This window comes from Sphingobium lignivorans (genome assembly GCF_014203955.1).
GTDB lineage: Bacteria > Pseudomonadota > Alphaproteobacteria > Sphingomonadales > Sphingomonadaceae > Sphingobium > Sphingobium lignivorans.
On record NZ_JACHKA010000001.1, the window covers coordinates 955,273 to 1,068,836 of the forward strand.

At 64.1% G+C, this 113,564-nt stretch carries 106 protein-coding genes and 3 pseudogenes (2 of these 109 only partly in view); 53 read left to right on the plus strand and 56 right to left on the minus strand.

All coding sequences use genetic code 11. From position 1 onward, the window contains the following. Both HNP60_RS04425 and HNP60_RS04430 read left to right on the plus strand, forming a co-directional pair. Window positions 1-1,294, plus strand: the 3' portion of a protein-coding gene (locus HNP60_RS04425) for a CocE/NonD family hydrolase (RefSeq protein ID WP_184150681.1). It extends 380 nt beyond the left edge of the window; only the last 1,294 of its 1,674 coding nucleotides appear in the window; the start codon falls outside the window, past its left edge; the stop codon is at window positions 1,292-1,294. A 293-nt stretch (window positions 1,295-1,587) separates the two neighbouring features. Continuing rightward, window positions 1,588-2,268 carry a PEPxxWA-CTERM sorting domain-containing protein gene (locus tag HNP60_RS04430; protein WP_260394649.1) on the plus strand — a complete coding sequence of 227 codons (681 nt, stop codon included), beginning with the start codon at window positions 1,588-1,590 and terminating at the stop codon, window positions 2,266-2,268. 51 nt (window positions 2,269-2,319) lie between these two features. On the opposite strand, the gene HNP60_RS04435 is transcribed toward HNP60_RS04430, so the two are convergent. Genes HNP60_RS04435 through HNP60_RS04445 form a run of 3 tightly spaced genes read right to left on the minus strand, consistent with a single transcriptional unit; the run spans window position 2,320 to window position 3,795 of the window. Next, window positions 2,320-2,808 (minus strand): DUF3237 domain-containing protein, encoded by a 489-nt coding sequence (locus HNP60_RS04435; protein WP_014075262.1) that lies wholly within the window; start codon window positions 2,806-2,808, stop codon window positions 2,320-2,322. Between the two features lie 52 nt (window positions 2,809-2,860). After that, on the minus strand, window positions 2,861-3,352 hold the full coding sequence (locus HNP60_RS04440) for a DUF3237 domain-containing protein (RefSeq protein WP_014075263.1): 492 nt from the start codon (window positions 3,350-3,352) through the stop codon (window positions 2,861-2,863). Window positions 3,353-3,393: 41 nt separating this feature from the next. Continuing rightward, window positions 3,394-3,795, minus strand: a complete 402-nt coding sequence (locus tag HNP60_RS04445) for a nuclear transport factor 2 family protein (RefSeq protein WP_184150683.1) — start codon at window positions 3,793-3,795, stop codon at window positions 3,394-3,396. A gap of 192 nt (window positions 3,796-3,987) precedes the next feature. On the opposite strand from HNP60_RS04445, the gene HNP60_RS04450 reads away from it, so the two are divergent. The 6 genes from HNP60_RS04450 (at window position 3,988) to HNP60_RS04475 (ending at window position 10,496) form a co-directional block, all read left to right on the plus strand. Further along, window positions 3,988-4,977, plus strand: coding sequence for a MarR family transcriptional regulator (locus tag HNP60_RS04450; protein WP_184150685.1), 990 nt, complete (start codon window positions 3,988-3,990; stop codon window positions 4,975-4,977). Between the two features lie 97 nt (window positions 4,978-5,074). Then, window positions 5,075-6,529: an aldehyde dehydrogenase family protein gene (locus tag HNP60_RS04455; protein WP_184150687.1), complete on the plus strand. Its 1,455-nt coding sequence runs from the start codon at window positions 5,075-5,077 to the stop codon at window positions 6,527-6,529. A 25-nt stretch (window positions 6,530-6,554) separates the two neighbouring features. After that, entirely contained in the window at window positions 6,555-7,064 is a 510-nt protein-coding gene (locus HNP60_RS04460) for a nuclear transport factor 2 family protein (RefSeq protein ID WP_014075267.1), read from the plus strand. Window positions 7,065-7,069: 5 nt separating this feature from the next. Beyond that, complete coding sequence (locus tag HNP60_RS04465) at window positions 7,070-8,170, plus strand: NAD(P)-dependent alcohol dehydrogenase (RefSeq protein WP_184150690.1); 1,101 nt, start codon at window positions 7,070-7,072, stop codon at window positions 8,168-8,170. Further along, window positions 8,167-9,015, plus strand: a complete 849-nt coding sequence (locus HNP60_RS04470) for an alpha/beta hydrolase (protein ID WP_184150693.1) — start codon at window positions 8,167-8,169, stop codon at window positions 9,013-9,015. Before HNP60_RS04465 ends, HNP60_RS04470 begins: the two co-directional genes overlap by 4 nt. A gap of 29 nt (window positions 9,016-9,044) precedes the next feature. Beyond that, window positions 9,045-10,496, plus strand: coding sequence for a carotenoid oxygenase family protein (locus HNP60_RS04475; RefSeq protein WP_184150696.1), 1,452 nt, complete (start codon window positions 9,045-9,047; stop codon window positions 10,494-10,496). A gap of 451 nt (window positions 10,497-10,947) precedes the next feature. On the opposite strand, the gene HNP60_RS04480 is transcribed toward HNP60_RS04475, so the two are convergent. The 7 genes from HNP60_RS04480 to HNP60_RS04510 form a co-directional block, all read right to left on the minus strand. Next, window positions 10,948-11,331, minus strand: coding sequence for a nuclear transport factor 2 family protein (locus HNP60_RS04480; RefSeq protein WP_184150699.1), 384 nt, complete (start codon window positions 11,329-11,331; stop codon window positions 10,948-10,950). A gap of 3 nt (window positions 11,332-11,334) precedes the next feature. After that, the gene (locus tag HNP60_RS04485; RefSeq protein ID WP_184150702.1) at window positions 11,335-12,687 is read right to left on the minus strand and encodes an MFS transporter; all 1,353 of its coding nucleotides are present in this window, start codon (window positions 12,685-12,687) and stop codon (window positions 11,335-11,337) included. A 132-nt stretch (window positions 12,688-12,819) separates the two neighbouring features. After that, the gene (locus HNP60_RS04490) at window positions 12,820-13,545 is read right to left on the minus strand and encodes a PEPxxWA-CTERM sorting domain-containing protein (protein WP_184150705.1); all 726 of its coding nucleotides are present in this window, start codon (window positions 13,543-13,545) and stop codon (window positions 12,820-12,822) included. A gap of 291 nt (window positions 13,546-13,836) precedes the next feature. Next, a complete protein-coding gene (locus tag HNP60_RS04495) occupies window positions 13,837-14,148 on the minus strand; it encodes a GIY-YIG nuclease family protein (RefSeq protein WP_184150708.1) in 312 nt (103 codons plus the stop codon). A gap of 68 nt (window positions 14,149-14,216) precedes the next feature. Beyond that, a complete protein-coding gene (locus HNP60_RS04500; RefSeq protein WP_184150711.1) occupies window positions 14,217-15,842 on the minus strand; it encodes a GMC family oxidoreductase in 1,626 nt (541 codons plus the stop codon). Between the two features lie 3 nt (window positions 15,843-15,845). Continuing rightward, a complete protein-coding gene (locus HNP60_RS04505) occupies window positions 15,846-16,226 on the minus strand; it encodes a nuclear transport factor 2 family protein (RefSeq protein WP_184150714.1) in 381 nt (126 codons plus the stop codon). Continuing rightward, a complete protein-coding gene (locus tag HNP60_RS04510) occupies window positions 16,223-17,953 on the minus strand; it encodes a GMC family oxidoreductase (RefSeq protein WP_221414639.1) in 1,731 nt (576 codons plus the stop codon). Before HNP60_RS04510 ends, HNP60_RS04505 begins: the two co-directional genes overlap by 4 nt. A gap of 55 nt (window positions 17,954-18,008) precedes the next feature. On the opposite strand from HNP60_RS04510, the gene HNP60_RS04515 reads away from it, so the two are divergent. Genes HNP60_RS04515 through HNP60_RS04525 form a run of 3 tightly spaced genes read left to right on the plus strand, consistent with a single transcriptional unit; the run spans window position 18,009 to window position 20,847 of the window. Continuing rightward, the gene (locus tag HNP60_RS04515) at window positions 18,009-19,508 is read left to right on the plus strand and encodes an aldehyde dehydrogenase family protein (protein WP_184150717.1); all 1,500 of its coding nucleotides are present in this window, start codon (window positions 18,009-18,011) and stop codon (window positions 19,506-19,508) included. Further along, window positions 19,508-20,053: a MarR family winged helix-turn-helix transcriptional regulator gene (locus HNP60_RS04520; RefSeq protein ID WP_184150720.1), complete on the plus strand. Its 546-nt coding sequence runs from the start codon at window positions 19,508-19,510 to the stop codon at window positions 20,051-20,053. The genes HNP60_RS04515 and HNP60_RS04520 overlap by 1 nt, the downstream gene beginning before the upstream one ends. After that, window positions 20,050-20,847, plus strand: coding sequence for a nuclear transport factor 2 family protein (locus HNP60_RS04525; RefSeq protein WP_184150723.1), 798 nt, complete (start codon window positions 20,050-20,052; stop codon window positions 20,845-20,847). The genes HNP60_RS04520 and HNP60_RS04525 overlap by 4 nt, the downstream gene beginning before the upstream one ends. 225 nt (window positions 20,848-21,072) lie before the next feature. Here the strand turns inward: HNP60_RS04525 and HNP60_RS04530 are convergent, their stop codons facing one another. Beyond that, window positions 21,073-21,285, minus strand: coding sequence for a hypothetical protein (locus tag HNP60_RS04530; protein WP_184050401.1), 213 nt, complete (start codon window positions 21,283-21,285; stop codon window positions 21,073-21,075). Between the two features lie 120 nt (window positions 21,286-21,405). On the opposite strand from HNP60_RS04530, the gene HNP60_RS04535 reads away from it, so the two are divergent. Then, window positions 21,406-22,146: an extensin-like domain-containing protein gene (locus HNP60_RS04535; RefSeq protein WP_184150726.1), complete on the plus strand. Its 741-nt coding sequence runs from the start codon at window positions 21,406-21,408 to the stop codon at window positions 22,144-22,146. A 195-nt stretch (window positions 22,147-22,341) separates the two neighbouring features. Here the strand turns inward: HNP60_RS04535 and HNP60_RS04540 are convergent, their stop codons facing one another. Continuing rightward, window positions 22,342-23,076 (minus strand): SDR family NAD(P)-dependent oxidoreductase, encoded by a 735-nt coding sequence (locus tag HNP60_RS04540; RefSeq protein WP_184150729.1) that lies wholly within the window; start codon window positions 23,074-23,076, stop codon window positions 22,342-22,344. A gap of 85 nt (window positions 23,077-23,161) precedes the next feature. Between HNP60_RS04540 and HNP60_RS04545 the strand changes: the two genes are divergently transcribed. Then, the gene (locus tag HNP60_RS04545; protein WP_184150732.1) at window positions 23,162-23,548 is read left to right on the plus strand and encodes a winged helix-turn-helix transcriptional regulator; all 387 of its coding nucleotides are present in this window, start codon (window positions 23,162-23,164) and stop codon (window positions 23,546-23,548) included. 90 nt (window positions 23,549-23,638) lie between these two features. Here HNP60_RS04545 and HNP60_RS04550 read toward each other — a convergent pair whose 3' ends face one another. Together HNP60_RS04550 and HNP60_RS04555 are read right to left on the minus strand one after the other, a co-directional pair. After that, a complete protein-coding gene (locus HNP60_RS04550; RefSeq protein ID WP_184150735.1) occupies window positions 23,639-24,412 on the minus strand; it encodes a hypothetical protein in 774 nt (257 codons plus the stop codon). A gap of 267 nt (window positions 24,413-24,679) precedes the next feature. Next, the gene (locus HNP60_RS04555; RefSeq protein ID WP_184150738.1) at window positions 24,680-25,663 is read right to left on the minus strand and encodes a DNA topoisomerase IB; all 984 of its coding nucleotides are present in this window, start codon (window positions 25,661-25,663) and stop codon (window positions 24,680-24,682) included. 147 nt (window positions 25,664-25,810) lie between these two features. Between HNP60_RS04555 and fumC the strand changes: the two genes are divergently transcribed. The 3 genes from fumC to HNP60_RS04570 all read left to right on the plus strand — a co-directional run bounded on the left by fumC (window position 25,811) and on the right by HNP60_RS04570 (window position 28,767). Then, window positions 25,811-27,196: a class II fumarate hydratase gene (gene fumC / locus HNP60_RS04560; RefSeq protein ID WP_184150741.1), complete on the plus strand. Its 1,386-nt coding sequence runs from the start codon at window positions 25,811-25,813 to the stop codon at window positions 27,194-27,196. 257 nt (window positions 27,197-27,453) lie between these two features. After that, complete coding sequence (locus tag HNP60_RS04565; RefSeq protein WP_014075288.1) at window positions 27,454-27,825, plus strand: PRC-barrel domain-containing protein; 372 nt, start codon at window positions 27,454-27,456, stop codon at window positions 27,823-27,825. A 90-nt stretch (window positions 27,826-27,915) separates the two neighbouring features. Then, window positions 27,916-28,767 carry an SDR family oxidoreductase gene (locus HNP60_RS04570; RefSeq protein ID WP_184156870.1) on the plus strand — a complete coding sequence of 284 codons (852 nt, stop codon included), beginning with the start codon at window positions 27,916-27,918 and terminating at the stop codon, window positions 28,765-28,767. Between the two features lie 12 nt (window positions 28,768-28,779). Here HNP60_RS04570 and HNP60_RS04575 read toward each other — a convergent pair whose 3' ends face one another. Then, on the minus strand, window positions 28,780-29,262 hold the full coding sequence (locus HNP60_RS04575) for an Lrp/AsnC family transcriptional regulator (RefSeq protein ID WP_184050388.1): 483 nt from the start codon (window positions 29,260-29,262) through the stop codon (window positions 28,780-28,782). A 117-nt stretch (window positions 29,263-29,379) separates the two neighbouring features. Between HNP60_RS04575 and HNP60_RS04580 the strand changes: the two genes are divergently transcribed. The 5 genes from HNP60_RS04580 to HNP60_RS04600 are packed head-to-tail and all read left to right on the plus strand — an operon-like array spanning window position 29,380 to window position 34,754. Then, the gene (locus HNP60_RS04580; RefSeq protein WP_184150743.1) at window positions 29,380-30,609 is read left to right on the plus strand and encodes a thiamine pyrophosphate-dependent enzyme; all 1,230 of its coding nucleotides are present in this window, start codon (window positions 29,380-29,382) and stop codon (window positions 30,607-30,609) included. Window positions 30,610-30,625: 16 nt separating this feature from the next. Further along, window positions 30,626-31,636, plus strand: coding sequence for an alpha-ketoacid dehydrogenase subunit beta (locus tag HNP60_RS04585; RefSeq protein ID WP_274703324.1), 1,011 nt, complete (start codon window positions 30,626-30,628; stop codon window positions 31,634-31,636). Between the two features lie 4 nt (window positions 31,637-31,640). Then, window positions 31,641-32,966, plus strand: a complete 1,326-nt coding sequence (locus HNP60_RS04590; protein ID WP_184150747.1) for a dihydrolipoamide acetyltransferase family protein — start codon at window positions 31,641-31,643, stop codon at window positions 32,964-32,966. Beyond that, complete coding sequence (gene lpdA, locus HNP60_RS04595) at window positions 32,963-34,354, plus strand: dihydrolipoyl dehydrogenase (protein WP_184150749.1); 1,392 nt, start codon at window positions 32,963-32,965, stop codon at window positions 34,352-34,354. The genes HNP60_RS04590 and lpdA overlap by 4 nt, the downstream gene beginning before the upstream one ends. Then, window positions 34,347-34,754, plus strand: coding sequence for an acyl-CoA thioesterase (locus HNP60_RS04600; RefSeq protein ID WP_184150751.1), 408 nt, complete (start codon window positions 34,347-34,349; stop codon window positions 34,752-34,754). Before lpdA ends, HNP60_RS04600 begins: the two co-directional genes overlap by 8 nt. Before the next feature lie 97 nt (window positions 34,755-34,851). Here the strand turns inward: HNP60_RS04600 and HNP60_RS04605 are convergent, their stop codons facing one another. After that, window positions 34,852-35,613, minus strand: coding sequence for an SDR family NAD(P)-dependent oxidoreductase (locus HNP60_RS04605; RefSeq protein ID WP_184150754.1), 762 nt, complete (start codon window positions 35,611-35,613; stop codon window positions 34,852-34,854). A gap of 88 nt (window positions 35,614-35,701) precedes the next feature. Between HNP60_RS04605 and HNP60_RS04610 the strand changes: the two genes are divergently transcribed. After that, window positions 35,702-36,601 (plus strand): LysR substrate-binding domain-containing protein, encoded by a 900-nt coding sequence (locus HNP60_RS04610; protein WP_184150757.1) that lies wholly within the window; start codon window positions 35,702-35,704, stop codon window positions 36,599-36,601. A 105-nt stretch (window positions 36,602-36,706) separates the two neighbouring features. On the opposite strand, the gene HNP60_RS04615 is transcribed toward HNP60_RS04610, so the two are convergent. The 6 genes from HNP60_RS04615 to HNP60_RS04640 form a co-directional block, all read right to left on the minus strand. Continuing rightward, a complete protein-coding gene (locus HNP60_RS04615) occupies window positions 36,707-37,555 on the minus strand; it encodes an HpcH/HpaI aldolase/citrate lyase family protein (RefSeq protein ID WP_184150760.1) in 849 nt (282 codons plus the stop codon). After that, the gene (locus tag HNP60_RS04620; RefSeq protein ID WP_338056689.1) at window positions 37,552-38,166 is read right to left on the minus strand and encodes a MaoC family dehydratase; all 615 of its coding nucleotides are present in this window, start codon (window positions 38,164-38,166) and stop codon (window positions 37,552-37,554) included. Before HNP60_RS04620 ends, HNP60_RS04615 begins: the two co-directional genes overlap by 4 nt. Continuing rightward, entirely contained in the window at window positions 38,075-39,997 is a 1,923-nt protein-coding gene (locus HNP60_RS04625) for an acetyl/propionyl/methylcrotonyl-CoA carboxylase subunit alpha (RefSeq protein WP_184150766.1), read from the minus strand. Before HNP60_RS04625 ends, HNP60_RS04620 begins: the two co-directional genes overlap by 92 nt. Before the next feature lie 91 nt (window positions 39,998-40,088). After that, window positions 40,089-41,690, minus strand: coding sequence for a carboxyl transferase domain-containing protein (locus HNP60_RS04630; RefSeq protein ID WP_184150769.1), 1,602 nt, complete (start codon window positions 41,688-41,690; stop codon window positions 40,089-40,091). Continuing rightward, complete coding sequence (locus tag HNP60_RS04635; protein WP_014075300.1) at window positions 41,687-41,947, minus strand: hypothetical protein; 261 nt, start codon at window positions 41,945-41,947, stop codon at window positions 41,687-41,689. The genes HNP60_RS04630 and HNP60_RS04635 overlap by 4 nt, the downstream gene beginning before the upstream one ends. A 115-nt stretch (window positions 41,948-42,062) precedes the next feature. Beyond that, the gene (locus HNP60_RS04640) at window positions 42,063-43,220 is read right to left on the minus strand and encodes an acyl-CoA dehydrogenase family protein (protein WP_184150772.1); all 1,158 of its coding nucleotides are present in this window, start codon (window positions 43,218-43,220) and stop codon (window positions 42,063-42,065) included. Between the two features lie 113 nt (window positions 43,221-43,333). On the opposite strand from HNP60_RS04640, the gene HNP60_RS04645 reads away from it, so the two are divergent. The 7 genes and pseudogenes from HNP60_RS04645 (at window position 43,334) to fghA (ending at window position 48,871) form a co-directional block, all read left to right on the plus strand. After that, window positions 43,334-44,230, plus strand: a complete 897-nt coding sequence (locus tag HNP60_RS04645) for a LysR family transcriptional regulator (RefSeq protein ID WP_184150775.1) — start codon at window positions 43,334-43,336, stop codon at window positions 44,228-44,230. 145 nt (window positions 44,231-44,375) lie between these two features. Beyond that, a complete protein-coding gene (locus tag HNP60_RS04650; RefSeq protein ID WP_184150778.1) occupies window positions 44,376-44,987 on the plus strand; it encodes an NAD(P)-dependent oxidoreductase in 612 nt (203 codons plus the stop codon). A gap of 163 nt (window positions 44,988-45,150) precedes the next feature. Next, window positions 45,151-45,900, plus strand: a complete 750-nt coding sequence (locus HNP60_RS04655; RefSeq protein WP_184150780.1) for a GDSL-type esterase/lipase family protein — start codon at window positions 45,151-45,153, stop codon at window positions 45,898-45,900. Between the two features lie 127 nt (window positions 45,901-46,027). Beyond that, window positions 46,028-47,140, plus strand: coding sequence for an S-(hydroxymethyl)glutathione dehydrogenase/class III alcohol dehydrogenase (locus HNP60_RS04660; protein WP_184150782.1), 1,113 nt, complete (start codon window positions 46,028-46,030; stop codon window positions 47,138-47,140). A gap of 58 nt (window positions 47,141-47,198) precedes the next feature. Continuing rightward, window positions 47,199-47,576 (plus strand): VOC family protein, encoded by a 378-nt coding sequence (locus tag HNP60_RS04665; protein ID WP_420825241.1) that lies wholly within the window; start codon window positions 47,199-47,201, stop codon window positions 47,574-47,576. Window positions 47,577-47,640: 64 nt separating this feature from the next. After that, window positions 47,641-48,025: pseudogene (locus tag HNP60_RS04670) on the plus strand (VOC family protein). Window positions 48,026-48,028: 3 nt separating this feature from the next. After that, window positions 48,029-48,871 (plus strand): S-formylglutathione hydrolase, encoded by an 843-nt coding sequence (fghA, locus tag HNP60_RS04675; RefSeq protein WP_274703321.1) that lies wholly within the window; start codon window positions 48,029-48,031, stop codon window positions 48,869-48,871. Between the two features lie 32 nt (window positions 48,872-48,903). On the opposite strand, the gene HNP60_RS04680 is transcribed toward fghA, so the two are convergent. Further along, window positions 48,904-49,209, minus strand: a complete 306-nt coding sequence (locus tag HNP60_RS04680) for a DUF3817 domain-containing protein (RefSeq protein ID WP_338056690.1) — start codon at window positions 49,207-49,209, stop codon at window positions 48,904-48,906. A gap of 188 nt (window positions 49,210-49,397) precedes the next feature. On the opposite strand from HNP60_RS04680, the gene HNP60_RS04685 reads away from it, so the two are divergent. From HNP60_RS04685 to HNP60_RS04695, 3 genes are read left to right on the plus strand one after another with little or no spacing between them, the layout of a single operon-like run. Then, window positions 49,398-49,883 carry a DUF6644 family protein gene (locus tag HNP60_RS04685; protein ID WP_184150788.1) on the plus strand — a complete coding sequence of 162 codons (486 nt, stop codon included), beginning with the start codon at window positions 49,398-49,400 and terminating at the stop codon, window positions 49,881-49,883. A gap of 12 nt (window positions 49,884-49,895) precedes the next feature. After that, window positions 49,896-50,390 (plus strand): DUF6644 family protein, encoded by a 495-nt coding sequence (locus HNP60_RS04690; protein WP_184150791.1) that lies wholly within the window; start codon window positions 49,896-49,898, stop codon window positions 50,388-50,390. Beyond that, on the plus strand, window positions 50,333-51,433 hold the full coding sequence (locus tag HNP60_RS04695; RefSeq protein WP_184150794.1) for a MarR family winged helix-turn-helix transcriptional regulator: 1,101 nt from the start codon (window positions 50,333-50,335) through the stop codon (window positions 51,431-51,433). Before HNP60_RS04690 ends, HNP60_RS04695 begins: the two co-directional genes overlap by 58 nt. Window positions 51,434-51,447: 14 nt before the next feature. On the opposite strand, the gene HNP60_RS04700 is transcribed toward HNP60_RS04695, so the two are convergent. Next, window positions 51,448-51,978 carry a DUF6152 family protein gene (locus HNP60_RS04700; protein WP_184150797.1) on the minus strand — a complete coding sequence of 177 codons (531 nt, stop codon included), beginning with the start codon at window positions 51,976-51,978 and terminating at the stop codon, window positions 51,448-51,450. A 167-nt stretch (window positions 51,979-52,145) separates the two neighbouring features. On the opposite strand from HNP60_RS04700, the gene HNP60_RS04705 reads away from it, so the two are divergent. After that, window positions 52,146-52,910 (plus strand): hypothetical protein, encoded by a 765-nt coding sequence (locus HNP60_RS04705; RefSeq protein ID WP_184150800.1) that lies wholly within the window; start codon window positions 52,146-52,148, stop codon window positions 52,908-52,910. 22 nt (window positions 52,911-52,932) lie between these two features. Continuing rightward, window positions 52,933-53,325 (plus strand): nuclear transport factor 2 family protein, encoded by a 393-nt coding sequence (locus HNP60_RS04710; RefSeq protein WP_014075315.1) that lies wholly within the window; start codon window positions 52,933-52,935, stop codon window positions 53,323-53,325. A gap of 57 nt (window positions 53,326-53,382) precedes the next feature. On the opposite strand, the gene hglS is transcribed toward HNP60_RS04710, so the two are convergent. From hglS to HNP60_RS04740, 6 genes are all read right to left on the minus strand, one after another. Continuing rightward, window positions 53,383-54,765: a 2-oxoadipate dioxygenase/decarboxylase HglS gene (gene hglS, locus HNP60_RS04715; RefSeq protein WP_184150803.1), complete on the minus strand. Its 1,383-nt coding sequence runs from the start codon at window positions 54,763-54,765 to the stop codon at window positions 53,383-53,385. Beyond that, window positions 54,762-56,054: an N-succinylarginine dihydrolase gene (locus HNP60_RS04720; protein ID WP_184150806.1), complete on the minus strand. Its 1,293-nt coding sequence runs from the start codon at window positions 56,052-56,054 to the stop codon at window positions 54,762-54,764. The genes hglS and HNP60_RS04720 overlap by 4 nt, the downstream gene beginning before the upstream one ends. A 54-nt stretch (window positions 56,055-56,108) precedes the next feature. Continuing rightward, entirely contained in the window at window positions 56,109-57,527 is a 1,419-nt protein-coding gene (astD, locus tag HNP60_RS04725; RefSeq protein WP_184150809.1) for a succinylglutamate-semialdehyde dehydrogenase, read from the minus strand. A gap of 15 nt (window positions 57,528-57,542) precedes the next feature. After that, a complete protein-coding gene (locus HNP60_RS04730) occupies window positions 57,543-58,580 on the minus strand; it encodes an arginine N-succinyltransferase (RefSeq protein ID WP_184150813.1) in 1,038 nt (345 codons plus the stop codon). After that, complete coding sequence (locus tag HNP60_RS04735) at window positions 58,577-59,830, minus strand: hydrolase (RefSeq protein ID WP_184150816.1); 1,254 nt, start codon at window positions 59,828-59,830, stop codon at window positions 58,577-58,579. Before HNP60_RS04735 ends, HNP60_RS04730 begins: the two co-directional genes overlap by 4 nt. 80 nt (window positions 59,831-59,910) lie before the next feature. Continuing rightward, window positions 59,911-61,230 carry an MFS transporter gene (locus HNP60_RS04740; protein ID WP_184150819.1) on the minus strand — a complete coding sequence of 440 codons (1,320 nt, stop codon included), beginning with the start codon at window positions 61,228-61,230 and terminating at the stop codon, window positions 59,911-59,913. Window positions 61,231-61,432: 202 nt separating this feature from the next. Between HNP60_RS04740 and HNP60_RS04745 the strand changes: the two genes are divergently transcribed. After that, a complete protein-coding gene (locus HNP60_RS04745) occupies window positions 61,433-62,215 on the plus strand; it encodes a CmcJ/NvfI family oxidoreductase (RefSeq protein WP_184150822.1) in 783 nt (260 codons plus the stop codon). A gap of 303 nt (window positions 62,216-62,518) precedes the next feature. Here the strand turns inward: HNP60_RS04745 and HNP60_RS19860 are convergent, their stop codons facing one another. Beyond that, entirely contained in the window at window positions 62,519-62,650 is a 132-nt protein-coding gene (locus tag HNP60_RS19860; protein ID WP_014075323.1) for a hypothetical protein, read from the minus strand. A gap of 208 nt (window positions 62,651-62,858) precedes the next feature. On the opposite strand from HNP60_RS19860, the gene HNP60_RS04750 reads away from it, so the two are divergent. Together HNP60_RS04750 and HNP60_RS04755 are read left to right on the plus strand one after the other, a co-directional pair. Continuing rightward, window positions 62,859-63,314 carry a nuclear transport factor 2 family protein gene (locus HNP60_RS04750; RefSeq protein WP_184150825.1) on the plus strand — a complete coding sequence of 152 codons (456 nt, stop codon included), beginning with the start codon at window positions 62,859-62,861 and terminating at the stop codon, window positions 63,312-63,314. Between the two features lie 154 nt (window positions 63,315-63,468). Next, entirely contained in the window at window positions 63,469-64,158 is a 690-nt protein-coding gene (locus HNP60_RS04755; RefSeq protein WP_014075325.1) for a GntR family transcriptional regulator, read from the plus strand. A 45-nt stretch (window positions 64,159-64,203) separates the two neighbouring features. Here HNP60_RS04755 and HNP60_RS04760 read toward each other — a convergent pair whose 3' ends face one another. Both HNP60_RS04760 and HNP60_RS04765 read right to left on the minus strand, forming a co-directional pair. After that, window positions 64,204-64,737, minus strand: a complete 534-nt coding sequence (locus HNP60_RS04760; protein WP_184150828.1) for a hypothetical protein — start codon at window positions 64,735-64,737, stop codon at window positions 64,204-64,206. Between the two features lie 619 nt (window positions 64,738-65,356). Further along, the gene (locus HNP60_RS04765; RefSeq protein WP_184150831.1) at window positions 65,357-65,791 is read right to left on the minus strand and encodes a hypothetical protein; all 435 of its coding nucleotides are present in this window, start codon (window positions 65,789-65,791) and stop codon (window positions 65,357-65,359) included. A gap of 369 nt (window positions 65,792-66,160) precedes the next feature. On the opposite strand from HNP60_RS04765, the gene HNP60_RS04770 reads away from it, so the two are divergent. Next, window positions 66,161-66,952 (plus strand): response regulator, encoded by a 792-nt coding sequence (locus tag HNP60_RS04770; protein WP_014075328.1) that lies wholly within the window; start codon window positions 66,161-66,163, stop codon window positions 66,950-66,952. 24 nt (window positions 66,953-66,976) lie between these two features. Here the strand turns inward: HNP60_RS04770 and HNP60_RS04775 are convergent, their stop codons facing one another. Then, complete coding sequence (locus HNP60_RS04775) at window positions 66,977-68,524, minus strand: CHASE domain-containing protein (protein ID WP_184150851.1); 1,548 nt, start codon at window positions 68,522-68,524, stop codon at window positions 66,977-66,979. Window positions 68,525-68,721: 197 nt separating this feature from the next. On the opposite strand from HNP60_RS04775, the gene HNP60_RS04780 reads away from it, so the two are divergent. From HNP60_RS04780 to HNP60_RS04795, 4 genes are all read left to right on the plus strand, one after another. Continuing rightward, on the plus strand, window positions 68,722-69,225 hold the full coding sequence (locus HNP60_RS04780; protein WP_184150854.1) for a Dps family protein: 504 nt from the start codon (window positions 68,722-68,724) through the stop codon (window positions 69,223-69,225). Window positions 69,226-69,228: 3 nt separating this feature from the next. Next, complete coding sequence (locus HNP60_RS20155; protein ID WP_338056691.1) at window positions 69,229-69,510, plus strand: NepR family anti-sigma factor; 282 nt, start codon at window positions 69,229-69,231, stop codon at window positions 69,508-69,510. Next, the gene (locus tag HNP60_RS04790; RefSeq protein WP_014075332.1) at window positions 69,497-70,084 is read left to right on the plus strand and encodes a sigma-70 family RNA polymerase sigma factor; all 588 of its coding nucleotides are present in this window, start codon (window positions 69,497-69,499) and stop codon (window positions 70,082-70,084) included. The genes HNP60_RS20155 and HNP60_RS04790 overlap by 14 nt, the downstream gene beginning before the upstream one ends. An 87-nt stretch (window positions 70,085-70,171) precedes the next feature. Next, window positions 70,172-70,561, plus strand: coding sequence for a response regulator (locus tag HNP60_RS04795; protein ID WP_184050319.1), 390 nt, complete (start codon window positions 70,172-70,174; stop codon window positions 70,559-70,561). Window positions 70,562-70,646: 85 nt separating this feature from the next. Here the strand turns inward: HNP60_RS04795 and HNP60_RS04800 are convergent, their stop codons facing one another. From HNP60_RS04800 to HNP60_RS04820, 5 genes are all read right to left on the minus strand, one after another. Then, entirely contained in the window at window positions 70,647-72,950 is a 2,304-nt protein-coding gene (locus tag HNP60_RS04800; RefSeq protein ID WP_184150860.1) for an EAL domain-containing protein, read from the minus strand. 126 nt (window positions 72,951-73,076) lie between these two features. Then, window positions 73,077-75,170, minus strand: coding sequence for a peptidase domain-containing ABC transporter (locus HNP60_RS04805; RefSeq protein ID WP_184150863.1), 2,094 nt, complete (start codon window positions 75,168-75,170; stop codon window positions 73,077-73,079). Then, window positions 75,167-76,372, minus strand: coding sequence for an HlyD family secretion protein (locus tag HNP60_RS04810; protein WP_184150866.1), 1,206 nt, complete (start codon window positions 76,370-76,372; stop codon window positions 75,167-75,169). The genes HNP60_RS04805 and HNP60_RS04810 overlap by 4 nt, the downstream gene beginning before the upstream one ends. An 808-nt stretch (window positions 76,373-77,180) precedes the next feature. Continuing rightward, on the minus strand, window positions 77,181-77,417 hold the full coding sequence (locus HNP60_RS20160) for a hypothetical protein (RefSeq protein WP_184150869.1): 237 nt from the start codon (window positions 77,415-77,417) through the stop codon (window positions 77,181-77,183). A gap of 433 nt (window positions 77,418-77,850) precedes the next feature. Beyond that, window positions 77,851-78,990 (minus strand): polysaccharide biosynthesis/export family protein, encoded by a 1,140-nt coding sequence (locus HNP60_RS04820; RefSeq protein ID WP_184150872.1) that lies wholly within the window; start codon window positions 78,988-78,990, stop codon window positions 77,851-77,853. 283 nt (window positions 78,991-79,273) lie between these two features. Between HNP60_RS04820 and HNP60_RS04825 the strand changes: the two genes are divergently transcribed. From HNP60_RS04825 to HNP60_RS04840, 4 genes and pseudogenes are all read left to right on the plus strand, one after another. Further along, a complete protein-coding gene (locus HNP60_RS04825; protein ID WP_231848757.1) occupies window positions 79,274-80,335 on the plus strand; it encodes a KpsE/RkpR family capsule polysaccharide export protein in 1,062 nt (353 codons plus the stop codon). Between the two features lie 3 nt (window positions 80,336-80,338). Next, on the plus strand, window positions 80,339-81,136 hold the full coding sequence (locus HNP60_RS04830) for an ABC transporter permease (RefSeq protein WP_014075339.1): 798 nt from the start codon (window positions 80,339-80,341) through the stop codon (window positions 81,134-81,136). Further along, window positions 81,133-81,780 (plus strand): ABC transporter ATP-binding protein, encoded by a 648-nt coding sequence (locus HNP60_RS04835; protein ID WP_014075340.1) that lies wholly within the window; start codon window positions 81,133-81,135, stop codon window positions 81,778-81,780. The genes HNP60_RS04830 and HNP60_RS04835 overlap by 4 nt, the downstream gene beginning before the upstream one ends. Before the next feature lie 289 nt (window positions 81,781-82,069). Continuing rightward, window positions 82,070-83,184: pseudogene (locus HNP60_RS04840) on the plus strand (IS3 family transposase). A 109-nt stretch (window positions 83,185-83,293) separates the two neighbouring features. Here HNP60_RS04840 and fcl read toward each other — a convergent pair. The 4 genes from fcl to HNP60_RS04860 all read right to left on the minus strand — a co-directional run bounded on the left by fcl (window position 83,294) and on the right by HNP60_RS04860 (window position 88,083). Beyond that, window positions 83,294-84,259 carry a GDP-L-fucose synthase gene (fcl, locus tag HNP60_RS04845; RefSeq protein WP_041391732.1) on the minus strand — a complete coding sequence of 322 codons (966 nt, stop codon included), beginning with the start codon at window positions 84,257-84,259 and terminating at the stop codon, window positions 83,294-83,296. A gap of 1 nt (window position 84,260) precedes the next feature. Then, complete coding sequence (gmd, locus tag HNP60_RS04850) at window positions 84,261-85,397, minus strand: GDP-mannose 4,6-dehydratase (protein WP_014075344.1); 1,137 nt, start codon at window positions 85,395-85,397, stop codon at window positions 84,261-84,263. Window positions 85,398-85,484: 87 nt separating this feature from the next. Next, a complete protein-coding gene (locus HNP60_RS20165) occupies window positions 85,485-86,528 on the minus strand; it encodes a glycosyltransferase (RefSeq protein WP_184150874.1) in 1,044 nt (347 codons plus the stop codon). 13 nt (window positions 86,529-86,541) lie between these two features. Beyond that, window positions 86,542-88,083, minus strand: coding sequence for a glycosyltransferase family 2 protein (locus HNP60_RS04860; protein ID WP_014075346.1), 1,542 nt, complete (start codon window positions 88,081-88,083; stop codon window positions 86,542-86,544). Window positions 88,084-88,405: 322 nt separating this feature from the next. Between HNP60_RS04860 and HNP60_RS04865 the strand changes: the two genes are divergently transcribed. From HNP60_RS04865 to HNP60_RS04875, 3 genes are read left to right on the plus strand one after another with little or no spacing between them, the layout of a single operon-like run. Continuing rightward, a complete protein-coding gene (locus HNP60_RS04865; RefSeq protein ID WP_184150877.1) occupies window positions 88,406-90,067 on the plus strand; it encodes a tetratricopeptide repeat protein in 1,662 nt (553 codons plus the stop codon). Continuing rightward, the gene (locus HNP60_RS04870) at window positions 90,064-91,260 is read left to right on the plus strand and encodes a glycosyltransferase family 4 protein (protein ID WP_184150880.1); all 1,197 of its coding nucleotides are present in this window, start codon (window positions 90,064-90,066) and stop codon (window positions 91,258-91,260) included. Before HNP60_RS04865 ends, HNP60_RS04870 begins: the two co-directional genes overlap by 4 nt. Further along, window positions 91,257-91,910 (plus strand): hypothetical protein, encoded by a 654-nt coding sequence (locus tag HNP60_RS04875; RefSeq protein ID WP_041391735.1) that lies wholly within the window; start codon window positions 91,257-91,259, stop codon window positions 91,908-91,910. The genes HNP60_RS04870 and HNP60_RS04875 overlap by 4 nt, the downstream gene beginning before the upstream one ends. 22 nt (window positions 91,911-91,932) lie before the next feature. On the opposite strand, the gene HNP60_RS04880 is transcribed toward HNP60_RS04875, so the two are convergent. Then, window positions 91,933-92,313 (minus strand): hypothetical protein, encoded by a 381-nt coding sequence (locus HNP60_RS04880; RefSeq protein ID WP_014075350.1) that lies wholly within the window; start codon window positions 92,311-92,313, stop codon window positions 91,933-91,935. A gap of 60 nt (window positions 92,314-92,373) precedes the next feature. Here HNP60_RS04880 and HNP60_RS04885 point away from each other — a divergent pair. Then, window positions 92,374-93,140, plus strand: a protein-coding gene (locus HNP60_RS04885; RefSeq protein WP_184150883.1) for an IS5 family transposase whose coding sequence is annotated in 2 segments (ribosomal slippage) — window positions 92,374-92,698 and window positions 92,698-93,140 — 768 coding nt in all. Because the reading frame shifts where the segments join, the coding sequence is not laid out codon by codon here. 90 nt (window positions 93,141-93,230) lie between these two features. On the opposite strand, the gene HNP60_RS04890 is transcribed toward HNP60_RS04885, so the two are convergent. Continuing rightward, window positions 93,231-94,646 carry a coiled-coil domain-containing protein gene (locus tag HNP60_RS04890; RefSeq protein WP_184150885.1) on the minus strand — a complete coding sequence of 472 codons (1,416 nt, stop codon included), beginning with the start codon at window positions 94,644-94,646 and terminating at the stop codon, window positions 93,231-93,233. Between the two features lie 70 nt (window positions 94,647-94,716). Then, window positions 94,717-96,414 (minus strand): glycosyltransferase, encoded by a 1,698-nt coding sequence (locus HNP60_RS04895; RefSeq protein WP_184150887.1) that lies wholly within the window; start codon window positions 96,412-96,414, stop codon window positions 94,717-94,719. A 442-nt stretch (window positions 96,415-96,856) separates the two neighbouring features. On the opposite strand from HNP60_RS04895, the gene HNP60_RS04900 reads away from it, so the two are divergent. Continuing rightward, window positions 96,857-101,044 (plus strand): glycosyltransferase, encoded by a 4,188-nt coding sequence (locus tag HNP60_RS04900; protein ID WP_184150890.1) that lies wholly within the window; start codon window positions 96,857-96,859, stop codon window positions 101,042-101,044. A 93-nt stretch (window positions 101,045-101,137) separates the two neighbouring features. Here the strand turns inward: HNP60_RS04900 and HNP60_RS04905 are convergent. Continuing rightward, window positions 101,138-101,559 (minus strand): annotated as a pseudogene (locus HNP60_RS04905) (integrase core domain-containing protein); the annotation flags it as partial. A gap of 292 nt (window positions 101,560-101,851) precedes the next feature. Here HNP60_RS04905 and HNP60_RS20275 point away from each other — a divergent pair. After that, window positions 101,852-102,130, plus strand: a complete 279-nt coding sequence (locus HNP60_RS20275) for an IS5/IS1182 family transposase (RefSeq protein WP_014075359.1) — start codon at window positions 101,852-101,854, stop codon at window positions 102,128-102,130. Between the two features lie 82 nt (window positions 102,131-102,212). Here the strand turns inward: HNP60_RS20275 and malQ are convergent, their stop codons facing one another. Further along, window positions 102,213-104,186: a 4-alpha-glucanotransferase gene (gene malQ / locus HNP60_RS04915; RefSeq protein WP_184150896.1), complete on the minus strand. Its 1,974-nt coding sequence runs from the start codon at window positions 104,184-104,186 to the stop codon at window positions 102,213-102,215. Between the two features lie 17 nt (window positions 104,187-104,203). Continuing rightward, window positions 104,204-104,461: a DUF2934 domain-containing protein gene (locus HNP60_RS04920; RefSeq protein WP_184150899.1), complete on the minus strand. Its 258-nt coding sequence runs from the start codon at window positions 104,459-104,461 to the stop codon at window positions 104,204-104,206. A 174-nt stretch (window positions 104,462-104,635) separates the two neighbouring features. Here HNP60_RS04920 and HNP60_RS04925 point away from each other — a divergent pair, with 174 nt between their 5' ends. Further along, complete coding sequence (locus HNP60_RS04925) at window positions 104,636-104,815, plus strand: hypothetical protein (RefSeq protein ID WP_184150902.1); 180 nt, start codon at window positions 104,636-104,638, stop codon at window positions 104,813-104,815. A gap of 72 nt (window positions 104,816-104,887) precedes the next feature. Here the strand turns inward: HNP60_RS04925 and HNP60_RS19725 are convergent, their stop codons facing one another. The 7 genes from HNP60_RS19725 to HNP60_RS04960 form a co-directional block, all read right to left on the minus strand. Continuing rightward, window positions 104,888-105,160, minus strand: a complete 273-nt coding sequence (locus HNP60_RS19725) for a hypothetical protein (RefSeq protein ID WP_221414637.1) — start codon at window positions 105,158-105,160, stop codon at window positions 104,888-104,890. Then, a complete protein-coding gene (locus HNP60_RS04935; RefSeq protein WP_184050282.1) occupies window positions 105,160-105,738 on the minus strand; it encodes a hemerythrin domain-containing protein in 579 nt (192 codons plus the stop codon). The genes HNP60_RS19725 and HNP60_RS04935 overlap by 1 nt, the downstream gene beginning before the upstream one ends. Further along, window positions 105,735-108,020, minus strand: coding sequence for a malto-oligosyltrehalose synthase (gene treY, locus HNP60_RS04940; RefSeq protein ID WP_184150905.1), 2,286 nt, complete (start codon window positions 108,018-108,020; stop codon window positions 105,735-105,737). Before treY ends, HNP60_RS04935 begins: the two co-directional genes overlap by 4 nt. An 8-nt stretch (window positions 108,021-108,028) precedes the next feature. Beyond that, window positions 108,029-109,765 carry a malto-oligosyltrehalose trehalohydrolase gene (gene treZ / locus HNP60_RS04945; RefSeq protein ID WP_184150908.1) on the minus strand — a complete coding sequence of 579 codons (1,737 nt, stop codon included), beginning with the start codon at window positions 109,763-109,765 and terminating at the stop codon, window positions 108,029-108,031. After that, window positions 109,762-111,873: a glycogen debranching protein GlgX gene (gene glgX / locus HNP60_RS04950; protein ID WP_184150910.1), complete on the minus strand. Its 2,112-nt coding sequence runs from the start codon at window positions 111,871-111,873 to the stop codon at window positions 109,762-109,764. The genes treZ and glgX overlap by 4 nt, the downstream gene beginning before the upstream one ends. 38 nt (window positions 111,874-111,911) lie before the next feature. Beyond that, window positions 111,912-113,195 carry a glucose-1-phosphate adenylyltransferase family protein gene (locus tag HNP60_RS04955; protein WP_184150913.1) on the minus strand — a complete coding sequence of 428 codons (1,284 nt, stop codon included), beginning with the start codon at window positions 113,193-113,195 and terminating at the stop codon, window positions 111,912-111,914. A gap of 203 nt (window positions 113,196-113,398) precedes the next feature. Next, window positions 113,399-113,564, minus strand: the final stretch of a protein-coding gene (locus tag HNP60_RS04960; RefSeq protein WP_184150915.1) for a DUF4142 domain-containing protein. It continues 419 nt past the right edge of the window; the window shows 166 of its 585 coding nt (coding positions 420-585); its start codon lies off the right edge, out of view — the gene reads right to left on this strand; it ends in the stop codon at window positions 113,399-113,401.

Here is a 113,564-nt window from a genome sequence, read left to right on the forward strand (position 1 = left end):
CGCGTGGCTTTCCGAGGGCGAGCTGCGCCACAACGGCATCGGCGAGGGCGAGGACTGCTACGACCTCATCGAGTGGCTTGGCGTGCAGCCCTGGTCCAACGGCAAGGTCGGCATGACCGGCGTCTCCTATCTCGCGGCGATCCAGTATCTGGTGGCGCAGCTCAAGCCGCCGCATCTCGCGGCCATCAATCCGTGGGAAGGCTTCTCGGACTGGTATCGCGAATTCGCTTATCATGGCGGCATCCGCGAGACCGGCTTCCTGCCGCGCGGCTCGGCCAATCTGCGTTTCTCCACGACGCGCTATGAAGACACCAACGCCAATGTGCAGGCGCATCCGCTCCACGATGCCTATTGGGAAAGCAAGGCGCTGGACCTCGCCGCGATCGAGGTGCCGGCCTTCGTGGTGGCGAGCTGGTCCGATCATGGCCTGCACAGCCGCGGCACCTTCGAGGCTTTCCGGCAGATGTCCTCGCAGCAGAAATGGCTGCTGGCGCACGGGCAGAAGAAATGGGCGCATTTCTACAAGCCCGAGAGCCGCGAGCTGGCGCGCGCCTTCTTCGACCAGTTCCTGAAGGGGGAGGCGCGAGGCGTCGAGGCCTGGCCGCCGGTACGGATCGAAGTGCGCGAGGCCGCGCGCGTGGCGCAGGAGCGCGCCGAACAGGAATGGCCGCTGGCGCGCACCGACTATCAGCCGCTCTGGCTGGATGCCGCGAGCGGCACGCTGTCCGCCGCGCCGCTGCCGGCGCCGGCCAGCGTCTCCTACGATCCGCTCGACGAGGCCGGGGAAGCCCGGTTCGACATGCGCTTCGAGCGGGATACCGAGATCACCGGCTACATGAAGCTCAAGCTCTGGGTGGAAGCGCAGGGCGCGGACGACATGGACCTGTTCGTCGCGATCCAGAAGCTGGACGCGGCCGGCGAGCCGGTCGGCATGACTTTCTACGCCTTCTTCGAAAACGGGCCGGTGGCGCTCGGCTGGCTGCGCGCCAGCCACCGCGCGCTGGACGAGGCGCGCTCGACGCCCTGGCAGCCGGTGCACCCGCATGATCGCGAGGAGAAGCTCGAGCCGGGCGTGCCCGTGCCGGTCGAGATCGAGATCTGGCCTTCGTCCACCCTGTTCCACGCGGGCGAGACACTGCGCGTGGTGGTGAAGGGCATGGATATCTATCGCGATGGCCTGCCGATGCTGCCCTTCGCCCGGCATGAGGACCTGCGCAACGCCGGCACCCATGTCATCCACACGGGCGGTGCGTTCGACAGCCATCTGCTCGTGCCGGTAATCCCGCAGGACTGAGCAGCGGCGGGGCGCGCCCTGCCGCTGCCGGGAATGGGCTGGCGGGGCGGAGCACTGATCCGCCCCGCGCGTCGTTGCGCCGCGCATGGTTGATGGCCCGCACCGGAATCGGATCGGGTGCGTCCGGCCCGTCCCTCTGCCCGGCATGAAAACCGCTGCTCTTCCAACGGGGTAGGAGAGCCGCATTCCCATATTGGCACGTTGTTTCCGTCCCCCGCATGGTTAAGCCGATGTCGTTCGGCGCATGGGCAATCTAGCCGGGAGCGGGACTCATCCAGTGGGAGACTTGAACCATGTCCATGCGTAAATTGACGATTGCCGCTCTTGCCCTGTGCGGTTCGGCGCTTGCCGGGCCCGCAATGGCCCTCACCGTGCACACCGCGTCCTTCATTTCCTCGCCCACCGCGACGGTCGGGTTCGAGGGGCTTGGCTCCATCTCCACTCCCAATCAGGTGAAGAGCTACAGCGAGAACGGCGTTCTGGTGGACTATATCGGCACGGGCTACATCTGGTCGTGGTCGCAGACCGCGCCCGAGGGGCAGTATAGCTGGTATGCCGATGGCGGCGGCTATGGCTACACCCGGTTCACCTTCGCTCAGGCAAACGCGTTCGAGCTCCTCGTGAACTCCGGTTTTTACGACGGATCGGGTGTGCTGGCCTATGATGTGCTGCTCGGCGGCGTGAGCGTCGGCACCGGCATCGCCGGGCCCGCGCCGGCTTATGGCGCAGGATGGGCCACTTATGGTTTCTCCGGCGCGACGTTCGACGAAGTGCGCCTTCAGGTGTCGCAGGGCGGGCAGGCTTTCGCGCCCACGGTTTTTGAGGCCGGCGCGTTCGATGCGGTGAAGATCGGCACTGTGGAGGTTCCGGCCGTGCCCGAGCCCGCGACCTGGGCCCTGATGATCACCGGCTTCGGCGCGGTGGGCGCCATGGTGCGTCGGTCGGCGCGTCGCGCGCGCGTGCAGTTCGCCTGAACCGGCAAATGGGGGGCGGCGCGGCATCGGCCGCGCTGCCCCCTTTTCCTGTCAGTCCAGGGTCTGCTTCACCGCATAATAAGTGAAGATCGAGTGATCCGGACCGGACCGGCGGCTGCCGGTGCCGATGATGAGCGTGCGGCTCATCCAGTCATGCGGCCCCTCGGGCACGATGAAGGTCGGCGAGAAGCAGAAATAGGCAGGCTGCGGCGTGCCATGGTCGATGCGGCCTTCGCCGGGCTTGGCGGGCACCAGATAGCCGTTGTTGTTGATGTAGATCTTCGTCCCGTCATCGGCTTCGAGCAGATAGTGGGAATTGATGATGATCGTGCCGTCGCCGCGCACCTTGGCATAGTCCGCGCCGCTGTCCGGCACGACCTTGCCGGAAAGGCGGGGGCCGTAAATGGTGCCGCCGGAGCAGGGCGTGTAGCCTTGGCTGCCGCCGCCGGGCAGCGGGCCGAAGATGCAACGTTCCGGGCGGAACTCGACACGCATTTCGAACACGAATTCGAGATGCGCGGGAACCTGTGGTTCGGTCATGGGAAGTCCTTGTGTTTCGCGATGAATGAGGGGTCGAGGGCGCGATCGGCGCTCACAGCAGCATGAAATAATGGATGCGGTTCGCCTTCGGGATCTTCTCGGCCACGCCCACGAAGATGTGCTTGCCGAGCCAGTCGTGCGGGCCCTCGGGCACGTCGAACTTGGGGCTCACGCGCATATAATAGTCTTCCGCCGAGACGTCCTCGTTGCGCGCCATGCGCTCCATCGCGTCGCCCTCGGCCCAGCGATAGCCGCGGCTCTGCAGGTAGATGGGGGTGCCGTCATCCGCTTCGAGCATGTAGCGGGCGTCGAAATCGATGACGCCGTTGGGCCGCACCAGCGGGAAGTCGCCGCCGCTCATCGGAATGACGCGGCCCTTGATGCGCGGGCCCTCGAACGTTCCTTGCGCGGCCCACACCGCCGCGCGGGTCGCGCCCATGCTGGTCGGCTTGACCCAGATGGCGGGCGTGAGGTCGATGGACACGGTGAACGCGAACTCGAAGCGCGGCGCGAAGGGGTGGGGCGGCAGGTCTGGCGTCGCCATGGATGCATGTCTCCTTGTCTATATGGTCAGGGTCTGTCTGGTCAGGCGGAAGCGGGCGTGACGGGCAGGGTCCGGTAGCGCGCACCCAGGATGCGGGCGAACTTGCCGTCGCGAAGATAATAGAAGCCGAGGCTCTCGATGTTGATCGACTGGCCTTTCATCAGCGGTCCGGCGATGAAGTCCGGCCAGTCCACCAGTCCGTAGAACTCGGTGCGCACATGGCAGGCCAGCGTGTCCGGCCCGGCGGCGACGGCCAGGATGTCCAGCGTCTCGCGCACTTTGGATTTCACGTCGCGATAGAAATCGAGAATGTTGTCGCGGCCGATGATCTGGCGTTTTTCGCCGAGATTGAAGATCACGTCGTCGCAGTAATAGCGGGCGAAACCCTCGAAATCATTGGCGTTGAAGCGGGCGATATAGTCCGCATAATCCTCTTCGGTCATCCTGCCTGCCTCTCCCGCGGTCGGGTTTGTGAAGAGCGCCGCGATATTGTTGATTCTTCAACACCTATGCGAGCCATGGGCATCAATCAACTCCTATTAGAACAAGTCCGGCCGATATTCCGGATTGCATTCGGCGGCGATTTCGGTCGAAACTGGCAATCGTGGATAAGATCAACAGTTGCAAGCGCTCTCATGGCTAGGGCCGGGGGGCAAGTGGACATCATGGCATCCGGACCCTGTCGGCCGGAGGCGGTCAGGCGCGTCCCGATCGAGGAGGTCATGCGCATCTTCGTGCGCAAGGCCGGCTTCCTGCTCAACCGCATCGACCAGATTGCCAACGCGCTGTACGGATCGCTGGCGGAAGGCCGCGAGACTCTGGCCCAGGCGGAAATGCTGCTGGCGATCGAGGCGGGCACCGCGCGCGATCAGGTGGGCCTCGCGCGGACCTGCGGCATCGATACCTCGACCACCGCGATCATCCTCGACAATCTCGAAATGACCGGGCTTGTCGAGCGCGTGCAGGACCAGCGGGACCGGCGCCGCAGCCTGCCGGTCCTCACGGCGCAGGGGCGGCAGCGCATGCCGGCGGTGCGCGCGGCCTTCGCTGCCCTGCAGGAGGTCATGCTGGCGGGGCTGGACGGCCCGGGGCGCGCGCTGCTGGTCGAGCAGCTCGGGCGGATTGCGCGGGATGGCGATGCCGTCGCACCGCGCTGGGATGTTGCCACCTCGCCTTTCGCGGATGCTCCGAGCCTGCTGTGCAGGCGGGCGCTGCAGATCTGCAATGCCCATTTCCAGGCCTGCGTCTCGCCGCTCCATGTCACGCTGCGGCAATTCTCCGCGCTCATCATCCTGCATCTGCATCCCGGCCTCAGCCAGGTCGAATATGCCCGCGTCTACGGGCTCGATCCCTCGACATGCGCCATCGTGCTCAAGAAGCTCGCCAGCCGGGGGCTGCTCCGCGCGGCGCGCTCGGTCGAGGACCGGCGCAAGACGCTCTACGAGACCACGCAGGCGGGGCGGGACTATGCCGCCGCCATCCAGCCCGCCGCCGACGAAAGCGAGGAGCGGATGCTCGCCTCCTTCGCTCCGGCCGACCGCGCGGCCCTGCGCGCCAGCCTCCAGGCCATCGTGCGGGAGCATTCCGCAGGCCTGCGTTATCCCGGCTGCCTTCCCTGGGAATGAAGTGGTGGACGAAATCAACGGTTGATTGATGTCTCAACATCGATATACAACGATGTCTGACGAATTTGACGAGTCGTCCACTCGGGAGAGGTATTGAATGTCTGAAGGCGATCTGCGCACGCTGCCGGTGCGCAATCCACGTACCGGCGAAATCGATCTTACCCTGACGGTCGCGAGCGCGGCGGAGGTCGCGCAGAAAGCGGCTCGCCTGCGCGAGAACCAGAAGGCCTGGGGCGCCATGCCCCTCCCGGCGCGGATCGGCATCATGCAGCGCTTCCTGGGCGAAGTGGCGAAGCGCAAGGACGCGATCGCCGAGGCGGACGCCGCCGATACCGGGGGCTGCCACACATCCTATCTCCAGGGCTTCATCACCATGGGGACCATCGGCGGCTGGATCGAGGACGCGCAGGCCGCGCTCGACAAGGCGGGCTATGAAGGCCCCTCCAAGGCCATGCCGAGCGTGTCGGTGCGCACCCAGTTCGTGCCTTATCCGCTGGTGAGCGTGATCGGGCCGTGGAACGCGCCGATGATGCTGGTGCTGCTCGATGCCATTCCCGCGCTGTTCGCGGGCTGCGCGGTGCTCATCAAGGCGTCGGAAGTGACGCCGCGCTGGGTGGAAGCGCTGTTCGAGGCCGTGAAGCAGGTGCCAGAGCTCGCCGGCGTGTTCGATTATGTGCATGGCGATGGGTCCACGGGCCAGGCGATGATCGATGAATCAGACCTCGTCTGCTTCACCGGCAGCGTGCCCACGGGGCGCAAGATCGCCGTTCAGTGCGCCCAGCGGCTCATCCCCTGCTATCTGGAGCTGGGCGGCAAGGACCCGGTGATCGTCACGGCCGATGCCGATCTGGAGCGGGCGACCACGGCCGTGCTGCGCGGCGGCGTGCATGCCAATGGCATGGTCTGCTTCTCGGTCGAGCGCATCTATGTCGCGCGCGCCATCCATGACGACTTCGTGAAGCTGCTGGTGGAAAAGGCGCAGAAGGTGCGCCTCAACTGCGACAATCCGCGCGCCGGCCATCTCCATCCCTTCACTTTCGCGCCGCAGGCGGACATCGTGGCGAAGCAGCTGGCGGACGCCGTTGCCGCCGGCGCGACGATCCTGACCGGCGGCGAGGTCGAGACCATCCATGGCGGTCTCTACATGCGGCCGACCGTGGTGACCGGCGTCAATCACGAGATGGCGCTGATGAAGGACGAGACGTTCGGCCCGATCCTGCCGGTCATGCCGTTCGACACGGTCGAGGAAGCGATCGCGCTCGCCAATGATACCGAGTTCGGCCTCACCGCGAATGTGATCGCCGGCAGCGACGAGGATGCGCTGGCCATCGGCCTGCAGGTGAATGCCGGTTCGGTCTTCATGCAGGACACGTTCCTCACCTTCGCCAAGAACCGCACCGTGGGCTCGAACAGCTTCGGTGTCTCGGGCGTGGGCGGCGGTTCGCGCACCGGGCCGGAAGCGATCCTGCGCTATGTCCGCCGCAAGGCGCTGCTCACCCAGCATGGCGCGCCCGCGGACATCCAGGACGATCATCATCTCGGACGGCATTGAGAATTAAAGGACGGAGGGAACTGACATGGCATGGCAACTGAGCGCGCTCGACCGGCTCGAAATCCAGGAACTCTATGCGCGCTACGCATGGGGCATCGATCTGGCCGATGAGGAGATGGCGCTGTCCGCCTTCGCGAAGGACGGCTGGTTCGATCATCTCTGGCAGGGCCGGGTGCAGGGGCATGAGGCGATCCTCGAGAACCTGCGGTCCCTGTGGAACGACCGGCAGAGCTGGTGGTATGGCCGCCAGCACCTGATGAACACCATCATCATGGACCCGCGCGAGGAAGAGGGGGAAGTGGACTGCCGCTGCTTCTTCCAGATCATCCAGTTCCAGACCGATTATCACACCAACTTCGTGTTCGGCATCGGCACGCGGCAGGATCATGTGACGAAGAAGGAAGGCGTGTGGCGCTTCCAGTCGCTGCACGTGAATGCGTGGACGGCGGCCGATCAGGTGCCGTGGAAGGGCGAGATCCTGCTCAAGCAGAAGCCCAGCCACAAGGCGCCGCCCGTCGCGGGCAGGAAGGACTGAGCGCCATGAAGATCACCGCTGCCGTCAGCCGCTCCAATCAGGCGGCGCCCAGTCTCGAGACGCTCGAGCTTGAGGCGCCGCGCCCCGGCGAATTGCTGGTGCGCATCGTCGCGGTCGGCATCTGCCATACCGATCTGCACGAGCATCCCGGCCGTCACGCGCCGCATCCCATCGTGCTCGGCCATGAAGGCGCCGGCGTGGTGGAAGCGCTGGGCGAGGGCGTGCGCGGCTTCGCGGTGGGCGACCATGTGCTGCTCTCCGGCAGCAGCTGCGGCGCCTGCCCGAGCTGCATCGCCGGGCGGCCGACCTATTGCGACCTCGCGATGCCGATGAATTTCGGCGGCAAGCGGCTCGACGGGTCGACCGCGCTGTCCTGCGGGGAGGAGTCGATCCACTCGCACTTCTTCGGCCAGTCCTCCTTCGCCACGCACAGCATCGTGCCCGAGCGCACGGCCGTGAAGGTGGACAAGGACGTGCCGCTGGAACTGCTCGCGCCGCTCGGCTGCGGCGTCATCACGGGCGCGGGCTCGGTGATCGAGGCGCTCAAAGTGAAGGCGGGCGACACGATCGCCATCTTCGGCACGGGCGGCGTCGGCCTCTCGGCGGTGATGGCGGCGCGGCTGGTCGGCGCGCGGCGCATCGTCGCGGTGGACATCAACCAGGAGCGGCTCGACCTCGCGCTGGAACTGGGTGCGACCGACATCGTGCGGGCGGACGGCGAGAATGTCGCGCAGCAGATCCGCGCCCTCACCGGGCGCGGCGTGGACTATACGCTGAACACGACCACGGTGGCCGCGGTGCACACCATGGCGCTGGAATGCCTTTCCATGAACGGCACGGCCGGTTTCGTCGCCGCGCCGCGCGGGGAATGGGCGCCGGCCATGTTCCCCATGCTGGCGGGCGGGCGGCAATTGCGCGGCATCCTGGGCGGCGACGCCAATCCGCGCACGTTCCTGCCGATGCTGATCGATTACTGGAAGCAGGGTCGCTTCCCCTTCGAGAAGCTCATCAAGGCCTATCGGTTCGACGAGATCGAACAGGCTTTTCACGACAGCGAGAAAGGCACCGTCATCAAGGCCGTGCTCAAGGTGGGAGAAGCTGCATGACTCCTGAAATCCGCGCGAAACTTGCCGCTTACGGCACTGAACTCACGCCCGGTATGATGGGCGGGACGCAGGAAATCTACCGGGCGCTCCAGCCCGGCCTGCCCGCTGGTGCGAAACTGACCCGCGACCATCGCTACGGGCCGGACGAGCGCCATCGCCTCGACATCTTCACCAAGGACGGGCTCTCCGGCGCGCCGGTGCTGGTCTTCGTGCATGGCGGCGGGTTCGTCATGGGCGACAAGACCACCGAAGGCTCGCCTTTCTATGACAATATCGGCGGGTTCGCGGTGGACGAGGGCTATGTCGGTGTCACCATGACCTATCGCCTCGCGCCGGCCGTCCAATGGCCCGCGGGCGGCGAGGACGTGGCAGCCGCGGTGACCTGGCTGCGCGAGAATATCGCGCAGTTCGGCGGCGATCCCGAGCGCATCTTCGTGATGGGCCAGTCGGCCGGGGCCGTGCATGTCGCCGACTATGTCGCGCGCTTCTCCCCCACGATTGCGGGCGCGCTGCTCATTTCGGGCATTTACGATGTCGCGGCGGCGGAGCCCAACCAGTTCCAGAAGGCCTATTATGGCGAGGATCCCTTCGGCTGGGCGCCCGCCTCGACCGTCGCCGGCCTCGTCACCGCCAAGATCCCGGTCCTGATGACCGTATCCGAGTTCGATCCGGTCGATTTCCAGCTCCAGGCTGCCAGCTTCGCGGAGCGCTACGCGACGACGAACAAGGCCTTTCCCCGGCTGCACTGGCTGGCGGGCCACAATCATCTTTCACCCGTGCTCGAGATCGGCACGCCGGACAGCGATCTTGAACATCACATCATGAACTTCATCGCCACGGTCTGAGGCGAGGAGCGTCTTCCAGGAGAATTGCCATGGTCGAACCAATCCACTTTCCCGACATCGAACTCTATCGCGGCTGGGGCGAGCCGATGCGCGCCAATATCGAGATGCGCGGCCTCGAGCTCATTTCCGGCGCCATCCCCGACGGGCTGGAAGGCGCGCTCTATCGCTGCGGGGCGGACCGGCAATATCCCTCGGGCCGCACGGACGACATCTTCATCGACGGTGAAGGGCAGGTCCACATGCTGCGCTTCAAGGACAATCAGGTCGATTATGTCGTGAAGTGGGTGGAGACGGAGCGCTACAAGCGGCAGAAGGAAGCGCGCCGGGGCCTCTTCGGCGGCTATCGCAACCGCTACACGGTCGACGAGAGCGTCAAGGACGTGCATCTGGGCACTGCCAACACCACGGCGATGTTCCATGCCGGCCATCTCTACGCGCTGAAGGAGGACGATCTGCCTTATGAGATCGATCCCGAGACGCTGGAGACGATCGCGCGCGTCGATTTCGACGGGCAGGTGACGGCCGAAAGCCTCACCGCGCACCCGAAGGTCGATCCGATCACCAACGAGCTGCTCACTTTCTCCTATCAGGCGAAGGGCGACGCGACGACGGACTTCTGCTTCTACGTGTTCGGCCCGAACCGCGAGAAAGTGACCGAGATCTGGTTCAACATGCCCTATGCGGCCTGCGTCCATGATTTCGCGATCACCAAGGACTGGGTGGTGGTGCCTTTCTTCCCGCTCATCACGGATCTCGACGTGGTGAAGCAGGGCGGCCCCTTCTATCAGTGGCACCCGGACCAGCCGGTGCATGTCGCGCTGGTGCCGCGCTATGGCAAGGCGGAGGACATCCGCTGGTTCAAGGGCCCCACGGGCAGCGCCGGCCACATGATGAACGCCTATCAGGACGGCACGAAGATCCATCTCGACCTGTGCTATTATGAAGGCAATTGCTTCCCCTTCTTCACCACGCCGACCGGCGAGCGCACCAAGTTCGTGCCGCCCTTCCTGACGCGCATGACCTTCGATCTTGCGAGCAACGAGGATGGCTTCACTACGCAGCGGCTGCTGAACATCCCCTGCGAGATGCCGCGCACGGACGATCGCTATCAGGGTCGGCCCTATCGCTATGGCTTCGCCATCGCGCGCGGCAAGGATGCGAGCGGCATCGCCCGGGTCGATCATCAGACCGGCGCGGTGGACGTGTGGAATCCGGGCGAAGGTGACGGCGTGCAGGAGCCGCAGTTCGTGCCGCGCTCGCCCGACGCGCCGGAAGGCGATGGCTGGCTGCTCGTGCTCGTCTCGCGCGTGTCGAAGAACCGCAGCGATCTCGCCATCCTCGATGCGCAGAATCTCGCGGCAGGCCCGGTGGCGCTGCTCAAGCTGCCCGTGCGCGTGCGCTCCACCTTCCATGGCACCTGGGTGCCGGAAGAGACGCTGCAGAGCGGCCAGTATCGCATGAGCCTCAGCTCGGCGGCCTGATCCCGGCTTCCCCGCGCGCCTCGGGGCGCGGGGAGCAGCCTTCATCCGCAACAGGCGGGGCGTCGTTCCGGCGCCCCGCTTTGCGTTTGGGCGCGCTCTGGCTTTCCGGGGCAGCAGGCGACGCCCCCGACCTGCCCGCCGCTTTCAGCCCGGAGGCGTGGACACATTCGGCGGCTCTGCAACGAAGTCACTCATTTTCCTCGTCATTCCCGCGCACGCGGGAATCCAGTGGCCCGTCCGCCATGGAACGCTCCCTCGACCCTCATCCCCGCGTCCCAAGCGAACCGGGACTGGGAAGACCTTCCCGTTAGCCATGGTTTTGCGTCGCGAGGGTGACTGGATTCCCGCGTGCGCGGGAATGACGAGCAGCGGGAGGGCCGATGCGCTCCCCCGACAATTCAGCCATGGCTCTGGCTATCAGCGCACGCCCTTCCGCCGCGCGGATTGCGCGTCACTCGATCCGGCGAAAGCGGGCCGAGCGGATGCGGGTGAACCGGCCGTCCGCGATGTCGTAGAAAGCGAAATTGATGCTTTGCCGCCGCGCGCCCTTGGTGAGCGGGCCGGTGGGGAAATCCGGCCAGTCCTCCCGGGCGACCAGTGTCGTGCGGATCTCGGCGGCGGCCATCGTCTCGCTGCCCACGAAGCTCAGCAGGTCCACCGTTTCGTCCAGTCGCGCGCGCACCCCGCGATAGAAGTCCAGCACCGCGGCGCGTCCGGTCAGCGTCGCGGCCTGCCCGAAGAACTGGACGTCATCGGCATAATAAGCGCCAAACCCCTCGAAATCGCCGCGATTGAACGCGGCCAGATAGGCCTCGAACCAGGCGCGTGCGTCCATGGATCAGGCCTGCGCCGGCTGCCCGTCCGAGAAGCGCCGGCCGCGCATGACGAGGCCGAGCAGCAGCATGAGCAGCGCCACGCAGATCGGCAGCGTCGCGGCGAAGGTCATGGTGAGCTGCAGCGAATAATGCTGTGCCAGCGCGAAGGCGCCACCCAGCGGCGCGAGGATGCCGCCGATGCGCCCGGCGCCGCCCGCCCAGCCGAGCGCCGTGCTGCGCATCCGCGGCGGGTAGACCTGCGCGATCATGGTGTTGATGCCGCCCTGTCCGCCGGTCTGGAAGAAGCTCCAGGCGAGCGCCACGACAATGAACAGGCCGCTGTGGAAGGGCACCCAGGAGAGCGAGATCAGCGCGCCCGCGAGCATGAAATAGAAGAAGGCGAGCAGCATCGTGGCGGGCAGGCGGTCCATCAGCCAGCCGATGCAGAGCGTGCCGACCACCCCGCCCATATAGGCGATGAGGGCGACTTTCGCGAATTCCTGGATGGGGACGCCCGCCATCTCCTGAAAGAAAGTGGGCAGCCAGGCGGACATGAGGGCGGTGTTCGTCATGCTGATCGCGCAGGCGAGCCAGATGACCGTGGTCATCGCGAGGCGGCCTTCGGAGAAGACGTCGCTCAGCCGGGCCTTGCGGCCGGACGTCTCGCCGCCCTCGATCACGAACAGTTCGTCGCCGCGCAGCTCGACCGAGGGGTCGATGCGCCGCAGCGTCTTGGCGATGCTGCGGTCCGAGGGATTGCGCTCGGCGCGGAACTTGAGTGATTCCGGCACGAAGAGGATCAGCAGCGGCACGCAGATGAGCGGGACGAGCCCGCCGATCCAGAAGGCGCTTTGCCAGCCGAAATCGTCCAGCAGCCATGCCGCGACCACGCCGCTCGAGGCGCTGCCCATCGAATAGCCGGCAAGGGCGACTGCGATGAAGGTGGAGCGCCGGCGCTTGGGCGTGATTTCCGAGATCATGGCCATGGACATGCCGAGGCCCGCCGCCATGAAGATGCCGCCGATGCCGCGCAGGATGGCGAGCTGCGTCAGCGTCTGCGCGTAGACGCTCAGCAGGGTGATGATGCCGAAGGTCAGGCACGTGAAGATCAGCATCGCGCGGCGCCCGAAGCGGTCGGCCAGCGGCGAGATGGTGAAGGCGCCGACGGCAAGGCCGATCTGCTGATAGACGAACAGCGGCGCCATGGCTTCCGAAGGTTCGCCGAAACCGGCGGCAATGGCCGGCGCGATCTTGCCGATCATGAAGATGTCGTAGCCGTCGATGAAGCAGACGAGGATGCACACGAACAGCGCCATCGCCTGCGTCGCGCCGATGCGCGAGCGATCGATGAAGGCTTCGACGTCGAATCTGGTCATGAGGGCATCCCGCATTGGCGCCCGGTTCTGCCGGGGCTGTTGTCCGGCCCCCTTCAATCACGGAGTTGGTGGGGAATCAACAAGGAATGGCCGAACCGCCGTCTTCCGCCGGCCCTGCCGCCGCCGGCTCGCTCATCCGGCGACGGTCCAGCCAAGGCGAGGGCGATGGCGCAGCGCGCCGCCAATCATCCCGAAGCCGATCAGAAGCAGCAGCCAGGCCGCAGGCTCGGGGACGGGTGAAAGCGCGGGACTGGCCCGGCCGAGCGTCAGATTATCGATCGTAGGCCACATGTCGTAATTGCTTGGATCGGCATTACGGAAAGTGAGGAAGGGAAAGTTGCCGTCGGTATTGCCCCATATGAATCCAATAAACTGCGATCCGTTTTCGCTTTCCAGATAGAAGGTCTGGGTTTCTCCGGGGCTTTGACCTGGCTGAGGATTGTCGCGAAGGGTGTAGGCTGTGACGGCGATACTGACCCTGGGAAGGCCTGCACCGGCTGCGTCGGTGTTGAAAAAGTCGGCACCGACGGCGCTGACCCCGCCCGTGAAATCGGACAGAACAATGTCTCCGACATTTCCAAAATCGGAAAGTGCGCCGTTGCTGCCAACGCCCGCCCGGTAAAGAGTATCGAATTCTGCAGGCCAGGCTCGGTAAGAGAAATCTCCTGCGGTGCGGACAAGTTCGGTGGGGGAATCGTCAGTGTTCAGATCGTCAAAGTCGTCGACTGCGACATGGTCGATCGCGGCGAGAAACGCATCGCGCGAGGTGTAAACAGTCAGGCCCTGGCTGGCTGAGGCTGACGTGGCGACGATGAATGCAAGCAGAGCCGCTGCGGCGACGGGCAGATAAGGCTTCATGTTCTTCCTCAACGCTTTGTTTCGGTCGAGGCTAATGTATGGGCGCTGGCCGATGCGAGAGACTTAACCTTATCTGTTCATCATCTCTCATACCGTTTTGGCACGGTACGGCTATCGGCGGCGGCCCGCTGATCCGGCAGCGCTCTGCCTTCCGGCCCGCGCGGTGCGAATAAATTCGGCGTCAGGCGAATGTCCGCTTTGCGCAGGCCGTGACGGACGTTTGACGACAAGTTGTGGGGAGTGGAAACAGCGCTCCTATTTCCCGTCATTCCCGCGCATGCGGGAATCCAGTCACCCGAGCGACGCGAAGCCAAGGCCGACGGCAAGGTCGTCCCAGTTCGGGTTCGCTTGCTCGATCAAGTCGAGCTTCCAGGCCCGGCGCCACTTCTTCATCTGCTTTTCGCGCAAGATCGCGTGCTCCATCGTCGCATGTTGCTCGAACCATACCAGCAGCTTGACCCCATGGTCCGCCGTGAACCCGCCGAATGTTCCCGCGCGATGCTGGGCAATGCGCTGCATCAGATTGGATGTCACGCCCAGATAGAGCGTTCCGTTGCGGCGCGAGGCGAGCAGGCAGACATAAGGGTCGCGGCAGTGCTTCATCGCAGCGTCGCTACTGGATTCCCGCATTCGCGGGAATGACGGCAGGATGAAGAAATGGCTTCGCCCCCCTAGCTCCCCGCCAGCCCATGATCCTGCCGGATCATGTCGGCGGCCTTCTCGCCGATCATGATGCAGGCGGCATTGGTGTTGCCGCCCACGATGCGCGGCATGATCGCGGCGTCGGCCACGCGCAGGCCCGCGATGCCGTGGACGCGCAGGCGGGCGTCCACCACGGCCATGTCGTCCTGCCCCATGGCGCAGGTGCCCACGGGATGGAGCGCGGTGTTGATGGCGTTGCGCACCCAGGCGTCGATCTCGTCGGGCGTCTGCACGTCCGGCCCCGGCATCACTTCGCCGGTCAGCACCTCGCTGAGCGGCGCGGTCGCGAACAGCTCGCGCAGCTGCGGGATGAGGCGGCGGAAGAAGGCGCGGTCATTCTCGGTCGAGAGGACATTGGAGAGGATGCGCGGCTTGTCGGTCGGGTCGGCCGAGCGCAGCTTCACCCAGCCGCGCCCTTCCGGCCGCAGCAGCACGCTTGCCATGGCGCAGACGTCCGCCTTGGGCTTGCGCCAGCCGGGGAACCACAATTGCGCGCCGATCATCGTCGGCTGGAAGAGGCATTGCGCGTCGGGTCGTTCCAGTTCCGGCCTTGTCTTGAGGAAGCCGTTGGCCGTCACCGGCATGTCGGAAATGAGGCCGCCGCGCGTGAGCAGCCATTGCAGCCCGGCGATCCCGGCGCGATCGAGCCGCAGCTTGTTCGTCAGCGTCACGTCGCGGCGGGCGGAAACCACCATCGCCACCGAGGGATGGTCCTGCAGGTTGCGGCCGACGCCCGGAAGATGATGCACCATGTCGATGCCGTGGGCGGCGAGTTCGTCCGCCGCGCCGATGCCCGAGAGCATGAGGACCTGCGGCGAATTATAGGCGCCGCCGGAGAGGATGATTTCCTGCCGGGCGGCGACGCGCTGCGTCCGCCCCTCGCGGTCGACATAATGGACGGCGACGGCGCGGCCCTTTTCCAGCTCGATCCGCGTCACCAGCGCGCCGGTCTCCACCGTGAGATTGGGGCGGGACATGGCGGGGATGAGGAAGCGCGCCGCCGTGCTGCCGCGCTGCCCTTCATGGATGCACAGGCCCGGCGGGCCCCAGCCTTCCTGCTCGGCGCGGTGGAAAGTGTCGCGCTCGGCATAGCCGCGGGCCTTGGCGGCGGCGATGAAGCGGCGATACAGCTCGTTGTCCTTGGGCTGCACCTTGATGCTGAGCGGGCCGCCCTTGCCGTGCCAGTGGTCGGCCTCGCCCCAGTGGTTCTCCGACTTGCGGAAATAGGGCAGCACGTCGTCATAGCTCCAGCCCTCGTTGCCGAGCTGGCGCCACTCGTCATAGTCGCGCGCATGGCCGCGTGCGTAGAGCATGCCGTTGATCATCGATGAGCCGCCCAGCGCCTTGCCGCGCGGCTGGCGGATCTGCCGGTCGTTGGCGAAGGGCTCGGGCTCGCCCATGTAGCTCCAGTTGAACTTCGGGTCCGCCATCACGAAGGGGAAGAGGATGGGCATGGCGAGCCGCATCGATCGCTCGCGCTTGCCGGCCTCCAGCACCAGCACGCTGGCGTCCGGGTCCTCGGAGAGGCGCGCGGCGATCACCGCGCCGGAAGAGCCGGAGCCGATGACGATGAAATCGGGCGTTTTGCTGGCCAAGACTCAGAGTTCCTTGAAGCGGGCGGACTTGATGTGCGTGAACTTTCCGTCGCGGATGCGATAGAGGATGATGCTCTCGATCTCGCGCACGTCGCCTTTCTTCGTGGGCCACATGTCGAAGTCCGGCCAGTCCTCGATCGTCTCGAAGCGGGTGTGGACGTGCAGGCAGGCGCCGTCCGGCGCGAGCACGAGGTCGAGGATGGTCAGCGTCTCGGCGAAATGCGCCTTGATGCCGCGATAGAAGTCCGCGATCGCCTCGCGGCCCACGATATGCTTGCGCTCGCCGAGCTGGAAATCGACGTCATCGGCGTAGAAGCTGGAAAAGCCCTCGAAGTCGTTGGCATTGAAGGCGCCGATGTAGCGCTCGAAATCCTCTCTCGTCACAGGCTTCTCTCCTTGCGGGCTGGCAGGTCGTCGGCCGGCAGCACGCGGCCCTTGATGATGTCGGCCGCGCGCTCCGCGATCATGATCGTGGGCGCGTTGATGTTGCCGCCGGTCTCGTCGGGCATCACCGAGGCGTCGATCACGCGCAGCCCTTCCATGCCGATGACGCGCAGCTGCGGATCGACCACGGCCATCGGCCCGCTCCCCATCCGGCAGGTGCCGAGCGGATGCTGGGTCGTCGTGGTCGTCGCGCGGATGTGCTCGTCCAGCGCCTCATCGCTCTGCACGTCGATGCCGGGGGCGATCTCGGCGCCGGTGATGTCGGACTGCGGGGCGGTCGCATAGATCTTGCGGGCGATGCGGATGCCGGCGCGCGCGGTCGCGAAGTCCGCCGGCGCGCTGAACAGGTTGAGGAAGATGCCGACATGGTCGTCGGCGCGCGGGCTCTTGAGGAAGACGCGGCCCCGGCTCTCCGGGTGCAGCAGGATGACGTCGGCCGTCAGCCTGTGCGGCGGGCGCTTCTTGATGCCGGGGAACCAGAGATGCGCATCCAGCGTCACCGGGTTGCACCAGAGCTGGATGTCCGGCTGGGCGAGGCGCGGGTCGGTGCGCAGCACAGGGTTGGCGCTGTTCACTTGCCGGGCGAACGGGCCGGTGCCCATGAAATACCAGCGCAGCACGCTCAGCGTCGCCTTGTCGAAGCGCAGCTGGTTGACGAACGTCACCGGCGCGGCTTCGAAGGTCACCGGCGTGCGCGGATGCTCGGAGAGATTCTGCCCCACGCCCGGCAGATCGTGCACCACCTCGATGCCCATGTCGCGCAGATGCGCCGCCGGGCCGATGCCCGAGAGCATGAGCAGTTGCGGCGAATTGTAGCTGCCGCCCGAGAGGATGACTTCGCGCGTCGCCGTCGCGGTCTTCAGTATGCCGTCATGGCGATATTCGACGCCGGTAGCGCGCCGCCCTTCCGTCAGCACCCGCTGCGTCATGGCGTTGGTGCGCACGGTCAGGTTGGGGCGGGTCATGGCGGGCTTGAGATAGGCCGCATAGGTCGAGGCGCGGCGGCCATGGCGGTCGATAGTCAGCTCGACGCGGCCGACGCCTTCCTCGTCGCCGTCATGGATGTCATCGGTCAGCGGGAAGCCGGCATTGCGCGCGGCGGCCATCAGCTCGTCATGCAGCAGCCATTTGGTGGCATTGGGCGTGACGCTGAGCGGCCCGCTGCCGCCATGCAGCGCGGACTCGCCGCGCCAGCTGTTCTCCATCCTGCGGAAATAGGGGAGCACGTCGGCATAGCTCCAGCCGGTGCAGCCCATCTGCGCCCAGCGGTCGAAATCGGCGCTGTGGCCGCGCATGAACACCATGCCGTTGATCGAGCTGGAGCCGCCGAGCAGGCGCCCGCGCGGCAGGATGAGCTTGCGGCCGTTCATGTGCGGCTCGGGTTCCGTCCAGTAGGGCCAGGTGTAGCCCGGCTTGAACAGCGCCTTGAGGAAGCCGAGCGGCATGCGGATCAGCCAGTCGTCGCCCCCGCCGCCGGCTTCCAGCAGCAGCACCCGCACGGCCGGGTCTTCGGTGAGTCGCGCGGCGAGCACAGCCCCGGCGGACCCGGCGCCGACGATCACATAATCGAATTTCTCGGTGGACAGGGCCGCTCTCCAGTTGATTTTGTCGCGTCCACTTGGCGCGATCACGATCATGCTGTTATTGGGGAGTTCATGATGATTCAACAACTCTCGGTGGCCATGCGTCCCGGGAGCGGAACTGGAAAGGATGCCACCGCCCATGAACGCGCCTTATAATCCCGGCCTGCTCGAGCAATTGAAGCTTCGCTACGGCGCCGGCCCGGTGAAGATGCTCATCGGCGCGGACTGGGTGGAAGCCGCGTCCGGCGAGACGTTTGAGACGCGCAATCCCTCCACGGGCGAGGTCATCGCGCATGTCGCCGCGGCCGGCGATGCGGACATCGATCGGGCCGTCGCCGCCGCGCGCGCTGCCTTCGAGGGCCCCTGGTCGAAAGTGAAGCCCGCCGAGCGCGCCAACATGCTGCTTCGCCTCGCCGATCTCATCGAGGCCAATGCCGAGGAACTCGCCCTGCTGGAGACGCTGGACGTCGGCCGGCCGATCCAGTTCTCGCGCATGCTCGATGTCGGCGGCGCGGTCGGCCAGCTGCGCTACAATGCCGGCTGGGCGACCAAGATCTATGGCGAGACGGCCGAGATCAGCGCGCCGGGCGAATGGCTCTCTTATGTTCTGCGCGAGCCGGTGGGCGTGTGCGCGCAGATCGTGCCGTGGAATTTCCCGCTCGTCATGGCGGTCGGCAAGCTTGCGCCCGCGCTGGCGGCGGGTTGCACCGTCGTCCTCAAGCCCGCCGAGCAGACGCCGCTCAGCACGCTGCGGCTGGGCGAGCTGGCGCTGGAGGCGGGCATTCCCGAAGGCGTGCTCAACATCGTGAGTGGCCTTGGCCGCACGGCCGGCGCGGCGCTGGCGGCGCATCCGGGCATCAACAAGATTTCCTTCACCGGATCGACCCAGACCGGCAAGGCGATCATCGAGGCGTCCAAGAGCAATTTCGCGCGCGTGCAGCTGGAGCTGGGCGGCAAGTCGCCTACCTTCATCTTCGCCGATGCCGATCTGTCCCGCGCCATCCCGGCCGCCGCCATGGGCATCTTCTTCAATGCCGGGCAGGTCTGCGCCGCCGGCTCGCGCCTGTTCGTGCATGAGAAGGTGGCCGATGCGGTGCTGGAAGGCGTGGTCAACATGGCCAAGGGCATGAAGGTCGGCCAGACGCTGGAAGCCGATACGATGATCGGCCCGCTCGTCAGCGCCGCCCAGCTCGACCGCGTGACCGGCTACATCGCGTCCGGCCGCGAGGAAGGCGCGAACATCCTCGTGGGCGGCGAGCGGATCGGCGAGGAAGGCTATTTCGTCCAGCCGACCGTGCTGCTCGACACCAAGGTCGACATGCGGGTGCGCAAGGAGGAAATCTTCGGGCCAGTGCTCTGTGCCATGCGGTTCGGCGACGATGATGATGTCGATGCGCTGGCGGGGCGCGGCAACGAGACGGAGTTCGGCCTGTCCGCGTCCATCTTCACGCAGAACATCTCCACCGCGCACAAGCTCGCCCGGCGCCTGAAGGCCGGCACCGTGCGCATCAACGGCTCGGGCGGCGTCGATCCCGCGCTGCCGCTCGGCGGCTTCAAGGCGTCCGGCTGGGGACGCGAAAACGGCAAGGCCGGCATCGAGGCCTATACCGAACTCAAGGCCGTGAGCGTCTCGCTCTGATGCCGGGGCAGGAGGGGGCTCTCCCGGCGGCAAGTCCTGATCCGGTCCGGGAGGCCGGCCCGCTCGAGGAAGCCTGGAGCATCTTCGATGCGCGCCATCTGCCTTATCGCCTGCTGATGCTGGGCAAGATGCTGGACCGCATCTCCACCCAGCAGGTGCGGGACGTGGCGAGCGTGTCCCTCGCGGAATGGCGCGTTCTCGCGCATATCGCAGTGATGGGCTCGCGCAGCGCCAGCGAAGTGTCGGTCGCCGCGCTGGTGGACCGGGCCGAGGTCAGCCGCGGGGTGCGCTCGCTGGAGGAGAAGGGCTATCTCACCCGGGTGAACAATCCCCGCAACCGCAAGAGCAGCCTGCTGGTGCTGACGCCTGCCGGTGCGGACGTCTATGAACGCATGCAGCAGCAGCGCCGTGCCTTCTACAGCGTGCTGACCGCCGACCTGAACGCCGGGGAGCTGCAGATGCTCGACGAGCTGCTGCTCCGCATCGCGCGCCGCGCCGATGGGCTGGCCCGCGAACGGCCTTTCGAAGCTGGGGCAACCGAATGAATTATGATGCTTATGTCGCCGCCTTCAATCAGGGCAATGACGAGGAACTGGTCGAGACCTGGTTCGCGCCGGACTGCGTGATGTACAGCTCGTCCCGGGTGAGCCGCGGGCGCGAGGAGCTGCTGGCCTTCCTGCACTGGGCGCATGACGGCGTGCGCGAGATCGTGCGGCCGCGTCTGGTGATGCAGCAGGAGGACCGCCTGTTCGTCGATGTGGACATGGACTTCATCTGCACCGAGCCCCGGCCCGATTTCCCCTTCGCCCCGCTCATGCCGGGCGACATCCTCACGGTGCGCTTCTTCGTCACCTACAAGCTGGATGAACAGGGCCGCATCGCCGAGCTTTGCTCGATGACCTGGCCCGCGGAGCAGGGCGTCCTCAAGGCCCCCATGCTCTCGGGCCATGCCGGCGGGCGCGCCGCTTATCAGGCTTATGCCGCCGCCTTCAGCGACGGCGACATGGAGCGGGCAGGGCGCTATTATACGGACGACTGCACGCTGCGCCTGCCGACGGCCCCGCTCATGGTCGGCAAGCAGGCCATCTGCGATTTCTACGGCACCATGTTCCGGTCCGTGCGCGAGCATCTGACCATTCACAGCCTGGTCATCGACGACAAGGGCATTGCCGTCGATTGCACCAGCACCTTCACCGCGCAGGTCGATGCGCCGGATTTCGTCGTGGCGCCCCTGCGCAAGGGCGAATCCGTGTCGGTGCGCGTGTTCGTGGTCTACGGCCTGCGCAACGGACAGATCAGCACCATCGACGTCGCCCGCGCCTCAACCCCGGAGGGCTGAGCCTGCGGGAGGGCTAGGCGGCGCGGAAGAGTTCCCGGCCTTCGAGGGAGCCAGGAGCCAGCTTTTCAGCCATGTCCAACGTCATCCCGGGCTCGACCCGGGATCCCGCTTCTTCCTTTTCTCAAACCCTCTGGCCCCGGCGATCGTCAAGGCAGCGGGATCCCGGATCGGGTCCGGGATGACGTCGTGAATGACGAGATATGGTGGGCCGCCGTGGCCTCGGCCTCAGGGGCGCGGCTGGCTGAACGAGGGCGGGTCGCTGGCCGGAAAGGATTCGTCGGACGCCTCGTCGACATCGTCCCAGTGAGGCGGCTCGTCCTTCATCTCGTCCGGGCCGGCATCGCGGACCTTCGGGATCGGGGGCGTCTTGCCGTCCGTGTCCTCGCGGCCGGCGGCGGGCGCCTGATCGTCCGGCTTGCGGCTGTCGTCAGCTGACATTGTGCATCTCCTTGATGTCCCGCCTCGGGTCTCGTGCGGGTCTCATCTGTAGCAACCATTGACCGGGCCGCCGGTTGCATGCCGCGTGCAGCCAATGCCCCGGTGTCGCGTTGTCGGGGAATGGGACGGACTTTCTTCTCGCGCTTCTCCCGGTGGCTGCGGCGCCTCGTCTGGCTGGTCATCGTCATTCTCGCCGCGCTTCTCGCCTTCGCTCTCCTGCGGCCGGCGCCGCAGGACCTGCCCTGGACGGAGCTGGATCTGGGCCAGCCGATCGGCCTGTTCACCGGGCGCAAGCTCACCGGGCTGGCGGAGGATGGCGAACGATGCCGCGCGCTGCTGCGCCAGGCCGGGGTCGTGACCGAGGCCGCGCCGATCGCGGGGCAGGGGCAATGCGGCGCGGCCGATGCCGTGCGCATCGGGTCCGGACAGGAAATGCTGGCTCTTGCGCCCGCTAATGTCACGCCGGCCTGCCCGATCGTGGCTTCCATGGCGGTGTGGAAATGGCAGGTGGTGCAACCGGCGGCGCAGCGCCTGCTGGGCGCGTCGGTCGAGCGGATCGAGCATCTGGGCAGCTACAGTTGCCGGCGGCTCTACGGCCGGTCCGAGGGCAACTGGAGCGAACATGCCACGGCCAACGCCATCGACATCAGTGCCTTCGTGCTGACCGATGGCCGCCGCATCTCCGTGCAGCGCGACTGGCCGGTGCCGGGGCAGGAAGCGATCTTCCTGCGCGAGGTCCGCGATGGCGCCTGCCGCCTGTTCGCGACGGTCCTCTCGCCGGACTACAACCAGCAGCATCACGACCATCTTCATCTCGATCAGGCCCAACGAGGCCAGATGGGCTGGCGCGCCTGCCGCTAGCGGCGGGGAGAAGCTCACGGGCTTCGAGGGAGTCAGAAGCCATCTTTTCAGCCACTTCCGTCGTCATCCCGGGCTCGACCCGGGATCCAGCTTCTTCCTTTTCTCAGACCGTCCGAACCCGGCGATCCTCAAGGCAGCGGGATCCCGGACTCGGCCCGGGATGACATGGTCAATGACGAGACAGCGTGCGCCCTCTCAGATCTGCGCGAGACCGCCGTCGACGAACACTTCGCCGCCGGTCATGAAGCTGCTGTCGCTCGACGCGAGGAACGCGGCGACGGCGCCGATCTCGGAAGGATCGCCCAGCCGCCCGATCGGGGTGCTGGCGCCCAGCGCCTCGAACGGCTCCCTGCCGACGACGTCGAGCGCCAGATCGGTGAGCGTCGGCCCGGGCGACACGACATTGACGCGAATGCCGGTGCCCTTGAGATCGAGCGCCCAGCTGCGGGCGAAGTTGCGCACGGCGGCCTTCGAGGCGCTGTAGATGCTGAAGCTGGGCGTGCCCATCTCGCCGGTGGTCGATCCGGTGAGGATGATCGAGCCGCCCGCGCGCATCAGCGGCAAGCCCTTCTGCACCGTGAAGAGCGTGCCCTTCACATTGACGTCGAATGCCCGGTCATAATGGCCCGGCGTGATGTCGCCGAGCGGAGCCAGCTCGCCGGTCCCGGCATTGGCCACGAGGATGTCGAGCGTACCGCGCTGCGCCTCCACGGCGGCGAACAGCCGGTCGAGATCGGCGAGCTCCGTGACCGAGCCCTGGATGGCGGCGGCATTGGGGCCGAGCTTGGCCACGGCGGCATCGAGCGCGTCCTGTCGCCGGCCGAACAGGAAGACGAACGCGCCTTCGGCCACGAAGCGCTGCGCGATCCCGAAACCGATGCCGCTTCCGCCGCCTGTCACCACTGCCGTCTTGCCGTTCAACCTGTCCATCTTTGGTCTCCTTGTTTGGGGTGACGCAAAGCTGGCGAGGCACACACTTATCGACAAGTATGCACTTTTTGGTAAGTATCAAATTATGGTCCAGACTCCCTCCTGCATCCCCGGCTTTTCCTGCGGTCTCGACGCCACGCTCAAGGTGGTGGCGGGCAAGTGGAAGCCGCTCATCATCTACTTCCTGCTGGAGGGGCCCAATCGCTATGGCGAGCTCAAGCGGGCCGTGCGCGGCGTCAGCGACAAGGTGCTGATCCAACAGCTCAAGGAACTGGAAAGTGACGGAATTGTGATCCGCACCGACTATCGGGAAGTGCCGCCGCGCGTCGATTACAGCCTCACCGCGCTGGGCCACAGCCTGGCGCAGGCGCTGGTCCCGCTGTCCAACTGGGGCGCCGAGCATATGGAAGAAGTCGCCCGCGTCTTCGCCGAGCGGGACAAGTGGCGCCGCCCGTCGCCCGACGCCCGATAGAGCCGGACGAGGTCCCGCGCGACCGCCCTTTCGCGCGCGCCGGCGAGGTCGCCGCGGGTGCGGTGTTTATATGTCCTAAAGTGTCCGGTTTCAGTCTGGCGCGTGGGCATCGACCATCTCGCGTACCAGCATGCCGCGATGGCGCTGGGCCGGTCGGTCGAGCGGCAGTCGATAGAGCGCGCGCAGGAAGACCATGTCCGGTTCGGTAAGGCCTTTTGCTTCGGCCTCCGGGTCGAACATGCCGAGAATCGAGCCGGGCGGCGGGGTCGCGTTCGCCCGCACTTCGGCGAAGGCGACGAAGGCCGCATAGGCTGCGACCACATCCAGCTGGCGCCCCTCGACCCGATCGAGATCGATCACCACGCTGGCGTCGAGGATGACCCGGTTCATCTGCGTGCTGATGACGCTCGAACCATAGTGGCCATAGGCTTCGACCTGCAACGGTGGCCCTCCATCGAGGGGAATCGTTTGAGGCGCTCGGTCCATACCATTTTTGGTACGGTCACCGGTCAGATACCACCAGCGGATCGGCGCATCGCCGTTGATGAGTGCCTCGCGTGCCTCGGGCGGCACCTCTCGGAACCGGGTCGGTGAGCGTCGGTCGATGACGTTCATCAGCGCCTCGGCATTGCCGACGAAGCTGACCGAGATATTCGGATCGCAGCCCTTGTCGGCGATTCTTATCCCCGCTTCCTGCGCGATCGTGCGCATTCTGGTCTCGACGATCTCAGCATAAGGCTGGGCGATGCCGTGCACGCGCGGGCAGACCGGGGCGATCCAGCGCGCCGCCGGTCGATCGCCCCGTGCGACGCCGACCTGCCGGACATAGTCGACCGCCTGCTCGCGCAGCTGTTCGCGGGTCAAGCGACTCCCGGTAACCACGATGGACGTGTCGGGGTCACTGCCCGAACTGTCCGACTGCTGCGCTTCGGCCGGACCAGCGAGCCCGAGCGCAAGACTTGCGTATAGTAAAGGGGAAACAGGCCGCCTCATGGCAAAAGTAGAGCGCAAATCCTTTGCGAAGACAAGTTCCCCCCTTCGCCTGATACCGGCTCGTACATGATGGTCATGAAAGGGGCATGGTGATCCGACATTCTCTCGTGCGGCCACGATGTTGCTCCGTTGGCGTGTTCAGGCCCCGCTCTCCAGCAGGGCGATCAGTCCGCGCTCCGGGCGGCTGAGCCAGCGGGTTCGTCGCGGAAGGCGGATGGCCTCGCGCCGCGCTTCGCGGCCCGCCTTGGCGAGGTCGAGCAGGCGGGGGTGCACATAGGCTTTCCGGGCGACGGCGGGCGTGTTGCACAGATGCTCGGACACGAAGGCGAGCATGGCATTGATGCCGGGGCCGTTCGCGTCGTCCGCCAGCCACTCCAGCGCCAGCGAACTGGCCCGCCAGATGCGGAACTGCTTGGCGGTGAAGTCGGCGCCCATCGTTTCCTGGATATAGCCATTCACGTCCGATGAGGTGATCGGGGCCGCGTCGCCATCCTCGCGCAGATGCTGGAAGAGATGCTGCCCCGGCAGGTCCTGCATCCGCTTGACGAAGCGGATCAGCCGCCGGTCCGTCATGCCGATCTCGCAGAGCTTGCCGGACTTGGCGCGGAAGCGCAGCATGAGCTTGCCGCCCGCCACCTTCGCGTGGCGCATGCGCAGTGTGGTCGCGCCGAAGCTGCGGTTCGTCCGCGCATAGGCTTCGTTGCCGATGCGGATGCGGCCGCTGTCGAGCAGATACACGACCGAGGCGATGGCCCGCTCCCGGGAGAGCAGCCGGCTGCCCATGTCCTTCTCCACGCGGGCGCGGATGCGCGGCAGGGCATGCCCGAAGGCGACGCAGCGATCGAACTTCAGCGATGCGCGCTCGGCCGTGAAATCGGGATGGTAGCGATATTGCTTGCGGCCCCGCGCATCGATGCCGGTGGCGAGGATATGCGCGTCGGGACGGGGCGCGAACCAGGCATCGGCATAAGCGGGCGGCAGGCCCACTGCATTCAGGCGGTCGATTTCCTCCCGGTCCGTGATCCGCTCACCCTGGGCGTCGAAATAGGCCCAGTGACTGCGGACCTTGCGCCGCGTGATGCCGGGCAGGCTGTCGTCGACGAAGACGAGGGATTGAGACATGATGCTCCCGGCGATGCGGTTTCGACGAGCGGACAATGCATGAACTCGCCAAAAGGAGCCGGGCCGGCTGCGGAACGCGCCGGGAAGGCTTGCGGGAGGGCTGCGCACCGTTCAATTGAAGGCGGGGGCTGTCGCAAGGAGTAGCGCATGACCGAGACCCGGACGGAAACCGACAGCATCGGCGCGATCGATGTCCCCGCGCAGGCTTATTGGGGCGCGCAAACCCAGCGCAGCATCGAGAATTTCCCCTTCGCCCCGAGCGAGCGCATGCCCGTCGGCATCATCCATGCCCTGGCCATCGTGAAGCGCGCCGCCGCACGGGTGAACCGGGCGCACGGGCTGGACGGGGGCATCGCCGATGCGATCGACGAGGCAGCGGCCGAAGTGATCGCCGGCCGGCATGACGACCAGTTCCCGCTGGTGATCTGGCAGACCGGCAGCGGGACGCAGAGCAACATGAACGTCAACGAAGTGATTGCCGGCCGCGCCAACGAACGGCTGACGGGCACGCGCGGGGGTAAGAGTCCCGTCCACCCGAACGATCATGTGAACAAGAGCCAGTCCTCCAACGACAGCTTCCCCACGGCCCTGCACATCGCCGTCGCCCGCGCGGCGACCGACGAGCTGCTGCCGGCGCTCGATTATCTGCGCGACCTGCTGGAAGCGAAGGCGCAGGCCTGGAAGGACATCGTCAAGATCGGCCGCACCCATCTGCAGGACGCGACGCCGCTCACCCTGGGGCAGGAATTTTCCGGCTATGCCCGGCAGCTCTCCAATTGCCGCGAGCGCATTGCCCATGCCGTGATGCACGATGTGCTGGCGCTGGCGCAGGGCGGCACGGCGGTGGGCACCGGGCTCAACGCGCCGGAGGGCTTCGCCGAGGCCGTGGCCAGCGAAATCTCCGCGCTGACGGACCTGCCCTTCTACACCGCGCCCAACAAGTTCGAGGCGCTGGCGTCGAACGACCCGCTCGTGCATTTCTCGGCGGCGCTCTCCACGCTGGCGGTCGCCCTCACCAAGATCGCCAATGACATCCGCCTGCTCGGCTCGGGCCCGCGCTCGGGGCTGGGCGAGCTGGAGCTGCCGGCAAACGAACCGGGCAGCTCGATCATGCCCGGCAAGGTCAACCCCACCCAGTGCGAGATGCTGACGATGGTCGCGGCGCAAGTGATCGGCAATCATCAGGCAGTCACGGTCGGCGGCCTTCAGGGGCATCTGGAGCTCAATGTCTTCAAGCCGCTGATCGGCGCGGCCGTGCTGCGGTCGATTCACCTGCTGGCGGTGGGCATGGACAGTTTCGCGGAGCGCTGCGTCGAGGACATGGTCCCCAACGAGGCGCGCATTGCCGAGCTGGTCGCGCGTTCGCTGATGCTCGTGACCGCGCTTGCCCCGGCCATCGGCTATGACAATGCCGCGAAGATCGCCAAGCATGCTCATGAGAGCGGCCTTACCCTGCGCGAGGCGGGGCTGGCGCTCGGTCTCGTCGATGAGGCCCTGTTCGACAGTCTGGTGCGCCCGGAAACGATGGTCTGATCGTCCGGCCCTGACCGCGCGCTCCGGCGCCCCGGGAATATTCGGGTTCCGGGGCGGGGTGCCACGCGTCATCGACACGGCGTTGTCCGGTCGCGACGAAGCATGACGGCGCAGGGGAACTGGAGCCCCCGCCAGTCCGTTCAGTTCACGTGTGGCAAGCGGATGCGCTGCTGCCGCCATCTCCGCCGCATCGGGCAGGCCCGGCCTGCCTCCGGGCGCGGAGATCATGCGTCACTACAGACTGAGAGGAGCCCCCCATGGCTGAAACAATCGCAATCGATGAAACCAATCGCCTGATCTCGTCGGACAAGGTCGACGGCACCACCGTCTATGATCGTCAGGGCGAGAAGCTCGGCAGCGTCCGCAATTTCATGGTCGACAAGCGCTCGGGCAAGGCGGAGTACGCCGTGCTCCAGTTCGGCGGCATCTTCGGCATCGGCAGCGAATATTATCCGCTTCCCTGGGACATGCTGACCTACGACACCAATCTTGGCGGCTATGTCGTCGAGATCAGCAAGGAACGGCTGGAAGCCGCGCCGCGCTACGAAGAGCGCGCCGAGCCCGAATATGACCATATCTATGGCCGCCAGGTCTATGGCTATTGGGGCGTCCCTTACCCCTTCGTCTGAGATTGACCGTGCGCCGGGTGGGGGCATGCCCCCCGCCCGGCTGGCGGATCGCCCAACGGATTTCAGGGCCAGCTAACAGGGAAATTCATGATGACCGAGACAGTCGAGATGATCCATGAGGATGCCCTGCCGGGTGAGGAGCGCAAGCTTCATCCCCAGCCGGAGTGGCAGCCTCGTTATCCGGGTTCCGGGCGGCTCGATGGCAAGGTGGCGATCGTCACCGGCGCCGACAGCGGCATCGGCCGCGCCGTCGCTGCGCTGTTCGCGCGGGAAGGCGCGAATGTCGTCATCGCCTATCTGTGCGAGCATGAGGATGCCGCCGAGACGGAGAAGATCGTCCGGGCCGAGGGCCGGCAATCACTCGTCTTTGCCGGCGATCTGGGCGAGAAGGCGATATGCGACGAGCTGGTCCAGCGGACCATGGCCGCTTTCGGTCGCATTGATGTGCTGGTGAACAATGCGGGCGAGCAGCATCCCGACAAGAATATCGAGGACATCACCGAGGAGCAGCTTCGGCGGACCTTTCAGACCAACATCTTCTCGATGTTCTTCCTGACGCAGGCGGTCATGCCCCATCTGCGCGAAGGGGCCGCGATCATCAACTGCACCTCCGTCACCATGTACAAGGGGTCGGAAGAGCTGCTGGATTATTCGAGCACGAAAGGCGCGATCGCGGCCTTCACCCGCTCGCTCAGCGAAAATCTCGTCGGCAAGGGCATCCGCGTGAATGCGGTCGCGCCGGGGCCGATCTGGACGCCGCTCAATCCGTTCGGCGGCGCCACCAAGGAGAAGCTCGCGCATTTCGGGGAAAGCACGCCGATGGCCCGGCCGGGCCAGCCCAATGAGGTCGCGCCGAGCTTCCTGTTCCTCGCCTGCGAGGATTCGAGCTACATGAGCGGTCAGGTGCTGCATCCCAATGGCGGCATGATCGTCGGCAGCTAGACCGGCGTGGCGCTACTCGGGGTCGATGGGCAGTTCGGTGGTCTGCTTGACCGTCTTGAGCGAGAAGCTGGAATTGACCGCCGTGACGCCCGGCAGCCGCAGGAGCTTCTGCTTCAGGAAGGCGTCATAGGCCTCGATGCTGCGGCACAGGATCCGCACGAGATAGTCGCTTTCGCCGCTCATCGAGTAGCAGGCCACGACTTCCGGATGCCCGCTCACCGCCGCCTCGAACGTGTCGAGCGTGTCGCCGTCATGATGGCTGAGCCGGACATGCGCGAACACGTCGACGACCAGACCCAGGCGCCGGGCATCGAGCAGCACGGCGCGCCCCGCGATATAGCCCTGCTGCTCCAGCGCTTTCAGTCGCCGCCAGCACGGCGTCTGCGAGAGGCCGATCCGCTCCGCCAGCGCACTGATGCTGATCTCCGGAGCGGCCTGCAACTCGGCCAGAATCTTTCGATCGAACGGGTCGAGAGAAAATTCTTCCGTTTTCATGGCTGAGATAGGATCATTGTTCCGGATTCATGCGCTCTGCCTGCGCAGAAAGCAATGTCGTTCCGCAGGCGGCTGTGAGACACTTCCCCGAGAAGAACAGACCTGGAGAGGTTGCCGATGAGGAATGAACCATCATTCTCTCTCTACATTCCCGAGCCGGATGCGCGCCCCGGCGGCGTGCCCGACTTTTCGCATCTGCGCCTCGAGCCGGCAGGAGCGGCAGACCGCCCTCATCCCGAGACGCGGGGGCTCGACATGCGCGAAGTGCCCTATCGTTTCGTCCGGGTACTGGATGATGAGGGGCAGGCTGTCGGTCCATGGAAGCCTGATGTCCCCGTCGAGACGCTGATCCGCGGCCTGCGCGCCATGATGCTGACCCGCATCTTCGATGATCGCATGTTCCGCGCGCACCGGCAGGGCAAGACCAGCTTCTACATGAAGTCGACGGGCGAGGAGGCGATCCCCGTTGCGCAGTCGCTGATGCTGGGCAAGGGCGACATGTGCTTTCCCACCTACCGGGTGCTGGGCTGGCTGATGGCGCGGGACTATCCGCTCATCGATCTGGTCAACCAGATCTTCTCCAATGAGCGCGATCCGCTCAAGGGACGGCAATTGCCCATTCTCTATTCCGCGCGGGATTATGGCTTCTATTCGCTCTCGGGCAATCTGGGCAGCCGCATGGGCCATGCGGTGGGCTGGGCCATGGCCTCGGCCTACAAGGGCGACGACAAGCTGGCGCTGGCCTATGTGGGCGACGGCACCACGGCGGAAGGCGATTTCCACGAAGCGCTGACCTTCGCGTCCGTCTATCACGCGCCCTGCCTGCTGTGCATCACCAACAACCAGTGGGCGATCTCCAGCTATTCGGGCTTTGCCGGCGCGCAGGAAGCGCCGCTTGCGGCGCGGGCGATCGGGTTCGGCCTGCCCGGCCTGCGCGTCGATGGGAATGATTTCCTCGCCGTCTGGGCCGTGACGCAATGGGCGGTGGAGCGGGCGCGCGCCAATCTCGGCGCGACGCTCATCGAGTTCGTCACTTATCGCGTGGCCGGCCATTCCACCTCCGACGATCCCACCCGTTACCGGCCGAGCGACGAAGCCAGCCATTTCCCCCTTGGCGACCCCGTCGAGCGGCTGAAGCGGCACCTGATCGCGCTCGGCGAATGGGATGATGCCCGCCACGCCGCACTGACCGAGGAACTCGATCAGGCCGTGCGGGCGGCCATGAAGGAAGGCGAGGCGGTCGGCACGCTGGGCAAATCCAAGCCGCCGGTGAGCGAGATGTTCGAGCATGTGTTCAGCGAACCCGACTGGCGCGTGATCGAGCAGCGCCGCGAAATGGGAGTGTGACCGGCCCATGGCGCTGATGAACATGATCCAGGCGCTCAACAGCGCTCTCGACGTCAAGCTGGCGCAGGATCCCGACGTGGTGCTGTTCGGCGAGGATATCGGCTATTTCGGCGGCGTGTTCCGGGTGACGGACGGGCTTCAGGCGAAGCACGGGCTCACGCGCTGCTTCGACACGCCGATCGCGGAAGGCGGCATCATCGCGACCGCCATCGGCATGGGCGTCTACGGGCTGCGGCCAGTCGCGGAGATCCAGTTCGCGGACTATATCCTGCCGGCCTTCGATCAGCTCGTGTCCGAGGCGGCGCGGCTGCGCTACCGGTCCGGCGGCGAGTTTTGGGCGCCGATCACGGTGCGGTCGCCTTATGGCGGCGGCATTTTCGGCGGGCAGACGCACAGCCAGTCGCCCGAGGCACTGTTCGCGCATGTGACCGGGCTCAAGACCGTGATCCCGTCCAATCCCTATGATGCCAAGGGGCTGCTGATCGCGTCGATCGAGGATGACGATCCCGTCATCTTCATGGAGCCCAAGCGCATCTACAACGGGCCATTCTACGCGCGGCCGGACGAACAGCTCAAGAGCTGGGCCGGCACGGGCGATCCGCTCGCCGAGGTGCCGGAGGGGCACTATACCGTGCCGCTCGGCAAGGCCGCGACGGTGCGCGAGGGCAAGGACGTGACGGTGCTCGCTTATGGCACCATGGTCCATGTCGCCAAGGCAGGCATCGAGGAAAGCGGCGTGGATGCCGAGCTGATCGACCTGCGCTCGATCGTCCCGCTGGATATCGAGGCGATCACCGCCTCGGTGGCGAAGACGGGGCGCTGCGTGATCTTTCACGAGGCGACGCGCTTCGGCGGCTTCGGCGGCGAGCTTTCGGCACTGGTGCAGGAGCGCTGCTTCTGGGCGCTGCGGAGCCCCATCCTGCGGGTCGCCGGCTGGGACACGCCTTATCCCCACGCATTCGAATGGGATTACATGCCCGGCCCCGGCCGGCTGGCGGCCGCGCTCCGCAAGGCCATGGAGGACTGACGCGATGGGACGCTATCTCTTCCGCCTGCCGGACATCGGGGAAGGCGTGACCGAGGCGGAGATCGTCGCCTGGCATGTGCAGCCGGGCGCCCGCATCCGCGAGGACGACAATCTGGCCGACGTGATGACCGACAAGGCGACAGTGGAAATGACCTCGCCGGTCGATGGCACGGTGACGGCCGTGCATGGCGAGGTCGGCGCGATGCTCGCCGTCGGCGCGGTGCTGGTCGAGCTCGAGGTGGAAGGCGAGGGTAATGCCCCGGCGCAAGCCGAACCCGGCGCCTCCGTCGAGCCGCCGGCGCCTCCGTCAGCGGCAACTGGGGAAAGCAGAGTGGAGGCGGCCCCCGCCGTCGCGCCGGAACGCACATCGCCCGCGCAGGCCGCGCCGCGAACCGCGCCGCCGCCGGAGAAAAGCCGCGCCGTGGCGGGGCGCGTGGATATCCCCATCGGCCCCCGGCAGGTGTTTGCGGCTCCGGCCACGCGCCGCCGGGCGTATGAGCTCGGCATCCCGCTCCAGTTCGTGCCCGGCACCGGTCCGGGCGGGCGCATCCTGCCATCCGATCTCGATGATTTCATCGCATCGGGCGGCATGGCCCGCGCGCCCGGCGGGCTCGCGCCGCGCACGGGCGGCGAGGATGTGAAGATCGTCGGCCTGCGCCGCCGCATCGCGGAGAGGATGCAGGAGGCCAAGCGGCGCATCCCGCACATTGCTTATGTCGAGGAAGTGGATGTCACGCAGATCGAGGCGTTGCGCGCCGAGATGAATGCCCGGCCGGACGAGGGCCAGCCCAAGCTCACCTTGCTGCCGTTCCTCATCCGTGCGCTCGTGCGTGCCCTGCCGGACTTTCCGCAGGTCAATGCGCGCTTCGATGATGACGAGGGCGTGCTGCATGTCTCTGCCGGCGTGCATGTCGGCATCGCGACGCAGACGCCGGGCGGGCTGATGGTGCCGGTGCTCCGCCATGCCGAGGCGCTGACGCTTGCGGAGATCGCGCGCGAGATCGCCCGGCTCTCGGCTGCCGCGCGGGAAGGAACGGCGAAGCGCGAGGAGCTTTCCGGCTCCACCATCACCATCACGTCCCTCGGGCCGCTCGGCGGCATCGCGACGACGCCGGTCATCAATCACCCGGAAGTCGCGATCATCGGGCCGAACCGGATCGTCGAGAAGCCGGTCGTGCAGGGGCAATTTGTGAGCGTGCGCAAGGTGATGAACATCTCTTCCTCCTTCGATCATCGCATCGTCGATGGCTATGACGCCGCCTCGTTCATTCAGGCGCTGAAGCGGTTGATCGAGCATCCCGCGCTCATCTTCATGGGAGACGGCGCATGAGCGGCCGGACGCTTCGCCCGCGCGTGCTCGTCGTCGGTGGCGGGCCGGGCGGCTATGTCGCCGCGATCCGCGCCGGGCAGCTCGGGCTGGAGACGGTGCTGGTCGAGGCCGGCCGGCCGGGCGGCACTTGCCTGACGCGCGGCTGCATTCCTTCCAAGGCGATCATCCACGCGGCGGACCTTTTCGCCGAGACGTCCCGCGCGGCGGCGCAGGGTGGCCATCTCGGCATCCGCCTCGCCGCCCCGCCGACGCTCGATCTCGCCGCGACCATGCGCTGGAAGGACGGGATCGTCGACCGGCTGAGCAATGGCGTAACGGCCCTGCTGCGGCGGGCGCAAGTGACGGTGCTGAAGGGCTGGGCCAGCTTCGCCGATGCCAAGAGCTGCACGGTCGAGACGGCGGAGGGCCCGGTCAAGATCGAGCCCGAGCATGTCATTCTCGCCACCGGCTCCCTGCCGGTCGAACTGCCCTCGCTGCCCTTCGGCGGGGACGTGCTTTCCTCCACCGAAGCGCTTGCGCTCACCGAATTGCCGCGCACGCTGGCGGTGGTCGGGGCGGGTTATATCGGCCTTGAGCTGGGGATCGCCTTCGCCAAGCTGGGCGTGCGCGTGGCGCTGGTCGAGGCGGCCGAGCGCATTCTCCCGCTCTATGACGAGCTGCTCACCCGCCCGGTGCTGGACTGGCTGCATGCGCATGACGTGGAGCTTCACCTGCAGGCGCGGGCAGGCGGCCGATCGGCGCGCGGGCTGGATATCGAGACGCCGCTGGGGGATCGCTTCGCCATCCCCGCCGAGAAGATTCTCGTCACCGTCGGCCGCAAGCCGAACACGCAGGGCTGGGGCCTGGAGACGATGGCCATCGAGATGGACGGGCGCTTCATCAAGGTGGACGAGCGCTGCGCCACCTCGAGCCGCAATGTCTGGGCGATCGGCGACGTGACCGGCGAGCCGATGCTGGCCCATCGCGCGTCCGCGCAGGGCGAGATGGTCGCGGAGATCATCGCGGGCAAGCGTCGCCGCTTCGATCCGGTCGCGATCCCCGCCATCTGCTTCACCGAGCCGGAGATCGTGACCGTGGGCGTCGAGCGGGCGGACGAGAACCATGTGGTCGGCCAGTTCCCCTTCATGGCCAATGGTCGCGCGCTCAGCATGGAGGCGGGGGATAGCGGCGGCTTCGTGCGCACGGTGGCGGAGAAGGGCAGCGGGCGGATCGTGGGCCTGCAGGCCGTGGGCCGCCATGTCTCCGAGCTTGCCAGCGGCTTCGTGGCGCTGATCGAGATGGGCGCGACGCTCGAGGATGTGGCGGGCATGATCCACGCGCATCCCACGCTCGGCGAGGCCGTTCATGAAAGCGCGCTCAAGGCGCTGGGCCATGCCATCCATGTCTGAATCCGGCGGCACGGAGCCGCATGGCGCCCTGCCGGACGAACAGCCGACCATCCGCGTCACCGCCATGCCCGCCGATGCCAATTTCTATGGCGACATGTTCGGCGGCTGGCTGGTCGGGCAGATGGATCTCGCCGCGAGCGCCTTCGCCTCGCGCTACTCGCGGGGGCGGGCGGTGCTCGCCGCGATCGAGGGCATCGCCTTCCTGCGGCCCGTCCGGGCCGGCGACGAGCTCTCCATCTACACGCGGCTGGACCGCCTCGGCCGCAGCTCCATGCGCATCGCGGTGCAAGCCTGGAGCCGCCCGCGCGACGGCGATGCCGCGGCGAAAGTGACGGACGGCATCATCACCTTCGTCGCCGTGGACGAGGCCGGGCGGCCAAGAGCCGTGGAGCCCGGCTGAAGGCCGGGGCGCGGCGTTGGTGATTGGGCTATCGCCATATTGTCATCCCGGCTTGCCAGTTGAGTCGTATTTGGGACGACTGAGCACAGCGAACCGATCAGAGATGAAATCCGCCGGTGACCTCGATCCGCTGGCCATTGACCCCACCGAAATCGTTGGAGAGAAGGCCCGCGATCACGGGGCCAACATCTTCAGGACCGCCGACGCGGCCGAGCGCAGTATGCGACGCCAGTGCTTTTGCCACCTCTGGATTGTCGCGCACGACTCCACCGCTGAAGTCCGTCGCTATGGCGCCAGGGGCGACAACGTTGACGGCGATACGGCGCTCCCCCAGCTCCAGAGCCATATATCGGGTCAGTGCCTCGACGGCTGCCTTCATCGGCCCATAAATCGCACGCCCCGGAAACGAGAATCTCGCAAGTCCGGATGAGATATTCACGATGCGACCACCGTTGTTCATCAGCGGCAGCAGCTTCTGCGTCAGCAGAAAAGGGCCTTTGAAGTGGATTGCAAACTGCGCATCCAGTTCCGCTTCGGTCCCATTCTGCAGGGTCGCGGTCGATGAGGCGCCCGCGTTGTTGACGAGATAATCGAAGCTACTGGCGCCGAGCGAGGCCAGTGCATTGCGAACCTGGGTGACGAACCCGTCAAAGATATCCGCCCGGCCAACGTCCAATTGCAATGCGACGGCCGCCGCGCCAGCCTCCCGAACGGCTGTGACGACCTTTTCAGCCTCGTCTTGCCGGCTGTTGTAGGTGATGATCGACGAGACACCCTGATGGGCCAGACGGATCGCTGCGTCGCGTCCCATCCCCCTGCTGCCTCCGGTGATTATGGCAATGCGTCGAATATCGCTCATGGTGATCTCCTTTCACCGGAGACATAAGCGTTTCATATCGAATGGATAATATAGTAATCAGCTGACATGCTGTACGGAAATTTGAACAATGCCTGCTGACTTCGCGGCTGCGCGGGCATTCGTCGCCGTCGCGGCAGCAGGGGGATTCCGGGACGCTTCGGTCGCGACAGGCATCAGTGCATCCAGTCTGAGCGGTGCGGTGAAGCGGCTTGAAAGCCAGCTTGGCGTCCGGCTGCTCCATCGCACCACCCGCAGCGTGGTCACGACCGAAGCGGGCGCGCATCTGCTGGAGCATCTGCAATCCGCCATGGCGGACGTGGAGGCCGCTCTGGAGCGTGCAAATAAGTACCGTCACGAGCCTGCGGGAAAGATCCGCCTCAACGTGCCGGTAAATGTCGCCCGTCTGGTGCTGCCGAGAATTCTGCCCGGCTTCGTGGCTGCCTATCCCAACATTCGGGTGGAAGTCGTGGCGCAACACGGCTTTGTGGATATACTTGCAGAGGGGTGCGATGCCGGCATCCGCTATGACGAGCGGCTGACCAAGAACATGATCGCTGTACCGATCGGGCCCGCCAGACAGCGGTTTGCCACTGCCGCGTCGCCTGCTTATCTGGCGCGGCATGGACGTCCCGAGCAACCCGAGGATCTGCTTGATCACGCGTGTCTGCATGGCCGGCTGAGCAGCGGTGCGTCTGCTGCGTGGGAATTCGAACGTGCTGGCACTGTGGTGAGGATCGAGCCGACTGGTCCGATATCGGTGGATATAAACGCGATCGACCTCGCCGTTTCGACTGCCATCGACGGGTGCGGTATCATACATCTGTTCGAGGATTGGCTGCGACCGGCTTTCGATAGCGGATTGCTGGAGCCGATCCTGGAACCGTTCTGGCAGAGCTTTTCAGGTCCGTTTCTGTACTACCATGGGCGGGAGTATGTTCCTGCGCCCCTCAAGGCATTCATCACCTACGTGCAAGAGAACCGCTGGTAGGCTGAAGATCACCCGACCTGCAAAGCCTGTTCTGAGCAGGGCGCCTTTGCATAAGACGGTCCTGATCGCTTTGCATATGGGGTCTCGCGTCGCCCCTCGCGCCCATCAGCCGTTCGTGGCCTGCGCCATGGCGAGGATGCGGCGTGCCTGCGCCAGATGGGGGCGATCGACCATGCGCCCGTCGAGCGACAGCGCGCCCGCGCCGGGATGCGCGGCGAAAGCCTCCACAATCGCGCGCGCCCGCGCCACTTCATCGGCATCTGGCGTGAAGCCGGCATTGATGACGGGCACTTGCGCGGGATGCAGCGCGAGCATCCCGGTGAAGCCGTCCCGCCGCGCGCGTGCGACATAAGCGGCGAGGCCGTCCATGTCCGAGAGGGCGGGGAACACGGTGTCGATGGCCGGCACGCCCGCCGCATGGGCCGCGAAGAGGGCGAGGCTGCGCACCATTTCATAGGGCGGGGTGTAGCGCCCGTCCGCCTCCCGCGCGGTGCTCGCGCCGATGGCGGCGGGCAGGTCCTCCGCGCCCCAGCTCAGCCCGGCGAGCCGGTCGGCGCAGTTGCGGTAGCTGCCGAGTTCGAACAGCGCGGCAGGCGTTTCCGTGGCGATGGGGATCACCGGCACCGTTTCCGTGCCGAGCAGCTCGTCGAGCAGATTGATCGATGCCGCGCCTTCCGCCTTGGGCAGCATCACGGCATCCGGCCGGGCGGCGCGCAGGCAATGAATGTCTTCCCGGATCGCATCGCTGTCGAGCGGGTTGATGCGCAGGATGGCGGGGACCATGCGCTCGCCGGCCATCCACTCCGTCACGGCCGCCCGCGCTGCCGCCTTGCGCTCGGGCAGGACCGAATCCTCAAGGTCCAGGATCACCGCGTCCGCGCCGCTTGCGGCCGCCTTCCCGAAGCGGTCCGGCCGGTCGCCGGGCACGAACAGCAGGGAGCGTAGGGCCCTCATGCCGCCGGCTCGCGCAGGAGCAGGGCCGTGCGCAGCCCCTTGCAGACGATCTCGTCGCGCTGGTTGGAGAGGCGATGCTCCCATGTCGCGATGCCCGCATTGGGGCGCGACTTGCTCTTGCGCAGGGCTGTCACCTCGCTCTCGCAGCGCAGCGTATCACCGATGAACACCGGGGCGGGCAGCACGATCCTGTCGAAACCGAGATTGGCGATGAGGCAGCCCATCGTCGTGCCTTCGACCGAGAGGCCCACCATGAGGCTGAGCGTGAAGGTCGAGTTGACGAGGATCCGGCCGAACTCGGTCGCCTTCGCTGCCTCGGCGTCGAGATGCAGCGGCTGCGGATTGTGCGTCATGGCCGACCAGAGGAGATTGTCCGTTTCCGTCACTGTGCGGCGGACGGGGTGGACGATGATGTCGCCGATCCTGAGCTCATCGAAGAAACGGGCGGTCATTCTCTTCTCCGTCTTGCTGCCGTTTGCGTGCCGGGAAGCATGCGTCAGGAGGGGGGCTGAAACAAGGTCAGGCCGACGCTGCGGGCTCGATGCGCGCGAGCAGCGCGTCCACCTGCACCTGCCCGCCGACGGTGGCAGTGAGCGCGGCCACGGTGCCATCGAACGGCGCGGTGAGGCTGTGCTCCATCTTCATGGCCTCGAGCGTGAGCAGCTTCTGGCCCCGCGTGACGCTCTGGCCCTCGGTCACGTCCACCGCGATGATGCGGCCCGGCATGGGGGCGAGGATGGCGCCGTCCGAAGCGCCGCCGGTGGCGTCGGCCGCATAGCGGGCTTCGGTCAGCATGAAACTGCTGCCGTCCTCATTGACGAGATAGCCCTCGCTCACGACGCCAATGGGCACGAATGCGCCGCTCTCGTCCTCCGGCACGGTCAGGGCATAGTCGCGCTTGCCGTCGGTCAGGCGGATGGTGACGGGCGCTGCCGGGCCATTGAGCCGGAAGCCGCGCAGGCCGGCCCATGGTCCCGATCCCGCCGCCCCATGGTCGCTCCGTCCGGGCCCATGGTTCGTCGCGATCCGCGCCACGGCCTCGAGCGCATGCGCGCTCGGCTCGCCGGCGGGGGTCAGCTCGGGCAGCTTTCGCTCGATAAGGCCGGTATCCACTTGCCCCGCGGCAAAATCGGGATCGCGCAGCAGCCGGCCAAGGAAGCCGGCATTGCACCGCACTGGCCAGCAGATCACATCTTCGCAGATGCCGCCAAGGCTCTGCATGGCGATTTCCCGCGATGCCGCATGCGTGACGAGCTTGGCGATCATGGGATCATAGAAGGGCGAGATGGCGTCGCCCTGCCGTACGCCGGTCTCGATGCGGGCATGGCCGGTCTGCGTCCAGCCATCGATGTGGAAATGAGTGAGCGGACCGGTGGACGGGAGGAAGCCTGCCGCGACATCCTCGGCATAGAGCCGCGCTTCGATCGCATGGCCCTGGATGGCGAGCGCGTCCTGGCGCTTGGGCAACGGTTCGCCACTGGCCACGCGCAATTGCCACTCCACCAGGTCGACGCCGGTGATCTCCTCGGTCACCGGATGCTCCACCTGCAGCCGCGTGTTCATTTCCATGAACCAGATGCGATCGGCGGAGAGCCCCTGGCTGGCATCGGCAATGAACTCGATCGTGCCGGCGCCGACATAGTCCACCGCCTGCGCGGCGCGCACGGCAGCGGCGCAAAGGGCTTCGCGCGTCGCCTCGTCCATGCCGGGGGCGGGCGCTTCCTCGATCACTTTCTGGTGCCGCCGCTGGAGCGAGCAGTCGCGCTCGAACAGATGGACGATGTTGCCATGGGTGTCGCCGAACACCTGCACCTCGATATGGCGCGGCGAGAGGATATATTTCTCGATCAGCACGCGATCGTCGCCAAAGGAGGACGCGGCCTCGCGCTTGCAGGAGGCGAGCGCATCGAGGAAATCGGCGGCCGCGTCCACCCGGCGCATGCCCTTGCCGCCGCCCCCTGCGACGGCCTTGATGAGCACGGGATAGCCGATGGTGTCGGCCTCGGCTTTCAGCCGCTCGGGTGACTGGTCCTCGCCGAGATAGCCGGGCGTGACGGGGACTCCGGCCGCCTGCATCAGGGCCTTGGCGGCATCCTTGAGTCCCATCGCGCGAATGGAATGCGGCGTGGCGCCGACCCACACCAGCCCGGCATCGATGACCGCCTGCGCGAAGTCGGCATTCTCGCTGAGGAAGCCATAGCCGGGGTGGATGGCCTGCGCGCCGGTCTGCTTGGCGGCGGCGATGATTTTCTCGCCCACCAGATAGCTCTCGCGGGCGGGGGAGGGGCCGACATGCACGGCCTCGTCCGCCTCCCGGACATGCAGCGCCTGCGCATCGGCATCCGAATAGACCGCGATGGTGCGGATGCCCATGGCCCGCGCAGTGCGGATGATCCGGCAAGCGATCTCGCCGCGATTGGCGATGAGGAGGGACGTGATCATGGATGGGCTCGCGACGGCAGGATGATCGGGCGGCCAAATGCTGAAACCAGCTCGGCGTGGCACGGATGAGGAAGGCCGGATGTCATATCCCTCACATCCGGAACAGCCCGAAGGCTGCCCTTTCCGGGATGGGCGCGTTGAGCGTCGCCGCGAAGGCCAGCCCCAGCACGTCCCTCGTCTGCGCGGGGTCGATGATGCCGTCGTCCCACAGCTGGGCCGTCGCGTGCCATGGGTTGCCCTCCGCTTCGAAGCGCTCGCGGATCGGCGCCTTGAAGGCTTCCGCTTCCTCGGGCGTCCAATTGTCCGCGTCGCGGTGGACGGTGGCGAGGACGCTGGCCGCCTGCTCGCCGCCCATCACGCTGATGCGGCTGTTGGGCCAGGAGAAGAGGAAGCGCGGGGAATAAGCGCGCCCGGCCATGCCGTAATTGCCCGCGCCGAAGCTGCCGCCGATCAGCACCGTGATCTTGGGCACCTGCGCGGTGGCCACGGCCGTGACGAGCTTTGCGCCATGTTTCGCAATGCCTTCCGCTTCATATTTTCCGCCGACCATGAAGCCCGAAATATTCTGAAGGAAGAGCAGCGGCGTGCGGCGCTGGCAGGCCAGTTCGATGAAGTGCGCGCCCTTCTGCGCGCTTTCGCTGAACAGCACGCCATTGTTGGCGAGGATCGCGACGGGCATGCCCCAGATATGGGCGAAGCCGCAGACCAGCGTCGAACCGTAAAGCGCCTTGAACTCGTGGAATTCGCTGCCGTCCACGATCCGGGCGATGACCTCGTGCACGTCATAAGGCGCGCGGACATCCTCGGGGATGATGCCGTAGAGTTCCTCGGGATCATATTTCGGCGGGCGGGGGAGGATGAGCGGGATGTCGGGCGTGCGGTCGGCGGGGAGGTGGCTCACAATGTCCCGCACGATCGTCAGCGCATGGTCGTCATTCTCGGCGAGATGATCCGCGACGCCGGACTTGCGGGCATGCAGCTCGCCGCCGCCCAGGTCCTCGGCGCTGATCTCCTCGCCCGTCGCGGCCTTCACCAGCGGCGGGCCTGCGAGGAAGATGGTGCCCTGATCCCGCACGATCACGCTCTCGTCGGACATGGCGGGCACATAGGCGCCGCCGGCCGTGCAGAAGCCCATCACGCAGGCGATCTGGGCAATGCCCTGCGCGGACATGTTCGCCTGATTGAAGAAGATGCGGCCGAAATGATCGCGATCCGGAAAGACCTCGCTCTGGTGCGGGAGGTTGGCGCCGCCGCTGTCGACCAGATAGATGCAGGGCAGGCGGTTTTCCGCCGCGATCTCCTGCGCCCGCAGATGCTTCTTCACCGAGAGGGGATAATAGGTGCCGCCCTTCACCGTGGCGTCGTTGCAGGCGATCATCACCTGACGACCCGCTACGCGGCCGATGCCCGCGATGATGCCGGCGCCCGGCACGTCCCCATCATACTCGCCATGAGCGGCGAGTTGGCCGATCTCGAGGAAGGGGCTGCCCGGATCGAGCAGCCGCTCGACGCGCGCGCGGGGCAGCAGCTTGCCGCGCGCCACATGCCGATCGCGGGCACGCTCGCCCCCACCCAGAGCGGCCTTCGCGACATCGGCATGGAGCCGGTCCCGCAGCGCTCGGTTGTGCGCGGCGCGGCTCGCGAACTCCGGGCTCGCGGTGTCGATCGCCGTGGGAAGGACGGGGCCGGTCATGCGGGCGCCTTCTTGCGAATGAGATAGCGATAGACGCCGGTCGCGTTGATGACGAGCAGCGCGATGTTCTGGAACCCGATCCCTTCGCTGTCCGGCTGGAGGAAGCCCCAGGTGATCAGCGCGAGCGAACTCGTGACGAAGAGCACGAAGGCCCAGCCCGTCACGCGCCTGCCGAGATCGAGCGCCACGATCAACGCGGCGAGGGTGGCAGCGGCCGCACCATAATATTGGAAGGCAGTGAGGAGGGAATCGCTCATGAGGTGCTCCGACCGGCGCGTCCAAGTTGCTCCATGGCGCGGCTGGAGACTGTGCGGCCCGGCGAGGGCTGCGCTGTTTCCCGGCGATCGCGGGGCAGGCGGATGGTGCGTACGGTCATCCCTCGCCGCCCACCAGTTCCCGGCCGATCAGCATGCGGCGGATCTCATTGGTGCCCGCGCCGATATCCAGCAGCTTGGCATCGCGCAGATAGCGCTCCACCGGCCAGTCTGTCGTATAGCCTGCGCCCCCGAGCGCCTGCACTGCCTCCAGCGCCACCTTCACGGCGTTCTCGCTGGCGAGCAGGATGGCACCGGCGGCGTCGAAGCGGGTGGTCTTGCCCGCGTCACAGGCCTTCGCCACCGCATAGACATAGGCGCGGGCCGAATTGAGTGCGACATACATGTCCGCCACCTTGGCCTGCATGAGCTGGAAGGCGCCGATGGGCTTGCCGAACTGGCGGCGCTCGCGGACATAAGGCAGCACCGTGTCGAGGCAGGCCTGCATGATGCCGAGCTGGACGCCGGACAGCACGACGCGCTCATAATCGAGGCCGGACATCAGCACCTTCACGCCGCCGCCCAGCTCCCCGAGGATATTCTCCTGCGGTACATGGCAATCATCGAACACCAGTTCCGCCGTGGGCGAACCGCGCATGCCCATCTTCTCGATCTTCTGGCCGATCGCGAAGCCGTCCATGTCCTTCTCGATCAGGAAGGCCGTGATGCCCTTCGATCCGCCGGCCGCGTCCGTCCTCGCATAGACGACGAGAGTCTGGGCATAAGCGGCGTTGGTGATCCAGAATTTGGTGCCATTGAGCACATAGTCGCCCTGCACGGCGTCGGCGCGCAGCTTCATGGAGACGACGTCCGATCCCGCGCCGGTCTCCGACATGGCCAGGCTGCCGACATGATCGCCGGCGATGAGGCCGGGCAGATATTTCGCCTTCTGCTCCGGGGTCGCCCAGCGCGCGATCTGGTTGATGCACAGGTTTGAGTGCGCGCCATAGGAAAGGCCGACGGAAGCCGAGGCCCGGCTGATCTCCTCGCAGGCGATCACATGTTCGAGATAGCCAAGCCCGAGCCCGCCATCCTCCTCCTTCACGGTGATGCCGTGCAGGCCGAGCGCGCCCATCTCCGGCCACAGCTCGATGGGGAAACGGTCTTCCCGGTCCACCTGCGCGGCGATGGGCGCGATCCGGTCGGCAGCGAAGCGGCGGCAGGTCTCGCGGATCATGTCCGCGGTTTCGCCGAGCGAGAAATCCAGTTGCTCCATGCGCCTCTCCTGTCCGGCCGCGCCTTACCCGGCGGCCTGTTCCTGTCCTCATTATCCTAACGGGGTGCATTGGAAAAATTGAAATCAAGGGAAGCAAGACATAGACAGCATCTATGCTGGACCGATATCTCCTGCGCTACTTCCTCGCCGTGGTGGACCAAGGCAATTTCTCCCGTGCAGCGGCGTTATGCCATGTCTCGCAGCCCACGCTTTCCGTGGGCATCGCAAAGCTGGAGAACGAACTCGGCGCGCCGCTGTTCCTGCGCTCCAGCCAGCGGGTGGAACTCACCGCCGCCGGCGCGCGGTTTCTCGTCCACGCGCGGCGGATCGAAAGCGAGTATAATCTGGCCGAACGCGCGCTGGCGGATGTCCAGCCCGCGCGTCGCTTGCGCATCGGCTGGCTGTCGAGCGTGCCATCGGATCGCCTTGCAGCGGCGCTTGGCGTCGGTCGGGGGGAGAGGCCCGGAAGCCAGATCGAGATCGTCGAAGGCAATGAGCGGGACATCCACGCCCATCTGGCACGCGGGCGGATCGACCTGGCGGTGTCCATCATCCGCCCCGGCGAGACTCGGTTCCGGGAAGAGGCGATCCTGGAGGAGGGCTACCGGCTGGCAATGCCCGCGGGCCACAAGCTGGCGCAGCAATCCGTCCTGACCGCCGAGGCGCTGGCGAGCGAGACGATGATCGTCCGGCGCCATTGCGAAGCGCTGGCGGCCACCAGCCGGCATTTCACCGAACGCGGGGTTCGCCCTTTCTTCGCGATGCGATCGACCAATGACGAGCGGGTGCTGGCGATGGTGGCGGCGGGGCTGGGCATCACGGTCATGCCGGAAAGCCATGCCCATGAAGGCGTCGTCCGACCGTTGCTCGCGGGGTTCGACCTGCGCCGGACGATCGGCTTCCTGTTCGGACCGCATGGCGATCCCCCGGCGCTCGCCGATCCGCCGTTCCTGGACGCGCTCCGCACTGCGCTGCGGACGGCGAGGGTTGGCGCTCGGGAGCCCCTCTGAGATCGCGGCGCAAGATAGAGGGGAACATGGCTCTCTTTGCCATTGGCTTGTGTTTCGCCGCCATCGGCGACAAGAGGGCAAAGTCAACTTGGGCTTGCCTCGCTACGGAGTCGCAGGCGGAGCCTTGTGGAGAGGGAGAACAATCATGTCGAAAATCGCGATCCTGGGCGCCACGGGCAATGCCGGTCAGCGCCTCGTCGATGAAGCGACCCGCCGGGGGCACAGCGTCACCGGCATTTCCCGCCATGCGGACGAGCAGGCGCCCCGCGACGGCGTGACCTGGGCGAAAGCGGACATCAACGATGTCGATGCCACTGCCGCATTGCTGGCCGGCCATGACGCGGTCATCCTCTCGATGCCGTTCAAGGACCTGAACTTCGATGCGGTCTTCGCGATCGCCGGGAAAGCAGGCATCCGTCTGCTCGTGGTCGGCGGGGCCGCGAGCCTGAAGAATGATGACGGCGTCGTGCTGCTCGACACCCCGGGCTTTCCGGACTTCATCAAGGTGGAAGCCGCGCCGGCGCGCGATTTCCTCAATCGCCTCAAGGACAGCGCCAGTTTCGAATGGACCTTCCTGTCGCCCGCGATGTTCTTCGGCCCCGGTGAGCGCACGGGCACGTTCCGTCTCGGTACCGACACGCTGCTCACGGCCGGGGACGGCAAGAGCTCGATCAGCTACGAGGATTTTGCCATTGCGATGATCGACGAGATCGAGGAGCCCCGGCACAGGAACATGCGCTTCACCGTCGGCTACTGAGCGCTGGGAGCGGGCGCGGGGCGTGGCGCGCCATGCCCCGCTCAGTCGCTCATGCATTTCGTCGCAAAGACCTTCAATCCGGGGCGGGAATCCGTTAGGTTCGCGATGCTTCTGAACAGGGGAAGCTCAACAAAAACCGTACGGAGACGAGCGCATCGTGTTGATGGGCCGCAGACCGATTCAGGCCACGCTGCTGCTGGTTGCCGCCAGCCTGACGGCGCTTGCCATGGTGCCTGCCGGTGCGAAGCCGGCCCCCGGCCAGCAGTCAGGCAGCGAGGCGCCGCGCCGGTTCATGGCCGAGCTCGCCGCGTTCGCGGAGAAGGACGCAGGCCTGCCGGCGCAGTCGGGCGGTGCCTTGTTCCTGGGCTCGTCCAGCGTCAGACTGTGGGATCTGCGGACGAGCTTCCCGACAGCCCATACCGTCAATCGCGGCTTTGGCGGCTCAACCGTGACCGATGTGCTGGCGAGCTATGATGTGCTGGTCGCGAAGCAGCGACCGGACAGCATCGTCGTGTATGTCGGGGAGAACGACATCGCGCTGGGTCGCGGCGCCAGCACCGTGGCGCGGGACGTAGGCAGGCTGATGGCGCGCCTGCGGAGCGACTATCCCGATGCGCGGATCGCTTATCTGTCCATGAAATATGCGCCCGCTCGCAAGGATCGCCACTCGACGATCAAGCGGGCGAACCGGCTGATCGAGAGGCAGGCGCGCAAGACAGGGTCATTCGCCTTTGTCGATGTGGCCTCGGACCTGCTGGGCGAGGAAGGCCCGGATCAGGCCTGTTACGGGCCCGACCGGCTGCATCTGAGTACGATCGGCTATGAGCGGTGGAACAGGATCGTCGGCGATTATCTCGCGGCCATGCCCCCTCAGGCGCAGACCGTGCCGACGGACACCCTCAAGGCGAACTGACAGGCCACCCTTTCCAGGGCTGTGGGCGCTTAAGGGTTGCCCGAATCGTCATCACCCCCCAACAAGCGCTGGACCAACGGCGCGGAGCGGAGCCCGCGCCCCTGCGCATTCCCGGGGAGGAGATCGGATGAAGACACGTGCTGCCGTCGCGTTCGAGGCGAAAAAGCCGCTTGAGATCGTGGAACTGGATCTCGAGGGGCCGAAGGCTGGCGAAGTGCTCGTCGAGATCATGGCGACCGGGATCTGCCATACCGATGCCTATACGCTCGATGGCCTGGACAGCGAGGGGATCTTCCCGAGCGTCCTGGGTCATGAAGGTGCGGGAATCGTGCGGGAAGTCGGTGCCGGTGTCACATCGGTGGTGCCGGGCGACCATGTGATCCCGCTTTACACGCCCGAGTGCCGCCAGTGTAAGTCCTGCTTGTCCGGCAAGACGAACCTGTGCACCGCCATCCGCGCGACGCAGGGCAAGGGACTGATGCCGGACGGCACGACGCGCTTTTCCTACAAGGGCCAGCCGATCTACCATTATATGGGCTGCTCGACCTTCTCGAACTTCACCGTCCTGCCCGAGATCGCGGTTGCCAGGATCCGCGAGGACGCGCCCTTCAAGACGAGCTGCTACATCGGCTGCGGCGTGACGACGGGCGTCGGCGCGGTCATCAACACCGCCAAGGTGCAGGTCGGCGACAATGTCGTGATCTTCGGTCTGGGCGGCATTGGCCTCAACGTGATCCAGGGCGCGCGGCTTGCTGGTGCGAACAAGATCATCGGCGTCGACATCAACCCGGATCGCGAGGAATGGGGCCGCAAGTTCGGCATGACCGACTTCCTTAATAGCAAGGGCATGAGCCGCGAGGATGTGGTGGCGAAGATCGTCGCGATGACCGACGGCGGCGCGGACTATACCTTCGACGCGACCGGCAATACCGAAGTGATGCGCACGGCGCTGGAAGCCTGCCATCGCGGCTGGGGCACCTCGATCATCATTGGCGTGGCCGAGGCGGGCAAGGAGATCAGCACGCGGCCGTTTCAGCTGGTCACCGGCCGCAACTGGCGCGGCACGGCCTTCGGGGGCGCCAAGGGCCGCACGGACGTGCCCAAGATCGTCGATATGTACATGACCGGCAAGATCGAGATCGATCCCATGATCACGCACGTCATGGGCCTGGAAGAAATCAACACCGCCTTCGACCTGATGCACGCCGGCAAGAGCATCCGCTCGGTCGTGGTGTTCTGATCGCATCGATCGGCTGACCGCGCTTTCCTTTCCGGGAGACACGCCCTTGTTGAGGCATATGGTTCTGGGTGCAGACGATCTTGCATCGGCACGCGCCTTTTATGATGCGACCTTTGAGGCGATCGGCGTCGCGCCGGCGCAGGCGGATGCCAAGGGCCGTCTCCTGTATCGGCATCAGGGCGTGATCTTCATTGTCGGCCATCCGATCAACGGCCAGCCCGCAACCCATGCGAACGGCGGCACCGTCGGCTTTCTTGCGCCTTCGCCGGAGGGAGTGAAAGCCTGGTATGGCGCTGGCCTGACGCATGGCGGCCAGGCCTGTGAAGGCGAACCGGAATATCGTACGTCGTCCGGCACAGGCCGGGGCGTCTGGGTTGCCTATCTGCGCGATCCGGCCGGAAACAAGCTTTGTGCCGCCTGGGATGAGCCGGATTAAGGCCCAGGGCGCGCAGGGAAACCCAATCAAGACCACTCCACCCAATATTGAGGAGAGAGATACAATGTTTACTCACGTCATGGTCGGCACCAACGATCTCGCGCAGAGCACGAAGTTCTACGATGCGGTTCTTGGCGCGCTGGGCGCCGGTGCCGGGCACAATATCGGCGACCGCGCCTTTTACTCGCACAATGGCGGCACCTTCGGCTTCGTGACGCCGATCGATGGCGCGCCGGCCACGCACGCCAATGGCGGGACCATCGGCTTCGCGGCGGCTGACAAGGACCAGGTCGATGCTTTCCACGCTGCCGGCCCTCGCCAATGGCGGCACCTGCGCGGGCGAACCGGGCAAGCGCCCGCAGGCGCCGGGCAACGCTTATGGTGCATATCTGCGCGATCCGTTCGGCAACAAGATTTGCGCTTTCTGCCAGCTGCCTGAAGGGGCCTGATCCATGACGCTGGAGACGCTCTCGACGAACAAGGCCTATGGCGGCGTCCAGGGCGTCTACCGGCATGACTCGGCGGAGACGAAGACGGCGATGACCTTCGCCGTCTTCGTTCCAGACCATGAGCCCGGCGAAACCCTGCCGGTGCTGTTCTATCTCTCGGGCCTCACCTGCACGCATGCCAATGTCATGGAGAAGGGCGAGTATCGCGCGGCCTGCGCTGCGGAGAAGATCATCTTCGTCGCCCCCGATACCAGCCCGCGCGGCGAGGGCGTCCCCGATGATCCCGAGGGCAAATATGATTTCGGGCTCGGCGCCGGCTTCTATGTCGACGCAACGCAGGCGCCCTTCGCGGCCAACTACCGGATGCGCAGCTACATCGAGCAGGAACTGCCGGCGCTGATCGCCGCGCATTTCCCGGCCGACATGGCACGACAGGGGATCACCGGGCACAGCATGGGCGGCCATGGCGCGCTGACCATCGCCCTGCGCAATCCGGATCGCTTCCGCTCGGTCTCGGCCTTCGCGCCGATCGTCGCGCCGAGCCAGGTGCCATGGGGCCAGAAGGCGCTGGGCGGCTATCTGGGCGACGATGCATCGGCCTGGGCGCAGCACGACGCCGTGGCGCTGATCGAAGGCGGCGCGAGATTGCCCGACCTGCTGGTCGATCAGGGGGACGCGGACAATTTCCTGGAGCAGGAGCTGAAGACGCATCTGCTGGAGGAAGCGTGCGCGAAGGCCGGACAGCCCGCGACGATCCGCATGCAGCCCGGCTACGATCACAGCTATTATTTCATCTCGACCTTCATGGCGGAGCATGTCCGCTGGCACGCGGCCCGGCTGAAATAACGCCAGGCGGGGGCGGCGCCCCCCCCGCCGGATCAGACCCGGCGAAGTGCCGACAGCGCGGCTTCCCGGCGCCTGAGATAGGGATCGTTGAGGAAGGTCCCGAACGGGAAGAAGGCGGCGAGCGTCGTCCTGATCCAGCCGAGGGCGCCAAAGCCCCTGCCGGGCAGCACGAACAGCATCACGGCGATATAAGCGAGAAACGCTATGCCGTGGATCATGCCGACCGGACGGATCAGCACCGGATTGTCGAAGACATATTTCAGCGGCATCGCGACGAGGAACAGGGCAAGCGTGGTGATGCCCTCGACCAGCGCGACATAACGGAACAATCTCAGCACATTGCCTCCCTGCCTTCTTGCTGACCTTCTGTAGGCGGGCATGGCGGCGGAGGCCAGTCCTGTTAGAACACCGGCTGGATGCGGTGCCGCCGGCCCGGCAGCGCGCAGGCGGTCGTCGATGACAAGTCAGTGGACAGAGTCCACGAAGGCGCTAGGCTGGGCGGGACCTGCTCGGGGGAGAGGATCGCTTGGACGCCTGGCTTCAACCACTGATCGACTGGCTCAACGGCCTGCCGCTGCAAGCAACCATTCGCGAGACAAGCTGGGCGCTGCCGCTTGTCCAGACCGTGCATATCCTCGCCGTTGCGATCGTGCTGACGGCTTCTCTCATCATCGCCCTGCGCGGCATAGGTCTGGTCGGCCGGGACTGGAGCCTCGCGCGCTGGCAGGCGCGGTTCGGGACCTCCACCGTCCTGGCGCTCTGGACGTTGCTCGGCACCGGATTGCTGATGATCCTGGCGGAGCCCGAGCGTGAACTTCTGAACTGGCTGTTCCGCGCCAAGATGCTGCTGGTGATCGTCACGCTCCTTCTGGCGCGCGGCCTCGCGCGCGCGCTGCGAGCCACGCGGACGGACAGGCCGGCCCGGCCGGGTGTCCGGCTGCTGGCAGTGGTGGTTTTCGCGGCCTGGATCGCGGTCGCGATGGCCGGCCGCTGGATCGCTTATGTGGGCTGAGGGAGGCGAGGCGTGATCGAGACCCTGCTCGAAGCGATCGGCAACAGCGCCATCGGCACCTATGTGGCCGAGGACCCGCTGGCTTTTCCCTGGATCGAAACGGCCCATGTCATCAGCCTTGCGATCCTGTTCGGGTCGATCCTTGTGGTCGATCTGCGGCTGATGGGGCTTGCCTCGCGCGATTATCCGATCCGGTCCCTCGGCCGATCCATCCTGCCCATCACTTGGATCGCCTTCATTGGCGCGGTGGTCACGGGCGGTCTCCTGTTCGCTTCAAATCCCTATGGATATTTCGGCAACACCGCCTTTCGCGCCAAGATGATCCTGCTGGTGCTGGCAGGCGTGAACATGGCGGTGTTCCATCTGGTGGTGCAGCGCGGGAGCCGGCTCGATCGGCGCGGGCCGCCCCCGGGCAGTGCGCGGCTTGCGGGGCTTCTTTCGATGGCGATATGGATCGCGGTGATTGCCTGCGGGCGCTGGATAGGCTTTACCATGTCGCCTTTCTGAGCAGGGATTGGAGGATCAAGATACTGTCGGAGCTGATCGAGGAGCGAGTGGACGCGCCGGAGCGGGAGCCCCTGTATCTTCGGATCGTGGGCGCGCGGCTTTCCAACCTGCTGCGCCTGATCCGGGAAAGCGGTCTGCCGGTTTACGAGCGCGAGGTTGGTTACAAGGAGATCCATCGCCAACTCATCATCATGATCGGCATATCGGGCGGGCTCAGCTCGCAGGAGATCGTGGCGATCACGGGCCACGAGAAAGCGCAGGTGAGCCGGGCGATCAAGCCGCTGGAGACCGCGGGGCTGATGGAGCGCGAGCGGCTGCGGGCCAAGCTGACGCTGCTGCCCCCCGGCCGCAGGATCTACGAGCGCATCATGGCGATCGGCCGGAGCCGCGATGGCGTGCTGACGAACGGCATCGCGCCGGCGGACCTCAAGCGCTTCGCCGCCCTGTGCGAGCAGCTCACGGTTCAGGCGGCCCAGCTCTACGCCGAAGAGCGGCAGCTGAGTGCGGAAGCGGGCATCATCAATGCCCTGTCTCAGCCCCCTTTGCCCTCGTCCTGGTCGACCGGGGCGGACGGGCGGCCGATCCGGCCACCACCGAGTAACCTGATCACGCCCCGGATCATCAGCCTTGTCGCCTATCTCAAGCGCAGCGCGATGTTGGCTTATCAGCGGGCGTTCGGGCTTTCCCATTTCCAGTGGCAAGTGCTTTCCATCATTGGCGAGAGCCCGCCCATGCCGCTTGCCCGGCTCATCCAGCTCATGGCGCGGGACAAGAGCCAGATTGGCCGCACTGTGGGGCATCTGGAGCAGGCGGGTCTCGTTGTCCGGTCGCGGCCGACGCGTCGCCGCGACATCATGCTCGAGACCACGGCCGAGGGCGCGGCCATGTTCGAGAAGATGTACCAGCTCGCCGCCTGTCGCGAACAAAGACTGTGGAGCGGGCAGGAGCCTGGAGAGCGCATGTTCTTCATCAGCATCATCGATGCGCTCACCGAAAACGCGCGGCAGATGATCGAGGATGGCAAGGCGCGGGATCAGTCCTAGGCGCCCGGGCGGGTTCAGGAACCCGGTCGGTCGGGCCGCGTCGTCGGGCTGTCGAGCTGGCGCTTGACGGTTCCATCGCTCAGCTTGACCGTCACGTTGAAGCCGCCCTTGCGGCCGTCCTTGAGCGGATAATAAGTGAGGTCGATCCGGTCGCCGGGCTTGAACATGCGCTTGTTCCAGCCGGTCCGTCCAAGATGATTGGGGCTCATGCCTTCGAACGCCCAGTGCTCGGTCTGGCCATTCTTGCCCGGCAGCGCGACGTAGAGGAAGGTGTGCGGATTGGTCCAGTCCCAGCGCTCCACGACGGCGCCTTTCATTTCCATTTCCTTGCCCCAGTGGAACATGGCGGTGGAATGATGCGCCGGCGCCGGGATTGCGGCCAGCATCAACCCGGTCCCGCCAAGCAGGACGATTCCAAGGCGACGATTGCGGACAGGCTTCCCGGGCATCATCCACTCCTCCATCGCCCCATGCGCGGGGCGGGCCGGCTTTTGTCGGCACATGACCTTCATCTGCCGCTCGCAATCGATGAGGTCAACAGTCATGCGCGCGCGGAAGGCGTGCGGCGACGGGCTGCATGTCTGCTGCCGGCACGGATCGGGCGCGAGATGACGCTTGACTCGCAGTTGAGGGAATCCACTATGCAGGCGCACCGGATCAGGAACGCGCGCAAACGCACGGCGTCGGTGAGGGAGGACGCATGAAGCCTGCCATGCAGAGAAGCATCCCGGCATTCGCTGCCGCGCTGGCGGTCTGGCTCGCGGTCGGGGCAGGGCCAGTGACGTCTGCCTTTGCGCAGGATGACGCGGCGAAGAGCCGGCCGGACTATTCTTCGCTCAATGATCTGCCCGACTGGACGATCGGGGTCTGGCAGCCGGACTGGTCGCGGTTGTTCGGCGCCGGCACCAAGCCTCAGTTCACGCCGGAGATGGCGAAGGCAGTGGAGGCTTTCAATGCGCGCAAGCAGCATGGCGAGAATCTCCAGAGCGCAGCCGCCAATTGCCGCCCTACCGGCATGCCCGGCATCATGCGCCAGCCCTATCCGATCGAATTCCTCTTCTCGCCCGGTCGGGTGACCATTCTGCACGAGACGTTCAGCCAGGTACGCCGCATCTACACGGACGGGCGCGCATTGCCGGACGATCCCGACCCCGCCTTCAATGGCTGGTCGGTTGGCCGGTGGGAGGGGGATGTGCTGGTCGTGGACACGAATGGCCTCAATCCCATCACCAGCCTGATGGAAGGCGTGCATCCCACCGAGAATACCCGCATCCGCGAGCGCTTTTTCCTGACCGCGCCGGACGAGATGACCGTGGAGACGATCATTACCGATCCGGCCATCTTCGCCGAGCCCTTTCGCGTCACCCAGGCCTATCAGCGCAAGCGCGACTGGCAGATCCGCGAATATGTCTGCGAGGAGAATAATCGCGACGCCGCCGACGAGCAGGGCCGTCCCACGATGAACATCGAAAAGTAGGGACATCGGGGAGCCGGTCGCCATGAAGCACAGCGAGACCGAAGCCCGCAATCTGGCCATCGCGACCGCCATGTATCGCGACATGCTGATGAAGTTCGATTCGCGTCACGTCGATCGCTTCATCGCGGAGGATTATATCCAGCACAGCACGGCGGCGAGTGGCGGACGCGAGGGGCTTCGCGCCTTTCTGGATGATCGCCGGGCGGGATTTCCCGACGTCGATATCCGCATCAAGGCACGTTATGCAGACGGCGACGTCACCATCTTTCATATCCATACCGTCCGCCATCCCGGCGACCCGGGCATGAATATCGTCGATATCTTCCGACATGGCGCTGACGGGAAAGTGTGCGAGCATTGGGAAGTCGTCCAGGAAATTCCCGAGCGATTGCCTCATGATAACGGGATTTTCTGAGAAGACTTGGGCGTCGGGCTCCGGCTGAATCGGTCGGATGACGTTGCGCGCTGGGCCTCACTTCCCCGGCGTGCCAGCGCCCTCAGGGATTGGCTTCTCCAGCGCGTCGAGCGAATCCTGCTCTTGATCGAGGTAGAGGCCGAACGGATCGAGGCAGCTGGCGCCGAGCGCCGCTTCGAAGCCCGCCTGTGACGACTGTGCGGCGAGCTCGCTTTCCGCTGCGCCGCTCAGGTTCGATCGGAAGATGCCGGCCGCGCTGATGGGCAGGAAGTCCTCATAAGTGATCGGCGTGGCGACCAGATGGCCGGCCTCCACCAGAGCTTCGGGCGATCCGGCCGGCAATGGGCCTTCGCCCAGGGCCGGGGAGCGGGCATAAGTGAAATAAGCCAGGCCGTGCCGGCGGATCGTTTCGAGATCGTCAGGGAAGCGCGCGAAAGCAGCGGCGAGGCGCGCCTGATAATCGCCCGCATCGGCGCGGGCCGCCTCCACATCCGCAAGAATCTCGTCATAAAGCGCGCGCCCGGCCGGCGTCAGCGCGATGCCGCGCTGCTCGATCTCGCCGAAACGGGCCGTGTGGGCGCCCTGCACCGCATCGTCTCCTTCGCGGAACAGGATCGGCTCCTCCAGTGCCTGAAAGCTGGTCTGCCGCAGCAGGATCGGCACGTCGCGGCGTGGCGGCCCCTCGATCAGCGGCTTGGCACGAATACCACGCGCGACCATCTCGGCCTGCACGGCATCGATGTCGAGTGCGCGCGGCGTCAGATGATTGATATGGGGGCCGCGGAAGCAGACGATATCGGCGATCAGGCGATGCGTGTCGTGAAAGGCGCGATAGGTCGCGTGGTCCACCAGCGCTTCGCCATGCCAGCGAAAGGTCTCGAGTGCTTCCAGGACGAACGCCTCGGCATCTTCCGCCGTCAGGCCGCCATCCGCCTCGAACCGCTCGATCATCATCAGCGCGCCATCGGTGACGATACGGCGCCGGGCGAGGATCTCGCCGGCGCGGTCGCGCAGCGCCGGGTCCGCGATGAGGTCGATGCGCAGCAGCGAACAGAATATCCGGAACGCGCAGCGCGAGAGCGCGGCATTGTCGATCGGACGAAAGGCGGTGGAGTGCACCGGCAGGCCAGCCGCGGCCAGATCGTAATAGCCGACCGGCACCATGCCCATGACCGCGAACAGGCGGCGCATGAGCGCGAGTTCCGCTGCCGTGCCCACCCGGATGGCGCCATGACGCTCGGCATTGAGCCGATCCAGTTCGCCATTGGCGCTCAGAGCAGCGCGCAGGGCGGGATCGGCCGCCAGCACCTGCTCGTTCGTGGTGGAAACGATGTCCAGCAAATCACCGTAAAGTGGTACTTCCTGGCGATACATGCGGGACATCGCATCCGAGAAGGCCAGCCGGATGTCGTCGGCCGGAACGAAATGGGAAGCAGTCATGTCAGAGGCTCCTCAAGCGCGTCGAGCAGAGTGGTCCGGGCATGTTCGATGGCGTTCCAGGTCTGCGGGAGCGCCAGATCGGGCAGGGAAAGCTGCGCGGGCCAGTGCGCCGTAATAATCCGCTCGAGACGGTCGGCGCTTCGCTCGTCGAGCAGATGAGCAGGGTGGACAGCGCGTTCGGCCTGCGCGGACAGCAGCACGCGCAGTCGCAGGCAAGCGGGACCGCCGCCATTATGCATGGACTCGCGCACGTCGACGAACCGCACGCCATGGATGGGGCCATTGGCGCCGACATTGGCGTCGATCCATGTCTTGACCGAGACTGTCTCCGCGCATTCCATCGGGACGACGAGCGTGCGGCTGCCATCCGGCAAGGTGACCAGCTGCGAGTTGAACAGATAGGATGCAATGGCATCCTCCAGCGACACCTCGTTCGCCGCGACTTCCAGGATCACCACATCCGGGCAGCGCGCCTCGATGGCGCCATAGAGGGCGGCCTTGTCGGCAAAGGCATGTTCATGGGCGAACAGGATGTTCTCATGCGCCACGGCCACGACATCGTTGTGAAAGGCCCCTGCCGCGATGGCACGCGGGGATTGCTGGACGATGAGGCCATCCTCCACGCCATGGGCGCGGAAGATTGCGCGGCAGGCTTCGGCTGACTGGCGGGCCGGGAAGGGACCGCCCGGCTCTCCATAGACCATGATCTCGATGCCCGGATCATGAGCGGGTGCCGCCAGCCGCATGAAGTTGGCCGCGCCTTCGTCGCCAAAGCGCCCGGGAATGGGACCGTGCACGGCGAAGAAGCGGGGATCGGCGAAGATGCGGCGCAGCTGCGCCAGCGTCTCGGGCCATTCATGGCTGCGATGCGCCATGGTGGAGAGATTGGCCGGCGTGAAATGAACGCGCCCGTCGGCGGTGTCCGGCGCGGGGGACACGGTTGCGGCGTTGGCGGCCCACATGGGTGAAGCGCTGGTCGCCTGCACGAACAGCAGTGGCTCCTCCGCCCAGGCCTTCGCGCAGACCTGATGATCGCTGCCGTCGAAGCCGAAGCGGCGCAGCCAGCCGACATCGGGGCGCTCATGCGGAAGGAAGAAGCCCTGTCCCAGCCCCAGCGAAAGCATGAGCCGCATCTTGGCGAGACCCTCCAGCGCCGCCTGCCGGGGGCGGGAAACCTGCCCGGCATGCATGGTCGCTGCGAGATTGCCAAGGCTGAGCCCGGCATAATTATGGCTGGGGCCGATCAGGCCATCGAAGTTGACTTCGCGAAAGGGAGGCGGCGCCGTCACGTTTTCAGGCACCTGATCGACCGGAGGGGAAGGGCGAGCCTTGCCGGAGCATGTTCACCCCTTCAGCCCCACACCGAGCGTACCCTCGATGGCGGCGGCTTCCATCCCCGCGACGGGCCATGCGCAATAATCGGCTGCATAATAAGCGCTCGGCCGCAGGTTGCCGCTGTCCCCAGCGCCGCCGAATGGCTGGGCCGAGCTGGCGCCGTTGGTCGGCCGGTTCCAGTTGACGACGCCGGCCCGGGTCTGCGTGCGGAACCTGTCGAACAGCGCACGCGTTCCGCCCAGCATCGCGGCGGACAGGCCGAAGCGCGTCGCATTGGCACGCGCGACGGCGGCATCGAAATCCGTCTCCCGGTAGAGCTGCACGACGGGGCCGAAAATCTCCTCGTCCGGCGCACCCTCGATGCCGGTCATGTCGATCAGGGCCGGTGTCAGGAACGGCAGATCGGGCGCGCGGCGGAGCAGCGGGCGGATCGGTTGCCCGCCCAGCGCCAGCAGGTCGGCGACACGGCGCTCGACCATGTCCGCTGCGCGATTGTCCACCACCGGCCCCATGAAGGGTTGCGGCTCGTCGAATGGCGCGCCCACGATCAACCGGTCGAGCGTTTCCGCGATCCGCGGGATCAAAGTGCCGGCAAGGCTCTCCTGCACGATCAGCCGGCGCGCGCAAGTGCAGCGCTGCCCGGCGGAGAGCCAGCCGGACTGGACGATGAGCGCGACGGCAGCTTCGATGCCATCCGCCGGCAGATCCCAGACCAGCAGCGGGTTGTTGCCGCCCATCTCGAGCGCGAGGATACGCCCCGGTGTCTCCGCGAACTGGCGGGCGAGAAGCTTGCCGGTGGTCGAGCTGCCGGTGAACAGCAGTCCGTTGGTGCCGGGGTGGCTCGCCAGCGCCTTGCCGGTCTCGCCATCGCCCTGCACGATCTCCAGCACGCCTTCGGGCAGGCCCGCCTCACGCCAGAGTTCGCCGGTGAGCTGCGCCGTTGCGGGGGCCAGTTCGCTCGGCTTGAAGACGACGCTATTTCCCGCGAGCAGGGCGGGCACGATATGGCCGTTGGGCAGGTGCGCCGGGAAATTATAGGGGCCAAGCACGGCAAGGACGCCATGCGCGCGATGCCGCACCGCCTGCGTCACCCCGTTGGCGTCGATGAGTGTCTCGCCCGCCCTGTCCGCCTGCGCGGTGATGGAAATCTCGACCTTGGCAGCGACGCTGGCCGCTTCCGTCCGGGTTTCCCACAAGGGCTTACCCGTCTCGCGGGAAATGATGCGCGCCACGTCCTCCGCCCGCGCCTTCACGCGCGCGGCATAGGCCCGCAGGATAGCGATACGCTCCTCGATCGGTCGCGTTTCCCACACCGGTTGCGCGGCGCGGGCGCGCGCAACGGCGGCATCGACGGCCGCCGCATCACTGACGGGGCCACGCCAGACGACGGTTCCGGTGCAGGGATCGGTGGAAACAAGCTCACGCATGTCGATGATCTCCCGTCACGGCGTCGGCACGTAAAGCGCGAAATCGCCTTCGCGCAGGCGCCCGAGCTTCATGCAGTCGGGCGGCAGGCACAAGGTCTCTCCCTCGTCACGCGTGCGGCCTTTCCCGCGCCATGCCCGGAAGTCGAGCAGCCGCCCCGTGGCAAGCAGCATGCGCGTGGCGCCCTCGCCATCCGCCTCATCGGTCTGGATCATCGCGCTCGCGCTGTCCTTCACGGTGCGCAGGTCGCCCACCTGAGCCCGCATGGTCGGGCCGGCGTCGAACAGGTCCACATAGCCATCATGGCGGAAACCCTCCGCTTCCAGCAGTCGCATGGCGGCGGCCCCGCTCTTGTGCGGCTTGCCGATGGCGTTCTGCGCCTCTTCGGAAAGCAGGATGGTGTAGATGGGATATTTGGGCATCAGGTCGGCGATGAACTGGTTGCCGTTCAGGGCATGGAAGCGGTCCGCCTCCGCGAATTCCAGATTGAAGAAGCGCTTCGTGAGCCCTTCCCAGAAGGGCGAATAGCCTTCCGGCTCCTGAAAGCCGCGAAGCTCGGTCAGCACCTGCTCGCCGAAGCGTTCGCGATGCAGCGCCATGAACATGTAGCGGCTGCGCGCCAGCAGCACCCCCAGCCCCGAGCGCCGCAGCGCGGGAACGAGGAACAGGCCACCCACTTCGCTCGCCCCGGCAAAGTCGTTCACGAGGTTGAGGACATTGGTGGTGACGATGCGCTCGAGCTGGCGGCTGTACTGGGAGAGGCGCGTGATCTTGTAGCTGTAGAAGGGCTTCTTGGTACCGACGCTGGAGAAGATGAGCGCGGTGCCGCCGATCTCGCCGGTGGCCGCGTTCTCGAGCACGAACATGTAGAGCTCATCATCCGGTCCGCTGCTCAGATCTGCCTCGAAAGCCCGCTGGCTGCGCTCCAGGCGCAGACGCAGGGCGTCGCGGTCATGGGGAAGGTTGGTGAAGCCCGGGCCGGTCTGGCCGGCCAGATCATATACCGCGTCGAGATCCTCCACGGTCGCCGGACGAACGAGCCAGCCTTCGGTCATGCAATCTCCCCCTTGAGGCCGAGCGCGGCATCGAGCCGCCCTTCGGCAATGCGCAATATCGTGATAGCGGCGAGCGCGGCGCGTTCGCTCAGCGAGTCGACGATGAGAAATTCGTCCGCCGTGTGGATGCTCCCGCCGCGCACGCCCATCGTGTCGACCACCACCACATTCTCGGCCGCGATGTTGTTGCCATCGCATACGCCGCCACTGGGCTGCCAGTCGATAGGGAGGCCAAGGTCCGCGCCCGCATCGCGCACGAGCATGAACAGCGCCTCGTGCCGTGCATCGAAGGGCTTGGGCGGACGAGCAAAACCGCCGGACAGGCTGATGGTGACCTCATGCTCCCGCGCGATTGAGGCGATGATCTCCCCCATGGCATGGTCGGCCTTCTGCTGGGCCTCCAGGTCCAGCGGACGCATGTTCCAGCTCAGCATCGCCTTGTCGGGCACCACATTGTTCGCGCCCCCGCCGCTCAGCCGCGCGACATTGACCGTGAGACCGGGAATGCTGCGCTTCAGGGCATCCAGCCGCAGGGCGAGATCGGCCGCGGCGACGAGCGCGTTGCGCCCATCCTGCGGATTGCGCCCGGCATGGGCGGATCGTCCGGCGAGTGCGGCGAGGAAATTGCCGCTTCCGCGCCGCGCGCTCGCAAGGCGGCCTTCCGGTGTTACCGAGGGCTCGAAGGTCATGCCGATCTGACAGCGCCGCGCCACCTCGCGCAGCAGGGCCGCGGAGCCGAGCGAGGCGACTTCCTCGTCCGCGTTCACCACGACATCCCAGCCGAGGCCGGGAATGGCGTTCGTTGCCTCCAGGGCCACCAGGGCCTCGATCATGACGATGAGCCCGCCCTTCATGTCCGCCGTGCCGGGGCCGTTCATCGTGCTCGCATCGAGCATCCGGCAGGACTGGAATGGATGGTCGGGCGGAAACACCGTATCCATGTGCCCGGTCAGGATCATCCGCCGGTTCGCCGCCGGGCGCTTGCGGGCGAGCAGATTCGCGCCATGGGGCACGGGCACCTGCGTGCCGTCCTCGGCCAGTGTCGTCACCGGGTCCGGTTCGCATGTCTCCACGCTGTCGGCAATCGGCGAGAGAGCATCGGCGATGCGGGCGCGCATCTGTGCCAGTCCATCGAGATTGCGACTGCCGGAGTTGATCTGCGCCCACGCCACGACCTGCGCGGCCATGGCGCTCTGTCGATCCCGGATCGCTGCGACAAGATGGGTTTCGGGCGTCGAGAGTCCGGCCATCGGCTCTTCTTAGACCAAGTTCTTCGGGCGGGCTAGGGTAGGCGGCGTCACCGCAGCGAGGTCGGTCCGCGCAGCACCGTTCACGCGCTCGCGGAGGGATAGCGTCGCGCCGTCGAGAAGATGATGGCCGCCAGCACCGCCGGAATGGCGAGCAACACGCAGATCAGCGGTTTGCCCAGTCCGGCAGCAAGCAGATAACCGGCCGTCAGCGGGCCGAAGATCGAGCCAACCCGGCCGACCGTGCTGGCGATGCCGAGGCCAGTCGCCCGCAGTTGAGGCGGGAACGCATAAGCGATGGTCAGCCAGCAACCGCAGGCGGAACCGAACAACATGGCGCCGAGCAGAAGGGCGTTGCCCACGAGGAGGGGTAGGACAGGTGGCAGAAGTCCGAACAGAATGATCATCGCCGCCATGCCACAGAGCGTGACGACGGTGAGCCGCTTCACGCCCACGCGCCCGGCGATCCACCCGGCCACAAGTCCGCCCGCGATGCCGCCGACCGAAACATAGATGGAGTAGGAAATGCCGGCGGCAGTCGAGAGGCCCAGCTCGGTCACCCATTTGGTCGCCCAGTTGATGATGAAATAGAAGGAAAACATGTTGAGCGGATGCGCGATGCACAGGAGGAGCAGCTGCCCGCGATGCTCGGGCGTGGAAATCTCCCGGATCGACGCCGCGCCGTCATGGGCGCTTGCCGCGACCGGCGGCAGAACCTCGAGCGGCGGCAGTCGGAGGCGCTTGAGGACGCGGTTGGTCTTCGCCAGCGCGCCGCGGGGCTGGCGGGTCAGCAGGAAATCGAGCGATTCGGGGAGCCACAGCCAGGCGACGGGCAGCAGGATCGCCGAAAGCATGCCGCCGACCCAGAAGATGCCGCGCCAGCCGAATTCGTCCAGCACCGCGATGGCGACGAAACCCCCGATGATGGTGCCGACCGGATAGGCGGAAGCGACCGCGCTGGGCGCGAATTCGCGGCGCTTGTCCGATGCATATTCCATGGCGATGGCGCCGGCCGTGCTCGTCATGCCGCCAATCCCGATGCCGGTCACGAAACGTGACACCGCCATGCCCCAGTAGCCGTGGCTGAGCGCCGCGCCGAACATGCCGGCGCTCATCAGCACGAGGCAGAACAGGATGGCCGGGCGCCGCCCCTTGGTATCCGCGACCGGCGAGACGCCGAGCGCGCCGATCGCCATGCCGGCCAGGCTGAAGCTCAGCAATTCCCCCAGTGCGTCCGGCCCGAGCGCCCATTCGTCGGCCAGCACGGGGGCAGCCATGGCAAGTGCGAGGATGTCATAGCCATCCACCATGTTGATGCAGACCGGAATGAGGATCATCAGCCACTGGACGGGAAGCATGGGCCGTGCGCCGAGCGCCCTGCGCGGATCATAGTTGGTCGCCATCCTCATCCCTCCGGACGCTTGCGCGCGCGTCCGCCGCGTCGTTTTCGCCACGCTATGGTGGGGCCGCAGCGAATTCAATCGGCCTCCGCCGCATCTTGTTGACGCTGAGCGAACTGGGCGCGTCCCTCTGTTGCGCGCGTCGTTTGATGAGCATTAGAAGCTTTGCCGAACGGAGAGGAGCAACGGGACCATGGACCCGGTAATGGCCAGGCTGAATTATGTGGTTCGCGGCGAGAGTGCGGTGTTCAATGCCGCCAATCGCGCGGAAAGCTACTGGCCGAAGGAAGAGCATGTCGTGCCGATCCACGATGTGCGGCCGCTTGCAGACCAGCTGTCCTTCGATCGCAACGGCTTCCTACTCGTGCGGGAGGAATCCGCCGTTGCCGCCGCGCCGACCGATGAGGAGAAGAAGGCCGTCTTCGCGCAGGAAGCTGTCGCGCTCATCACGCGGCTGACCGGCGCGGCCAGGGTCGTGACTTTCGGCACGATGCTGCGCACCGACGCGCGGGAAGCTGGCGACGGCAATCTGCCGGCCTTCGGCGCGCATGTGGATTATGGCGCGCGCACAGTGCGCGATTTTACACTGGACCTGATGCCGCAGGAGGAAGCGGAACGGCGCCTTGCCGGCCGGCACATGCTCATCAACATCTGGCGCCCGCTGCGCATGGTCGAACGATCGCCTCTGGCGCTGTGCGATGCCAGCACGGTGCGACCCGAGGATCTGTTCCCGAGCGAGGTCCGCGGCGGGCTGGGCGATGCGCGCCGCCGTTCGCTCTGGGGCTTCAACCTTGCCTATAATCCCGAACATCGCTGGTATTACGCACCGCGCATGCAGCCGGATGAAGCCTTCGTCTTCCGCCTGTTCGATTCCAATCCCGATGCGGTGCAGTGGACCGGCCACAGCGCGTTCGAAGATCCTGCCTCGCCGCCCGATGCGCCGCCGCGCCAGAGCATCGAAATCCGCACGATCGCTTATCTGGACTGACGCATGAGCGGACCGGCTCGGTCAGGGCACGGGAATAAATTCCAGCCCGAATGAACGTCGGTTCTCAGGCGCCCTTGATGCGGAGTGAGCGGCAGGAATGAGGTGGAGAGCGGCCGTAGCCCTCTCCCCTTCAGGGGAGAGGGTTGGGAGAGGGGAGGTCGCACGCTGACAAGCCTCCGTTTCTCTCCCCTCAAGGGGAGAAAGAGCAACAGCAGCAATGGCGTCGCATCCGGAAGATCTGATATTCGCTTGAAATGCCTAGATAGCGGCGTCTTTATCGATCCGGAAATCTGTCCACGCTGTCTAGAGAACATCCCCGAACATCAGCCAGAGCATCACGAACCAGGCGATGAGCCCCGCGATGCCGATGATGATGTGCAGGCGCGCGCGCAGCCAGTGGAGCGGGCCGGTCGGGTCTTCATCCTCATCGTTCATTCCAGGGCGATAGTGGAAAGCGGGGCGGGGGCGCAATGCGCCTCTCGCCGCGCCTGTTCCAACCGGGCGATCGGCAGGCTTCGCCGCTATGGACAGACCGCTGCGCGCAACTGTCGCTTCCGCTGAGGGCAAGACGGTAGGCCCGCCGACTGGCAGGCGCGGGACAGACGGGCCTTGCGGCCCCGGCCAGACAAAGGGGAGGCGATCCGTGACCCATGACAACCTGCTGAAACTCAATGCAGAGCTCGCGCTCCAGCTTGCCGATTACTGGCACGAGATCGATACCAATGGCGGCCGGAACGCATCGGCTTACTATACCGAGGATGCGGTGTTCCACGGCCAGTTCGCGTCCTACGAAGGCGTCGCCAAGATCCAGCAATTCTACGACTGGCGCGTTGCTCAGGGGCCGCGCCTCGCCGTACATGGCTTCAGCAATTTCCGTGCATGGTTCACGGGCGAGGATACGGCCGAGGCGACGAACTATCTGTATCTCTACGCCGCCAACGGGGTGAAGCCTCTGCCCACTCATGCACCCATCACCATTTCGCTCGCCACGGACAAGTATCGCAAGGTGGGCGAGCGCTGGCTGTGCACCTATCGGCGCTTCGAACACCTGTTCGAAGGCGATACGCCGATCACGAATCCCAATCTCGACGAGAAATAGGCACTGGCCTCTCCTGGCCGGCTGCCGCTGCCGGGCGCATGGCGGCCGCGCCAGGATTGCCGGGTCTGCAATGCGCGCCGGGCGCGGGGGCTTGCGTGCGCCTGCGCGACCCGACATCATTTGATCCATCCACGAGGCGAGCGGACGAGCGACGATGGCGAGCCAGGTGACGGGAGGGGGCGAAGACGCGGACGATCGGCGGTTGCCGCGTTCGCAAGGCTTCGTCGAGGAAGTGCTGAACATCATCCGCTCAGATATCATGTCCCTGCGTATCCGTCCGGACAGCCGCATATCGATCGACCAGCTCGCCCGCGACCTGGGTGTTTCCCAGACGCCGATCCGGGAAGCTCTTTCGATGCTGGAAGCGATGGGGCTGGTCACCAAGCGGCGCTATTCGGGCTATTGCAGCACGCCCCAGCTCAGCCGCCGGCAGCTTGACGAACTGTATGAAGTTCGCGCGCTGCTGGAGCCCTATGCGGCGCGCCGCGCGGCGCAGCGGATGACGCAGGACGCCGCCCTGCGCCTGCGCCAGCTTTCCGGCGCGATGGGCCCCGACAGGGCGTCACAATCCTATGACGATTTCGCGCGCCTCGATTCCGAGCTGCACGATGCGGTCGCCGCCGCCAGTGGTAACGACCTCATCCAGGAAGCGCTCGCCCGCCTGCACGCGCATTTTCATGTCTTTCGCCTCCGCCGCCACAGCGAAGTGACGAGGGAAGCCTTTCTGGAGCATGAGATGCTGGTGGAAGCCCTCGCCGCGGGCGATGCCGAAGGGGCCGAGCAGGCCATGCGCGAGCATATCCGGAAATCATATGATCGGCTGATCGCCTTCGCCCGGGAATGACCGGAGCGTCGCAGGGCCGCGATATTCGCGGTGGCAGTTTGCAGTTTATCGCTGTGTGCGCCCCGCACGGGTCATTCCGCCCAGCGCCTTGGCGGGAGCACGCAGCCAGTTCAGCAGATCGCCCTCGGAGAGCAGCAGCGGCGTGGTCCCGCTTTCGTCCTCCTCCGTCACGATGGAAAAGCGGGGTTTCTGCCGGCCATCGGCAACCCACAGGGCGGCCGCGCATGTGATGTGATCGTTCAGTGGCGTCACCCAGCGGTGAGTCCATATTTCGCCGTCCCGCACCGGCACCGAGTAGCGGGTAAGGGGAACGATGCAGCGCCGCTGCGCCAGCCGGCGCAGCGATCGGGATGACTTTCCGAGTTCGCTCAGGCGTACCGTGGAATCGATGAGGATCTCGTCGCTGCCCGCGGCATCGGGCTTTCCCCATTGCATCCAGTCGAACGCAAGAACACCCTCCGGACCGTCATAAAGCACCAGTCCCATGCCGCCCGGAAGCGTGAGCCGATCCTTGGGCAAGCTGTCCGGCGGCGTCGCATCGGGCACGATCTGGTCGAAACGCGCCTGCTCATAGCTCAATATGGGTTCGATACGCCGCGCGGCCCGAAACAGGAGGGGTTCGGCCGCAGCAAGGTCGGCGCCGGCCGGGTCACCAAAGGGGAGTGGTAATTGCGCGGGTCGGAGGAGCGGCGATGTAGCCTGGGCGCTTGCGCGCGGTGGGCGCAGTCGCTTCGTCAGCCGTCCCGCAAGCGAGGCGGGCGCGGCGCGCGATCCCGGGCTGTCCAGGTCCGTCGCGTTGAAGTCTTCGAAACCCAGTCGCAACATCACTATCGGACTGCGGCGTCTTGGAATTCCCTGCGCGAGCATGCCCTTCTGAATGAACGCCCACTTCCCATTGGCAGCTCTCCCCGCATGGCGCGGCGGATGCAGCCAACTGCTTCCTCATCCATCATGCGACCCCCCTGGCGCTCGTTATGGAGCGCTACCCAATATCCCGTTAATCTATGTGGGTATCCGATCGCAAGGACGGAAGGGGAAACAGCGTGATTTCGGTGTCCCGCTGTGGATCGCCTTCAGGAATGGGGATCTGGCACCTTCAGGCCAGCAGCATAAAATAGCCGGAAGATGCCAGATCGCGGGCCTTCAACGAGCGGCGAGCATTGTGGTTCCAGTGCGATCTTGGACTTTTTCAGAAGTCTTATGCTTCGTCAGACGAATGTTCGCTGTCCGCGTCCGCGTCTTCCCGCGCACCGGCCTGCCAGCGCATCGCCGCATATCCCAGAGTGAGCGCACCGGCCGCGATGGCCGCTGTCAGCACGGGATTGCGCCGCACGAAGCGAGCGGCCTGATGAACCACCGGCACGGCGCCCAGCGTCGCCAGACCCGATTTCGCTTTTGCCTTCGCTTCGCTCGCGGCATCGCTGGCAGCGCTCGGCGTGGCGTCGCGGATCGATTTCGCCATGGATCGGGAGGTCGAGAGGGCGAAGCTGGCGATGGCCTGGCCTGCCTTCTCGGCGGCCTCCGCCGCTGCGGGAATGCTCGCGACCCTCAGATCATGTGCTTTGCTGCGCACAAGATCATAAGCATCACGGCCATTTGCGTGGGGAACGATTTTCAGGGCTGGGCGGCTCATATCCATCTCCATGCGAGTTACGTCTCCCGATGGAAACGGCGCTCGGCATGCATGGTTCCGTCCAGACTTCGGGGCGGCCAGCGCTTGTAAGGGTTTGCAGGGAGAGGAAGAAGTGGCCGGTTCCCACACTTTGGGGGGGTGAGGAGGGTCGGGGAACCGGCCAGGTGGCAATTGGCATTTCGGGGGCAGGTGAATGCCAATTGACGTGGTCGAAACGCGCCTGCCAAGCCCCGGTTCCCGGACCATGAAAAAATAAAACTGTTGTCGCATGTGGCCGTACCCTCTTAATTTCGCGCGGTCGCGGGGGACGCCCCCCGCCGCGTCGGCGTGCCCTTTTGCGACGCCGGCCAATGAATGGAGGTCCAGAATATGGCTCTTTCGGATCTGATCGCGCGGCAGCTTCCCTATCTGCGGCGTTATGCCCGCGTGTTGACGGGTTCGCAGTCGCTGGGTGACGGGTTCGTGCGTGAATTGCTCGAGGCCGCGCTTGTCGATGCCGACCTGCGCGAAAGCATCTCCAGCTCGCGCGTCGGCCTTTTTTCCGCTTTTACCAAAATCTATGCGTCGGCCGGAGCCGAGCTCGCCGTCGAGGGCAGCGGCTCGGAAGAGGTGGCGACAGTGGCAAGCCGTCTCGAACTGGTGACGCCGCTGGCGCGACAGGCGCTTCTGCTCAGCTCCATCGAGGATTTTTCCTCCGAGGAAATCGCCGAGATCCTGGATTGCCCTGCGCAGGATGTTCCCGGGCTGATCGACGACGCGCTGTCAGAGATCGAGGCAGGCAGCCGGACGGACGTTCTCATTATCGAGGACGAACCTCTCATTGCCCTGCAGATCGAGGAAATCGTGACGTCGCTGGGCCACAATGTCGTGGGAACGGCCGCCACGCATGCTCAGGCGGTCAAGCTGTTCGATGCGCACCGGCCCAGTCTGGTGCTGGCGGACATCCAGCTCGCCGATGGAAGCTCGGGCATCGACGCCGTGAACGAAATCCTGGCGAAGTTCTCGGTGCCGGTGATCTTCATCACGGCTTTCCCGGAGCGCCTGCTCACCGGCGAGCGGCCGGAGCCGACTTACCTCATCACCAAGCCGTTCAGCGACGACTTCGTGCGGGCGACGATCGGTCAGGTGACCTTTTTCGGGTCGACCGCTCCGCTTCGCTGAAACTTCGTCCGTTCCGGCTCCGGTCTACTGCCGGAGTCGGAAGGACTTGGGCTTGCGTAGGGGAATGGCGAACTGGCAGCGCAAGCCACTCTCCGCAAATTCGATCGTGATCGGACTGCCCAGCTCCTGAGCCAGCGCGCGCTGGATGAGGTTGAGGCCGAAGCCACGCGATTTCGGCTCCGTCACTGCCGGGCCGCCGCTTTCCCGCCATGAGACCGCCACCAGATCCGAGCCGGCGATATGCCAGCTGATGTCGACGCGTCCGTCTTCCGTGGAGAGCGCGCCATAGCGGGTGGCATTGGTCAGCAGCTCGTGCAGCGCGAGCCCGATTGACAGCGCATCATTGGGCGAGATCAGGATGCTGGGGCCATCGATGTGGATGCGGCCGGCTTGCGCAGGCGAGCTGAGCTGCGCCTCGACCAGCCCCTTGAGATCCGTGGGGCCCCATTGCGCCCCATCGAGCAGGGAGTGGCTCGCGGCGAGGGCCCGCACTCGCTCGAGAAGATTGTCGGTGAAGCTGTTCAGGTCCGCCGCATTGCGCCGGGTCAGCGAAATGATCGAGGTGACGTTGGCCAGCGAGTTCTTCACCCGGTGATTGAGTTCGCGAACGAACGCGGCGCGTTCCGTCTCTCGTTCCGCCTGGGCCGACACAAGGGCCTCCAGATCCTCGTTGCGGCGCTGGACAAGGAGAATATAGGCCAGCAGCAGCAATGCGAACGAGATTCCGCCGACGAGCACGACGAGCGTCAGGGGGCCGAGTGATGTGCCCCCGGGCGGGTAATAGCGCAGCAGCCATTGCTGGTCGAAGACCGCAAGGCGCTGCTCTGCGGGCGATCCGAGAGAATGCCCGGTCTTGCCGGAGGTATAGATCAGCTCCTGCCCTTGCGAGGTGAGATCATAGATATCGACGCGGCCTTCCTCGGGCATGCGCGTCTCGACCGCGGCCGCAATGAACTCCCGGGTTCGGATGGGGCTGTAGACATAGCCCTTGAACCGATTCTCGGGTCCAAGCGTGCGGACGGGCATATAGACGAGGAAGCCCGGTGACTTGGCAGTGTTGCCGTCCTGAATGAGGTGCACCGGGTCGCTCGCGGCGACGGCATTGGTGCGGCGCGCGCGATCCATGGCGGCAGCGCGCCGCGCTTCGGAGTACATGTCGAAGCCGAGGGCTATTCGATTAGGCGGCGTTTCAGGCTGAAGCATCGTGATCACCTGAAGCAGGCGCGCGTCCCGCCGCGGCTTCGGATAGATGCGGAAGTCGATATGTCCCTGCTCGATCATCCGCCGTTCGACCTTCGCGACGTCACCGGGCATGATGGTCTCGGACCAGCCCATGCCAAGCACACCGGTCAAGTGTTTCGGTAACCGCAGGCGATCGACGAATTCCTGGAAAAAAGCCGGGGAGACGTCCATCGAACTCATGAAAAGCGCGCTGGTGGACTGCAGGTAGGCGCGCGTCGTCGCAGCCTGACGCTCGATCGCGCCCGCTATCTCTCCCGCCTGTACTTCAGCAGCGGCACGATTTGTGCGTTTCGTCGCCAGTTCGACGGACCATGCACTGGCCCCGACCAACAGGAGTACGATCAGAAAGACGGCAATCGGTGTGGCGCGTGGATATTCCCGCAGCCATCGGTCAAACCGACCCTTTGCCCATTCCCCAGGTTTCCAGCCCTTCATTTACCCCAACCATTTGATCCCTCCCGCCTGCTTTGGAACTCTTTCGGATGGAGATCGTTCCACTTTCCGTCCCGCCAACAGGAGAAGCCCCAATGGCAAATGCCGCACTGCAATCCAAGCCGAAGGAGCAATCTTTCGACACAGGAATCGATCGGGCGGGCATGGACGCCACGGCCGACGCGCTTGCGACAGCACTGGCAGACAGCTTCACCCTTTATCTGAAGACGCTCGGGGTTCACTGGAACATCGTCGGACCCAGCTTCTTCGGTCTCCATAAGCTGACGGAAGCTCAGTATGAGGATCTGGCCATCGCTATCGATGCGATCGCGGAGCGCATTCGCTCGCTGGGTCATCTGGCCCCGGCTGCCTTTGGCGATTTCGTCGAGCGCAGTGTCATCGAGAGCAAGACCACGCTCGCGAGCGCCGAGGATATGATCAGTGCGCTCATCAAGGATAATGAGGCGGTCGCGAAGCGCATGCGCAAGGCTGTTTCGGTCGCGGAGGATGCGGACGACGTGTTCACTGCGGACATGCTGACGGCCCGCATTGGCAAGCATGAAGAAAATGTGTGGATGCTCCGTGCGATCGCGTCCTGAGACGTGGGTCGTATCGCTGCGCAAGCATTTGAATTTGATAAGATAGAGGCTTTTTGTCAGACCGTGGAATCTCATCTCGACATTTTCCCTCATGAGGGTGCAAGAAGGGCTATGTCCAGCAAGCCGGATTCTCCTGATGGTGAGCCCCGGACCCCCAAATCCGGCAACAAGCCGGTTTGGGCGGACGGGCTTCGCCGGATGTATGATGAAGTCGTCGACGAAAAGCTTCCCGACGAATTCATCGATCTTTTGAAGCGGCTGGATCAGAGCAGTGAGCGGAGCTGATAAAGCGAAAGGCTTCGATTTTCGGGCCGAACTCACCGGGGTGATCCCCCACTTGCGCGCCTTTGCTCGCGGTCTGTGCGGCCGTCCGGATTTCGCGGACGATCTTGTGCAGGAAGCGTTGCTCAAGGCCTGGGCCGCGCGCGAGTCCTTCCAGCCGGGCACCAGCATCCGGAGCTGGACATTCGTGATCCTGCGCAATGTCTATCTCAGCGACGCGCGCCGCAATCGGTTCCGGGGCGACTATGACCCCGATCTTGCCGAGACGCTGCTCAGCCAGTCGGCGAGCCAGGAGGATGGGCTTCACATGGGCGACCTGCGATCGGCCATGATGCGCCTTTCTCCAGAACGGCGCGAGGCCTTGCTGCTCGTGGGCGCGGGCGGTTTCAGCTACGAGGAAGCCGCCGACATCGCGCAATGTGCGGTGGGCACGATGAAGAGCCGGGTAGCACGCGCACGCAGGAGCATCGAGGATATGCTCGGGGACAATCCCTCGGGCGGCGGCGGCAAGTCCCCTCCGCGCTCGGTGTCGCACCGGGAAATCCTGGACGACCTCGACAAGGTCGCCAATCTGTAGCTTTCGCCGGGGTGCATCGGCCCCGGCGAAGGAGCCTTCTTTGTCCTCGCCTGCATTTCCGTGGACGCGGCCGGCGTAAGCTGGCACATGCCGCGCATGAACCTGCGTACCAACGGGAGCGAAGAGCGCCCTGTCCCGAGCGTGGTCCTGATTGTCGAGGACAACGCCATCATCGCAATGAACACTGAGTCGTTGCTTCTCGACCTGGGCGTGGCGGATGTCCGCAGCGCTTCGAGCGTGACCGACGCCCTGGCGCTCATGGACGAAGTGGATTTCCAGTTCGCCATTCTCGATTTGCGACTCAGCGAGGATGAAACCAGCCTGCCGGTCGCCGAACGGCTCCTGAAGGCAGGCACGCCTTTCGTCTTCGCGACCGGTTTCGGGGAGGAGGCGGACATGCCGGCCGGTTTTTCACACGCCCCCATTCTCAAGAAGCCCTACGGGTTCGAGGATCTGTCGCGCGTCCTGCGCGGCTGAGTACAGAGGCAGGTCCAGCTTCTCTCGGGGGAGCGGCCTTCTGGCTCTGTTCGCCGGACAGGCCGAAGAGCGCAGCGTACGCCTTTTACGCGGCGTCCCTTGAATTACGCCGGGGGGCGGGAAGGCCGAGCTTGCGCAGGAAATCCTCCAGCGCCATCGGGCGGCCGATATGATAGCCCTGGATGATGTCGCACTCCATGCGGGCGAGCGCATCGAGGACATTCTGGTCCTCGACGCCTTCGGCCACAACCTGCATGTCGAGCTCGTGGGCGAGCTTGATGGTGGAGTTGATGAGCACGGCGTCGCTTCGACTGGTGAGCACCTGCCGGACGAAATTCTGGTCGATCTTCAGTTCCGAGGCCGGCAGGCGCTTGAGATAGGAGAGCGTTGACTGGCCGGTGCCATAATCGTCGATCGAGATGTGGACGCCGAGCGCGCGCAGCGCCTCCAGCTCGGCGATGCCCTGGTCGTCGGCCATGTTGGCGGATTCAGTGATTTCCAGCGTCAGCTTGTCGGCCGGCATGCCGTAAGTATCGAGGAGCACGCGCAGGGGCGCTTCCAGCCGGTTCTTGCCGAGCATGCGCATTGAGAGATTGACCGCGACCGACAAGCCCAGCGGTGCGAAATCGGCAATGGCCCGTTCGAGCACATAGAGCGTCAGCCGTTCGATCCGGCCCGCATCCTCGATGGCACGGACGAAACGGTCCGGCCGGATGAAGCCCCGTTCCGGGTGGCTCCAGCGGATGAGCGCCTCGGCGCCCGTGATCGCGCCGGCGTGGAGATCGAGCTTGGGCTGGTAGGCCACCCAGACGTCGCCGCGCTTCAGCGCCTGCTCGAACTCGTTCAGGATGGAGAGCTTCCAGAAGACCTCGTCATCATCGGTCTCATAGCGCTCCCACAACACGCCGCGATTGATCGCGTTGGTCGCGGCGAGCACGGCCTTGGGGAGAGCTTCCCCCACGGAAAGCGAGGGCTCGTCGCAGAAGCCTGCGTTGAGAGCGATGTCGACGGTCAGCTGGTCGACCTGCACGCCCGGGCCGAACAGCGCTTCCAGGCCTTCGAGGCTTCCCACGACCTCCGGCACCTGTTCCTCGCTGCGCCAGGCGAAGCTGTGATTGTCGATCTGGTAGATGCGTTCATGGCCGGCGGCGAGAATCAGGCGGTCGCGGATCTTGCCGAGCAGCTTGCCCTGCGCAGCGAAGCCGAGCAGCGCGGTCGTCTCCACATAATTGCGCAGGCAGACGACGACGGTCACGCCTTCTTCCCGCTCGTTGAGCTCCATCGCCGCCATGTTGGGCAGGCCCGCCTCCGCCGACTTGGTGATGCGATCGAGCATCGATTGCGCGGTGGCCAGCAAGATATGCGCGACCAGTCCCGCGCCGATCGCGATCGTGCCGGCGCCGATGTCCAGCCGGACGAGCGAGAGATGCTCGATGATGATCTGCCCGAGCGGGAAGGCGAGGATGCCCAGGGCCAGCACGAAGGAGCGGAAGAGCGCGGTCAGGGGGACGGCGGCGCAGACCAGCAGGAGTGCCGCAAAGAGAGCAGGCCAGTCGCCGAGATCGGTGGGCCTGCCGGCCAGCAGCGTTTCCGCCGCCACGGCCTGGATGTACATGCCCGCTACCTTGTTGTGATAAGGCACGCTGTACTGGTCGCCGATGCCGAAGGCGTCATAGCCCACCAGCACGGATTTGCCCTTGAAGAAGCCCTTGGGGAAATTGCCCGCGAGCACGTCGGCATAGGAGATATGCGGTATCCGCTCGGGCCAGTAGGACCAGTCGATGAGGAGCCGGCCCTCGTCGGGGAAGGTCGTCCCGGCGAGCGCTTGCGCGAGCACGGGCAAGGTTTCGCCCAGCACCGGCATGTTGAGCGGGATGCGGCGGTGGAACTGGTCCGGGTCGCTCTTCACCCAGATGCTCACCGGCGTGACGAAGGGCAGCAGCGCCGCCGTAGGCAGGGCCTGGTGAACGTCCCGGGTGTTCAGCCGGTTTTCCAGCAAGGTGGCGAGATAGATATCGCTATGGCTGCGCGAGAGCGCCCGGGCGAACAATTTGTCCTGCCGGAGGTCCGCCGCCGGCTGGTCGAAAATGATGTCGAAGGCGATGCGGCGCGCCCCGTCGCCATCGATGGCGTCGATCAGTTCCCCATGGCGGCTTCTGGGCCATGGCCATGTGCCCAAGGTCTTGATGCTCTGGGTGTCGATGGTGACGACGACCAAGTCCCCGCTCGGGGGCTTGGGAAGATGTTCGTAGCGCTTCTCGCGGACCTGATTGTCGAAATCGCGACCGGCGCCAGCCAGCGCCGCCGCAATGCCAACTAGGCATGCAGCGATCAGGACCAGGCTGCGGGCCGACCTCGTCAGGCCCGCAAGGAGGCGCAATCGAACCATCTTCCATACTCGGGGCGACACAGTCCGCCCACGATCCAGATTGCAGAAAACTATGAAGAACTTCTTCCCGGCCGCGGAAAATGAACGGATTTCGGAGCGCGGCGGGGAGGCGAGAGACCTGCGGTCTTAGCCTTCCGCGATCTTGCCGCCAACCAGCCGTACCACCCGATCCGCTGCGGCGATCGTCTCCGGACGGTGCGCGATCACGATGCGCGTGATTCCAAGGGCACTGACCGCGCGATTGACGGCGGCCTCATGATCCAGATCGAGATGCGCGGTGCCTTCATCCAGCAGCAGCACATCAGGCCGGCGATAAAGTGCGCGAGCCAGCAGGATGCGCTGTTTCTGGCCCCCCGACAGCGTCGAGCCCATGTCCCCGACGAGCGTGTGATGGCGCATCGGCATCGCGTCGATGTCATCGAGGATCGAGGCCGCGCTCAGGCAGGCGCGCAGATGCTCCATGTCGACCTCCTCGAAGGAAGCGACATTATCGGCGATCGACCCGGCGTAGAGCACGTCGTCCTGCAGCACCGCCGCGACATGCTGGCGGAAGGCGCGGCGGCCATATTGGGAGAGGGGGCGCCCATCGATGAGCACGTCGCCCTGCACGGGATCGACAAGGCCGAGGATGATCTTGGCGAGCGTGCTCTTGCCGCCGCCCGAGGGGCCGGTGATGGCGATATGATCCCCCGGCGCGATCGACAGGTCGATGCCCGCCAGCACCAGCGGGTCATGCGCTCCGTAGGAGAAATGCACGTTGCGCAGCTCGATCCTGCCCTCGAATGCGGGCTGGACCAACGGCTCGGCGAAACCACGGTCCTCCTGGGTCTGAGCAATGTCGGCGATCTGATCGAGATGAAGATCGAGCAGGCGCAGCTTGATCCCTTCGTCCAGGAGCGATTGGCCGGCCTGCACGAACTGCTGGCGATAGGCGAGATAAGCGAAGAGCGTGCCCAGGCTGAGCGCCCCCGCCATGCTTCCCCGAATGGCGAGGAACACGACCAGCACCAGCTCGATCGCGGGGATGAGCGTTTTCGCGGTTTCGTGCCAGGCCTTGACCCGCTCGTGAAGGTAGCGCGCGCCCAGCGCATCAGTGAGGCGGTTCTGCCAATAAGCATGCCGCATGGCCTCGCGGCCGGAGAGGCGCAGTGTGACGATGCCGCGCAGGGTCTCGATCACGGCACCCTGCTCGCGGGCCAGCGCCTTCACATATTCCGCCTCGCGCTGCTTCTCCGCGCGCAAAAGGCCGAGGCGGACGGCGCTGTAGGCAAGGAGGCCGAGCAACGAGACGAAGGCGAGCTGCGGGGCGATCAGCAGCATCATCACCAGCGTCAGCACCGAGAGCAGGCCGTCGATGAGCGCGATCGGCGCGCTCTCGATGAGGAACCGCTGGATCGGAAGGATGGATTGGAACCGGGTGAGGATGTCCCCCACCTTCCGCTTTTCGAACCAGGCGATCGGCAGGCGGAACAGGCGCCGCGCCAGATTGGAGGTGATGCCGTAGGACAGGGCGGCACCGGAGGAGAGGAGAACGAGCTTGCGCAGCAGCGAGGCGCCCGCGCCGATCAGCGCCAGCGCCGCAAAACCCACCGCCAGCGTGATGAGCAGGTTGCTGTCCAGGCTGGAGAGCGCCTCGTCCACGGCCGTGCGCAGGTAGAAGGGCGAGGCAAGCACCCATGCCTGCATGACGATGCTGAGGATGATCGTTTGCGCCAGCGCGCGGCGCAGGCCGGTGATGCCGCTCCACAGGTCCCGGAACCGCAGCGGCCGCTTCGACCGCACCGCGCGGAAATCCTGCGAAGGTCGCAGTTCCAGCGCGACGCCGCTGAAATGGCGCCCCACCTCGTCGAATTCATACCAGCGCGCGGTCCCGGCCGGATCGACGATATAGGCCCGCTCCCGCTCTACGCGCTCCAGCACGACGAAGTGATTGAGATCCCAGTGGAGGATCGCGGGCAGGTTCAGCAGGTGCAGGCCCGCCATTTCGAGCTTGAGCGGACGCGGCAGCAATTGCATCGCATCCGCCGTCTGCATGAGCTGGCGAAGCGACATGCCCCGGGCACTGACGCCAAAGCGCTGGCGCAGCATGTTGAGGTCTATCTCATGGCCATGCCAGTTCGCGATCATCGCGAGCGCGGCGAGCCCGCATTCCGCCGCTTCGGTCTGGCGAATGAGGCCGATCCGCCGGCGACCGGAAAAATTGGCGGGGAAGATGTTCATTGCCGCGCCACCGCTGCGAAGGGATCGACCAGCCATTGCAGGAAGGAGCGTCGGGCCAGCACGATCCGGGCATCGAGCGCGAGGTCCGGGCGCAGCACCACGTTGCGGGCCCGCTGCCGCTCGCTGAGCGGTTGGAGCCGCGCGGTGACCAGGAAATAAGGCTGCGCGTCAGCCACGGGCGCCGCGCCGACGGTCTCCACCACGGCGCGGAACGTGCCATAATCCTGTACCGGATAGGCTGGCAGCGTCACGCGCACGTCCTGCCCCGGTGCGATCTGGGCGATCGTGGAGGTCGGCACCCGGAGCTCGGCGAGCCACCCCGTGCCGGGCGGTACGATGCGGCCGTAGATCGTGCCGCGCGCCACGCTTTCCCCCTCGCGAAAGCGAAGGGCAGTGAGGATGCCGGCGCGGGGCGCGACGAGATCGATCGTCCCGGCATTGGCGAGCGTGGCGCCTTCGCGCCGCACCTGCGCGAGCTGCGCGTCATAGCTGCCCTGTCCGGCCCGCAAATGGCTGGCGAGCTGATCCCGCTCGATGCGCGCGGCTGTAAGGGCATTGGCGTGGAGGCTGCGGCTCTGCTCCAGCCGAGCCAGGTCCTGACGGCGCGTGATGAGCAGTTCGCGCCGTTCCTGGAGATCGCGGCCGGAAATGAAGCCATCCCGCGCCACCGCCTCGACGCGCGCCAGCTCCTGCCGGGAGGAAGCGATCAGTGCCTCCTGCGCTTCGATCTGCCGGTCGATCGCGCCGATCTGGCGTTCCTCGTCGCGAATGCGCTCGTCCAGCTTGCGCCGGTTTTCCTCGATCGCTTCGCCGGCGGCGCGGCGCTGCGTGGCGAGGGCGGCTTCCTCCTGGCCGAGTGCCTCGCGGCGCTCCTGCACCAGCGAGAGCCCGTCGGCGGCCTGGGGGCGCGCGATGCGGGCAATGAGCTGGCCTTCCCGCACCGGCTGACCTTCGCGCACGAGGACCGAGGCGATCACGCCATCGTCCGGCAAGGCGATGCTGGCGACGCTGGTGGCGGGGCGCAACGTGCCGCTGGCTTTGATCGTTCGGCTATAGGAGCCGAGCGTCAGGAAGAGGACGAGGGCGAGGACAAGCGCCAGCAGCAGCCAGCCGATCGCCTGCCAGCGCAACGGCGGCACGAGGAACACCTCGCCATGGAGGCGGTGCTGATGATCGAGGGCCTGTTGCCTGAAGAGCTGCATATGTTCACCACCCTTGCCGGCTTCTAGGATGGCGGGCGGGGTCAGGGCTACAGCGAAATCGCGCGCGGGCGGCCAGGCGCGCCGCTCGGCGATCCGAAACGGGGCATCCGGTGCCGCAAACGAAAATCCGGGCGGACAGGGGCCACGAAGCCCTTCATCCGCCCGGCTGTCATTTCAGTCCTTCAGCGGACTGCAACGGCTCAATTGTAGCCGCGAACACCCGTGTTCGATTCGTCGTTCGGCACGCCGCCGGCGACAAGGTCAATTTCCTGCTCGTTGAGCTCTTCAATAATCATCGACGACTCCTGTTTTCAGTCGGCATTTCGGCCGACTTTTCAGGGAATATAGGAAGGTTAATCGAGCGTAAACCCGGGTTAACCCTTAGTTGCGACAGATGGTTATTGAAGATAAAATTATGTAAAATCAATAACATGTTGCAGCATTGGGGCTGCATGCCTTGCGAGATGATGAGTCTGCACAGCCTCTGATGGTTGAACTGTCCCAAAACGGGCCACCGCATCATTGGCGCGTTTCGTCTGACTCGCCATTGACGAGGTAGCCGCAGTCAGCAGCGATGGCCCGGTTGAGATCGATCCGCCTCTGACTCGGGTGTCCCCTAGGATAGCCGGAAGCCAACCGGTTCCGGCCAGAAGCCGCTCGGCGGTCTGCACCAGGTCCCCGGTTTCTTCATGTCGGCGATACGGCGGTCAGCGCCCTCCTACACGCCGTGGGTACGGCCTTGAGATAGTTCACGCGACGAAGGTGGGGGCCAGTCCTTGGTACGTCCAGCGCCAGCGGGGTCGCCAGCCTATCCGCTGTTTGCAGCAAACTGGGCTTGCGGTCCCACTGCAACGGCATTCACGGTACGAGACGTGCAATGCGCCAGCAGCACCAAATGCCTCTCGAAGTCCAGCCCGACGATGAAGCCCCACAGGTCCGCTACGTCACGAGGCATCCGCTCGGCCCATGCCTCGTGCCGCTCGCTCGCCTTCGCGGCCTGCGGGGTATCCTCGCTCCAGTCAGCGTGACCCCCGAGCGGCGTCACGGTCGGACGAACATCAAGGTAGCCCGCCTCGCTTAGCTGCAGAAGAGTTGCGCCGTGAGTATGTGACTCAGGGCGATCAGCGCCAGATCGGGCCGCTCGCCAAGCGCTACACGCAAGGCCGGGTGTTCGACAGGCGGACAGGTCGCGGGTAAGGCTGCCGGAAATCGGCCGCCCGGTTCCTCATCCTCTTCCTCGATCTCCTGCGTCCTCGTCGCTGTCCTCCGCCTGCTCGTCCGCGACGGCCCGCGGGCCGATGGCTTCGCCTTTGCTCTGCAGCGAAGCCCGCCAACCGGTCGATCCGGCGCCGCGCCCCAGGCAATCAAGCAACAATCGAACGGTGTATGGGCGGCCGAACTGGCCAGAGTTGGGTAATCGGCGCCGGTTATTCCAGACAGAGAAGGCGGGCGACCGCCGGGATCGCCCTTCAGGCGCCTCAGTTGGTGTTCTGCACCGTCTGCACCGCAGCCGTAATCGTCAGGATGGGTGAAAACAGCTGGCTGATCAACTGGATGAGCTTGCTGGGCTGGTTGGCCGCGGCATTGCCGAAGTAAAGCACATCCTTGTCTCGCATGGCGAAACGCTGGGCGAGGAAATACGACCCGGTCTTCATCATGTTGACATGATAGACCATCGGTATCTCGTTGCCCTGCTCGTCGCGGACATAGCGGAACAGGAAGATCGCGGCGGGATTGCCGATGCTGGGATTGACGCCGCCGGCAGTCGCGATCGCCTCGGCGAGGGAAACCGACGACCGCCTGAACGGAACCTGTTCGACTCGCCCGGAAGCGCCCAGCACCGAGAAGGTGCGGGGATCGTCGATCAGCGTCAGGCGGTCGCCCGGATAGGCGCGCACATCCAGTTTCGGATTCTCGACGAGGTCGTTGATGCGCAAGTCAACACTTTGGCCGCCGCGAACGATCCGGAGAAGCAGGTCCTTGGCCTCTCCTCGATAGCCACCGGCAAGCGCGATCACGTCGGACAGCGTTTCCCGATTCGTCTGCAACACGAGACGGCCCGGCTTTGCCACTTCGCCCCCGACGATGATCGAATTGGTGATGGCCTGATTGAGCGTGACGATCACTTGCGGATTTTGCGACATCCCCGCCAGCGAATTGCGAATCATCGTCTCGACTTCGCCGGTCGTGACCCCCGCGACATGAAGCGTGCCGGCATAGGGAATGCTTATGTCGCCAAGGTCATCCACCCGCGTGGGCGGCAGCTTCTGTACCTGCACGCCGGGACTGGCGCCGACCTGGCTCAATCCCCCACTTCCGCCAGCGGCCGAAAACAGCGTGACCCCGGCTTCGTAGATATTGATGTCCAGCACGTCGCCCGGACCGATCATGTCGGTCGGCGGTGGTGCCAGCTCGGGCAATAGCCCCGCCGCCACCTGATCGGCTTCCGGAACATCCGCAATCGTCTGGATGGGGACAATCTGGATCGGCGAGGCTTCATGCCCGGGCGTTTGGGCCGTTTTCTCGATCTGCCCCCTGGTAGGACCATTGGAGGGAAGCGTGGCGCAACCCGCAAGTCCTGCAAGCAGGACCAGAAAAACGCTATTCTTAACTTGCATCACTGATGAACTCGGAGGCTTGCGGCATCGATGGCCGCACGCCTTAGCACCGGGACCGGAGAATGGACAATAGTTCCTCTTGCCATAGCCTCGGCAGGTCGCTGCTTGGCCTTGCGCCCCGCTTCATGTTGGCCTAGCGCAGGACGGCTCAGATACCCATGTCAGGCATTACAAAGACTTTATGAACGTAAACCCATCGTTCCCCGTCGAGGCCGAAGCGACGGTCCATCGATCCGCATTTTCTCAGTGGATGAGGAAACGACGCTGGTTTCTGGGGTTCGTCGTGGCACCGACGATCCTGGCTGCGACCTATTATGGCCTGATTGCCTCTGATGTCTACATTTCGGAGTCGCGGTTCGTCATCAAAAGCCCTGACCGGAAGGGATCGCAAGTCTCCACCCTGGCCAATCTGGTCCAGACGACCGGACTTTCCGCGGGGCAGGAACAAACGAATGAGGTGCTCGCTTACGTGCGCTCGCGTGATGCCCTCAGAGCCCTGGAAAAGAATTCGGGCATTCGCGAGCGGTTTTCGTCAAGCCTTGCCGATCGCTTCTCCCGATTCCCGCATCCGTTTTCCGACAGCAGTTTCGAGAGTTTATTCAAATATTACGACGGTATGATTGACGCTCGTCTTGATACCAGCACGGGCACTGCCATCATTAAGGTGAAAGCCTTCACTCCCCAGGACGCTTACATAATCAATCGTCAGTTACTCGACCTGAGCGAGGGGCTCGTCAATCGCCTGAACGCCCGCTCGCAAACCAAGAGCATCGCCGAAGCTCAAAGGCAGGTCGATCTTGCTACTGAAAGGGCTAGAGCAGCTCGGGTGGCCTTGGCGCGGTATCGCAATACCCAGGCATTGATCGATCCAGAGAGGCAGGCAGCGGGAGTTCTGGAACTCGCCAATAGCATGATTGGTGAACGGGCCGCCCTGCAGGCTCAGCTCGACCTTATGCAGCGTGTGGCCCCGAACAACCCGTCGATCCCCGCGCTTCGCAGCCGGATCAATGCAATCACGGTTCAGATCGCATCCCAGGACGGCCGAGTGGTCGGCACCGGGAGCGGCATTGCTTCCAAAATGGGCGACTACGAGAACCTTCTCGTCGAGCAGGAATTTTCGACCGAAAGCCTGAACGTAGCCAATGCGGCCCTCGTGCAGGCAAGGGCCGAAGCCCAGCGGCAGCAATTCTATCTCGAGCGCGTTGTTAACCCGAACTTGCCGGACACGCCGCTCCTTCCGAAGCGTATCCTGAGTGTGATAATTTTCGCTGCGGCTGCGACCTGCCTTTACTTCATCGCATGGATGTTTGTGACAGGCATTCTTGAACACGCGCCGGAAGACTGAACAATGGCTGATGCCGGCTTTCAAAGACTGCAATCGGGATGGGCGACGCAGGTTCGTGTAATTCATGCCCTCATGATCCGCGAGCTGCATACGAGGTTCGGCCGAGAAAATATCGGCTTCCTTTGGATCATGGTCGAGCCCCTATTGTTCGCAATTCTCGTGGCGATCGTCTGGAGATTTATAAAAGGGCCAGAAGAGCACGGAGTAAGCATCGTTGCTTTTGTGATTTCTGGATATATCCCCATCACCTTATTTCGACACGGAGTTTCACGAAGCACTTCGGTGTTTACGGCTAATTCTAGTTTATTATATCACAGGCAAATAAAGATTCTTGATTTCATATTGGTCAGATTTGCTATCGAGGTTCTGGGCGGTATGATGGCTTATTTATTTATCGCGCTAATATTGATACCGCTTCAACAGTTCCCAATTCCAGCGGATATAGGTTTATTTATCGCGGGCTGGTTTACTTATGCAATATTCTGCTTTTCCCTTTGCTTGGTGATCGGGCCACTTTCTGAAATGTCAGAAGTTGTCGAAAAATTTGTTCCAGTTACAACATATATCATGATTCCAATTTCCGGCCTGTTTACCATGGCATCATGGGTCCCTCCTCCGTTAAGGGACTATCTACTTTATTCTCCATTTGTGAACGCAATGGAGATGATGCGCAAAGGTCTATGGGGGGATCAGGTAACCGCCTATTACAGTATATGGAACCCAATTGGCTGTTCCATGGTGGCCGCAGCAATCGGCCTTGCTCTTTGTCGTCGCGTACGCAGGACCCTCACTGTCGAATGATAATTTGTCAGAATATCTGTAAATCGTACCCACAAGGTGCGGGACGGAAACGCGTGCTCGATGATGTCAATCTTATCGTTGAGCGGGGAGAACGCGTCGCATTGCTTGGTCGCAATGGGGCAGGCAAGAGCACCCTCATTAAGTTAATCGGCGGCGTCGAGATGCCGACTTCGGGCAAGATTACCCGGCAGATGTCCACTTCCTGGCCATTGGGTTTTGCAGGCGGCTTCCAAGGCAGTCTGACCGGTTACGACAATGCTCGATTCATCGCCCGTATCTACGCGCGGGATTATACTCAGATTCGAGCATTTATTGAGGATTTCACCGAACTGGGAAGCCAACTAAAGATGCCGGTGAAGACCTATTCATCGGGCATGCGCGCGCGCTTGGCATTCGCCCTGTCGTTGGCGATCGAGTTCGACTGCTATCTGATTGATGAGATCATCTTGGTCGGCGACCAAAACTTTCATCGGAAATGCCATTACGAACTTTTTGAAAAGCGCAGTGACCGCGCCATGATTCTCGCGTCGCATAGTTTAGATATTGTACAGAAATACTGTAATCGTGCAGTAATTATAGATAAATGCAAAGCAATTAATCATCCAAATGTGGATATTGCTATCGCAAATTACACAAAGCTATAAATTGAAAATATAAAGTAAAACATGAAATAATTCTGATTTTTAGTATCATATCTAGATTTTTATTATATAAACATGACAGGTGTCAGTGTGAATTTCTGCCCCACGTTTAAGGCGTAGGCTGACATCATGCGGAACCTGCGGAGCTGAAAAGCCAACTGCTTTAGCTATCATTGTCGCAATTGTTGGCGCGGCGCCTGCCCTTCTGCCTCGTACACGATGGCGCCGTGACGTTCTCGGCTGAAATGTGAGCGATTTTGAGTAGAGCCCGATGTGGAGGGGTCGGATGAAGATGAAGCGCAGCAGGTTCGGCGAAGAACAGATCATCGCGATCTTGAAGATGTAGGGGGCCGGGATGGCAACCGCGGACATGTGCCGCCATGGGATCAGCTCGGCGACGTTCTACAAGTGGAAGTCGAATTATGGCGGTCTGGAGGTGTCCGAAGCCCGGCGCCGGCGCACGCTCGAGGAAGAGAACGGCCGGCTGAAGAAGCTGCTGGCCGAACCCATGCTGGACAACGTGGTACTGCAGGATCTGGCATCAGGAAAATGGTGACGCCCGGCGCTAAGCGGGATGCCGTCGCCCGTGCCGTGAGCATCACGGCTTGAGCGAGCGTCGGGCGTAAACCTGATCGGTGTAAGCCGGCGGGTGATCCGGTGTCGATCGTCGCGGCCGGACGATGGCCCGCTGCGGCAGCGGCTGCGCGAGTTGGCGGGGGAACGTCGCCGGTTCGGCTATCGGCACATGGGCTATCTGCTGGCTCGCGAGAGCATCACGCCCAACCACAAGAAGCTGCTTTGGGTCTATCGTGAGGAGAACCTGCGGATCCGTCGACGCGGTAGCCGCAAGCGCGCCCTGGGCGCACGGTCACCGATGGTGCTGCCGGACGGCCCCAACCAGCGTTGGTCGCTGGACTTCGTCTCCGATACCGACACCCTGACTTGCGGCCGCGTTTCCGCATCCTGTGCGTGGTCGATGACTACACGCGCACTGGTGGCCGACACGTCACTGTCGGGCGTGCGGGGCGCGCGGGAACTGACGCGGCTGATCGGAATGCGCGGCAAGCCGCATACGGTGGTCAGCAGCAATGGCACGGAACTGACCTCGTCGGCCATCCTGCGCTGATTGCAGGAGCGGCGGATCGAGTGGCATTACATCTCCCCAGGCAAGCCGACTCAGAAGGGCTTCGTCGAGAGCTTCAACGGTCGCTTGCGCGGCAAATGCCTCAACGAGACGCTGTTCACATCGCTGCCGGATGCCCGCTTCGTGCTGGACGCTTGGCGGCACGACTGCAACCACGTGAGATACACTCGAAACTGGGCGGAAAGACCCCGCCGAGATCGCCGGCCAACGTGTCGGGAGGCATGCCCCCCGATACGTCGCCATCCATCAAACAACCATCATGAAGGAGCGAGACTCTACTACCTCTAGCCGATAACAATCACGGGAGCAGGTCGAGAACATTCGCTTTTATCAGTGACAGGTAAAAAAAGGGGACAGACGCATCAGCGCGTTTCAAGCTTCCCGGAAATTGTCGCGGTTTTTCAGAAACCAGCGGTATGTTGACTCGATCCCCTGCGATAAGCTGATTTTGGCGCGCCAGCCCATACTGGCGAGCCGGCGTACATCCATCAGCTTCTGGGGCGTGCCATCCGGTTTCGAGGGATCGAAACTGATTCGTCCCTTATAGCCCGTAACTTTCGCCACCAGCTGTGCAAGCTCCGCGATCGAAACATCATCGCCATAACCGACATTGATGTGACTGAGCATGGGTTCGGTGTTAGCTTCATAGACATCTTTGGACAGGTCCATGACGAACAAAGATGCCTCTGCCATATCATCGACATGCAAAAATTCCCGGCGCGGCGTTCCAGTGCCCCACACGACGATTTCCTGAATTCCTGTCTCGACGGCTTCATGGAAGCGTCGCAGCAGAGCGGGTAGCACGTGGGAGTTGGCGACGTGGAAATTGTCACCCTCGCCATACAGATTAGAAGGCATTACGCTGCGATAGTCGGTGCCATATTGCCGGTTGTAACTCTCGCACATCTTGATGCCGGCGATCTTCGCGATGGCATAAGGCTCGTTGGTCGGCTCCAGAACCCCAGTCAGCAGCGCATGCTCCTCCATGGGTTGCGTGACGGCGCGCGGATATATGCACGAAGACCCTAGGAAGAGTAGGTTCTGGACACCGGCTTCGAAAGCCTGATGGATAAGATTGCATTCGATCATCAGGTTTTCATAGATGAACTGCGCAGGATAGGTATTGTTGGCATGGATTCCGCCGACCTTGGCTGCCGCAATAATGACGGCATCCGGCCGTTCGGCCTGCATGAACGCACGCACGGCAGCCTGATCCTGCAGATCAAGAGCGTCACGACCTCGGGTGATAGTCCCGATGCCCCGTTCCTGCAGCTTTCGCAGGATGGCTCCGCCGACCATCCCGCGGTGACCGGCGACAAAGACCCGTCTCGGAAACATGTCAGTTTTCCACCGATACCGGAATGTCGTAACCGTGCGCCTTGAGCAACGCATGGCGTTTCGCAACCTTCAAGTCAGCCGCGACCATCTCGGCGCACATTTGCTGCGCCGAGATTTCGGGAACCCATCCGAGTTTTTCCTTGGCGTTCGTGGGATCACCCAGCAATGTTTCCACCTCTGCCGGACGGAAATAACGAGGATCGATCCGTACAATCACGTCGCCGGGCCTTACGCTGCACTCCCGGGGCTCGCGAACAGTCTCCACGATCCCGACCTCATCAACGCCCTCTCCAGCGAAACGAAGACAGATGCCCAGTTCGGCGGCGGACCAAGTGATGAACTCACGGACGGAATATTGGCGGCCGGTCGCAATAACGAAGTCTTCCGGCGTTTCCTGCTGCAACATCATCCACTGCATGCGTACGTAATCGCGGGCATGGCCCCAATCGCGTAGCGAGTCGATATTGCCCATGAACAGGCATTCCTCCAACCCCTGGCTGATATTAGCGAGGCCGCGCGTGATCTTGCGGGTTACGAATGTCTCGCCGCGCCGCGGACTTTCGTGATTAAAGAGTACCCCGTTACAGGCATACATCCCATAGGCTTCCCGATAATTGACCGTGATCCAGTATGCGTAGAGCTTTGCGACGGCGTAGGGCGAGCGCGGATAGAAGGGAGTGGTTTCCCGTTGCGGGATTTCCTGGACAAGGCCATATAATTCGGACGTCGAGGCCTGATAGAAACGCGTTTTTTCCAAGCCTAGAAAGCGGATCGCTTCCAGCAGGCGAAGGGTCCCGACCGCGTCAACGTCGGCGGTATATTCCGGTGCTTCGAAGCTGACCGCGACATGGCTCTGAGCGCCGAGGTTGTAAACCTCGTCGGGCTGGACGTCCTGGAGGATACGGGTCAGGTTGGAGGTGTCCGACAGATCGCCATAATGCAATTTCAGGTGCGCGGATTCCGCATGGGGGTCTGCGTAGATATGGTCAATCCGCTGCGTGTTGAACGAGGATGCACGGCGTTTGATACCGTGAACTTCATATCCCTTTTCGATAAGAAACTCAGCAAGATAAGATCCGTCCTGGCCAGTGACTCCGGTTATGAGTGCTACTTTTCCACCTGTCGTATTGGAGGTCATGCCTGTTCTATGGCCCTATCGTACAGTTGCTGATCTCAAAGACGGCTCGACGAGACTACCGAACCCTCAGAAATTCGTTCGCTATTTCTAGTCCACCGATCGACGCAAGGCTCGCTCATGTGCTTCGCGCCGAAGGAGATTGCCGAAGGAAGCTGCGGAATCGCTGTAGCTCCATCGCCTGCGATCGTCCAGAATGATAGAATTCAAGCGCTCTCTGTCTTTTAACCATCGTTCATGGCCAAGGCGAACTCGCTGAAACGCGCCGGTGCTGATACGATCAAGATCCGATTTCGACAGGATAGGCAAGCTTAGCGGCGCATCCGGATCATAGAGAATGCCGGAGGACAGATGGCCGATATACTCGTTCATCGTCGGGGCATCGGGGGCGAGGACGATCTGCCCCCTAGCCATGGCTTCGAGGAAGGTGGCTCCGATACCCTCTTGCGTGCGCGGCGCGAAGTAAAAGCGGAAGGTGCTTGCGCAGGCATCCAGTGCCGCCCGGTCGTCGAACCAGCCTGAAACGCTGACAGGGACGGCGCCATCTTTCATTTGCGCAAGGCGGGCCGACTGGGCAATCCTATGGTGAGGACGATCGGGAGCGGCGTGTACATGAAGCTTGGTCAGGCCCAGCGCCCTGCATTGAGCCCGGACCTGGCTCGCGTTCGTTCGCTCCATCGGGCGCCTTTCCCAAAAGAAGGCGCCTTCGGGTTCGGCGAATGTGATGGGTTCCGCAGCTGGTTCGGGGAAATACTGGAAATAGGAGCTGTCCAGTCCCGCGCACTGCAGGGTTTCGTGCATCGCGCGGGAGAAGGCGATGAAGCGATGCATCTGGAAGCGCTGCCACCATGTCTCATCATAGTGAGAGGCCGCGTCGAACATTGGGATCAGGATCATCCGACCGACCTCGGTCGCGCACAGCAATTCAGACGCAATGTACTCCGTCTGCCAGAAAATGTAGCGATCAAATCGTTTCGCCGCGATCGCCGCAACGATGTCGTCGGCAGGGTCCCTCGGATCATCCGGCGAATGATAATATTCCTCGACGGATCCGAGCGCTTTAAGGATGTCGAGGAAAAAGATGTGCGATCGGCTCAGCTTGTGAAAAGCATGCCCAACAAAACAGATTCTCACGGTGATTGCTCCATCAGGCCCAAGTCAGGCGGCTAAAGGCGATTCCCAATCTCCGGTCATCGCCTGGTGGCTGAGCCAGCTTGTCGACGGAAAGCCGGAGCGTGTTGGATCCCCTTCGCCATTTGCCGGCTGGAGCAAAGGTAAGTGGCTGTGGGCCGGTCGACGGCTCCAGCTCATAATGCCCAACCGGTCGCTCGTTGAGATAGATGGTCACTTTTTGACCACCTTCAACAAAGGGATTCGCGCTGCAATACAGTGACATCGTTTCAGGGCAGGCAGCGAAGCTCGCCATCAACAGTGCGTCGTGTGCAACGGACCACACGAAGCCGCCTGACACTTCCACACCCGACCACCCATTCGAAAGGAGGCCGGAGAACTCGTCAAGTTGGTCTTCTCGTGCCGCCACATCCGTCGATCTCGACGGCGGCATGATCTCGAAGTGAAAATCCGCAAGACGGATGCCCGCCACCCGACTGTCCTCGCGCGTCAGCGGAGCGAGAACTTCAGGAATGATCGTCAGCCGAGAACCCGGCGGAAGCGCCTGGCTAAAGCGAAGGTCCAGATGGAACTGCCCCAGCCCGATGTCCGCTTCGGCGATCACCCTTCCGCCTGACATCAATGTCAGCTTCTGGTCTGGATGGGTATTGTCGCCTACGATGGTGATCCCCAGCGACGCGAAGTCCGAGGGCGTCACCATTTCGGTGATCCCTGCCCAGCGGACACGGGTGTCGAAGCCCGATGCAGGGTCCGGCATGTCAGGCGCGTGGGATCCCGACGCGTAATAGCCGCAATAGGGGGTATGCATCTCGAACGGCGAGGCCGTCGCGCTACCGAACATGAACTTGTCGACCTGTGTCGGGCGCAGTGAGCGGGAGCGATAGGCGTGCGCCCATTCGCGCTGGATCCTGCTACCCTGCGCGCCTGAAAAACCGCCGGCCAGATAGTGAGCCACGATTTCGTCGATATATTGCATTCGGGCGCCTTCGTCATACGCGCGAAATAGAAAGTCGTGGTCGGCGCAAATAGAGTAGCGGGGGTTGTATCTTATGTCACGCAACAACGATGCGCGCGTAAAAGTGGCCTGGTGACCCGGAATTCGGCTATGCCAGCGACGGTCGATCGTCCCTCTCCGCAGATCGTCGCGCAATGCAGAAAAGTCGCTCGATCGCTGGATTTTTTCCAGGCGGCCATTCACGTATACATGATCGCCGTAAAAGATATCGGGATCGCCAGCGACCCGTGCGAACATGTCGGCAACGGTATCGGCGCTATACAACCGGTCTCCGGCGTTTAAGAATAGAATATAGTCATTGGATGCCATGAACGCAGCGGCATTCATCGCGTCATAGATGCTACCGTCCTCGATATGCTCGACGCGATCAAATGCGCCTGCGTAGCGATCAAGAATGGTGCTGGTCGCGTCCCAGCTCATTCCGTCAACAAATATATACTCGACGTTCGCATAACTCTGATGGAGTACACTTTCGATCGTAAGGGGTAGGTCGGCAGCAGCATTTAAGGCGACCGTGACGATTGATAAGGACTTTTCAGTCATCAAAATCTTCTGCTTTTATGTTGAATTTTTATGATGATAATTCATTAAATGTCGAACTATTCTTCACATGTAATGAAAAAAATTTCATGGCCCGACAGGATATAAAAGCTTACAATATCATTCCTTTGTGTCAACAATGGAGATCAGTTCTGCATTGTAGGATCTTATATTTGATCGGTCTCGCCCGAAAGGCGAAATGGCTTGATGTTCTTCCGGCTGCCTCTAAAAAGCGCATGGCCATGCCGATCTGTTTTTTTGCCCGTATCTTGCAGCCTCTGTATTGGGTGTCTTCGCCGGAATCAATCAGGAGCAATGCGTGGGAATGACCGGGGAGCTGAATATCAACACGGATGTGGCTGCGCTCATGGCGGCTGGGCAATGGGATGTCGCTGCCATACTTATCCGCCAGATGCTCGCGGACCAGCCAGACGATGCCGGCGCCCGCATCCTGTATGGTGATTGCCTCTTGCAACTGGGCCAGTTCGCCGCCGCAGAGCAATCCTATCGGGTCGCGTTGTCCGATCGTGGTAGTATGAGCGTGCTTTTGTCCAAGCTCGCGCTCTTAGCCCGGGCGCGCAATAGGTTCGACGAGGCGCTCGGTTATTATCAGGAGTTCCGTGGCAAACCATCGGCCCATGCAGGGGGCGATACGCAGATGGCGGACGAGGCAGCCGCCATCAGGGCCGCTTGGCCCCGGCGACCGGAGGTGTCGCCGGATCAACTTACCATCATTTTCTCCGGATTGTCGTTTCCAGGCGTCCCAGCGGTTCATTGGGGGCGAGACAAGGCTTTCTGGCGCTACGCCCCGATCGCTCAAGCCTATATGTCGGTGCTCGATGCGGCCGGATTTTCCTATCGCGTTATTGCTCATCCTGAATATATAGCCGATGCGGCTACGGAATTCGGCACCTCTGACTGCATTCACATCCGTATTGCTCCACCGGATAATCCCCGGCTTTTGAAGGGAGCGTATAATATACTGGTCTGCCCCGCGACGGTTGCCGATCTTCCGATCAGCAAAAAGGAAAAGCATCCCTTTGCCGACTGGATGACGTTGATCGAAGCGTTTGACGAGATCTGGGCGCCGACGCGATACAGCTTCGACATACTTGTCAATTACACTCGCGCGAAGGCGCGCCTCGCGCCGCCGCCTTTAATACCGGTCGGAAACACGGGCCTGGTTGGCGAACCAGAGCGTCGCCGGGCGATCGGTATCCAGACGCTCGACAATCGCAAATTCATTCCTTTAGCGGTTTTTCCGCGCATCCAGCCCCTCTTCAGCAACTGGTCTGCACGTCAGGCACGGACGCTCGGCAGCATCGTCCAAGGCATGATCGAGGAGCCGCGTGTCTTCCTCGCGATGGTCGTCCAAGGTGACAGCCGCCAACACGTCCGGGCCCTTGTGGAGGCGTTCAGCGAATACCTTCTCTGGCATCCCGACGCGCTGCTGCTGATCCTCTACATGGCGGTCGATCTGCCTCCGGAGGCGATCAATCCCGATATCGCCAGGCATCATCTGGAACTTCCCGATCGGCTGTTGGAAACGCTCTGTTCGGACCGTATCTGGCTTTGTTCCGATCAGTGGAGTCCTGATGCCCTTGCCGAACTCTATGCCATGACCCATTTCTTCATTGGCTGCCCGTCCATTGAAGGGCATTCTCAGATGCTGGTGGACGCGATGACGCACGGCTGCGTGCCGATCATGCCGCGCCATTCAGGGTTATGTGACATCATCGACGATGACAGCGCAGTAGTGATAGCCAGCACGCCCATGGATGATCTGCCGTCAGAGCATCTAATCACGGCCGAAGATGTATCCGATGCCTTGGCGCGGGCTGGAGCGCTCTCCGACGAAGCCTATGCCGCTCTCCAGGCCCAGGCTGTCACAAGCGCGCACAGAATACATGGAGGGAAGAATACGACCGGCCTGTTTCAGCAATTCGTGAGCACGTTACGCGCGGCTGGATCGGCGGACCGCTCATGATCTGGAAAACAGCGGCAGAGTTGCCAGGGGCGTTATCGGGAGACGCGGTATCAGACTCGGGCATTCCCACGGCTGCGCTGGAGATTTCGCCGATGTTCGAGGAGCATTGGAGCGGCATTCCGATGGTCACCGCGGAGTTGGCCGGCCATGCGCTCGGCGACAGCGGTGTCGACTGGATATTCCTGCACAACAATATCGTCATTCCGTATGCACTGGTCGAACTCCTGCTGGTGCGCCGGTCTGGTCGTGCACTTCTGCCCGATCTCGCCGACCTGGCGTATGCGGGAAACCTCATCAATCGCTTCGAAGCCAGCACTCGCGCGTGCGTATGGCCGAACGTCAAATGCATGGCCGGCTGGTTCGCGCGTGAAGCCGTTATCATCCATGATTTGTCGACGTTGATCGCGCCGGAATTCCATAACGACGACACAATCAATTATCATTGTGATCGTGTCCTGCACGACTGCAGGACCTCCGATCATATTTTCTGCGTCTCCGATGCGACACGCAGGGACGTCATCAACTATTTGCGCGTGCCCGAGCGCAAGACCTCGGTAATTCCGCTAGGGGCGCGCTTCGAAGAGTCGGACCTCTATCAGGCGTGCGAGCAGCGTCGCAGCATCGATGTCGAACCCTATATCGTGATCATCGGAACAATCGAGCCTCGCAAGAACGGAGGCATGATCATCGACCTGCTGATGAAATATCCCCATCTTCTGAACGGCTACCAGATCGTCTTCATCGGTCGGGAAGGCTGGCTCGACGAGAAGCGGCGGATCATGGATCAATTGGCGACGTTGGGCATCGCGAGCGACAGAGTTGTCTTCACGGGTTATGTTTCTGACGAGATCAAGACCCGCTTGCTCCTGAACTGCGCCTTCGCCGTCTATCCATCCTTCTTCGAAGGCTATGGCCTTCCGGTGCTGGAATGCGCGGTGCTGGGCAAGCTATGCGTCGCATCGCGGACGAGCAGCATCGTGGAAGTTGCTCCTGACATGTGCATATTCTTCGATCCGACCGATTTGGAGAGTCTGCGCTCTGCGATCGAACACGCTCTTGCCTGCGTCCGGCTGCCGGGCAGGCAGGACCCGTCCTTTATCGATCTGTGCCTCGCGATCGAGGCTCGCGGTTGGCATCATTGCTACAATCATGTCCGCAATTGGCTGATGTCTGGGGAGCCTCACGCGTCATGATCGGGCAGGTTGTGCATCTTGATGCATGGTTCGATGGGGCAACGGGCAGAGTCGAGGGATATGCCGCGCCAGCGGGTGAGATTGCCCCCTGCACGATCCATTTTCGGAATGGTGGTCGCCTCATCGCTGCCGCCCGAGCGGTTCATTTCATGCGCGACGCGACTTACATCCGCGCGGGATGGTGCGGTTTCTCGCTGGGGGTCGTGCCAAGTCTCTTTCTGTTCGATGACAGTCTCGATCTGTGCTGCGCAGCATCCGGGAATGTTCTGCTGAGCTTGTCTTTTGCAGATATTGCTGATGGCTGGGCGGCGTCTCCCACGAAGGCAAGAACTGCCAAGATCATCGACTTCCTCCCCTCGCAAAGCGCTATACCCTCAGTCGAGGCACTCGGCCCGCTGGTGTCACGCATCATCGAGCGTAAGGGGCCGATAGTCGCGGCAGAGGCGATGTATGAGATGCTGCTCCGGCGCCCTGCCGACCCGGGCGGTCTAGTGGAGGTCGCGGGGCGGTTGAGAACCGGCCACGTCAAATTAGCGATGGAGGGGATGCTAGCGAGCGAGGAGTATGCCTCGCTCGCTGCTAGTCGTCGCCTTCTATCGCCCTTCGATTATGGCACCCCCCCTGAAATGGTTCTGGCTTTGGTGGACTAGGCCGTGAACTCATAAAAATGGATCAGGCTGATGCGGCCCTCTTGGCGTTTCGGTGCTGATGAGCACGGCGCCGGATGAAGGCGTGGATCGGGTAGATGTCGAGGAATTTTCCTCGTTGGCCATCGATAGTCAGGGTAAGCTGTTCGCCATCAGAAAGGGAAAGCAAAAGCTTACGGGCCTCGGCGCTCTCCTTTACCTGCGGATCGAATTTTAGGGCCGCGATGTCGCGATAGGCCACGAACCTCTGGTTTGGTAGCAAGCGCAGGCCTTCACGCTCAATGACGAAGATCTTCTCGCCAGAACTATCGCTGTAGATTCCAAGCACCTCTCCTGCGTCGTCGGTGCTGGACCCGCGCAGACCGATGGTGCTCTCCACGGTGCGCTTGATGATCGGATCACACATTGTGATGGTATACTCGATTTTGCCCTTTCGTCTTCATCGGGAACATGATTCAGAATCGGCATGAGCCGATATGATCTGACCGACTTCGAGTGGCGCGTGATCGAGCCGCTGCTGCCCAATAAGCCCCGAGGCGTGCCCCGTGTCGATGACCGCCGCGTGCTGAACGGCATCTTCTGGGTGCTGCGTTCCGGTGCACCGTGGCGTGACCTGCCCGAGCGCTATGGCCCACGCACCACTTGCTACAATCGCTTCGTGCGATGGCGGAAGGCTGGCGCCTGGGACCGGATGATGGATGCCATCACCGCCGCCTATGACGGCGACATCCAGATGATCGATAGCGCCTCCGTTCGCGCCCACCAGCAGGCCGCGACGGCAAAAAGGGGGGTCGAGATCATTGTCTCGGTCGCTCCCGAGGCGGCCTCACGACCAAAATCCACGCGGTCGTCGATGCGCAGGGGCTTCCGATCCGGCTCGGCTTAACCGCTGGGCAAGCGCACGACGGCCAGGTCGCTGACACGCTGCTCGACCAACTTGACCCACATACCATCGTGCTAGCTGACAAAGCCTATGACGCTGACCGCATCCGTGAACTGATCGAAGTGCAAGGAGCTACGCCGAACATCCCGCCGAAAAGCAATCGGCGCTGGAAGCCCTGCTTCAGCAAGCGCCTCTATCGCGAGCGCAACCTGATCGAGCGATTCTTCTCCAAGCTGAAACACTTCCGCAGGGTCGCCACCCGATACGACAAGCTGGCCGAGAACTTCCTAACTATGGTCCAGCTCGCATCAATGCGGCTCTGGCTTCGCGTTTATGAGTCTACGGCCTAGCTGATTGATCCCATGGCATCGCGGGGCCCCTGATCCGGAGGCCAGCGATGCCGCGGGCCCGGCATGCGTGTCTATATGCTGCCCAAAAGGTCAGCGTTCGCGCGCTTCCAGCATGCCATGCATCAGATAATGACGCAGGGGGGCAATGCCCGCAGCGGCGACATCCGGATAGCGGGATAGATAACCGTCGCCGTCGAACAGGCCTGACTGCTGCAGCTTTTCGTTCTGGCGCTTGCGCTGCCACCTTAGCGGCATAAAGCGCCACCACCATTTCCCGGGTTTGTCGAGTGCGAAAACCGCCAATTGACGAAGCCATTCCATCTGCTCCCGAGTCTCCCGCAACAACCGCTCGGTTTCGAGGTTCCTCGTTTGCACTACCATCGGCATCGGCTGCCGCGCCGGGATGGCTTGGACTCCGAGGCGCTGCGGGGCCCCATTCGGCGATCCCGCTTCCACGCGCATCCGTGGTAGTGCTGGAGCGGTCAGCGCTTCTGCCGGCTCCGCATCAGTCTCAGGCAACAATGCTCCCGCACTGGCCAGACGTTTCATGAGCATGCTCTTGTCGCGATGCTTCACGGGATCCATCAATGCCGATTGGTAGGGCGGCGCGGCGGCTGGACTCGAAGAGGTAGGCGCAGGTTGCGCTGCCGCCTTCTCAACGGCTTCGCTCAGGGCTGCATTCTTCGATGTCAGCAGGTCGATCTGGTTGTTCAGCCTTTGCAGTTGCGCCTTGGCCGCACCGAGTTCTCGTGATTTTGCATCGCGGTCGCGCGCTAGAGAGGACAACTGGCTTTGATGATCTGCGCGTTGCTCAGCCAGCTTGAATATCCATCCATTCGCGTCCCCCAGCTTGGCCTCTAGGACCGCTTCACGTTCTTCCGCCTCCTTGAGTTCCCGCTCTAAAGAACTGACCCGATCGCGATGCGCAGTGAGCAGTGAAAGCGTTTGTTCGATTTCCTCCTGACGCTGCCGGAGGATATTCTCGGCCCGAGCGATGTCCTGCTCGAGCTTCTTTACCTGTGAACGCGAATCATCCAGCAGCGCCTCGGCCTTGGCCGTGTGCTGTTGCTGTTCATTCTTTTCATTCTGCAGTTGCGCGCTCCGCGCCTCTTCAGCGGCCAAGCGCGTCGTGAGGTGCTTAAGCATGTCGAGCTTTTCCGCAAGGTCAGTTTCCAGAGCTGCCAGCTTGGTGGTCACGCGCTCGCGTTCCTCTCGCGCCGCGTTTTCCATGGATTTCTGCCTGGCGCGATCCTCGTCGAGTTTCTCACGCAATTTCGCTAGTTCACCCTCACGATGCGCGCGATCGGTCTCCATCTCGGCAAGGCGGGATTCCAAGCTGATCCGAATATCTTCGTTCTGGCGTGAGCGAGCCTTCTCGGTCTCCAGCAGTCCGTGCCATACCATGCTGGTATGATCAATGAACTCCTTCTGCTGGTGGATAAGTCCTTCGAGTGTCTTGATGCGCTGAGAAAGCGATTCTGGACCCCCGCTCGCTACTGTATTCACGCTTAACCTCACTTTCGAAAGATGGATGCATTTCTGGGCGAATTCAGGTCGCGTCCCTGCCAGTCAGCCACTACTCATAGATTGCCCTTAGAACGCTTTGCCATTCGCCGCCAACCCGTTGTGCAGAATAGCGATCTGCCACAAGTGCCTGTCCCCGATGGGCGATGTCATCGCGCCAGACACTGTCCTCGACCATACGTCGCATATGGCGTGCAGCCATGTCGAGGTCCGGATCAGCCCATGTTTGTCCGGCACCGAAAGGATATTGCCCTTGGCCGACCTGACACAGGGAGGCAGCAACGAGAGCTGCCGTGCCGTGCGTCGTGAAATCCATATTCCCTGAGTGAGCAGTCGCAATCACCGGCTTGCCCAGGAGCATGGCCTCCGCGATGTTTCGGCCGAAACCCTCGCTACGATGTAACGAGACGAAGCAATCGAGAGATCTCCAGAGGTCGAGTAAATCGGCACGGGTGAGGGATTCCGTAATGATGCGGATGCGGTGATCATGGGCCTCTTCGCTTACTAATGCCTGCCACTCGGGATTATCAGAGCGTAGAGCTTTGATGACGAGGCCGACCGACTCATCGTCACGTCCGAACGCCTTATGGAAGGCCGTGATACAATTGCCGGGTGCTTTCCGCGCGTAGCTCGACAGGCCATCGAAGGCGAATCCGAACAGAAACGGGATTGCCGGCAGGTTGAAAGCACTGCGATCCAAGCCAGAGCTCTCCCGCACAGAGACAGCCATCGGCAGATGCCGAACGGGTTTGGGCGACGAGCGACAATAGGCGTCATAAGTGAATCGGCTCGAAGCCCAGACTTCGTCTACGAGATCATAACTGTCACGCCAGGCCAGAGGCATTTCTGATAGCTCCCAAGGCCAAAACCCGACATTGTAATAATCGGCAAACAGCGCCCGGCCGCGCTGCATAATTTCAGCGGCCGTGCTGAGGGGGCTCATACAGAACATGTTGAAGGCAAATGGAAGGAGATCTCCAGCCTCTGCAAATCCCTGTTCCTCATCGGGCATGGTGATGCCGGGAGAAACATTATGTAGCGAATAAGGGATGTCGACGGCGTCCAGCGCGTAAGCTGCCATGCGAACATCTTCGCTGACGCCGCTTCGTCCGTGGATATGGCCAAACAGATTGACGCCGAAAGGGCGGGCTACAGAAAAAATGCGCGATGGTGGGCGGGCGAGCATGATCTTGGGATGGCTGAGGATCGGAAAGATGCGGCTCCCTTCACAAGCGCACCAGGCGCGGAACTGGGGATCGCTCGGCGACATGAAGCGGGTGGCAAGGGTCTCGTCAACCGACCATATGTAAGTGAGAAGGCGCGGAACATCCCTGAAAGCGTCGTCGGGCGCAAGCAGATGACTTGCCTGCTCATCGTCCAACAGCGCACCCAGGTTGGTTTGGGACAAACCCCGCGCGAACAACCAGGCGAAAAAGGCATTCTGCTGAAGCGCGTTGGCGTGGGCCAGCGGCGTCGATAGTGGCGAGCGGTGGGCTAGGCGATGCATCAGCCATGTAACCGGGATAGGTCCGCGTTGTCTGTACTTGGGATGGGGCCGATTCGCAGCCAAGAGGCCACGGTCACCGACGGGATCGAATTGAAGTCCCATCTCGGCGAAGCCATGGAGGATATACCACCAGTACAAGTCTGCCACGCCAGCGCGCGTATGGAGGTCGAAGGCGGTCTGAAGGTCCTGCCGTTCTTGCCAGATGGCCCGTGCCCGGGCTGGAAGCGATGCGCCGGCCGGCATCTGGGCTGACCCTGATCCAAACCACTGCATGATCCGGCGCGGCAAGATGCCGGCCGTTCTGCTCAATGAACTTCGTCTCACTCGTCCTGCCCTGGTAGCCTACCGTTCATGCCGCGTACTCGGCCGAAATCGAGCGTAAGCCGCTCCTTGCTTTGGCGGCAATGTTTTTATTATCTGTTCCGTCTGCCGCGCTCGGGCGTTGGCGGCAAGCAACGCTGTTGCCACTGATCATGCCACGTGGCATCGACGGCAAGCTCATTCGGGCCTGCATGCGGACTGTTTACGTTTGTGGCATTCGACCAGATGTGCCTGACACGCCGATCGCAGTGGCGTAAAATATAATGATCAGGCGCAGATATGGTGAATAACGGTGACTGAGGTGTTGTTGCTTTCCTTAAATATAAGATGAATTTGTCGAAAGATTTTCTATTGAGGGATTTTCATGAAATTCGCCTTTGTCGTGCAAAATTTGGCGCAGGTGAGCGATTCCGTTGGATATGACTGTATATACCAGTATAAGACAATTAGAGAATTGTATCCTACGGATGGCGGCGTTCGGATTTTTTCAGAAGTATTCGACAGAAGAATTCATTGCGATATAGACATCGAGCCGATGAAGGATTTTTGGGAGGCCGTTGCGGCATATCCCGACGCCTGCATCATTTATCATTTCTGCGATGGCTGGACAGAGATTGACGAATTTCTACGCGAAACGGCGCGCAATGCCGTAATTCGCTGGCACAACAACACGCCGCCATGGTTCTATATCCGGGACAATGTAGATTTCGCTGCCGACTGCAATCGGGGTTACGACATTATCTCCCGGTTCGCGCACGCGGGAAGTGTGCGATTTATGGTCAACTCTGAGTTTACACGCCGACAGCTCCATGCATTGGGTGGGCTGGATTCGTTGATAAATACCGTGTTTCCTGCCAGCACTTTTCTCCTGAAGGATCGCCGCGACAATCGGGCCGCCCTGCCGCAGTCGGCTGACCGCCCGATCGAACTCCTGTTCGTAGGACGGGTGGTGCAGCACAAAGGACATCGACACATCCTTTCAGTTGCCGCGGTCGTGCAGCGCTTTTGCGAGCGTCCGGTCCGCGTGCTGTTTGCCGGAGCACTTGAAGCGCGTCTCCAGAACTATTGGTTAGAGCTGACCGACATTGGGGTGAGGCTGGGTGTCGAAACTGTTTTTCTAGGACTCGTTTCCGACGCTGATCTGGCGGAACTATATGCATCCTGTGACGCCTTCATCTGCATGTCGGAGCATGAGGGTTTTGGCATGCCGGTGTTCGAGGCCATGCGAAGCCATGTGCCAGTTATTGCCTGGTCGACGAGCGCCATGGCGGATCTGCTGAAAGGCCACCCTTTCGCATCAAGTGAATTTTCACTTCATCGGTTTGCCGCTTGTGTCATTGCAGCCATGGAGCCATCCATCAGGCAGCGTGTGATCGCCTTACAGCAGTATGTCCTGGAGGGGTATACTGATGCGACTGTGCGCTCCCAACTATGTGCCGCAATAGCACGGGCAGAAGATTTGGGACTAGATCCGATCTCCGATGCGCCGGCCGTTCCCGATATCGACGATATCGCCACCTTTGTCTCGAATCTCACCGAATGGATAGAGCAGGAAATCGGCACGTCTGTCGAAGTATTCATCCACGACGCCCCCGTGAATTATGTCAGCCTCTATGACATCGCGATCCATGACCGACTCATTCGGGCCGTCTATTTTGATAGACAAGCTCGGGGCGCACGCGCACGCTCCGATCATTTCGATGAGCTGCACCCGTTCCACTCCATCATCCGGCATGCGATGCTGGGCGAGGCGATTGCTGACGTCAATCCGCCTCGTGATCTGGAAACGCTGTTGAGCTTCGACGACGAGGTATTCGTGCGCTTGGCTTATTGGGCGTTGTTGGGAAGGGAGGTCGATTCAGGCGGACTTTCCATTTATCTGCGTCGCATTCGCAAGGGCGAGGATAAACTGAGGCTGCTTCGCGAACTGGCCAGTTCCGCTGAAGGGCGGAAGCATGGCGGGCGGTTGGGAAAGGCGGTTCTGGCGGCCGGCCAGCCCAGCGATATCGTTCGCTTGCAGCAGATGGAGACGACAATCGGGCGGCTGCAGCGCTTCCTCGCCCCTGAAGTGGGCGGGCCGCCGCCTCATGATCCCCTCGGCAGCATTCGCCATGTCGACGATTTGCTGCAACTTAACACCCCGTCATTCATCGACATGTCCTATCGCATTTTGCTTGGCCACGCCGTGGAGGCGGGGCGCATGGACCGCGATCTGGCGGCCCTCCGTCAAGGGCAGTCCCGGCACGCCTTCTTATCAGCGCTGCGAAGGTCATTAACCGAACAGGATCAGATCGGCAGTCTAGAGGGCTTGTCGGCCTATCTCGCAGCACCCGAAGATGGGGCGGATCCCGTGTCGATCCGTGTGGCGCGACTGTCTAATGAGTTGGGACGATTGACTAATCAGTTGGCGCTGTGGGACCAGGCTCCATCGGGCGTTCATGCGCAGGAGCCAGACCGTGCCTTGCTCCGTCTGACTGAACAGGCGGTCCGCACAAGCTCTAGCCCTTCGATGGAAAGCCTGCGCGCGCTATCGTTGGAAAGAGCGGCCGGACGCCGAGAAGCCGTGACCCAATCAGCCGGCTTGTGCCCGGCAGAGACGCAAGCTGGGCCCGGCGAGATCGAAATCCATCATATCCATCAAATTCTGATTAACGACGAGGACCGGATACCTGATGAACTGCCAGACATCGTGCAGCGCAATCGGGACTCGCTCCGTAGGTTCTATCCGGAAGCTGAGTATCGCCTGTGGGGGGCGGATGATCTGCGGCAATTTATCGCAGCGCATTTCGAGCCAGCCGTGGTCGAGGGTTTCGACATCCTGCAGGCCTACGCGCTCAAGGCCGACTTGGGACGATACTGTCTTTTGTATGTTTTTGGAGGACTCTACAGCGACCTCTCCAATCGTTTTCTTTCGCGGTGGCGGATTGCGGAAGGAAAGACGATCGCCTGCTTCCGCGAGCATAAGCCTCTCCATGGCGCCGTGTGGATGCTCCAGAACACCTTGATCTATGCCTCACCGGGGCAACCAGAATTACGACTCGCGATAGATCTCGTACTGGAGAACATCCGTAATCGGGAATATGGAGTCAGTTCCCTTGCGCCAACTGGCCCTATCCTCTTTGGCCGCGCTATGGCTGCAGTCGGCCAGGCGAGCAGCTACCAGATCGGCGATGCGATCAATCTGCCGGTCGAAGGCGGGTTGAACCGTGCCAATTATGTCGATCGGGACGGCACATTGGTCGCGGCGAGGTTGCAGGGCAATGGGGGATGCCTCTCGGAACTCGGCCTGCAGAAGACAAACGTCTATGGTGAGATGTGGAGCCGTCGGGAAATCTACGGCGAAGGTCTCCTACTGTTCGCGCATGATAACCCTGCCGTGGAGACGGCGGAACCGCGCGACATTGCGGGTATCGTTCTGGGCACGCAGGGCAAAGAGCGAGGGATAAGCATTCGTAAGATTGCCTTACCGCGCGGGCAGTACAGGATCACCGCCCGATTCCTCGTGAAGGATCGGCCGGGCGCTATCGGCTTGGCAGTCGATAGCGATGGCGGAACCCGTCAGATCGTGAGGGGCAAGGCCGTGTTGCCGGATGACTGCGGCGACGTCGGCGTCGCATTCACGCTCGACGAGGCAATGACCGTCGACGTCCATATCCGCGTCGGTCATGCCTTTCACGGTCTCTTCAAACGTCTGATGGTTCGCGGTGTTTCTCAGCACGATTCCGATGTGACACTGACGGAAACCGAAGCAAGTGGTGTTCACGCCCCCGAAGCGAGAAGCGTGACAGTGCAGCCCGTCAGTCACATTCATCATATAGCCTATCATCCCGCCGTCTTGGCTTTGGCGGATGAGAGCGAAATTGCGGAGAACATCCGTCTTGCGGCAGCCTTGCATGATGGGGCGCGGCAGATGGTCTGGACCGAAGCTAGCCTGCGCGAGTTTATCGCGTCTCGCTTCAATGCCGATGTCGTCTGGGCATATGACTGTCTGCCCCAATTTATGAACCGATCGGAACTGGGGCGCTATTGCCTCCTCTATGCATTGGGCGGGCTCTACGTTGATCCGTGGCTCCGGATGGTAAGTCCGATCGGCGTTGCTTATGGCAAGCAGTTGACGTGCTTTCGCAGCGCCGAGGTGGAGGATGGGGCCTCATGGTCGATTGACACCAGCTTGCTTCACGCTGAGCCCGGACGGGCCGAATTCGAGCAGCTCATCGATCAGATTGTCGAAGGCGTGCGTGGCGGGGATTATGGCGCGATACCAACGGCTGTGACCGGGGCAGAGCGGCTGGGGCGGGGCTTGGCGATATCTTATGATGCCAGACGATATTTTGGCGGCGAGATCGTCCCCATGACCCGCGGACGTCCAATCGTCAACGACTGTTTCGTTAGCCAAGATGGACGTCTCATCGCCGTCTGTAAGGGGAGCGACAATCCCATAACACGAATGCGACAGGAAGTCAGGGCGGCGTGGCTGGAAGGGCGCATCTACGCGCATGTCGAAGGGCCGCATTTGCCCCGGCGGGCGCCATTGGTGCAAACTTTAGGCTGATCTGATCCCGGAAAACTCTACCCCGGGGTGGTCCAGAGAATGGTGTCGGATCACGGACGAGCCGTGGTGACATGCTCCCCGAAGTTCCTCCACTCATAAGTAGGGGCCGGCGTTGTCATGGTGCCCATCCGAGCGGGGTTCCACAAGCCGCTTGGCAGCATCGGCGGGCGTCAGCCCGCCTATCCCGCTATGCGGACGCGCATGGTTGTAATCGTCGCGCCAGCTCCTCAGTACCGATCGGGCGGCATGGCTGAGCGATGCGAACAGCGTTTCATTGAGGCGTTCTTCGCGCAAGCGACCATTAGAGCTCTCCACATAGCCGTTCTGCTGCGGTTTGCCGGGCGCGATGTAATGCCACTCGATGCGGCGGTCCTGAGTCCATCGCAGGGTCGCCAGGCTCGTAAGATCAGTGCCGTTATCGCTGACGATCATGAGGCCCTTGCCGCGAGCCACGATGATCGCGTAAGCTCTCGGCTGACACGGGCGCGTGACAGCGACGCCGCGCACGACCTGCTAAAACCGCTTCGTGCGGTGGCGGAAGGCAGGCATATGAGATCGAATGATCGATGCCACCACCGCCGCCCATGACGGCGATATCCAGATGATCGACAGCACCTCCGCTCGCGCCTAACAGCAGGCGTGACGGCAAAAAGGGATCGAGCTATTGTCCCGGTCGCTCCCGAGGCGGAGTTAAGAACAAAATCCACCCGCTTGTCGATGCGCAGGGGCTCCCGATCCGGCTCGGCCTGACAGCAGGACAGGCGCACGCCGGGCAGGTCGCGGGATCATCTTGGTCCGCACACCATCGTGCTTGCCGACAAAGCCTACGATGCCGACCGCATCCGTGCGCTAATTGAAGGGCAAGGAGCCACGCCTAACGTCTCGGCCGAATTCAATCGGAATTGGAAACCCTGCTTCAGCAAGCGGCTCTACCGCGAGCGTAATCTGATCGAGCGCTTCTTCTCCAAACTGAAGCACTTCCGTCGCGTCGCCACGCGGTACGGCAAACTCGCCGAAAACTTCCTCGCCATTGTCCAACTTGCGTCAATGCTTCTGTGGCTCGGTGCTTATGAGGCTACGACCTAGATGAGATGCCTGAGGAAGTGGCCAAGAAACTGCAGGCGGGCCTGACGAGATCGACGTGATTCGGCCATCCCCTGCGCACAGCTTAAGTAACATTGGGGGGCGGATCCACCCCCTTGCCAGTCCCCTCGCGCCGCCCCGATCGCGCGTCGAGGGCGTGGAGGCGGCGTGTAACGTCCGGGCGGTGGAGGAGCTGTGCGAGCGGCGCGGGCAGGCGGCGTTGCCAGTTCGGGTGTTCGTCGGTGGTGCCCGGGATGTTCACCTGATCCTCGGCGCCGATCAGGTCTTCCAGCGAAACCATGGCGAGCACCGAGCGCGTGCGGGAGATATGGTCCACCGCGGCGTCGACGACGCGTGAGGAGTCCGTGCGCGGGGGGAGGGGCCCGGTGCCGATCGCCTGCCAGAGCAGGGTTCGGTCGCGTGCCCGGAGCGCCTGCGCAGAAGCCAGGTCGAACGCCTCGTGAAGGCGCGCGGTCCATTCGAGATCGTGGCCGCTCCACCAGCCGGCGAGCGTGGCCGTATCGTGCGTTCCGGTCATGGCGACGCTCTGCGCGTCGTAAGCGTCGGGGGGCAGGAAGCGGCCATCGCTCTCCCGCTCGAAGGGGAGGACGCGCATGCCGAGCATGCCCTTGTCATTCGCCCGCTCGCGGAAGCCGGCGGGGATGGTGCCCAGATCCTCGGCGACGATGATCGCCTCGTGCCGCTGGCTCTCCAGGGCGATGATGCGCAGCATGTCCTCGAAGGGGCAGGCCAGATAGGCGCCGGCGCTGCTGGGGCGGCCCTCGGGGATGACCCACAGCCGCTGCAACCCGAAGGCATGGTCTATGCGCACGCCGCCGCAATGGCGAAGGGCCGCGCGGATCATGGCGATCCAGGGCTCGAATGCCTGGTCCGCCAGGGCGCGCGGCGAGAAGGTGGTGAGGCCCCAATTCTGTCCCGTCGGTCCCAGCGGATCGGGCGGCGCGCCGATCGTCAGCTTCTGGAGATAGGCCGAGGGATTGGCCCAGACATCGCTGCCCCGGGGATCGACGCCGACGGCCAGATCGGCGATCAGGCCGATCCCCATGCCGGACGCGCGGGCCGAGGCTTGCGCGCGGGCAAGCGCCTGGGCGGCGAGGCGCTGGCCGAGAAGATGGACGCCGAGCGCGTCGGGATGCGCGGCGATGAACGCGCGGAGCGGGTCTTCCGCGGCGGTCCGCAGATCATCCGACCAGCGCGCGCGGAGCAGCGGGGAAAGATGCAGGGCATCGAAGGTGGCGTGCCGGTACAGCGCTTCGCCTTCCCCCGCCGCCCAGTCATGCAGGTCGCGGCGCTGCGGCGCGGTCAGGCCGGCATAGCTGCGCTCCAGCGCATCGAGCGCGGCGGGGAGGGCGGTGGACCAGTCGATCAGCGCCGAGGCGTTGACGGTTTCCTGCAGGCCGAGTGGCGCCAGCGCGCTGTTGAGAAAACGGCGGCTGGACGGCGCATAGGGGCTGTAATGCTCCGTGCGTCCCGGAATGAGGGCATGGACCGGGCTGATCGCGAGGAAGGCGGCGCCGCGCTCTCCGAAGAGGTGCGCCGCTTCCGCCAGATCATCCAGCGTTCCGAACGCGCCCGAACCCCGCAGGGCCGGTATCTGCACGGAAGAGCCCCAGCCTCGATGGGGCAGGCGGCACCGTGCCGGCGCGATGGCGAGAACCATTTCGTGGCCACCGACATGCAGCCGGTGATAGCCGGTCCGTGCGATGGGCGGCAGGCTGCCGCCGCGAATGGACAACGCGAGCGATTCCCCATCCTCCAGGATCAGCTCGGCCTGTTCCCGCCGGGCGAGCCCTGCCGGAAGGGGGATGGGGTGCCCGGCATCGCCGCTGAGGAAGCGCGGGGGCAGGCACTGCTCGTCATCGCATCTGGCGAGGCTGTGCGCCCGGTCCGCAGACGTCCCGGCGGGATAACCGAGCGCGCCGAGCACGGCGACGAGGTCGTCAGGGGCGACCTCGGCCGGCCGCCCTTCGGCGTCGGTCCATCGGCTTGATATGCCCAGAGCGGCCGCGAGCCTGTCCAGATCGGGTTCGACCCGCATGCCGCCTGCCGTGTTTGTCAGGCGACGGGCGCCTTCTTCTTCGGGCGTCCGGCGCGCCGTGGCGCTGCCGCCGGGACAGCCTCCGAGGTCTCCGGGGCCGTCTCCGGCTGCTCGGCTACGGCCTGCTGAGCCGCATCGATCGATGGGGCGGCATCACCGTCCAGTTCCTGTTCCGCGCGCAACCAGTGGTCCTGCGAACGGCCCTCCGGGCGGCCCTCCGCTTCCCATATGGCATAGGCACGATCCTTGATCGTCTGGTCCCGATCTTCGCTCATTCATGATCCTCCTTCACTTGCCGGTCGGCACAACGCCTAACGCGCCGCGCGCAGTTTGGATGCGACAAGCCGCAAGAGCCTTGATCGAGATTAAGTCCTGCATGTGCGGTCGACATGGCCGGGAACGTGGAGCCTCATCCATCGTTACGCTGGGGCAATTCAAGGAGACTGAGAATGATCAAGCGATTGCTCGTCGGTGCCGCGCTGGGTGTATGGGGTAAGAAGCTCTATGATGAAGGGCGGCTCGATCCCTATATCGCCAAGGCGAAGTCCAAGGTGGACAGCTATGCCGGCACAGACACGGCCACGGCCGGCCCCGGCAAGACCAGGACAGCGACCACGCCGGCCGCCTGAACCGCGTGGGGCGGGGCTTTGCTGCCTCGCCCCGTCGGCCTGCGGGCCGAAGGCCGGGCGGAGGGCTGGCGCTTATTCCGGCCGATTCTGGATCAGGCTGTCCAGCTGGGCCGGTGAGAGCGGCTGTTCCAGCTGGTCGCTCGTGCATTGTTCCGGCGCTTTGTCCGGCCGCCAGCGCAACAGCCGCGTGCCGTGGCGGAATCGCCCCCCGGTCACCTGATCGTAGCGGACCTCGACGACCAGCGAGGGGTCGAACTGCCATCCGTCCCCCGATGGAAGCTCTGCGACGAGCCTGGCTTCCATCGGTAGTAGGTCATCAAACCAGGCGCGCAGCCTGCCCGCCATCAGGCGAGCTTCAACCCTTCCTTGTTCATGCTCGCGGTGAGCCGGGCGCCATCGGCATCCGAGAGGGCAGCGGCGAGGGCGGGGAACAGCGTTTCCTCTTCCTCCGCGATATGGGTTTCGAGCGCCGAACGCAGCTCGCCGACCTTGGAGAGGAAACGCGGCGCATTGGGCGCCATCATCTCGAGCTCGAACAGGGCGTGCTTCACGTCGCCATGATCGGTGATGAGTTGTTCCGCTTCCTCGGCCAGCCCATGATCCCGCATGGCGGGATAGATGACATTCTCTTCCTCGAAGGCGTGCTTGCCCAGCAGATGCTTGATCTGCGTGAGCAGCATGGAGCGTTTCGCTTTCTGGGTCTCTTCCGTCGCCTCGAGCGCATCGAGCAGCCGGAACACGGTGCGGTGCTCGGTCTGCAGCGCTTTCTGCCAGTCCCGTCGCAGCAGGCTGGGGCCCTGGACAAGGAGCTTGCGGCCGAAATTGGCGGCAAGCCCCGCGGCCATGCCGATCGCAGCGAAGCCTACCAGTACGGCTGGAGAGGGAGCGGCCTTGGGCCGGGCGAAAGCATCACTGATCTTCATGTCGATTGCTCCGTCGCAAGGGGGACATCTAGAGAACCGCTGCCGGAGCGTTGGGTTTCCGGTGCTTTCGGGCGCATCCGGCGGGGCAGTTCGATGGCCATGGTGAAGCTCTGCTCCTGCCAGTCCCGCCGGACGTAGAGCGCATCGTCGCCCGCAGTGAGCGTGTAGCGTCCCATTGCGAACAGCTCGGGCTGCTGGCGTCGACGGGCGAGCAGGTCGCGGGTCAGGTCCAGCTTCCGGACATCGCGCGCGTCCATGTCCGCGCGCGCGTCCATCGCGTCCCAGTCGACCTGCCGGCGATTGTCGGGATCGGTGAGCGCAATGCTCGTCAGCTCGGTGCCCTGATAGATGTCCGGGATGCCCGGGGCGGTCAGTTGCAGGGCCGTCTGCGCGAGCACGAGATCGCCATGGATCGCCTCGAAGGCCTGCCGCTCCTCGGCCGACCAGACGAGATGATCGGCGAGTTCCTGCATGAGACGAGTCGTGACCGCCGCGGCGCGTTCCTCCGTCTCGATCGCGGGATCTTCGTGGCTGGAGTTGTCCTTCGCTTCCCGCATGGCCTTCGCCAGATGGTCGGCACTGCGCGCATCCCTGTCCGGTTCCCGGTACATCATGAGCGCGACCTGCGCGGCATAGATGCCCCAGCGATCCGGGAGAGCGCGCTCGGCCGCGAGCGCGCGCCCGCGCGCGTACAGCCGTTCGCCGAGCGCGGGCAGATAAGTGAGTGCGATAATGGCCGCGCGCGCATCCGCCGAGCGCTTGGTGTCATGGGTGGAGAGTCCGGTCAGGGCGCAGGGCGTTTCCTGCGCGCGGGCAGCCATGCACTGCTCGAACCCAGCGGCGTCGATCGGCTGGAGATCCGGTTCGGCGCCCACCTCGCAAAAGGGGAGATAGGCGACCGAGCGGAAGAACACCGTGTCTTCCTCCGATTTCGCGGTGAGGGCACCGGTCAGCTGTTCGAAGCGCGCGGCGAAGGTGCGGGCCTGCGGATCGTCGGGCGCCGAAAGCAGGTTGAACACCGGTCCGAGCGCTTCGCTCGGCAAGCGGTCCGCCCGGGCGGCTTCCAGCGCGCCTGCCAGTCGGGCACCCGGCGGCAGCGCGTCGGCAGCGTAGGAGCGATAGACCGGCCAGTGGAGAGCAAGCTGCGCAATGGCGGCCCGCACCGCCTGCGCGGCGGGAAGCGAGGCGGCAAGGGCCTGCGATGCCGCATGGCTCACGCGGTCCAGCTCGGGCCCGAAGACATGCTCCAGCAATTGTGCCCGCACGGTCCGCACTTCGGCCCCGGTGTCGCCGGGGAGGCAGCCATTCGCGGCTTCACGAAGCGCCTGCAGTCCTTCCGGCGCGGTCAGAAGCTGCGTGACCGGCGCCATGAATTCATAGCCGCTCATACCCTCCACGGGCCAGCCGGCGGGCATGGCCTCGCCTTCCTTGACGATCTTCTCCACCCAGATCGGCAGGACCCCGACCGCATCCCTGAGGCGGCGCAGATAAGCCCCGGGACGGGCAAGGCCATCGATATGGTCGACCCGCAGGCCCTGAATGTGGCCGGCCTGCACGTGCCGGATGATCCAGCGATGGGTGAAGTCGAACACGTCGGGGTCTTCCTGACGGACCCCGATCAGGCTGCTGATGTTGAAGAAGCGGCGATGGGTGATGGCGTCCGCGCTGGTGCGCCAATGTCCCACGCTCCAGTGCTGCCGGTCCAGCAATTGCCGGAGGCTCTCGCCGGTGAGCGCTTCGTCCGGCGGGAGCGCGGACAGGGAGCCCTCGCGCAGGGGGTAATGCTGATCGTAGATGCGCAGCGCGGGCGCATCCGCATCCCCGGCAAGCGAGATGTCGCCTGCCGAGAGCAGGTCCGCCGGCGACCCGTCCAGCACGGCGAAATGCAGGGGCCCCCTGCGCCAGTCGATGTCGAACATGGCGGCGTAGCGGCTCGCGGGACCTTCCCGCATGACGTCCGCGAGATAGGGATTCTCGGGCGACAGCACCATGTGGTTGGGCACGATGTCGAGCACCAGACCCATGTCGGCATCCCGGGCCGCGTGGGCGAGCCTCTCGAAAGCCTCCTCGCCGCCCAGCACCGGATCGACTTCGTTGGGATCGACCACGTCATAGCCGTGCGTCGAGCCGGTCGCGGCCGTGAAGAGCGGCGAGAGGTAGAGGTGACTGATGCCCAGCGTCCGGAGCCAGGGGATGCGGGCGCGCACCGCGTCGAGGTCCACGCCGTTGCGAAGCTGGACGCGGTAAGTGGCGACAAGGCCGGGGGCAGCGCGATGAGCCATAGCGCGTCTCATTCCATTCTGACGGCAGCCGCGATGGAAAAGCGGCTGTCGGGTTGTGCTTCGACGAAGAAGGGATCGAGGGGTGGTTCGATCGCGCCATCGCCGAGGGAGAAGCGCAAAAGCAGGCGCCCCGGCCCGAACGCCCAGGCGACATCGAACCGGGCGCCTTCCCGCGCCATCGTCACGGCGGCGGCGGGGGTGGGGGTAGGGGCGGCGAGCAGCGGCTGGACATGGATTTCGCGCAGCGCGAGCACATCGCGCACGAAGGCCTCGTGGCGCAGCTGCCGCTCGGACTCGGGACGACCGATCTGTGAGCGCAGCGCGGTCTCGGGCGCGTTGGGATCGGGCACGGTGCCGGCGAAGGCACTGAAGCGCTCGAATTCCCGGGCCCGGCCGGACCGCACCGCCTCGGCCAGCTCGCCCTCGAAATCGGTGAAGAAGAGGAAAGGCGCGTCGGTCAGGAACTCGTCGCCCATGAACAGCATCGGCGTGCAGGGGGAAAGGAGCGTCAACGCCGTCACCACTCGCAGCGCGCTCTCATCGCTCACGAGATGATGGAGCCGCTCGCCTTCCGCGCGATTGCCGACCTGGTCATGATTGCCCAGGAAATTGATGAAAGCGCTGCGCGGCAGATCGGACGAAGGTTCGCCTCTCGGCTTTTCGCTCCCGGGTCGCGTCTGGCCCTGTTCGACATAGCCGTCGCGCAACGCCGTCTCGATGTCGGCCAGCGGATCGACGGCGAAAGGCGCGTAATAGCTCTCGCTCTCCCCGGTCAGCAGGCAATGCACGGCATGGTGCCAGTCGTCGTTCCAGGTCCCGTCGAACGGGGCGTCATCGTGAAAATAACGCGTGAGATTGCGCTCGTCCTCGGTCACCAGATGGATGGGCCGACCCCATTCGCGCGCCCGGATCGCGCGGCCGATATCGTCGAGGATGTGGGAGTCGGATTCGTCGTCCATCGCATGGACGGCGTCGAGCCGTAGGCCATCGAGCTGGAATTCCTCGAGCCAGTAGAGCGCGTTCTCGATGAAGAACGCGCGGACGGCGGGCTCCTCATAAGCGATGCCCTGCCCCCAGGGGGACGTGCGCGAGGAATGGAAGAAGCGCGGGCACCAGGCCGCCAGATAATTGCCGGCCGGCCCGAAATGATTGTAGACCACGTCCAGCATGACAGCGAGGCCGAGCCGGTGCGCTGCCTCCACGAAATGCTTGAGATCCTCCGGGCTGCCATAAGCATTGTGCGGCGCATAAGGCAGGACACCGTCATAGCCCCAGCCGCGCTGCCCTTCGAACTGGGCGAGCGGCATCAGCTCGATCACCGTGACGCCAAGCGACTTGAGGCGTGCCAGCCCGTGCCGTGCTGCGTCGAATGTGCCTTCCGGCGTGAAGGTGCCGACGTGTAGCTCGTAGATGACGGCCTGATGCCAGGGCACGCCCTGCCACTCGGCCGTCCATTTGAAGGCCGTCGGATCGACGAGGCGGGACGGGCCATGGACATCGCCTGCCTGCGCGCGCGCGGCGGGATCCGGATAAAGCTGGCCGTCGACCCCGAACAGATAGGTCTGGCCCGCCCGCGCCGCAGTGGTGACGCTGGCCCAGCCATCGTCCTTGCGCATCATGGGCGTCGCCACGCCATCCACTTCGACGGTGATCTCCCGGGCGTCGGGGGCCCACAAGGCGAACCGCCACTGACCATCCGCAGCGGGTTCGGCGCCCCAGGAGCGGGGGAGGGCATGCGTGCTCATGGCTGGGCCGGCGCGAAGACGCAGACGCTGGCCGGCTCGATCGCGACCGTGTCCCCGGGGCAGGGCTCCGGCGCGAAGGCTTCGTCCCGCGCGGTATCGACGACGCGGACCCAGCCCGTGACGCCATTGGGCGTGGGCAAGGTGAAGTCGAGCCCATCCCCGGCATTGAGGACGATGAAGAGCGCGCTGATATTCTCGTTCTCGACGAAGGGCGCCCGTGCGGAATGGTCGACGAACAGGCCAAGGACCCGCAACCCGGCCTGCCCCCAGAGTTCCTCGTCCATCTCCCGGCCGTCCGGCTGATGCCAGGCGATCTCGATCCTGTGCTCCTCCGTGCTTTCGCCCAGCAGGAACATGTCCTGCGAAAGAACGGGGTGGTCGCGGCGGAAAGCGATCATCTTGGCGACGAAGTCGAGGAAGGCGTCATCGCGCCTTGTCCAGTCGATCCAGGCGGTCTCGTTGTCCTGGCAGTAGACGTTGTTGTTGCCGCCCTGCGAATGGCCGATCTCGTCACCGGCCAGCAGCATGGGAACGCCCTGGCTGAGGAACAGCGTCGCGATCATGGCGCGGCGCCGGCGGGCGCGCGCGGCGATGATCGCCTCGTCCTCGGTTTCGCCTTCGGCGCCCATATTGTCCGACACATTGTTGTCGTGCCCGTCCGCCCCGTCCTCGCCATTGGCCTCGTTGTGGCGATCGTTGAACGAGACGGTGTCCATGAGCGTGAAGCCGTCATGGGCGGCGAGGAAGTTGATGGACGAGGTCGCGCCCCGGTCGGAATGATTGAACTGGACGGGGGAACCGAGCAGATTGCCGGCAAGATCACCCACCATCCCTTCATCGCCGCGCCAGAAGCCGCGGACCGTATCGCGGAACTTGTCGTTCCATTCCCGGAAGGGATGGGGGAAGCCGCCCACCTGATAGCCGCCTTCGCCAACGTCCCATGGCTCCGCGATCAGCTTCACGCCGGCAAGGATCGGGTCCTGCCGGATGGCGCCGAAGAATGTGCCTTCCCGGTCGAAGCCGGCGGCCTGGCGCCCCAGCGTGGATGCGAGGTCGAAGCGGAAGCCGTCGACATGCATCACCTGCACCCAGTAGCGCAGGGAATCGAGCACCATGCGCAGCACCATGGGATGGGCCACCGAGAGGGTGTTGCCCGTCCCCGTCTGGTCGAAGGAATAACGCGGGTTCTCGGGGGAGAGGGCATAATAAGCCGCGTTGTCGAGCCCCCGGAAGCACAGCGTCGGGCCGCGCTCCGACCCCTCGGCCGTGTGGTTGTAGACCACATCCATGATGACCTCGATGCCGGCCCGGTGGAAGCGCTTGACCATGTTCTTGAACTGGCGGATCGCCGAAGGCGCGCCGTCGCGCTGCTGGAGGAAGCGCGGCTCCGGCGCGAAATAGCCAAGCGTCTGGTAGCCCCAGTAATTTGACAGGCCCCGGTCGACGAGCGCGCGATCATCGAGGAAGAACTGGCAGGGCAGCAGCTCGATCGCGGTCACGCCGAGTTTGCGCAGATGGTCGAGGATGGGGTCGCTGACCATGCCGGCATAGGTGCCGCGCAGTTCCTCGGGAACATCCGGGTGGACCATGGTGAGCCCCCGTACATGCGCTTCATAGATGACGGATTCGGTCCAAGGACGGCGGATCGCCTTGTCATCCTCCCAGTCGAAGTCCGGGTCCTGCACGACGCTCTTGACCATGAAGGCCGCTGAATCGCGCTCATCGAACGTGAGATCGTCGCCGCTTTGCAGATCATAGCCCCAGAGCGCATCGTCCCAGCGGATCTGGCCGGCGACTTGACGGGCATAGGGATCGAGCAGCAGCTTGTTGGGATTGAACCGGTGGCCTTCCTCCGGGGCATAAGCGCCATGGGCGCGATAGCCATAGAGCTGCCCGGGCCGGACGCCGGGCAGATAGCCCGACAGGATCGAGCCCTCGCGATGCGGCAATTCCAGCCGCTGGAGTTCTTCCGAGCCGTCCGGGGAGAACAGGCAGAGTTCGATGGCTTCCGCATTCTCGGAGAAGACGGCGAAATGTGTGCCTTCGCCCGTGAATTCGGCCCCCAGCTCGTGATGCAGTCTGTCGGGCTTCGCGAAGGCAAAAGTCATTGGTCCTCCTGAAATTTGAAGTCTTTCTCTCTCTCTTCTCATCGGCGGCCGTTCGCGAGCAGCCGGAGGGCCGGGGCCTCGGTCCGGCTGCGATCGGTGGATGCAAGCAGGGGCCGGGCATGCAGGGCAGAGCCGTCCAGCCGCGCAAGATTGGCCAGAGCGCGTGCCGAGAGGACGTGAATGCCGCCCTCGGAAATGGTGCACCATCGGCCGGGTGCACGCAGGGCGCGGTCCAGTTCGAACCCGTCGGGGAGGACCGCGTCCTGCGTCACGATCGCATCATGGATCGTGACGTTCCGGCCGATCCTCGCGCCCGGCAGCACGACGACATTATCGAGGCGCGAGCCTGCGCCAATGAGCGCGCCGTGCGCGATGGAAGACCCCGTCCAGCTGAACACCGAAATGCTGTCGCGCGCGTGAATCCGGGAGGGATCGAGAACCGGCGTGGCAGCGACGTCGAGCGGAACGGGCCAGCTCGGATCGAGCGGCAGGGTCCCGGCCGCCATTTCGCTATGGACGCGATGATAGGCATCGATCGTGCCGAGGTCGCGCCACAGGGGCGCGGCGTCTCCGCGACCGGGCAGCGTATAGGCATGCGCAAGCCGGCCTTCCACCATTTGGGGGAGCACATGCTTGCCGAAATCCAGCTCTTCATGGAGCGGCGCCAGCCGGTCCAGCAGGCTTTTCAGCCGCGACCAGCTGAACACGTAAATGCCCATCGAGGCCAGCGCGAAGCCGGGCCGGTCCGCAGATGACCTGGCGGCGGCGGGCTTCTCGAAGAAATCGACGATGCGGCCATCGTCATCCACCTGCATGATGCCGAACTCGCGGGCGGTTCCCACAGGCACATGCGCCGCGCCCACCGTCACGCCGGCGCCGCTCCTGCGGTGCGCGTCCATGAAGGGGCGGTAATCCATCTGGTACAGATGATCGCCGGCCAGGATGACCACGAGATCGGGCGCCTTGGCGTCGATAGCCGCCCGCACCTTGCCGACCGCGTCGGCGGTGCCGTTGAAGCCGCCGAAATCGCTTCCGTCCAGCAGTTCGATCCCCAGCGGGCCACCACGATGCCGGCTCTGCCAGCTCGCTTCGATATGGCTGCGCAGCGTTTCCGGGGCATATTGCGTCAGGACCATGGCCTGCGCGATGGCCGAGTTCGAGACGTTGGCGAGCGTGAAGTCGATCAGACGGCAGGACGGGCCGACCGGCAACGCGGGCTTGGCCTGCGCATCCGTGAGGTCGTAAAGCCTGGATCCCCTGCCACCGGCAAGAACGATGGCCAGATCGCGCGAACGGACGGCCGGAGCAGTTGCTTGGTTCATTCTGACCCTGTGCGGACGGTGTTGACGGGGAGATGTTGACAACAGCCACAACTCGCACCCGCGATCGCCGTTCCCGCACTTGCGCTATGTTATCATCTGCCGTCCTTTCCCTGTCATCGCCGGTCTCGTCCGCCCGAAAGGAAATGGCCCGCCATCAAGGGAAGGGCGGGCCATCCAGGCAGGAAAATAGACGCTGCGGCGGCTTAATCCCGGTCGAGACGCCGGGCGTGCGCCAGATGCTGTTCGATCACCGGCACCAGCTCGCCAGCCGCTGCCTTCAGAGGCGTCACGGTCCCGTCCGTCGCATATTTTCTCATGAGCGCCAGTGCATCCTCATGCGCATCGACCTGGCCGTCGATATACTCCTCG

Coding starts and splice junctions, on each gene's coding strand:
- HNP60_RS04430 (WP_260394649.1), top strand. CDS start 1,588: ATGTCCATGCGTAAATTGACGATTGCCGCTCTTGCCCTGTGCGGTTCG.
- HNP60_RS04435 (WP_014075262.1), bottom strand. CDS start 2,808: ATGACCGAACCACAGGTTCCCGCGCATCTCGAATTCGTGTTCGAAATG.
- HNP60_RS04440 (WP_014075263.1), bottom strand. CDS start 3,352: ATGGCGACGCCAGACCTGCCGCCCCACCCCTTCGCGCCGCGCTTCGAG.
- HNP60_RS04445 (WP_184150683.1), bottom strand. CDS start 3,795: ATGACCGAAGAGGATTATGCGGACTATATCGCCCGCTTCAACGCCAAT.
- HNP60_RS04450 (WP_184150685.1), top strand. CDS start 3,988: ATGGCTAGGGCCGGGGGGCAAGTGGACATCATGGCATCCGGACCCTGT.
- HNP60_RS04455 (WP_184150687.1), top strand. CDS start 5,075: ATGTCTGAAGGCGATCTGCGCACGCTGCCGGTGCGCAATCCACGTACC.
- HNP60_RS04460 (WP_014075267.1), top strand. CDS start 6,555: ATGGCATGGCAACTGAGCGCGCTCGACCGGCTCGAAATCCAGGAACTC.
- HNP60_RS04465 (WP_184150690.1), top strand. CDS start 7,070: ATGAAGATCACCGCTGCCGTCAGCCGCTCCAATCAGGCGGCGCCCAGT.
- HNP60_RS04470 (WP_184150693.1), top strand. CDS start 8,167: ATGACTCCTGAAATCCGCGCGAAACTTGCCGCTTACGGCACTGAACTC.
- HNP60_RS04475 (WP_184150696.1), top strand. CDS start 9,045: ATGGTCGAACCAATCCACTTTCCCGACATCGAACTCTATCGCGGCTGG.
- HNP60_RS04480 (WP_184150699.1), bottom strand. CDS start 11,331: ATGGACGCACGCGCCTGGTTCGAGGCCTATCTGGCCGCGTTCAATCGC.
- HNP60_RS04485 (WP_184150702.1), bottom strand. CDS start 12,687: ATGACCAGATTCGACGTCGAAGCCTTCATCGATCGCTCGCGCATCGGC.
- HNP60_RS04490 (WP_184150705.1), bottom strand. CDS start 13,545: ATGAAGCCTTATCTGCCCGTCGCCGCAGCGGCTCTGCTTGCATTCATC.
- HNP60_RS04495 (WP_184150708.1), bottom strand. CDS start 14,148: ATGAAGCACTGCCGCGACCCTTATGTCTGCCTGCTCGCCTCGCGCCGC.
- HNP60_RS04515 (WP_184150717.1), top strand. CDS start 18,009: ATGAACGCGCCTTATAATCCCGGCCTGCTCGAGCAATTGAAGCTTCGC.
- HNP60_RS04520 (WP_184150720.1), top strand. CDS start 19,508: ATGCCGGGGCAGGAGGGGGCTCTCCCGGCGGCAAGTCCTGATCCGGTC.
- HNP60_RS04525 (WP_184150723.1), top strand. CDS start 20,050: ATGAATTATGATGCTTATGTCGCCGCCTTCAATCAGGGCAATGACGAG.
- HNP60_RS04530 (WP_184050401.1), bottom strand. CDS start 21,285: ATGTCAGCTGACGACAGCCGCAAGCCGGACGATCAGGCGCCCGCCGCC.
- HNP60_RS04535 (WP_184150726.1), top strand. CDS start 21,406: ATGGGACGGACTTTCTTCTCGCGCTTCTCCCGGTGGCTGCGGCGCCTC.
- HNP60_RS04540 (WP_184150729.1), bottom strand. CDS start 23,076: ATGGACAGGTTGAACGGCAAGACGGCAGTGGTGACAGGCGGCGGAAGC.
- HNP60_RS04545 (WP_184150732.1), top strand. CDS start 23,162: ATGGTCCAGACTCCCTCCTGCATCCCCGGCTTTTCCTGCGGTCTCGAC.
- HNP60_RS04555 (WP_184150738.1), bottom strand. CDS start 25,663: ATGTCTCAATCCCTCGTCTTCGTCGACGACAGCCTGCCCGGCATCACG.
- fumC (WP_184150741.1), top strand. CDS start 25,811: ATGACCGAGACCCGGACGGAAACCGACAGCATCGGCGCGATCGATGTC.
- HNP60_RS04565 (WP_014075288.1), top strand. CDS start 27,454: ATGGCTGAAACAATCGCAATCGATGAAACCAATCGCCTGATCTCGTCG.
- HNP60_RS04570 (WP_184156870.1), top strand. CDS start 27,916: ATGACCGAGACAGTCGAGATGATCCATGAGGATGCCCTGCCGGGTGAG.
- HNP60_RS04575 (WP_184050388.1), bottom strand. CDS start 29,262: ATGAAAACGGAAGAATTTTCTCTCGACCCGTTCGATCGAAAGATTCTG.
- HNP60_RS04580 (WP_184150743.1), top strand. CDS start 29,380: ATGAGGAATGAACCATCATTCTCTCTCTACATTCCCGAGCCGGATGCG.
- HNP60_RS04585 (WP_274703324.1), top strand. CDS start 30,626: ATGAACATGATCCAGGCGCTCAACAGCGCTCTCGACGTCAAGCTGGCG.
- HNP60_RS04590 (WP_184150747.1), top strand. CDS start 31,641: ATGGGACGCTATCTCTTCCGCCTGCCGGACATCGGGGAAGGCGTGACC.
- lpdA (WP_184150749.1), top strand. CDS start 32,963: ATGAGCGGCCGGACGCTTCGCCCGCGCGTGCTCGTCGTCGGTGGCGGG.
- HNP60_RS04600 (WP_184150751.1), top strand. CDS start 34,347: ATGTCTGAATCCGGCGGCACGGAGCCGCATGGCGCCCTGCCGGACGAA.
- HNP60_RS04605 (WP_184150754.1), bottom strand. CDS start 35,613: ATGAGCGATATTCGACGCATTGCCATAATCACCGGAGGCAGCAGGGGG.
- HNP60_RS04610 (WP_184150757.1), top strand. CDS start 35,702: ATGCCTGCTGACTTCGCGGCTGCGCGGGCATTCGTCGCCGTCGCGGCA.
- HNP60_RS04615 (WP_184150760.1), bottom strand. CDS start 37,555: ATGAGGGCCCTACGCTCCCTGCTGTTCGTGCCCGGCGACCGGCCGGAC.
- HNP60_RS04620 (WP_338056689.1), bottom strand. CDS start 38,166: ATGGCACCGTGGCCGCGCTCACTGCCACCGTCGGCGGGCAGGTGCAGG.
- HNP60_RS04625 (WP_184150766.1), bottom strand. CDS start 39,997: ATGATCACGTCCCTCCTCATCGCCAATCGCGGCGAGATCGCTTGCCGG.
- HNP60_RS04630 (WP_184150769.1), bottom strand. CDS start 41,690: ATGACCGGCCCCGTCCTTCCCACGGCGATCGACACCGCGAGCCCGGAG.
- HNP60_RS04635 (WP_014075300.1), bottom strand. CDS start 41,947: ATGAGCGATTCCCTCCTCACTGCCTTCCAATATTATGGTGCGGCCGCT.
- HNP60_RS04640 (WP_184150772.1), bottom strand. CDS start 43,220: ATGGAGCAACTGGATTTCTCGCTCGGCGAAACCGCGGACATGATCCGC.
- HNP60_RS04645 (WP_184150775.1), top strand. CDS start 43,334: ATGCTGGACCGATATCTCCTGCGCTACTTCCTCGCCGTGGTGGACCAA.
- HNP60_RS04650 (WP_184150778.1), top strand. CDS start 44,376: ATGTCGAAAATCGCGATCCTGGGCGCCACGGGCAATGCCGGTCAGCGC.
- HNP60_RS04655 (WP_184150780.1), top strand. CDS start 45,151: ATGGGCCGCAGACCGATTCAGGCCACGCTGCTGCTGGTTGCCGCCAGC.
- HNP60_RS04660 (WP_184150782.1), top strand. CDS start 46,028: ATGAAGACACGTGCTGCCGTCGCGTTCGAGGCGAAAAAGCCGCTTGAG.
- HNP60_RS04665 (WP_420825241.1), top strand. CDS start 47,199: ATGGTTCTGGGTGCAGACGATCTTGCATCGGCACGCGCCTTTTATGAT.
- fghA (WP_274703321.1), top strand. CDS start 48,029: ATGACGCTGGAGACGCTCTCGACGAACAAGGCCTATGGCGGCGTCCAG.
- HNP60_RS04695 (WP_184150794.1), top strand. CDS start 50,333: ATGGATCGCGGTGATTGCCTGCGGGCGCTGGATAGGCTTTACCATGTC.
- HNP60_RS04700 (WP_184150797.1), bottom strand. CDS start 51,978: ATGACTGTTGACCTCATCGATTGCGAGCGGCAGATGAAGGTCATGTGC.
- HNP60_RS04705 (WP_184150800.1), top strand. CDS start 52,146: ATGCAGAGAAGCATCCCGGCATTCGCTGCCGCGCTGGCGGTCTGGCTC.
- HNP60_RS04710 (WP_014075315.1), top strand. CDS start 52,933: ATGAAGCACAGCGAGACCGAAGCCCGCAATCTGGCCATCGCGACCGCC.
- hglS (WP_184150803.1), bottom strand. CDS start 54,765: ATGACTGCTTCCCATTTCGTTCCGGCCGACGACATCCGGCTGGCCTTC.
- astD (WP_184150809.1), bottom strand. CDS start 57,527: ATGCGTGAGCTTGTTTCCACCGATCCCTGCACCGGAACCGTCGTCTGG.
- HNP60_RS04730 (WP_184150813.1), bottom strand. CDS start 58,580: ATGACCGAAGGCTGGCTCGTTCGTCCGGCGACCGTGGAGGATCTCGAC.
- HNP60_RS04735 (WP_184150816.1), bottom strand. CDS start 59,830: ATGGCCGGACTCTCGACGCCCGAAACCCATCTTGTCGCAGCGATCCGG.
- HNP60_RS04740 (WP_184150819.1), bottom strand. CDS start 61,230: ATGGCGACCAACTATGATCCGCGCAGGGCGCTCGGCGCACGGCCCATG.
- HNP60_RS04745 (WP_184150822.1), top strand. CDS start 61,433: ATGGCCAGGCTGAATTATGTGGTTCGCGGCGAGAGTGCGGTGTTCAAT.
- HNP60_RS19860 (WP_014075323.1), bottom strand. CDS start 62,650: ATGAACGATGAGGATGAAGACCCGACCGGCCCGCTCCACTGGCTGCGC.
- HNP60_RS04755 (WP_014075325.1), top strand. CDS start 63,469: ATGGCGAGCCAGGTGACGGGAGGGGGCGAAGACGCGGACGATCGGCGG.
- HNP60_RS04765 (WP_184150831.1), bottom strand. CDS start 65,791: ATGAGCCGCCCAGCCCTGAAAATCGTTCCCCACGCAAATGGCCGTGAT.
- HNP60_RS04770 (WP_014075328.1), top strand. CDS start 66,161: ATGGCTCTTTCGGATCTGATCGCGCGGCAGCTTCCCTATCTGCGGCGT.
- HNP60_RS04780 (WP_184150854.1), top strand. CDS start 68,722: ATGGCAAATGCCGCACTGCAATCCAAGCCGAAGGAGCAATCTTTCGAC.
- HNP60_RS04795 (WP_184050319.1), top strand. CDS start 70,172: ATGCCGCGCATGAACCTGCGTACCAACGGGAGCGAAGAGCGCCCTGTC.
- HNP60_RS04800 (WP_184150860.1), bottom strand. CDS start 72,950: ATGGTTCGATTGCGCCTCCTTGCGGGCCTGACGAGGTCGGCCCGCAGC.
- HNP60_RS04805 (WP_184150863.1), bottom strand. CDS start 75,170: ATGAACATCTTCCCCGCCAATTTTTCCGGTCGCCGGCGGATCGGCCTC.
- HNP60_RS04810 (WP_184150866.1), bottom strand. CDS start 76,372: ATGCAGCTCTTCAGGCAACAGGCCCTCGATCATCAGCACCGCCTCCAT.
- HNP60_RS04820 (WP_184150872.1), bottom strand. CDS start 78,990: ATGCAAGTTAAGAATAGCGTTTTTCTGGTCCTGCTTGCAGGACTTGCG.
- HNP60_RS04830 (WP_014075339.1), top strand. CDS start 80,339: ATGGCTGATGCCGGCTTTCAAAGACTGCAATCGGGATGGGCGACGCAG.
- HNP60_RS04835 (WP_014075340.1), top strand. CDS start 81,133: ATGATAATTTGTCAGAATATCTGTAAATCGTACCCACAAGGTGCGGGA.
- fcl (WP_041391732.1), bottom strand. CDS start 84,259: ATGTTTCCGAGACGGGTCTTTGTCGCCGGTCACCGCGGGATGGTCGGC.
- gmd (WP_014075344.1), bottom strand. CDS start 85,397: ATGACCTCCAATACGACAGGTGGAAAAGTAGCACTCATAACCGGAGTC.
- HNP60_RS04860 (WP_014075346.1), bottom strand. CDS start 88,083: ATGACTGAAAAGTCCTTATCAATCGTCACGGTCGCCTTAAATGCTGCT.
- HNP60_RS04865 (WP_184150877.1), top strand. CDS start 88,406: ATGACCGGGGAGCTGAATATCAACACGGATGTGGCTGCGCTCATGGCG.
- HNP60_RS04870 (WP_184150880.1), top strand. CDS start 90,064: ATGATCTGGAAAACAGCGGCAGAGTTGCCAGGGGCGTTATCGGGAGAC.
- HNP60_RS04875 (WP_041391735.1), top strand. CDS start 91,257: ATGATCGGGCAGGTTGTGCATCTTGATGCATGGTTCGATGGGGCAACG.
- HNP60_RS04880 (WP_014075350.1), bottom strand. CDS start 92,313: ATGTGTGATCCGATCATCAAGCGCACCGTGGAGAGCACCATCGGTCTG.
- HNP60_RS04895 (WP_184150887.1), bottom strand. CDS start 96,414: ATGCCGGCCGGCGCATCGCTTCCAGCCCGGGCACGGGCCATCTGGCAA.
- HNP60_RS04900 (WP_184150890.1), top strand. CDS start 96,857: ATGAAATTCGCCTTTGTCGTGCAAAATTTGGCGCAGGTGAGCGATTCC.
- malQ (WP_184150896.1), bottom strand. CDS start 104,186: ATGCGGGTCGAACCCGATCTGGACAGGCTCGCGGCCGCTCTGGGCATA.
- HNP60_RS04920 (WP_184150899.1), bottom strand. CDS start 104,461: ATGAGCGAAGATCGGGACCAGACGATCAAGGATCGTGCCTATGCCATA.
- HNP60_RS04925 (WP_184150902.1), top strand. CDS start 104,636: ATGATCAAGCGATTGCTCGTCGGTGCCGCGCTGGGTGTATGGGGTAAG.
- HNP60_RS19725 (WP_221414637.1), bottom strand. CDS start 105,160: ATGGCGGGCAGGCTGCGCGCCTGGTTTGATGACCTACTACCGATGGAA.
- HNP60_RS04935 (WP_184050282.1), bottom strand. CDS start 105,738: ATGAAGATCAGTGATGCTTTCGCCCGGCCCAAGGCCGCTCCCTCTCCA.
- treY (WP_184150905.1), bottom strand. CDS start 108,020: ATGGCTCATCGCGCTGCCCCCGGCCTTGTCGCCACTTACCGCGTCCAG.
- treZ (WP_184150908.1), bottom strand. CDS start 109,765: ATGAGCACGCATGCCCTCCCCCGCTCCTGGGGCGCCGAACCCGCTGCG.
- glgX (WP_184150910.1), bottom strand. CDS start 111,873: ATGACTTTTGCCTTCGCGAAGCCCGACAGACTGCATCACGAGCTGGGG.
- HNP60_RS04955 (WP_184150913.1), bottom strand. CDS start 113,195: ATGAACCAAGCAACTGCTCCGGCCGTCCGTTCGCGCGATCTGGCCATC.